A 91,959-nucleotide genomic window follows, 5' to 3' on the forward strand; every position below is an offset into this window, starting at 1 on the left:
TCCCGCACGGGCCAGTTCCGTGCGGGACGCCCACGCGCTCCCCGTGTCGATGTCTTCATGCAACTCAACAGAGAGGTGAACCGACCATGGGAACGTCAGGACGTCAGGAGCAGCCCGGCCTGCCCGGCCCCGCTCGACCGGGAGGGCTGTCCCGGCGCGGGGTCCTCAAGACAGCGGCGGTCACGGCGGGGGCCGCCGTACTGGGCCTGGCCGGCACGGGAGAGGCCCACGCCGCGGACGCCGTCATGACCGCCACCTCACCGGACGGCAGCAACAGGATCACCGTGTCGCTGGTCGGCGGAGCCCTCTCCTGGTCGGTCAGACGCGCCGGTACGACGGTCGTCGACACCTCGGTGCTCGGACTCGTGATGAGCGACGGCACCACCCTGGGCGCCGCGAACACCGTGATGACCAACTATCAGCACTGGACCCAGGACAGCACCTGGACCCCGGTGTACGGGCGCAACGCGACGATCCGCGACCACTACCAGGAGATGCGCTGGAACCTTCAGGACAGCGGCAGCGGCGTCACCTTCGGCATTCAGATACGCGCCTACGACACCGGAGTCGCGCTCCGCCACACGCTGCTCGGCACGGGCAAGGCCACCCTCTCCGACGAGCTGACCAGCTTTGTCCTCCCCGCCGGCACCCTGGTCCACAGCGCCCGGGACGAGAGCGTGTACACCCCCGTCGCGCCGGACGCGATCCCCTCCACCGGCACCTCCGGCACGGATGTCGGCCCCCTGACCGACATGCCTCTGCTGGTCACCCTGGCCGGCGGGATGCGAGCCTGCATCTGCGAGTCCTCCCGCGTGAACTACCCACGAGCGATGCTCACTTCGGTCTCCGGGCAGAGCAACACCCTCAAGACGTACCTGATGAAGAAGACCGCGCGCGGCAGCGGCACGGTGCAGACCACCTCGACCGTCACCACGCCGTTCACCACGCCCTGGCGGGTCCTCGTCCTCGGATCCTCCGACACCGACCTGGTCGACAACGCCGAACTGGTGCTCAACCTGGCCCCGGCGGACGCCCTGACCGACACGACGTGGATCCGGCCGGGCAAGGTGTTCCGCTGCAACCTGACCACCGCCGCGGGAATCGCCGGCGTGGACTTCGCCGTCGCCCGCAGCCTGGACTACGTCGAGTACGACGCGGGGTGGTACGGCCCGGAGTTCACCACCACCGACGCGACCGCGGCGATAGCGGACATCGACCTGCCCATGGTGATCAACCACGCCACGACGAACGGCATCGGCGTCTTCCTCTACGTCAACCGCCTGGCCCTGACCGACCCCGACACCCTGTTCGCCCTCTACAGGAGCTGGGGCGTGGCCGGCGTCAAGCTCGGCTTCATCAACGACGGCACCCAGACCATGACCAACCAGATCATCGCCTGGGCCAAGACGGCCGCCAAGTACAACCTGCTGATCGACATGCACGACGACGTGCGGCCCTTCGGCTACGAGCGCACCTACCCCAACTGGATCAGCCTGGAGGGCGTCCGGGGCAACGAGAACTTCCCCACCGCCACCCACAACGTGACGCTGCCCTTCGCTCGCAACGTCGGCGGCCCGATGGACTACACCATCTGCTACGGGCAGTCCCGCGACCAGACGACCAACAACCACCAGATGGCGATGGCGGCGGTGTACTACCAGCCGCTCAACTTCCTCTACTGGTACTCCACACCGTCGTCGTACGCCACCACCGCCAACTGGCCCGGGCTGTCGTGGTTCGACGCCGTGCCCACCACCTGGGACGAGAGCACGACCCTCACCGGTTCGATCGGCGAGTACATCGCGGTCGCCCGCCGCAGCGGCACCACCTGGTTCCTCGGGGCGATGACCAACGAGACCGCCCGCACCCTGTCGGTCCCGCTGGACTTCCTCGACAGCGGCGTCAGCTACACCGCCACCGTCTACGCGGACGGCACGCCGGGAACCACCCCGCACGCCACGCCCACGGTGGTCAGCACCCGCACCGTCACCTCCTCGACGACTCTGAGCATGGCGATGACCAGCGCGGGAGGTCAGGCGGTGATCCTCAAGCCGAGCTGACGCCCCGCGCCGGCGCGCCGTCCGGTAATTGACAGGGTACGAACGTACCTCTTAACGTACCCACATTCCAGGAGGACGCCGCCGGCTCGACGAGGAGCACCGATGCAGCACCTTTACGACATAGATGTCCGCGTTCCGATGCGTGACGACGTGGCCCTCGCCGCCAACGTGTGGCGGCCGGCCGAGGGGCAGGCACCGACGCTGCTCGTGCGCCTGCCGTACGGCAAGGACGTCATGATGGGCGTCGGCCATGCACTCATGCCCGACCTCCTGGCCCTGCTGGAGGCCGGTTACGCGCTGGTGGTGCAGGACTGCCGGGGCACCCACCGCTCGGAAGGCGAGTTCGTGCCCCACATGGCCGACCGCAACGACGGCGAGGACACCGTCGCCTGGATCACCGAGCAGCCTTGGTCCGATGGCACGGTGGGCATGTACGGACCGTCCTACCTCGGGATGGTCCAGTGGGAGACCGCCGTGACCGGCGCGGCGGGCCTCAAGGCGATCGCGCCGGCTCTCACCTCGATCGACAACTACGAGGCACCCTGGTACTCACCGGGCGGTGCCCTCTCACTGAGCCTGGTCACCGTGTGGAACGCCATGATGTACGCGGCTGACGCGCAGCGGTCCCTGGCCCGCGGCGAGGACACCTTGTCGCAGCTGCAGGAGCTCGGTCCGGCGGCCCTGTTCCCGGAGCGTCTCAATGAGGTGCTGCCGACGGCGGAGGTGCCGGTGTTGGCGGCGTACGGGAAGTGGTGGGACGACTGGATGGCCCACCCGTCCCACGACGGGTACTGGGACGCCATGGAGCTCACGCCCGAACTCAAGAACGTCACCGTCCCGGCGCTGAACATCGGCGGCTGGTACGACCTCTACATCGGGCAGACCCTGCGCACCTACACCACCGCCCGCCAAAAGGCCGGCACTGCCCAGGCGCGCGAGGGGCAGCGGCTGATCATCGGTCCGTGGGACCACGGCCCCGCCGCGGACGGCGTCTATCGCGACCGCTCCTTCGGCCCGCCGGCCGGCGCCCGGTTGATGGGCCTGTCCGGCCTGCATGTGAAGTTCTACGACCGCTGGCTCCGTGGTGACACCACCGCGCTGGACGGCGTGGCGCCGGTGAAGCTCTTCGTGATGGGCATCGACCAGTGGCGAGACGAGCAGGAGTGGCCGCTGCCCGACACCAGGTGGACCGACTTCCATCTCACGAGCACCGGTCACGCCAACACCGCTGACGGTGACGGCGTGTTGACGATCGAGGCGCCTGCCGACGCCGGGCACGAGACCTATCTCTACGATCCGCGCCGCCCGGTTCCCTCGGCCGGCGGGGCGTCGATGCCGACGACACCGGGATTCTGCGGCCCGGTCGACCAGCGGACGGTTGCCGCCCGCGAGGACGTCCTGTGTTTCGCCACCCCTGTACTGGACGAGGCCGTCGAGGTCACCGGTCCGGTCAGCCTGACCCTGTTCGTCTCCTCGTCGGCGGTGGACACCGACTTCACCGCCAAGCTCGTCGACGTGTTCCCCGACGGCAAGGCGATCAACCTGTGCGACGGGATCCTGCGCGCCCGCTACCGGGGCGGCCTCGCCACGGAAGTACTGATGGAGCCGGGCAAGGTCTACGAGGTCACCGTCGACATGACGGGCACCTCCAACGTGTTCCTTCCCGGTCACCGCATCCGCGTGGACGTCTCCAGCAGCAACTTCCCGCGCTACGACCGCAACACCAACACCGGCGGCGTCATCGCCCGCGAGGGCGAGGAGCAGATGATTCCCGCGGTCAACCACATCCATCACGGCCCGAACCACCCCAGCCGTCTGGTCCTGCCGGTCATCGACCGCAAGGACCAGTCGTGAGCGCCGCCGACCGGGTCGCCGAACTGACCGCGACCTTCACGGCTCCTTCCCTCAATGTGGCCGAGCTGCTGTGCGACCGGCACCCCGCCGACCGCGTCGCGTTCACCGTCGTCGACAGCGACGGCAAGGCTTCCACGCTGTCGTACGGCGAACTCGCCGCGGACTCGCACCGGTACGCGCGGGCCCTGCAAGGGCTCGGCGTCGGTCCCGGTGACAGGGTGGCGACCCTGATGGGCAAGAGCACCGACCTGGTCACCGTCATCCTCGCGATCTGGCGGCTCGGCGCGGTCTACGTCCCGCTGTTCACCGCGTTCGCACCCCAGGCCATCGCCCTGCGTCTGGACGGCGCGGGTGCGCACGTGGTGGTCGTCGACCCCGACCAGCGCCACAAACTCGACCCGGGCCCGGACATGCCGGACGACCCCCAGCGCCGCGTCGTCGTCACCGGAGCCGGCACTTCGCCCGGTGACACGTCGCTGGCCGACCTCGTCACGGCGGCATCGCCCAAGCCTGTGCCCGCCGTCACCACGAGCGGGGACGGCCCGCTGGTGCACATGTTCACCTCCGGCACCACCGGCAAGCCCAAGGGGGTCATCCATCCCGTCTCCTACATCGCCGGATGGCAGATCTACCTCGAGTACGGCCTCGGCGTCACCCCGGACAGCAGCTACTGGTGCGCCGCCGACCCCGGCTGGGCCTACGGGCTGTACGCCGCGATCGTCGCCCCGATGGCCGCCGGCATCCCCAGCCTGCTGTTGTCCGGCGGGTTCTCCGCCGAGACGACCTGGCGCACCCTCGTCGACCACCAGGTCACCGACTTCACCGTCGCCCCCACTGTGTACCGGGGACTGCGCTCCTCGTCGGCGCCGGTGCCACAAGGCCTGCGGCTGGAGCGCGCGTCCAGCGCGGGCGAGCCCTTGACCCCCGAGGTCAACGAGTGGGCCGGCGCCGCGCTCGGCCTGGCCGTGCACGATCACTTCGGCCAGACCGAACTCGGCATGCCCCTGGCCAACCACCACCACAGCGAACTCGCACGTCCGCTCAAGACGGGATCGATGGGCCGGCCGGTGCCCGGCTGGAGCCTCACCGTCCTGGCCGACGAGAAGGACGAGGTCGCCGGACCAGGCGTGCTCGGCCGGGTCGCGATCGACGTAGCGGCAAGCCGGCTCATGACCTTCCGCAGCTACCAGGTCCCCGGGCAGAGCGACGCCAAGTTCACCCTCGACGGCCGCTGGTACCTCACGGGCGACGCCGGGCGCATCGACGCCGACGGCGACTTCTTCTTCTCCTCCCGCGACGACGACGTCATCATCATGGCCGGCTACCGGATCGGGCCGTTCGAGATCGAGAGCGTCCTCGCCCAGCATCCCGCTGTCGCCGAGTGCAGCGTGATCGGCGCACCCGACGACGTCCGCGGCGAGGTCATCGAGGCGTACGTCGTCCTCCGCGACGGCGGCGACGGCTCGCCCGAACTGGCCACCGAGCTCCAGCAGTTGGTCAAGACGCGCTACGCCGCCCACGCCTACCCACGCACCATCCACTTCATCGACGCCCTGCCCAAGACGCCCAGCGGCAAGACCCAGCGCTACCTGCTGCGCAAACGCCGACGCACCGAACTCACCACCGCCCCGGAGTCACCTTGACCGGCTTGGAACCCCTACTCGTCGAGCAACGCGGCCCCGTCCGTTGGCTGTTGCTCAACCGCCCCGAGCGGCGCAACGCCCTCGACGTCACCCTCGTCGAAGCCCTGGACAAACAGATCACCAGCGCCGAGGCCGACCCCGACACTGCGGTCATCGCGGTGGCGGGCAGGGGACCGAGTTTCTGTGCCGGCGGGGACTTCCACCAGTTCCTGGAGCTGCACGACGCGGGCCACAATCCGGTCGACTTCCTAGCCGACGTGTCGGCCTGCTTCAGCCGTATCGCGGCCAGCCCGAAACCCTGGGTCGCCGTGCTGCACGGTCACGCAGTCGCCGGGGGCCTCGAACTCGCGCTGGCCTGCGATGTCGTCGTAGCAGCCGACACCACGCTCATCGGCGACGGTCACCTCAACCGGCGCCTGGTACCGGCGGGCGGGTCGAGCGTCCGGCTGCCCGACGCGGTCGGACGGGGCCTGTCCCGCTGGCTCCTGCTGACCGGCGAACTGCTGCCCGCGCCCGCTTTCGAGAACACGGGCTGGATCCGCGCGATCGTGCCAGAGGACGACCTCGACGCCACCGCCACCCGTATATGCGAGCAGTTGGCCGACCGGCACAGCCCCGCGCAGCAACACCTCAAAACGCTGCTGCACCGGATCGACGGCGTCGCCCCCGAGCAGGCCCTGCGCGAGGAACTGGCCACCTTCGCCGACAACTGGTCGGCGAGCTCGGTGGCCGACGCCCTGCGGGCCTTCCTGACTCCCCCCACCACGAAGGCGGACAACAAGTGAATCGCTACCAGGGACGCGTCGTTGCCATCACAGGGGCCGCACAAGGGCTCGGCCTCGCCATGGCGACCCGGTTCGCCGCGGAGGGCGCCACCGTCGCGCTGGCCGACGTCAACGAACAGGCCCTCACCGACGCAGCCGGGACCCTCACCGACGCCCACGACGCGAAACTCCGCACCGATGTGGTGGACGTGACCGACTCGGCCCAGGTCAATGCCTGGATCGACGGCGTCACAGCCGGTCTCGGCCGCCTCGACGTACTGGTCAACAACGCCGGCATCATCCGCGACAACCGCGTCGAGGACATCACCGACGACGACTGGCACGCCGTCATCGACGTCAGCCTCACCGGGGGCTTCCACTGCGCCCGTGCCGCGTTCGCCCCCATGAAACGCCAGGGCTACGGACGCATCGTCAGCTTCTCCTCCATGTCCTGGCGCGGGAACTTCGGCCAGACCAACTACGTGGCCGCCAAGGCCGGCATCGTCGGCATGACCCGCACCCTGGCACTTGAGGGCGCCCGCCACGGCATCACCGCCAACGCCATCGCCCCCGGCCTCATCGAGACCCCCATGCTCGCCTCCATGAACGGCCCGGCACGCGACAAGCTCACGAACAAGATCCCCATGCGCCACACCGGCAGGCCCGAGGACATCGCCGAAGCCGCGGCGTTCCTCGCCAGTGAGGCCGCCGGTTACATCACCGGCGTCGTCCTGGACGTGGACGGCGGCATCTCCATCGGATCCTCGATCCGGTAACGCCGCCTCGACGGTCACGCGGTGACGGTGGACCCGCCGTCCGGAACCGCCCCGGCCCAGTCGGCCATGGCGTCGAGGACCTGGCGCAGTCCTTCGCCGAGCGGGGTGAGTTGGTACTCGACCCGGGGAGGGATCTCCGCGTAGGCGGTTCGGACGACGATGCCGTGCCTCTCGAACTGGCGAAGTCTGCTGGTCAGAGTGTGCGGGCTGATGCCGGGCAGGGCGTTGCGCAGCTCTGTGAAGCGGTGGGGTCCCCGGAGGAGTTCGCGCACGATGAGGGTGGCCCACGGCCCGTCGAGCAGCGTGATGAACCGGGCGACGCCGCACTCCGGGAGGCTGGATTCAGCAGACATTTTTCGATCGTAGCCCATTAGTGCAGTTGATGTAACCGGTGCATCGTATGCACTAATGGCTCCATGACCTACATGATCCATGGCGCCACCGGCGCCCAGGGCGCCCCCGTCGTCGCAGCCCTCGCCGCCGCGGGCAAGCCCGTGACCGCCCTCACCCGCAACGCGGACACTGTCGTGGACGGCGCCCGCGTGCTGGCCGTCGACTACTCCTCCACCGCGGACCTGACCCGCGCCTACCGTGGCGCGGAGGGAGTGTTCGTCCACCTGCCGGTGGCCCCGGAGGAGGACCGCCTGGCCTTCGCGCACAACACCGTGGCCGCCATCCGTGAGGCCCGGCCTGCCCGCGTGGTCTTCTCCACCAGCGGCGGCCTCGTGAGCACCGATCGCGACTCCGCCGAGAGCGCCGTCTCGGTGCTTGCCGCCGGACTGGCGGACAGCGGCGTCTCCCACGCGGTGATCGAGCCCCGGTTCTACCTGGAGAACCTGCTCCTGCCGAACGTGATCGCGGGCGTCCGCGAGGAGGACGTGTTGCGCTACTCGCTGCCCAGCGGCTTCCGCGCCTCGTGGGCTTCACACCTGGACATCGCCGACGCCGCCACCGTGCTGCTCGAACGCACGGACATCACCGGTGTCGTGTCCGTCGGCCAGTACCCGGCGATCAGCGGAGAGGACCTGGCCGAGGCGTACAGCACTCGGCTCGGGCGGACCGTGACCTACGAGGCGACCGACCCCCACGCCTTCTTCGCGCCGCTCGCACCCATGATGGGCGAGCAGGCCACCGCCGCCATCGCAGACATGTACCGAGCCGTCAGCACGCAGCCGGACCACTCGATCACAGCCGAGCGCTCCGCCCAGAAGCTCCTTGGCGTGACACCCCGGACCCCGAGCCAGTGGCTGGCCGGAGTCGATCTCTGACCCGGATCGGCGACGCAGGTCGGGCGCGATCGAGGGGGTCGGCGACGCCGTCCTCCGCGGTACCTTCGGCGGTACCCTGGTACCCATTCGTCCTGGTCCGGCCTTCCGGCCGGCCAGGACGACCATCCGCCGCTGGGCGGAGACGCTCATGGGAGACTGCTGCGGTGACGGCCCAAACTGACTCGCGCGACCGACGCCCGCGCCGAACGGCACGTAAGCGGGTCGTCGACACTCGTCGGCGGGACGAGCTGCTGCGCCAGGCCGAGGCGATCATCCTGGCCGAAGGCTTCACCGCGGTGACCATGGACGAGCTTGCCCAGCGACTGGGATGCTCCAAGGCGACGCTGTACAGCCTGGCCTCCACCAAGGAACAGCTGGTGCTGGCGGTCACCCGCACCTTCTTCCGGGATGCGACCGCCGAGATCGAGCAGGCCGTCCAGGCCGAGCCCGACCCCAGGCAGCGCATCCGGGTCTACCTCGCCGGCGTCGGCACCGCCATGCGCCGGCATTCCCACGCTTTCTACGACGACATGGTCGGCTACGAACCGACCGCACAGATCTACCGCAAGAATTCCGCCGCCGCGGCGCACCGGGTCCACGAACTGATCGAGGAGGGCGTGCGGGCCGGCGTCTTCCGCGCGCTCAACGGGCACTTCGCCGCCCAGGTCGTGGCGGTGACCATCGACGCCGTCCAGTCGGGTGCCCTTCTGGAGAGCACCGGCCTGACCGCCGGCGACGCCTTCTCCGAGCTCGGGGACCTCCTGCTGGACGGGCTCAGTGCCGGGCAGGCCGCATCCGAACCTTCTCCCTGAACTGTCCGCCCGCCCAGGAACCAGGTCTCGGCACCGACATGGACGACTTGGCGCCTCAGCGAACTCGGCCGCCCTTCCCCAACCCGGACGGTGTCGACGACGGAGTCGTTTACAACTTCCCCGTCCTGAAGTCCGCGCTGCTCTTGAGGATCGCCGAGTCCATGCTCCAGTTCTCCGGCTGGACCCTCTCCCAGAGACTTCCCTTGCCGAGTTCCCTGCCCAACTGGTCCTCTCGACGGAACCACTCCTCGGCACTTCGGATCCTGTTGGGGTGGATTTCGTCGAGGAGAGCGTAGTCCCTGGTGATGATCCCGTGCTTCCACACATTCCAGAAGCCGGTGAAATTGTCACGGAAACTCATGCTGCTCTTGTCGTTGGGGTCGGCGTTGTAGCCGGCAGGTTGATCGGCGATCCCTGTCAGGTCCGGACTGTTCCAATATGCTTCCAGATCAGTGTCGATGTACTGCGCCGGGTGCCCCGTGACCTTCTCGAACGCTGCGGCCATGTCGGCATAGGTCATGTGCTCGATGGCGACTTCGAGGTCCATGCCATTCGCCCGCTCCGGGTGGTCGAAGAGCCAACGGACATAGAATCCGCAATCCTCCAGAGCCACGTGCGGTACGGCTCCCTCACCGAGCGGGACTCGCCACGTCACGACGCCGTCCTCGATGGTGGGCGTCATAGGTGTGAGCGGCGAGATCGCCATCTCGATGTAGGGCCCCGAGGTGAAGACCGCTGCTCCCATCCGGTCCCTGTTCCCTTCGTTCTGGAACAGTACCCATTCGGCCATGCGGCCTTTCCCGTCATAGTGGCCGGTGCGGAACCTGGAGTCGTAGCCTGATTTCTTGAGGGCGTAGTCGAGGTTTCCGTAGACGAAGAACTTGATTCCTTCTTCGATCGCCAGCTCATAACTGCGGATGGCCCAGTAGGTCTCCGTCTTCTCGCCGGTGTTGAACCCGTCGATGTTGATGAACGCCCCGTCGCAGCCGCGAAACCCTTCACGCAGAACGTCCTCGTCAGCGAATGACCCTTCGAGGATGGAGACGTTGCCGAGCGCGAGAAGAGCCTGGGCCCGTGGGGAGCCGGCATCCCGCGTGAGGACCTTGACGGAGTACTTCTTGTCGGCGACGAGAGCACGTACAACAGGCATCCCCTGGGCCCCTGTGCCGCCGATGACGAAGATGGTGGAGGTGGCATGAGCAGTCATGTTTTTGACCCCAAATCAGAAACCGATCGGTTTCCACTACGGTACACCGATCGGTTTCCAGGCGGCAAGCGCCCAGGCGTCCGGATCTTCAGGAGCTTCTCGAAGTGGCGTCGGTACCCCTCGGGGCTTGCGTCGCGATCAAGACGGCTGTCCAATGCTGAAGATGACTGCCGCTGATGCGCGCGGCTCCAGGGCCTCCGGGACCGGAGACACCGCGAACCCCCTTGAGGCCCTCTCGCTCGACCAGCTCCGTCGGCGCAGGAGCATGAAATGGCGCACGCACCCGGCGGACGTCCTGCCCCTTTGGGTGGCGGAGATGGACGTACCACTCGCGCCCCCGGTGGCCGACGCGCTGCGCGAGGCCATCGACATGGGCGACACCGGCTACCCCGCGGGCACCGAATTCGCCGAGTCGCTCGCGGGTTTCGCCTCGCGGCGCTGGAACTGGGAAGGGGTGGCGATCGACCGCGCAGCCGTGATCCCGGACGTGATGATGGGCGCGGTCCAGGTGCTGCGACTGATCACCGATCCCGGCGACCCGGTCGTCGTCAACTCCCCCGTCTACGCGCCCTTCTACGCCTTCCTCACCCATGACGACCGCCGGATCGTCGAGGCGCCGCTCGGGGATGACCTGCGGATCGACCCGGCGGGCATCGAGGAGACGTTCCGGCGTCTCCGGGAGGAGAGCGGCAAGGGCAAGATCGCCTGTCTCCTCAGCAACCCGCACAACCCCACCGGCACGGTTCACACCTTCGAAGAGCTGGCCGCCGTCGCGGAGTCGGCCCGCCGGTACGGAGTCCGCGTCGTCGCCGACGAGATCCACGCTCCGCTCGTCCTGCCGGGCGCAGAATTCACGCCCTACCTGAGCGTGCCCGGATCCGAGGACGCCTTCTCGCTCATGTCGGCGACCAAAGGCTGGAACCTCGCCGGGATCAAGGCCGCGCTCGCCCTCGCGGGCCCCGAGGCGGCCGGCGATCTGCGCCGGATGCCCGAGGAGGTCCACCACGGCGCCAGCTTCCTGGGCGTCGTCGCCCACACGGCGGCCTACCACCACGGCGACAAGTGGCTCGACGCGTTGCTGGCAGGACTCGACGCGAACCGGAACCTGCTCGGCGAGCTCGTCGCCGAGCACCTGCCCGGGATCGGATACGCCAGACCGGAGGGAACCTATCTGGCCTGGCTCGACTGCCGCTCCCTCGGCCTCGCGTCGGAAGAAGGCAGCACCGACCTCGCGGTCGTCACCGACCTGGCCGGCCCCGCGAAACTGTTCCTCGAACAGGCCCGGGTCGCAGTGTCCTCAGGGCACATCTTCGGCACGGGAGGAGCAGGACACGTCCGCCTGAACTTCGCCACCTCCCGGTCCGTCCTCACCGAGGCCGTCACCCGCATGGGACACGCCGCCGCTCTCCACACGCGCTGACCGGACCAGTAACCCCCGTCCGTCCGGGTTCATCAGGGAACCACGCCCTCGTCGTTGAAGAAACCGCCGCGCGGGCCGTGCATGCTGACCGACAAGGCGCAGCCCGCCAGATGCTTTCCGTTCCCTGTGCGTTCAATCCGTGTGCCCTGCACGGGACTTGTGGGGTCCCTATGGTCCATGGGGTTCCGAAAGAAGGGGCTCATGGACAGACCGCTCGCCATCAAAAGCCGCGGGACGACGAAGAGTTTCGGCAACGTTGTCGCCCTCGACGGCGTCGACCTCGACGTCGCGGAAGGACAGATCCACGGCCTCATCGGACCGAACGGCGCCGGCAAGACGACGCTGCTCGGCCTGCTGCTCGGCCTGGCGGCCGCCGACAGCGGCAGCCTGGAAATCCTGGGGTCGCCGGTCCGCCGGGCGCTCTCCGCCCCCGAAGGGGTCGCCGGGTTCGTCGACGGGCCCGGTCTGTACCCCTCGCTCACCGCCCGGCAGAACCTCGCGGCCCTCGCCGCACTGCAGGGCCGTGACGCGGGAACCTCGCGGATCGACGACGTACTGGACCAGGTCGGGCTCACGGATGTCGCCGAGGACCGGGCGCGCGGCTTCTCCCTCGGCATGCGGCAGCGCCTCGGGCTCGCCGCGGCGCTGCTCACCGAGCCCAGACTGCTGGTCCTCGACGAGCCCTCCAACGGCCTCGACCCGGCGGGCACCCGGCACGTGCACCGGGTCCTCACCCGGCTCGCCGCGAACGGTACCGCTGTCGTGCTGTCCAGCCACCGCATGGACGACGTCGAGGCACTGTGCTCAGAGGTCACCATCCTCGCCACCGGCCGGGTCGTCTTCTCCGGACCGCTGAGCAAACTGGCCGCCGAGAACAGCGAACTCGACTACCGGCTGCGGACATCGGACCCCGATGCGGCACACCTCCTCGCCACCGCGGCAGACGGGATACACCTCGTCGAGGGCCTCGGACCGCGGCACGACCCGGAGGTACTCGTCGTACGCGCCCTCGTGCCCGCCCTCGACGAACTGGTGACGCGGCTGGTGCGCGCGGGCATCGCGCTGCGCGAACTCGCCCCGGTGGTATCGCCGCTGGAGGCGGCGTTCCTCGCCCTGACAGAGCAGCAGGAGGCCGGCCGATGACCGCGACACTCACCGGCACCCCCACCGCGGCCGCCGCCCGGCGCGTCCCGGTGGCCCGCAGCCTCCGCTTCGAGCTGGTCAAGCTGGTCTCGCAGTGGCGGATCCGCCTGCTGGTCCTGATCTGCTGGATTGCTCCCGCCGTCTTCGTGATCGCTGTGGGACAACAGAGCACTTTGCCCACCGACACGCTCTTCGGACGCTGGATGCACGCCACCGGATGGGCCGGGCCACTGGTGACGCTCGGGTTCGGCGGATCGTGGGCGCTGCCCCTGGCCACCTCGGTCGTCGCCGGTGATGTGTTCGCCGCCGAGGACCGCCTCGGCACCTGGCGTCATCTGCTGGTGGCGGTGCGCTCGCCGCGGCGGATCTTCGCGGCGAAGGCGCTGGCCAGTCTCGGCGTGATCCTGGTCCTGGTGGCCGGGCTGGTCGTCTCCAGCACCGTCGGCGGACTGATCGCGGTCGGCAATCATCCTCTGGTCGGGCTCGACGGCCACACGCTGGCGCCGTCCGACGCCGCCGCGAAAGTGCTGCTCGCCTGGGTCTGCGCCCTCGCCCCGACGCTGGCCCTGTCCGCCATCGGGCTGCTCGGATCCGTGGCGCTCGGCCGCTCCCCCATGGGTCTGCTCCTGCCCGCGCTCGTCGCGCTCGCCATGCAGCTCGGGCAGATGCTGCCGCTGCCGGTCGTCGTGCGCCTCGCGCTGCCCGGCTATGCCTTCATCTCCTGGAACGGCCTGTTCACCAGCCCCACCCAGCTGGGCCCGCTGCTCACCGGCATCGTCGTCAGTCTGGTCTGGGCCGTCGCTGCGACGGCGCTCGCCTATCTCCTCTTCGTACGACGTGACTTCACCAACCCGGCCGATGACGCCATGGGGCGGCGCGCGCTGCTCGTCGGAGCACTGCCGCTCCTGGGGCTCGGCGTCGTGACCGTCGCGGTCCTCACCATGGCGAGCCCGGCCACAGGCTCCGGCATCACCCAGGACAAGGTGCAGCGGTCGGTCGCCACGGCCTTCGCCCATCTCTACCGCACCCAGACCGGCCAACTCCACCGACCGGCGGTCACCGAGGCGCAGCTGAAGGCCACGGCGGCGTGCACCAAGGCCGGCGTGGCCGACGACGCCGAGGGTTCCGGCAACGACTGGCGCTGTGTCGTGTCCTGGCACCTCCCCGACGTCGAGGCCATCGGCCAGGCCGTCTACCAGCTCGACGTCACCGCAGACGGGCGGTACGTCGCCGACGGCGACGGGCCGAAGGAAGTGAACGGCTACTTCCTGGTGCGCACCCCCAACGGGGACGTGCCGAACCCGCTTTGGCAGTTCGACGGCAACGTCGAGCTGCTCTCCGCCACCTCGAAGGGATGACTCCATGCAGGTAACACGCCGCCGAAGGCGCGTCGAGGAAGCCCGCTTCGGCGCCCTCGCGCGACGCCTCGGCCGACGGAGACCTCTGACCACGGCGGGCATCACCGCACTGGCCCTCGCGCTCGCCGGCACGGCCTTCGCCTCGACCCGGCAGTTCGGCTACGACCAGGTGGGCCAGGTCACCCGGCACGGCCAGGTGGTGTCGAGCGACCAGTACATAGCGCCGTACGGTGACCGGCTCACCATCGACAACGGCAAGATCATGTCGTCGTCGGTGAGTCCGGACGGCAGCCACCTCGCCGCCTCCCTCACCGACGGCGGTCTCGCGATGGCCGTCGTCGACCTGAAGACCTGGAAGGTGCAGCAGCGCATCGGCAACAACGCCGCCGCCGATCTGCGCATCAGCGGCAACGACGTGGGGCAGGAAGGCCCGACGTACTCGCCGGACGGCACGCAGCTGTGGCTCGGCCAGACCGACGGCTACACCCGGTTCACGGTGAACGCCGACGGCAGTGTCGCGAACCCGGTGGCCGTCAGGATCCCCGCGGACGGACCCAAGCACGCGCTGGTGGGCGAACCGGTGTTCTCGCCCGACGGCTCCACCGTGTACGCCGCGGTCAACGGGCAGAACCGGGTGGTCGCGCTCGACGCGGCAACCGGCGCGATCAAGCAGAGCTGGGCTGTGGGCAACGCCCCGCGCGACATGGTCGCAGTCGGCTCCAAGCTCTACGTGAGCAACGAGGGCGGCCGCACCGCGCTGCCTGGCGACACCACCATCAACTCGTACAACACGCAGGTGCCGGCCGACCCGGCGACCGCGGCCACCACGACGGGCACGGTCAGCGTCATCGACACGGCCGATGCGTCCGCGGACGTCGCGAGCGTCTCCGTAGGACTGCACCCGACCGCCCTGTACGCGAAGAACGGCGCCGTGTTCGTCACGAACACCGCCACCAACGACGTCTCGGTCATCGACACCCACAAGGACGAAGTCGTCCAGACGATCTCCACCAAGCCGTGGCCCGAGGCATCGGTCGGCTACGAGCCCGACGCCGTGACGCTCACGCAGGACGGACATCTGCTGGTCACCCTCGGCCGCGCCAACGCGGTCGCCGTCTACCGGTACACCAGCCCGCAGGAGCCGGTCGGTTACGTCGGCCTGCTGCCGACCGACTACTTCCCCGCGGAGATCGCCACCGCGGGCAACGAGGTCGTCGTCTCCAACACCCGTGGCATCGACGCCCGTCGGGCGACCACCAAGGCCGGTCACGGCACCCACGACACGACGTCGAGCCTGACCCACTTCACCCTGCCCAGTGACCAGGTCATCAAGTCCCGGACGTCCAAGGTCTTCCAGCAGAACGGCTGGACCCGTGGCGCCGTCGAGACAGCCAAAAGCCACAACCACGCAAAGCCGGTGCCCGTGCCCGCACGGCTCGGCGACCCGTCGACGATCAAGCACGTCTTTCTGATCGTCAAGGAGAACAGGACCTACGACCAGGTCTTCGGCGACGTCGAGAAGGGCAACGGCGACCCGACGCTCGCCGAGTTCGGCGAGAACGTGACGCCGAACCAGCACGCGTTGGCGAACCAGTTCGGGCTGTACGACAACACGTACGACATCGGCACGAACTCCGCCGAGGGCCACAACTGGCTGATGCAGGCCGACAACCCGGAGTACACCGAGTCCTCGGCCGGCGAGTACGCGCGCAGTTACGACACCGAGGACGACGCGCTGGGCCACCAGCGGACCGGGTTCCTGTGGACCGGCGCGCAGGCGGCCGGCAAGTCGGTGCGCGACTTCGGTGAGTTCCAGCAGTTCCTGACCAAGCCGGCCGACGCCAGCTGGCAGAACCTCTACTGCGACGCCAAGAACATGCGCTCCAGCGGGCAGGACACCGCCTTCAACCTGGTGTCGTCCTCGCCGATCCCGTCGCTCAACTCCGTGTCGGTGCCCGGCTTCGCGAAGTTCGACACGAGCGTCCCGGACATCTACCGGACCGAGATCTGGAAGCGGGACTTCGAGCAGCACGGTCCGGCGGGCCTCAACATGTTCTGGCTCTCCAGCGATCACACGGGCGGTCCGGCCAACTCGCCCGCCCAGGTCGCGGACAACGACCTGGCGACAGGCCGGATCATCGACACCATCTCGCACAGCAAGTACTGGAAGGACTCCGCCGTCTTCGTGGTGGAGGACGACTCCCAGGCGGGGCTCGACCACGTCGACGGCCACCGTGCGCCGATCCAGATCATCAGCCCCTGGGCCAGGCACGGCACGGTCGACAGCCACTACTACACGCAGATCACGATGATCCGCACCATCGAGCAGATCCTCGGGGTTCACCCGATGAACCAGAAGGACAGCGCGGCCACCCCGATGACGGCGGCCTTCACCAAGAAGGCGGACCCCACGCCGTTCACCGCGCTGCCCAACAGGACACCGCTGACCGACGGCCTCAAGACCCCGCCGTCCTGTGGCCTGGACACCCCCGCACCGCAGAACCCGAAGGCGGCGGCCGTACCGTCGACCACCGTCCCCGCGGACCGGCGACAGCTCGCGGGCGAATGGGACAGCTGGAAGTCCAAGCAGCACCTGACCGGCCCGAATGCCAAGCCCGACTTCGCCAACCCGGCGCAGATGAACCACTTCACGTGGTACGAGACGCACGGGTGGAAAACGCCGTACCCGGGCGAGAAGAAGATCTACGCGCCCAAGGACGTGCCGGGCGCGTTCCTCCCGTCCTCGGAGAACGACGGCTGACCCTGTGACAGCCGAGGTGGCGTGACCGCCCCCACCCCAGAGCCCCTGCCCGGTGACCTTCACCGGGCAGGGGCTCTGCAAGCGCCCTCCCGCTCATCCCCGGTACCGGTGTCACATCCGCGGGCCCGCTGGTGTCTTCATGCCGAACGAGCCGAACAGGCCGGCACAGGCAGACTTTCGAGGAGAACACCATGGCGCTCCGCGTCCCGAAGGCCGAGCTCCCTTCCGAGCTCAGGGAAAACATGATCAAGATGCTGGGTACCGTGCCCGAACCCGAGGAGGTGCTGGCGCACAACCCCAAGGTCGCCGCGGCCAGCCGGGAGTTCTCGAACGGAGTGGCCACCTGGGATGCGGCCGACGCGAGCCTCAAGACGTTCGCGCACATGGCCGTCGCCGCGCAGATCGGCTGCAGCTGGTGCCTGGACATCAACTACTTTCTCGCCCAGAACCACAACCTGGACCTCGCCAAGGCGAGCCAGGTGCCGCGCTGGAAGGAGTCGGAGGTGTTCACGCCGCTGGAGCGGGACGTGCTGGCGTACGCCGAGGCCATGACGAACACGCCGCCGACCGTGACCGACGAGCTGTACGCGGGCCTGCTCGACCGGCTCGGCCCGGCGGCGCTGGTCGAGCTCACCGTGTTCATCGGTTTCGCCAACTTCGCGGCCAGGTGCAACACCGCGCACGGGATCACGTCACAGGGCTTCTCCGATGCCTGCGCGATTCCGCTGGCCCCGCGCCCGCAGGCTTTTGGCACAGCGGCGACGGCATGAGTGACGATCCGTTCGTCACCCATCGCAGCCTGCTGTTCACGGTCGCCTACGAGATGCTCGGGTCGGCGGCCGACGCGGAGGACGTACTGCAGGAGTCCTGGCTGCGGTGGGCCGACGTCGACCGTGCGCAGGTGCGTGATCCACGGGCGTACCTGGTCCGGGTGGTCACCCGGCAAGCGCTCAACCGTCTGCGGACGTTGTCGCGCAGCCGCGAGGACTACGTGGGCGAATGGCTGCCGGAACCCCTGCTGACCAGCCCTGATGTCGCCGAGGACGTGGAACTCGCGGAGAGTGTCTCGATCGCGATGCTGACCGTCCTGGAAACGCTCGCACCGACGGAGCGGGCGGTGTTCGTGCTCCGCGAGGTCTTCGAGGTGCCGTACGACGAGATCGCCGAGGCCGTCGGCAAGTCCGCGGCCGCCGTGCGGCAGATCGCGCGGCGTGCCCGCGAGCATGTCGCGGCCCGGCAGCCGCGGGTGCGGGTGAGCCGGTCGGAGCAGCAGGCCGTGGTGGAACGGTTCCTGCTAGCGCTGCGCAACGGGCAGTTGCTGGAGTTGATGGAGGTCCTGGCGCCGGATGTGGTCCTGGTCGCCGACGGCGGCGGGCTCGCGGCCGCCGCTCCGACCCCGGTCCACGGGGCCGAGCTGGTGGCGGCGTTGCTCGCGCGCGCCGACCGGGCCGCGTTCGAGACGACGGCCCTGTGGCTCAACGGCGCGCCTGCGGGGCGGATCGAGCGCGACGGCCGGCAGGCCGCGGTGAGCCTTGTGGTGGAGAACGGGCGGGTCACCCGGATCTACGCGACGGCCAATCCACGGAAGCTGACACGACTGGACGAACCGACCGAGTTCGCTCGATAGGTACGTTCCGCCCGGAGGCTACTTCACCACCGTCGACCAGTCGGGCGACTGCGCGGGGTCGAGACTGCGCAGTCGCTCCCGTACCTGCGGTGTCTGCGCGTCCAGCCAGTCGGCCAGTTCACGGAAGGAGACGCAACGGACCTCCTTCTTGACGCACACCGTCTTGATGACGTCGTCGATGGCCTTCATGTAGATGCCGCCGTTCCAGTCCTCGAAGTGGTTGCCGATGAACAGCGGTGCCCGGCTGCCGTAGTACACCCGGTTGAAGCCGGCGAGGTAGGAGGCGGTGGTCTCCTGCTGCCACGTGGGGTACTGGGAGGCGTCGCCCTCGGTCTCGCCGTTGGACTGGTTGTAGAGGAAGTTGAAGTCCATGGACAGTCCCTGGTACTTGCCGCCCTCGTAGGGGAGCAGCTCCAGCGGGAAGTCCCAGATGCCATTCTTCTTGGTGGGCCAAATCTGGAAGTCGCCCGTGGAGCTGGCGTCGTAGCGCCAGCCGAGCTTCTTGATCGCGGGGAGCAGGGTCTTCTGCCCTTCCAGGCAGGGCGCACGGCCGCCGACGATCTCCCGCTTCGCGTCGAACGGCAGCGGCGGCAGGTCCTTGTCGCCGGTGTTGGTCTTCCAGTTCTGCACGAACGAGTAGAACTGGCTGATCTCGCTCTTCCACTCCTCGGTGCTCCAGTCACCGCCGCCCTTGGCGCCGCAGAAGTGACCGTTGAAGTGGGAGCCGATCTCGTTGCCGTCCTTCCACGCCTTGCCGAGCTGCTCCAGGGTGGTGCGTATGTGCTCGTCGGTGGCGTAGCTGATCGCCGCGTCGCCCGGCTTGTGCTGCGGCCCCTCGTACAGCGTCTTCTTGTCCTTCGGCAGCAGGTAGATGCCGGTGAGGAAGAACGTCATGTGCGCGTCGTACTTCTTCGCCAACTCCCGGTAGTGGGAGAAGAGATGGTCGTCGCCCTCCAGCGCGCCGTCCCAGGAGAAGACGACGAACTGGGGCGGCTTCTCCCCCGGCTTGAGCCGCACCGGCTTCAGCTGCCCCTTCGGGGGTCCGGTGTACGACGTGGAGCCGTCGCCGATCACCTTCGTCTTGCCGTCCCAGGCCGGCTCGTTCTTCGTCCCGGCGCTTGCGTCGCCGGAGCGCTTGCCGCCGGCCGACGCGGTCGAGGACGTGTCGTCGGTGCCGCCCAGCGCCAGATAGGCGGCCGCGAGGGAGGCGACGACGAGGAGGACCGCCATGGTCAGGATCCCCGGGCGGGCGGTCAGGCGGGCAGTCGTCAAAGGGGCGCGGCGGCGGCGTCGGCGACCGGCTTTCGATGTCATGGGAGGCACATTCTGCGAGGAGGGGAGTGCGAGGAGTCAAGGGGCGCGGAGCACCGGGTCCCGGTCGGTGGCGTCAGCGGAGCGGACTCATGGCCTTCGACCAGATGTCGTAGGGGACGGTCGTGGCGGGCGTTCCGGCCATCCCCTTCAGCGGCAGCGGTTCCAGGCTCTTGGTCAGATCCATCCGGTAGACGACGACCGCGGTGGACACGGAGCGGTGCGTACCGACGTACCAGCCGGCGGTGTCCTTCGGGGTGGTGCCGCCCTTCCCGGCCACCTTCGCGGACGCGCTCGCGTCGGTGGGGTGCTGCGTCCGGAAGGAGTCCGTGAGCGCCTCGGTGACCTGGGTGGCCACCTCGGCGCGCATGGCGCGGCGGGGTTTGGGGGTGTCCAGGGCGACGGCGGAGCCGTTGCGGGTGACGCGGCGCACGGAGTACGGCTCGGTGTGCGTGCCCGCGGCGGCGAAGGTGGCGTAGGAGCTGGCCATCCGTATCGCGCTGGGCGTCGAGCTGCCCATGGACAGGGCGGGCACCTGCGGCCCGATGCTGGACGGCAGCAGGCCCGCGGCCTCGGCGGTCCTGCGCACCTTGTCCAGGCCGGCGTCCATGCCGAGCTGCATGAACGGGGTGTTCACGGACTCCGCGAGCGCCTTGCCGAGGCTGATGGTGCCCCAGGACTTGCCGCCGTCGTTGTGGGCGGCGACCTTCTTGCCGCTGCGGTCCCAGTAGGGCCCCTCCGGCGTGGTGACCGGGACGCCGTCGTCCCCGTTGTAGAGGGACTGCGGGGTGACGGTGGTCGCCGCGCCGCCGCGCTCCTTGTGGGCGCCGAATTCCAGGCCGGCGGCGTAGACGAGCGGGAGGAACGCCGTGCCGGCCGGGACGGTGGCGGCGTTGGACTCGTTGAAGCCCTGCTTACGGTGGTCCGGTCCGCCGTAGACGGCGAGTATGCGGCCGTCGGAGGCCACCGAGGCGCCGCCGTAGTGCGCGGACTTGGCCTTGGTCTTGTCGTCCTTCTGCGCCTTCGCGCGGGCCTTGGTCACGGCGTCGGTGAGCGCCTCCTCCCGTCGTTTGTCGAAGGTGGTGTAGATCTGGTAGCCGCCCAGGTCGAACTGCTGGTCCGAGATGTTTCCGGCCTTCTTGGCGTAGGTGGCGGCGAGTTCCACCAGGTAGTCGCTCTGGTGGCCGGTGTCGTTGGTCTGCGACTGCTTGACCGGCTCGGGGAACTGCGTGTACTTGGCGCGCTCGGTGGCCGACAGCTTGCCGGTCTTGACCATGCGGTCGAGGATCCACTTCCAGCGCTCCACGGCCCGCGCGTGGTTGGCCTGGCTGAGGGTGGGGTCGTAAAGGCCCGCGCCCTTCAGCAGGGAGGCGAGGAAGGCGGCCTCGCTGACGTTGAGCTTGCTGACGTCCTTGCCGTAGTAGGCCTGCGCGGCCCGTTGGATGCCGTAGGTGCCGCGTCCGAACCAGCTCGTGTTGAGGTAGCCCTCCAGGATGCGGTCCTTGCTCATGTGCTCGTCGAGCTTGATGGCGATCATGGCCTCGGTGAACTTGCGGCTCACCGAGCGGTTCTGGTTGAGGTAGACGTTCTTGACGTACTGCTGGGTGATGGTGGAGCCGCCCTGCGTGTCGCCCTCGCCCACGGTGCGCCACAGGGCCCGCGTGAGGCCCTTCACGGAGATGCCGGGGTCGGAGTAGAAGCTCTCGTTCTCCGCCGCCAGGACCGCGTAGCGCACGTCCTTGGGTATGTCCTTCAGCGGCATCGCCTGGCGCCGCACCCAGCCGGTGCGGGCCATGGGTGTCCCGTCGGCGTAGAAGTACACGTTGTCCTGCTGGGTGGCGTACGTGTTCAGGTTGTCCGGGATATCCGTCATGGCGTACGCGAGGGTCAACAGGCAGCCGACCAGGCCCAGCGAGGCGACCCAGGCGCCGAGCCACTGGCGCCAGGAGGGGACCCAGCGCCGCCAGCCGGTGCGGCCCGGGCGTGGGTACTGAGGCCGGAGGCGGCGGGCGAAGGGCGCGGCCCGCCGGGCGAGGGTGACGAGTTGCTCGGTGAGCGGCGCGAGCCGCTCAACTATCCGGCCCAGGGCGGGCGGCAGCTCGGTCTTGCGGCGCGGCCCGCGCCGCGATCCGGCCGCCCGGTCGCCCTGCCGGGGCGAAGCAGCGCCCGCCTCCGTGCTCGCGGCGCCGCGGCCGAGGCCGCGCAGACGGCGGTGCCAGGGCTGCTTCGGGGCCGCGCGGCGACGGCGCGAGCCGGGTCCTGCCTCCGGCTCAGCCATGCCGCACATCCGAACGTGCGTCACCTATGGGACGGGTGAGGCTGAACGCCCCCCTTGATTGGCATGCCCACGTCACGGCCGCGTCTCCCTCCGCACTTACACCTGACCAGCGCGGATTGACGCAGCGGCCGCACAAGCGACCGCGAGCCCCCCTGACCTCTTGATCGGGCGTTCCCCCCACCCGAGCTATTGGTACATCGCGCCCTTCGTAAATTATCAGTGGTCACTGTGAAGATTCCGATCGGGAACCAATCACGAGCGATCAGATCCTTTGCGCCGCCTCCGCAGGGTGCTTCTCGAACTGGGTACGGTACAGCTCCGCGTAGCGTCCGCCGGCGGCGAGCAGCTCCTCGTGCGTGCCCCGTTCCACGATCTGCCCTGCCTCCACGACGAGGATCGCATCCGCCGCCCGCACGGTCGACAAGCGGTGTGCGATCACCACGGCGGTCCGGCCCTCCAACGCCTCGGCGAGCGCCTCCTGGACGGCCGCCTCCGAGGTGTTGTCCAGGTGGGCGGTGGCCTCGTCGAGGATGACGACGCGCTGGCGGGCCAGCAGCAGGCGGGCGATGGTCATGCGCTGGCGCTCGCCGCCGGAGAGCCGGTAGCCGCGTTCGCCGACCACGGTGTCGAGGCCGTCGGGCAGGGAGTGGACGAGGTCCTCCAACCGGGCCCGGCGCAGCACGTCCCACAGCTCGTCCTCGGTCGCCGCCGGCCGGGCCAGCAGCAGGTTCTCCCGCACCGAGTCGTGGAACAGGTGCCCGTCCTGGGTGACCATGCCGAGGGTCTCGCGCATCGAGTCGGCGCTCAGGTCACGCACGTCGACCCCGCCGATGCGGACGGTGCCCTCGTCGGTGTCGTACAGCCGGGGCAGCAGCTGGGCGATGGTCGACTTGCCCGCGCCGGAGGAGCCGACGAGCGCGACGGTCTGGCCGGGTTCGGCGCGGAAGGAGACCCCGTGCAGGACCTCGGCGCCGCCGCGGGTGTCGAGGGCGGCGACCTCCTCCAGCGAGGCGAGGGAGACCTTGTCTGCGGAGGGGTAGGCGAAGCGGACGTCGTCGAACTCCACGGCCGCCGGACCTTCCGGCACCTTGCGCGCGTCCGGCTTCTCATCGATGAGCGGCTTGAGGTCGAGCACCTCGAAGACGCGCTCGAAGCTGACGAGGGCACTCATGACCTCCACGCGAGCCCCGGCGAGCGAGGTGAGCGGCGCGTACAGGCGGGTCAGCAGCAGCGCCAGGGAGACGACCGCGCCGGGCTCCAGGGTGCCGCGCAGCGCGAACCAGCCGCCGAGACCGTAGACGAGCGCGAGCGCCAGAGCCGACACCAGCGTCAGCGCCGTGATGAACGCCGACTGCGCCATCGCCGTCCGTACGCCGATGTCCCGCACCCGCCGGGCGCGCGCCGCGAACTCGACCGACTCCTGCTCGGGCCGCCCGAACAGCTTGACCAGCGTGGCGCCGGGCGCGGAGAACCGCTCGGTCATCCGGGTGCCCATCGAGGCGTTGAGGTCCGCCGCCTCGCGCTGGAGCTTCGCCATCCGGCTGCCCATCCGCCGGGCGGGGATCACGAACACCGGCAGCAGGACGAGCGCGAGCAGGGTGATCTGCCAGGACAGGGTGAGCATCACGGCCAGCGTGAGCAGCAGCGTCACCACATTGCTGACCACTCCCGACAGGGTGTTGCTGAAGGCGCGCTGGGCTCCGATGACGTCATTGTTGAGACGACTGACGAGCGCGCCCGTACGGGTACGTGTGAAAAACGCGACCGGCATGCGCTGCACATGATCGAACACAGCCGTCCGAAGATCCAGGATGAGTCCTTCGCCCAGCGTCGACGACAGCCATCGGCTGAGGATCCCGAACGCCGCCTCGGCGAGCGCGATCACGGCGATGAGCACGGCAAAGCGGATGACGGTGCCCTCGTCGCCGTGGGACACGATCGTGTCGACGACGTGCCCCGCGAGCACCGGCGTCGCGACGGCGAGAAGCGCGGTCACCACGCTGAGCAGCACGAACTGTCCGATACGGCGGCGGTGCGGGCGGGCGAAGGCGGCGATGCGGCGCAGCGTCGCGGGGTCGAAGGGGCGGCGTTCCTGCTGCGCGTTCATGACGCTGTGCAGCTGGGTCCAGGCGGTGGTCTCCATGCTCATGGGAGAGACGTTAAGACCTCAAGCTTCGTTGAGGTCAACGAAAGCCGGCAGAAACCCGCACACACAGGGGTTCCGGCAGCCGCCGCGCATCCGGCGACCTGCCTTTGCCCGGCGTGTCAGCCGCCGTCCCCGTGCCCGCAACCCCACGTTGGTGCGGTGTGGAAAACCTCTCCCGATGTGACTGCGGTACGCCTCCCCGAAGGACTCCCCGAACTTCCCCAGGGACTCCCCAGACGCCTTCCGGTCCGGCAGGTCCTGTGCCTGCTTCCGCTTCTGCTCGTCCTGGTGGTCGCGGTGCGCCACCGCTCCGTCCTCGCGGAGGGCTTCGGCCAGCTGGCGACGGCCGAGTGGCCCTGGCTCCTGGCCGCCGCCGCCGCGACCTGCCTCACCTGGGTCGCGGCGGCCTTCACCCGGCAGGGCGCGGTCGTCGAGCGGCTGCCCGCACGGCGGCTGCTGGCCACGCAGTTCGCGGCGGGCGCGGCCAACCATCTGCTGCCGACTGGCCTCGGGGCGGGCGCGGTCAACCTGCGCTTCATGACGGTGTGCGGGGTGCCGCTCGCCCGTTCGTCGGCGGCGCTCGCGCTCTATCTGCTCGCGGAGTCGGTGACCCGGCTGGGTCTGCTGCTGGTCCTGCTGGTCGCCTTCCCGGGCGCGCTGCACCTGGGATCGCTGATCCCGGTCGGGGCGGCCGGCCCGCTGCTGCTCGCAGGTGCCGGGGTGCTGTGCGTCGCGGCGCTCACGCTGCTCTGCGTCGGACGGTTGCGGACGGCGGTGGCGGCCTTCCTGCGCACCGCACTGCGCGAGGCCCGCTCGGTGCACGCCCGGCCCGCCCGTGCGCTCGCCCTGTGGGGCGGATCGCTGGCCTTCCCGGTGCTCCAGGCGGCCGGACTGACCGCGGTGGGGCAGGCGCTGGACCTGCCGGTGCCGCCACTGCACATGGCGCTCGCATATCTCGCGGCGACGGTGGCCGTGGCCCTGGTGCCGACGCCGGGCGGCCTCGGCTCGGTGGAGGCCGCGCTCGTCGTGGCGCTGGTCGCGGCGGGCGGCCCGGTGGCCGTGGCCACGGCCGTGGTGCTGGCGTACCGGATCATCACGGTGTGGCTGCCGCTGCTGCCGGGGGCGTTGACGCTGGGCGCGCTGGTCCGTCTGAAGGTGATCTGAGCGGCCGTAAGCTCACAGCCTTCCAGCTTGTGAAAATCATTTCCATTAGGCTAGCGTGCCGGGCGTGCTCACCACCCCCGGCGACAGCCGTCTCCCTGTGACCGTCCTGTCCGGCTTCCTCGGCGCCGGCAAGACCACCCTGCTGCATCACATCCTCGGCAACCGCCAGGGCCTGCGGGTCGCGGTCATCGTGAACGACATGAGCGAGATCAACATCGACGCCTCGCTGATACGGGACGGCGGCGCCCTCTCCCGCACCGAGGAGCGGCTCGTGGAGCTGACCAACGGCTGCATCTGCTGCACGCTGCGCGACGACCTGCTCGAGGAGGTCGAACGCCTCGCGCGCGAGGGGCGGTTCGACTATCTGCTCATCGAGTCCAGCGGCATCTCGGAACCCATGCCGGTCGCGGCGACCTTCGCGTTCGCGCGCGACGACGGGGCGAGCCTCGCGGACCTCGCCCGCCTCGACACCATGGTCACGGTCGTCGACGCGGTGAACTTCCTGCCGGAACTGGACCGCGGCGACGACCTGCTCGACCGCGGAATCACCCCGGTCGAAGGGGACGAGCGCACCGTCAGCGATCTGCTGGTGGACCAGATCGAGTTCGCGGACGTCCTCCTCCTCAACAAGACGGACCTGGTCACCGACGAGGCGGCCACCCGCCTGGAGGCGACCCTGCGCCGCCTCAACCCGTCCGCGCGCGTGCACCGCACGGTCCGCGGCGCGATCGACCCGGCCCGCCTCCTCGGCACCGGGCTGTTCGACCTCGACCGGGCCGAGCAGGCACCGGGCTGGGTGGCGGAGCTCAACGGCGACCACGTCCCGGAGACCGAGGAGTACGGCATCTCATCCCTCGTCCTGCGCGATCCACGCCCCTTCCACCCCGGCCGCCTCTGGCAGTTGCTGACCGGCCCGCTCGGCGACGGCGCCTACGGCCAAGTACTGCGCTCCAAGGGCTTCTTCACTCTCGCCAGCCGCCCGGACACCACCGGACTGTGGTCGCAGGCGGGCTCCGTCGCCCGCTTCGAACCCGTCGCGGCCCACGGCGACGATCCGGTGCGGGGGCAGGAACTCGTGTTCATCGGCACGGACCTGCGGCGCCAGTCGCTGCGGCTCGCGCTGTCGCAATGCCTGCTGACCGAGGCCGAACGGTCGTCGGGGACGGCGTACGACGACCCCTTCCCCGAGTGGGCGGTGCATTCCGCCGACAGCTGCGCTACCGCGGAGTAACCTCGGCGTACGCCAGTCGCAGTGGTCGGGAGAGGGAGACAGCGCGATGCCGGTCCGGATCGAACGCCAGGGGTACGTCACCACGGTCGTACTGTCCCGCCCAGAGGCCCGCAACGCGGTGGACGGCCCCACCGCCGTCGAACTCGCCGACGCCTTCCGCGAGTTCGAGGACGACACCGCGGCCCGGGTGGCGGTGCTGTGGGGCGAGGGCGGTACTTTCTGCGCGGGCGCGGACCTCAAGGCGATCGGCACCGAGCGCGGCAACGTGGTCGCCGAGGACGGTGACGGGCCGATGGGCCCCACCCGCATGCGGCTGTCCAAGCCGGTGATCGCGGCGGTCGCCGGGCACGCCGTGGCAGGGGGCCTGGAACTGGCGCTCTGGTGCGATCTGCGGGTCGCCGAGGAGGACGCGGTCTTCGGGGTCTTCTGCCGCCGCTGGGGCGTACCGCTCATCGACGGCGGCACGGTACGGCTGCCGCGGCTCATCGGCACCAGCCGCGCGATGGACATGATCCTCACCGGCCGCCCGGTCCCCGCCCCGGAGGCGTACGAAATGGGCCTGGCCAACCGGATCGTCCCGCCCGGCAGCGCCCGCACCGAGGCCGAGCGACTGGCCGCCGACATCGCCGGCTTCCCGCAGGCCTGCCTCCGCGGCGACCGCGCCTCCGTCCTGGACCAGGAAGGCGCGGTCGAGACCCTGGCGATGCGTCGCGAACTCCGTTACGGCATGGAGGCGTTGGACGAGAGCCTGGAGGGCGCCGCACGCTTCGCCTCGGGCGCCGGCCGGCACGGCTCGTTCAGCGGGCTGTGACGCGGTCGGCGAGCCCTTCGCCATGCGGCAGGATGAACCTTCGCGCCGGACGACGAACTCGTGCTCCCGGCGAGATCGCGCATACCGGATTCGAGCAGGTGACATGGTGACGACACATCACATACGGCGCCCGATGGGGCAGTCCGAGGCGGACCTCGCTCCGTCGGCCGCGGCGGGCCCCCGCCTCCGCACCGCTGGAGGTGGGCGATGAAGCGGGACCTCACCCTGGACGACTTCGTCATCGCCGGGATCGCGGTGGTGGCCGGCTTGCTGGCGGCCCTTCTGCTGCGCGCGCTGCTGCGGTGGCTCGGCAAGCACGCGACCCGGACCCGGTGGAGCGGCGACGACGTCATCGTCGACGCGCTGCGAACCCTGGTGCCCTGGGCGGCGGTTGCCGGCGGGATCGCCGCGGCGGGCGCGGCGCTCCCGCTGACCGCGTCGGTCGGACGCAACGTCAACCGGATCCTGACCGTCCTGCTGATCCTGGTCGCGACGATCACCGCGGCCAGGGTGATCACCGGTCTGGTCCGGGCCGTGACACAGTCCCGCTCGGGCGTCGCCGGGTCGGCCACCATCTTCGTCAACATCACCCGGGTCGTGGTGCTGGCGATGGGCTTCCTCGTCATGCTGCAGACGCTGGGCATCTCCATAGCCCCGCTGCTCACCGCCCTGGGCGTCGGCGGCCTCGCGGTCGCGCTGGCCCTGCAGGACACCCTCGCGAACCTCTTCGCCGGTATCCACATCCTCGCCTCGAAGACCGTCCAGCCCGGCGACTACATCCGCCTCAGCAGCGGCGAGGAGGGCTACGTCGTCGACATCAACTGGCGGCAGACGACCGTTCGACAGCTCTCCAACAACCTGGTCATCATCCCCAACGGCCAGTTGGCGGGCACCAACATGACCAACTACAACCGCCCGGAACAGCAGTTGACCATCCTCGTCCAGGCCGGCGTCAGCTACGACAGTGACCTGGACCACGTGGAGCGCGTCACCACCGAGGTCATCGCCGAGGTGATGACCGAGATCACCGGCGCCGTCCCCGACCACGAGCCCGCCATCCGTTTCCACACCTTCGGCGACTCCCGCATCGGCTTCACGATCATCCTCGGCGTGGGCGAGTTCAGCGACCAGTACCGGATCAAGCACGAGTTCATCAAGCGCCTGCACAAGCGGTACCGCGAGGAGGGGATCCACATTCCCGCACCCGCGCGTACGGTCGCCCTGCAGCAGGGGTCGGTGGCCATCCCGCACCAGCGGGAACCCCACCGGACGGAGCCCCACAGGGAGCAGAGCACCGCACCGCTGCCGTAACCCTCAGCCCTTGGCGGGCGCCACCTGCGTGAACCACTGCGCCGTCTCCTCCGCGCCGAGCACCCGCTCCAGCACCAGGTCGCCGGGCATGTTCGGGAAGAAGCGGCCGGCCGGCCAGCCCCGCCGGTACGGGGGCGGGTCGAGGACCAGCAGCCGGACCCCGTCGACGACCGGGATGTCGGCGGGTGTCCCCTCGTTCCACAGCAAGCTCCCGTCCGGGGCGACGAGGTTGAACGATCCGGTGGTCGGGACCTGGCCCGGTGCGTCACGACAGACGGCCGCCTCTCGCGCGGAGGGCGCCTGGCCGGGCAGGTGGCCGCCGCCGATCAGGACGTCGGCGAGCAGCGTATGGAGCTGGAAGGTGTCGCCGAGGCCGGTCATCCGCAGCGCGTAACCGGCGCCCGAGGAGCGGTCCAGGGCGACCAGGGGCTCGTCGTCGAGTACGAGGAGGACCTGTTCGAGGCACTTGAAGTCGTGCCCGGAAGCCTCGGTGACCGTGCGCAGGTCCCGCAGCAGGCGGGCGCGCACGATGCTGTCGAGTTCCTTGCGGACCTCGACGTGGCTGAGCATCGCGGCTGCGGCCATCTCCCACTGGGGCAGCGTCCACCAACCGAAGGCGGCACAGTGTCCGCCGCGCTCGACGACACCCGGCCCCGGATCGCCGTCATCGGGCTCCGGGAAGTCCCCGCCCCCGCTCGCCGCCCAGCGCTCGCAGAACTCCTCAGCTGCTTCGAGGGCCTGCGCCAGCCCCGCGAGCACGGCGGGAGCGCACCGCCGGGCATCGGCACCCCGCTCGACGCACGCACCCACGAACACGGCGAGACCGCCGCGCGGCCCGTCGGGCAGCTCCGGCAGCAGCGCGGCCAGCCGGGCCCCGCCCTCCGCGATCTCCTGGTCCCCGGCCTTCCCGTAGGCCCGGTGAATCTCCCTGAGCCCCCGCGTGCACCGCTTGGCGTCCCGGTCCCGTACGGCGCTCTCCAAGCCCTCGACAGCGGCGAGAAACCGCGCCTTCCCCCTGCTTCCGAACATCATGGCGTGCACCCTAACCGTGGCCTCACGGAGCCGGACGATGACGGTCTCCCCGGCACATTTCGCCCCCACTGGGGGCAGGGCCCTGTCGAGTGGGGAGCACTCACGAGATATCTTGATGTCGAGCAATGTTGCAGACGTGGAGCGGAGCACCCGGTGACTGACTCGACCATCATCTATACGCACACTGACGAGGCCCCGGCCCTGGCGACGTATTCGTTCCTGCCGGTGGTCCAGGCGTACGCCTCGCAGGCGGGTGTCACTGTGGAAACCCGTGACATCTCGCTGGCCGGGCGCATCATCGCCCTCTTCCCCGAGTTCCTGGAGGAGGGCCAGCGCATCGCCGACGCCCTCGCCGAGCTCGGCGAACTGGCGAAGACGCCCGAGGCGAACATCATCAAGCTGCCGAACGTCTCGGCGTCGGTCCCGCAGCTGAAGGCCGCGATCACCGAGCTGCAGTCGCAGGGCTACGCGCTTCCGGACTACCCGGACGAGCCGAAGTCGGACGAGGAGCGCGACATCCGCGCCCGCTACGACAAGGTCAAGGGCTCCGCCGTGAACCCGGTGCTGCGCGAGGGCAACTCCGACCGTCGCGCCCCCGCCTCGGTCAAGAACTACGCCAAGACCCACCCGCACCGCATGGGCAAGTGGTCGTCCGACTCGAAGACCAACGTCGCGACCATGGGCGCGGAGGACTTCCGCTCCACCGAGAAGTCCACGGTGATCTCCGAGGCCGGTTCGCTGCGCATCGAGCTGGCGAGCGAGGACGGCTCCACCACTGTCCTGCGTGAGTCGGTACCGGTCCTCGCGGGCGAGGTCGTGGACGCCTCCGTCCTGCACGTCGCGGCGCTGAACACCTTCCTCAAGGAGCAGATCGCCCGCGCGAAGGCCGAGGGCGTGCTCTTCTCCGTGCACCTCAAGGCCACGATGATGAAGGTCTCCGACCCGATCATCTTCGGCCATGTCGTGCGCGCCTTCTTCCCGAAGACGTTCGCCTCGTACGGGGAGAAGCTCGCCGCGGCCGGCCTGTCCCCGAATGACGGTCTCGGCGGCATCCTCAAGGGCCTGGAGGCGCTGCCCGAGGGCGACGCGATCAAGGCGTCCTTCGAGGCCGAGCTCGCCGAGGGCCCGGAGCTGGCGATGGTCGACTCCGACAAGGGCATCACCAACCTGCACGTCCCCTCCGACGTGATCGTCGACGCCTCCATGCCGGCGATGATCCGCACCTCCGGTCACATGTGGGGCCCGGACGGCCAGGAGGCCGACACCCTCGCTGTCCTCCCGGACAGCAGCTACTCCGGCGTGTACCAGGTCGTCATCGACGACTGCCGCGCCAACGGCGCCTTCGACCCGTCGACCATGGGCTCCGTCCCGAACGTCGGCCTCATGGCGCAGAAGGCCGAGGAGTACGGCAGCCACGACAAGACCTTCGAGATCGCGGCCGCCGGCACGGTCCGCCTCGTGGACCAGGCCGGCAACGTGGTCCTGGAGCAGGCTGTCGCCCCGGGCGACATCTTCCGCGCCTGCCAGGCCAAGGACGCCCCGATCCGCGACTGGGTCAAGCTGGCCGTCACCCGCGCCCGCGCGACCGGCGCCCCGGCCGTGTTCTGGCTGGACGAGACCCGCGCCCACGACGCGCAGCTCATCGAGAAGGTCAACGCGTACCTGCCGGAGCACGACACCGAGGGCCTGGACATCAAGATCCTCTCCCCGGTCGAGGCGACGAAGTTCTCCCTGGAGCGCATCCGCAAGGGCCAGGACACGATCTCGGTCACCGGCAACGTGCTGCGTGACTACCTGACCGACCTCTTCCCGATCCTGGAGCTGGGCACCAGCGCCAAGATGCTGTCGGTCGTCCCGCTGATGGCGGGCGGCGGTCTGTTCGAGACGGGCGCCGGCGGCTCCGCGCCGAAGCACGTCCAGCAGCTCGTCAAGGAGAACTACCTGCGCTGGGACAGCCTCGGCGAGTTCTTCGCCCTGGCGGCCAGCTTCGAGCACCTCGCGCAGACCCGCGGCAACGCGCGCGCCCAGGTCCTCGCCGACACCCTCGACCGCGCGACGGCGACCTTCCTCAACGAGGACAAGTCGCCGACCCGCCGCGTCGGCGGCATCGACAACCGCGGCAGCCACTTCTTCCTGTCCCTGTACTGGGCGCAGGAGCTGGCCCAGCAGACGGACGACGCGGCCCTCGCCAAGGCGTTCGCCCCGCTTGCCGAGACGCTCTCCGCCCAGGAGCAGACGATCGTCGACGAGCTCCTCGCCGTCCAGGGCAAGCCCGCCGAGATCGGCGGCTACTACCAGCCGGACCCCGCCAAGGCGGCGGCGGTCATGCGCCCGTCGGCCACCTGGAACGAGTCGCTGGCGACCCTCGTCTGACGCACGTTCCCCCGGTGACCCCGGGTTGATCGACCGCACCACGTGGCCCCGCCGTTCCTCGGAACGGCGGGGCCATCTGCGTGGCTGTCACATGGCCCTGTTCACCAGGCGTGCGGAAAACGCGCGAGTCCGGGTTCCGCCTCAGGGAGCGACGGGCTTGTGGATGAAGCCGGTCACCGGCGCGAGGACTTTCCAGTCGAGCGTTTCGTAGAGCGCCCGGCCTTGGACGGTCGCGCCCAGGATGCCGGTGGCCACACCGTTCTCGATGGCCGAGTTGGTGAGCGTGCCCATCACGACCGTCCCGAGACCAAGGCGCTGGTGAGCCTCTTCGGTGATGATCTGGTCGAAGACGCAGGCGGCGCCTGTCAGGCCGATCTGACCGCGCGCGGCGAGCTCCCCGTCGGCCGCCAGAACGCGTACGTAGGTGACATCGTCGACAGTCTCGGCAGCGGCTGTGTAACCCTCAGGCGCGCGCACGACGGACGGACGCAGGCCGACGGCCATCAGAAAGCCGGGGTCCGTCGCCTCCCACTCGGACGAGAACCACGGCGCCATGACGTCCGGTTCCAGAAAGGCCTTGATGCACGTGCCCGGCTCGGTGATCCCGCCGACGAGCCTACGGGCGGTCTCGACGTCGCTGTCGAGCAGGACGTGACGGACCGTCTGAGTCGGCATCCCGACCTCGATTCTCAGTCCCCACGGCACGTCCACCGGCTTCGGTGTCCGCCGGGAGACGGCCCATCCGTCGACCCACGACCGCGCGATCTCCCACATCCGGACATCCCTCCAGGTAATGACCGAGTACCTGATTTGGATATTACACAAGCTCACGGGATTCCGCCGCCCCCCACGGGACGACCCGGCACGGCCGCCCCGCGAACAGCCGGTGTCAGGACGCCACTTGGCGGTCCTGCGGCCGTACGGCGCCGGGCTGGTCGAGGCCCAGGTGGTCGCGGAGGGTCGTGCCCTTACGAGCCGGTCGGCGACCTCGCGGGCGAAGCCGATCTCGTGGGTGACGATGACCAGGGTGGTGCCGCTGGTGGCCAGGTCCTTGATGACGGCCGGCACCTCGCCGACCAGTTCGGGGTCGAGTGCAGAGGCGGGTTCGTCGAAGAGGATGACTCCGGGGCGCAGGGCCAAGGCCCGGGCGATGGCGACCCGTTGCTGCTGTCCGCCGGACAACTGCCTTGGGTAGGCGGTGGCAGCACGCGCTGCGCCGACGGGGGCCGGGGCGCGGCGTCGGGTATCTCCTCGACAGGGGCATGGGTGCCGAGGGACACGGCGACACCAGAGGATTCACTCATGGGAGGGCTCCAGCGGAATCGACCACCCCGGGCCGGGCACTCCACGACGCCGCGGCACGACGGCGCGGAGCGGGCGACCGCTCCGCGCGACGCGACGCGACGCACGGGAACGAGTCAGAATGCCTTCAAGGAGCGGCAGTTGCGGTCAGCCGTGACAACGGGCACGGCCCGCGGCGGTACACCCGGTACACAGGGGGCTGCCGACTCGGAGCAGATCGACGCAGCGGTCGGCGCACAGGACATCGCAGCCGCGGGGGCGCCTTGCGCCCGTCCTCGAAGCTGCGTACATCGCCGTCACCGTCACTGTTCCGGCCCCTGGGGCCTCGTTCTTGGTGCGTAAGCAAGTCAGCGGCCGTGATCGATGCCAACGCTCGTCCAACTGGTGATACGTGTACGGTCCAGACAGGACAGCGCTCCGAGACCACGGCGCTGGCGTACGGCAGAGCATGCCGCGAACGATGGAGGAGCCCTGTGCCGCCGACCTCACAACCCCTGCGGAAACTCGGCTTTCTGACCATCGGGCTGTTCGACGGGGACGACCCGCGCCGCGGCCACGAGTCGACCCTCGAAATCATCGAGTTGGGCGAGCGGTTGGGCTTCGACAGCGCCTGGCTGCGCCACCGTCATCTGCAGTACGGCATCTCCTCCCCCGTCGCCGTCCTCGCCGCGGCCTCGCAGCGCACCAGCCGCATCGAACTCGGCACCGCGGTCACCCCTCTGGGCTGGGAGAACCCGCTCCGGCTGGCGGAGGACCTGGCCACGGTCGACGTACTGTCCGGGGGCCGTCTCAATCCCGGCATCAGCGTCGGCCCGCCGATGCACTACGAGCAGCTCAAGCACGCGATCTACCCGGACACCGCCGACGCCGAGGACTTCGGCTACGAGCGGGTGCAGCGGCTGCTGGACTTCGTGCGCGGCAAGCCGGCCAGTGACTTCAGCGGCGTCGAGGGCTTCGAAGTGTTCTCGGACCGGGTGCAGCCGCACTCCCCCGGCCTGGGCCGCCGTATGTGGTACGGCGGCGGCAGCCTGCGCTCCGCCCGGTGGGCCGGCGAGCACGGAATGAACCTGCTGACCAGCAGCGTCGTGAAGGCGGAGGAGTCGGAGGACTTCGCCGAGATACAGCTGTCGCACGTCCGCGCCTTTCGCGCCGGCCACCCCGACGGCGACCGTGCCCGCGTCTCCCAGGGACTCGTCGTCATCCCCACCGACAGCGCGTCGGCGGAGCAGCGCGCGAAGTACGAGGCCTACGCGGCGCAGCGGATGCCGCGCACGGCCGCTCCGCAGGGTCCGGCGCGCATGATGTTCGCGCCGGATCTGGTCGGCACCTCGGCGCAGATCGCCGAGCAGTTGTACGCGCACGCAGCGTTCCGCGAGATCGACGAGGTCGCGTTCGCGCTCCCCTTCACCTTCGACCACGAGGACTACATCCAGATCCTCACGGACATCGCGACGAAGCTCGGTCCGGCGCTGGGCTGGCAGCCCGCCGCCTGACCGTGGACCGCACTCCGTCGGGCGACATGCCCCGGAGAGATACGCGCACAGCAAGAGGTGTTGAAAGTATGATCAACCAATGTCTGACATGACCGAAACCACGCCCGGCTGGCTGAGTTCCGATGAACTCGAACTGGCGCGCGAGCGCATGCCGATCCTGTACGTCGAGGCCGTGCCGGTGCGCGTCGACGACAGCGGCGAAGTCACCCACATCGGGCTGCTGCTGCGTATCGGGCCGGACGGAACGGTCAGCCGCGCGCTCGTCTCCGGGCGGGTCCTGCACCACGAGCGGGTCCGGGACGCCCTGCTGCGCAACCTGGAGAAGGACCTCGGCCCGGTGGCGCTGCCCAGGGTCCCGGCTGCCCTTCAGCCCTTCACCGTTGCCGAGTACTTCCCGACACAGGGCGTCACACCGTTCCACGACCCCCGCCAGCACGCCGTGTCCCTCGCCTACATCGTCCCCGTGTCCGGCGACTGCCGACCCCGGCAGGACGCCCTCGACCTGGTCTGGTTCACCCCCCAGGAGGCGTCGTCGGAGCTGGTGTTCAACGACATGCCGGGCGGCCAGGGTGTCCTCCTCAAGCAGGCCCTCGCCCACGTGGGCTGCCTGTCCTGAACAGGACCTGACCGGGTCCGACCGGAACCACCGCCGCCTCGCAGGCGTTCGATCAAGTGCAGGTGCGGCGGAGGGGGCCGTACGCGGACGAGCGGAGTGGCGGAGTGGACGTACGGCGCACAGTGATCGTCGGCGGCGGGACGGCCGGGACCGCGGCGGCTCTGGCCCTGCACAAGGCGGGGTTCGACGTCGCCGTGTACGAGGCGCATCCCGACTCGGCCGAGGACATCGGCGCGTTCCTCACGCTCGCGAGCAACGGCATGCGTGCGCTGGCGCAGGTCGACGCCTCCACCGCTGTCACGGCGACCGGTTTTCCGCTCGCCGCGATGCGGGTCCTCGACGCCTCGGGCGCGGAGTTGGCGCAGGTGCCGCTCGGCGAGGCGGGCGACCCACTTCTCCAGTACCGGTGCCTGCGCCGCGGTGAGCTGAACACCGCGCTGCAGAGGGAGGCGGAGCACCGCGGCATCCGTATCCGGCACGGCGCCCGGCTCGCCTCCGTCGAGGACGGTCCGGACACCGTCACCGCGCACTTCACCGACGGCAGCAGCGCGACCGGTGACCTGCTCATCGGCGCCGACGGACTGAACTCCACCGTCCGCCGGAGCATCGCCCCCACCGCCCGGCCCGGCTACGCGGGGCAGTACGTCTTCTACGGCTACACCACCCGCGCTCCCCTGACCACGCGGACCGATTCGGCGTGCATCACCATGGTGCGGGGCAGCGGGGCCGCCTTCGGCTGCACGGTGTCCCCCGAGGGCGAGACGTACTGGTTCGCGCGCGTCTCAGGCGAGGCACTGGCCGCCGACGAGACAGCGCAGGGCACGCCCGCCCACTGGCAGGATCTGCTCCTGCCGCTACTGCGCAAGGACGCGACCCCCGCCGCGGACATCGTCGCCGCCACGGACGACCGGATCCTGGTCACCAACGCCACCGAAATGCCGCTCGGCACCCCCTGGCGCTCCGGTCGGACCCTGCTCATCGGCGACGCGGCGCACGCCGCCTCCCCCGCCACCGGACAGGGCGCCTCCATGGCGCTGGAGGACGCCGTCGTACTGGCGAAATGCCTGCGGGACGCACCCGACACGGTGAGCGCACTGTCGCTCTACGAGACCCTCCGCCGCCCGCGCGTGGAGCACAACATCACCGCCAGTGGAACGATCTCCCGCAGCGGCGGCAACCCACCACCCCGCCCGTCCCCCGGCCAGGCAGCACCCGCGCCCCGGCCCGGGGAGGACGAGCTGATCCGACTCCTGGACTGGGACTCCGACATCTGGGCCACCTCCCGGCAGCCGGACCTCGGCTAGCTCCGACCATCCGTTGTGGTGGCGGTCGACTCCGCGGCTGACCATATGGCCGCCCGCAGTGAGCTCACTCGGCCAGAGCGCGGCGCAGGACGGCGCCGAGTTCGGCGAGTTGGCGCTGCGAGACGTCGGCGGACTGGATCGCCAGCGATCCGTGGAAGGTGCCGGGCCACTGGTGCAGTTCGACCGAGACGCCCGCCTGGAGGAGGCGCAGTGCGTAGTCGATGCCTTCGTCACGGTTCGGGTCGAACTCCGCGGTGGCGATGTAGGCCGGCGGGAGGCCGGAGAGGTTGTCGGCCCGCGCCGGTGCGGCGTACGTCGTGGCGGGCTGAGTGCCCAGGTAGTGCGCCCACGCCGCGGCGCGTACCGCGCGGTTGTTCCAGGGCGTCTCCGTGAAGTTCCGCGCCGACCACGTCTGCTGCCGGTCGTCGAGGATGGCTTCGTTGAGGAGCTGGAAGCAGATCGGGGGCCCCTGCTCGTCGCGGGACCGCAGTGCCGCGGCGGCCGCGAGGTTCGCGCCGGCGCTGTGGCCCGCGACCGCGATCCGGGCCGGGTCGATGCCGAGCTCGGCGGCGTTCTTGTGCACCCAGGTCAGCACGGCGTAGGTGTCGTCCAGGGCGGCCGGGAACCGGTGTTCGGGCGCCAGGCGGAAGTCGACGGTGATCACGACCGCGCCCGAGAGGCGTGCGATCGGGACGGCCCAATGTTGCTCCGTGTCCAGGTCACCGACGACCCATCCGCCGCCGTGCAGCCAGATGACGGCGGCTTGGGCCTGGTGCGGGCGGTAGACCCGTATCGGCACGTCCCGATCGGCCGGGACCATGCGGTCCTCCACGACCAGTCCCGCGCTGTCCGGTGCCGGCCTCGCGGCGGCCAGCTCGACGTAGACCTTGCGGTGGGCGACCGGGTCACTCAGGTCGGTACGGGGGAGCAACGGGATGAAGGGTTCGAGTTCGGGATCCATGTCGGCCATCCTCACCGCCGACCGCCCCGGGATCATCCGCCAACTGTCGGGTATCCCGCACGGATCGCGCACCGATCGGCGCCTCGTCTCCCCGTCAGGGGGCTCTATCCTCCTGGCATGGAGGCACTGACCGTACGGCTGTCAGGACTGGATTCGTACGTCGACGGCGCGATCCGCATCATCGCCTTCTACGACACCCTGATGCGCCGACGGGTGGACCTCCCCGGGCTCGCGCGGGCCTCGGCGGGACTGGCCGAGTGCGTTGCCGGGGTTCAACTCCACGGCGCCGGGCGGGTGATCCGCGTCTCGCCCGACGGCAGACACGCGTCCACCCCGCCCTCCCCCGCGTCCACCACCGCGCCGATCACCCTCGACGAGGAGGAGATCGGCAGGGTGTGGCTGGAACGCCCCGGCCCGCCGAACGCGCTCGACGAGGTGCTGCTCGACCGGCTCGCCATCGCCACCGCGGCGGCTGTCGAGCGGTACGGCCCCGCGCGGACCACCATGGCCGACCCTGCCCTCGTGGAACTGGCGATCAGCCCGGACAGCGACGAGGCGGCGAGAGCCCGGGCGTTGCGGCTCCTGGGGTTCGCCGCCGACCTGCCGGTCCGGGTCGTCGCCGTACGTGCGCGGCTTCCGCTCGACCAGCTCGGCAGCCTGGTCTGCCCGGCCCGGCCGGTGAAGGCGGCTTCCCTGGCCGACGTGGGCGTCATCCTGGCGACCACCGTCGACGCCGCCCGGCTTCCGGCGGACGTGCACGCGGGCATCGGCGCCGCCGAGAGCCCCGACCGGTCGTGGCAGCAGGCGCGCACGGCGCTCCGCTTCGCCACCCCGCGCCGACCGGTCGTCCACCACGACGACTTGGGGGCGTTGGCACTGCTCGCCCAGGTGTCCAAGGACGCCCTGCGTGACAACGCCGACGTGGCCGCCATCGCCCGAATCGCCGGCAACCCCGAAGACCTGGAGACGCTGGACACCTACTGCGCCACCGGCTCCCTGCGCCGGGCCGCCGACCTGCTCCACCTGCACCACAGCAGCGTCGCCCGTCGACTCGAACAGATCACGAGGGTCCTGGGCATCGAACTCACCGACCCCACAAGCCTGTTACGTGCCAGGCTCGCCCTCACCGCGTGGCATCTCCTCGACGACTGACGAACGGCGAAGGGCGAACGTCAGACGCCGTAACTTCAGGAGGACTTCCCGGCCGGCTCGGTCACCGGAAGCAGAGTGGGCCGCTTGGCCAGTCGGCCGTCGCCGGAGGACCGGCCGCGCAGCCGCCGGGCGAGCCAGGGGCCCAGGAAGGCGCCGGCCCAGCGCAGTTCGGCTCGGGTGGACCGCCAGAGCGAAGGGGTGTCGAGGGAGGCGGGCAAGGGCTTTGTCCAACTGTCGTCGCTGCCGGGCAGTTCGAGGGCGTGGGCCACAGCGGCCGCGATGCGCTCGTGGCCCAGTGGGCTCGCGTGCAGCCGGTCGGGGCTCCACAGCCGGGGGTCGGTCACGACCGGGTAGTGGGAGGTCTCGGCCACCACGACGCCGTGCCGCCGGCCCGCCTCCCGGATACGGGCGTTGAGTGTCAGGACGCGGGCACTGATCGGCTTGGCCAGCGGGGTGATCCGGGCGACGTCGGGGAAGGTGAGCGTGGCGACGCGGGTGCCCTCGGCGGTGAGCGCGGCGAACATCGCCTCCAGGTGACCGGCCACCTCGTCCGCGTCGAAGCGCGGCCGCAGCAGGTCGTTGACACCGGCGACGACCGTGACGAGGTCGGGCCGCAACTCCAGGGCGGGGCCGAGCTGTTCGGCGTACACCTGCCCGGCCGTGCGTCCCCGTACGGCGAGATTGGCGTACCGGACGCGTGGGCTGTCCGTCGCGATCCGCTCGGCGAGCCGGTCCGCCCACCCGCGCAGGCCCCGGACGTCGTCGCCGTCCCCGAGCCCTTCCGTCTGACTGTCGCCCAGGGCGACGTACCGCAGGTACCCGTCGACGGACATCGGGACCACCGCCTTTCGTCCTCACCTACGCGACGTCCGACCAGCCCAAAGGCCGACCGACAAGCTCATGCACAACTAATGACCTAGTCGCATTGTTGAATATAGCAGGCGGGTCCCGGATGGCAGTCGCCGTTCACACGGCAGAGCTGCTCGCTCCCTCGGCCCAGGGTGCGCGTTGCCACTTCGGGGTGCGGTCCTTGTCGACCAGAGCCGCGCGGACTCCCTCCAGGAAGTCCGGCGTGCGGATGGTGGTGCGAGTGAGCCGGAGTTCGGCGTCGAGGCACTGGCGCAGTGTGCGCCGCCTGCCCGCCGTCAGCAGGTCATGGGTGATCTCCAGGCTCTGCGGGGAGACGGCGTCGAGGACGTCCCGCGTCGCGGCCGCCCATGCGCTGTCCAGACGGTGCAGGCGTTCCCTGATCTCGGTGAGGGTGGCGGCGCCGAAGACGTGGTCGAGCTCGCCGCGCACCTTCGCCAGGCCGCCGCTCCCGACCGGGGGCGGACCGCTGAGACCGCTGAGGAGGGTGCCGATCGGGACGCCTTGGTTGTCGGCCAGGGCATCCATGACCGTGCCGAGCCGGTCCGCGGGGATGAAGTGGGTGGCCAGCCCGGCGTACAGGGCGTCGGCCGCGTCGAGCCGGTGCCCGGTCAGCCCCAGGTACATGCCGATGGCGCCGGGAAGCCGCGGCAGGAAGTAGCTCGCGCCGATGTCGGGGAAGAAACCGATGGCGGTCTCGGGCATCGCCAGCACCGCGTTCTCGGTGACGACGCGGAAGCCGCCGTGCACGGACAGGCCGAGGCCACCGCCCATGCAGAGACCGTCGATCAAGGACACGATCGGGACCGGGTACTCGGCGATCCGGGCGTTGAGCCGGTACTCGGTGGCGAAGAACCTCTCGCTGGCCTCGGCGTCGCCCGCGAGGCTGTTCTCCCGAATCGCGCGGATGTCCCCACCTGCGCAGAAGGCCTTCGGGTTCGTGGCGGCCAGCACCACGGCCTTGAGCGGCGTACGTTCCCAGGCGCTCAGGACGTCGTCGATGGCGGCGACCATGGACGTGGTCAGGGCGTTGAGGGCCTTGGGCCGGTTGAGCAGGATCCTGCCGACACCCTGGTGGATGTCGGCGAGGATCTCGTCCGGCGCCGGCGGATCGGTTTCGGTCATGGGGCTGCCAGTCATGGAGATGTCGTTCACGCACGTTTCGGTCGTGGGGATGCCGGACAGGGAAAGTCAGGCCGCTCTACAGCGTCCGCCCGAGCGTGGCGACCAACTGGGCGATGCGCTGCTCGTCACGCTTGTAGTGCGTCCACTTGCCCACGCGCGTCGACCGCACCAGCCCTGCTCGCTGCAGCTCGGCCATGTACGCCGACACCGTCGACTGGGCGAGCCCCGTCTTGGCCTGGAGATGGCTTACGCACACCCCCACCTCCACCGGGTCGGCGATCGCTTCCTCGGCCGGGAAGTGGCGTTCGGGTTCGCGGAGCCACAGCAGCATCTGCAACCGCATGGGGTTCGCCAACGCGCGCAACGCGTCGACCAGCTCGGGGTCCGGTGAGGTCGCAGTGTCCGCCATGCGCCCAGGGTAGAGCCACCTACCGATGATTCGTAAAATCTCGATACGGGCGGTTTCGCGCACCGGCTCTCCACAGCACCGCAGATCAGGCGCTGCCGGCTCCGGGCAGAAGCGCCTCACCGAGCATGCGCCAGTACGGCATCGCGGACTCGCCCGGCCCGATCCCGATCACCTGCACCGCGACGTGATCGGCCCCCGCCTCGACGTGGGCGCGGAGCTTCTCGACGATGGTGTCCAGATCGCCCCAGAACACGAGGTCGTCGACGATGCGGTCGCCGGCCCCGGCGATCTCCTCCTCCGAGTAGCCGAGGCGACGGAACTTCGCGATGTTGTAAGGGGAGTTCAGGTAGGTGTGCAGGTGTTCCCGCGCGATGGCCCGGGCCCTGCCGGGGTCGGACTCGAACAGCACCGCGTGCTCGACACCGAGGAACGCGTCCGGCCCGAGGATCTCCCGCGCCTGCGCCGTATGCGCCACGTTGACGTGGTAGGTCTGCGCGCCGGCGGTGCGTCGGCCGGCCAGCTCAAGCATTTTGGGCCCGTACGCGGCCATGATGCGGCGCATCGGAGCCTTCGGCAGGGGGTTGGGCGTCCGGAGCGCGTCCATCTCGTCGAGATAGGCGCTCATGGCGGCCAGGGGCTTGATCCCCGGCCCCTGCCCGCCGCTGAATCCCAGACCGAGCACATGCCGGTCGGGGTAGGCGTCGGCCAGCAGGAGGCCGGCGCCGTGGGCCCACTGGGCTCCCCGTGACCAGATCTGGGCGATGCCGTTGATCACCCGCATCTGATCGGTACAGGACAGCAGGTATCCGGCGTGCGTGAACGCCTCGCGGCCGAGGAGCTCGGGGATCCACAGGGCCCGCCAGCCCTGCTCCTCGAGCTCCTGAGCCGACTCGCGTATCCGCGCCGCCGGTTGGACCTCGAAGTCGAAGGTGTAGACCCCGAACGTTCCGAGTTCCAGACCGTCAATGCTGCCCATCGAACCACTCCTCGTGTCGGCGATCGAGTACAACATATCGAAGTATCGCAGAATTACGATGCGATATGTTGCGATCGCCGATCCACCGAACACCCGACGGACTGCCCGACCGCCCGACCGCCCGACCGCTCAGCGGTAGTCGGGATTCGGTGCGTCGAAGCGGCAGCCGGCATCCCACTCGGAGCGCTGGTTGCCGTGGGCCGGGATGCCCTTGGCGTGCTTGAGCATGGCGGCCAGGTGCATGAGGTTCCAGGTCATGAACGTGGTGTTGCGATTGGTGAAGTCGTTCTCCGGGCCGCCCGATCCCGGGTCGAGGTACGACGGTCCCGGTCCCGCCGGGCCGATCCAGCCGGCGTCGGCCTGCGGGGGGATCGTGTAGCCGAGGTGCTGGAGGCTGTAGAGGATGTTCATGGCACAGTGCTTCACGCCGTCCTCGTTGCCGGTGATCAGACAGCCGCCCACTCGTCCGTAATAGGCGTACTGGCCCGCGGAGTTGAGCGTTCCCGAGCCGGCGTAGAGCCGCTCGATGACGAGCTTGGTCACCGAGCTGTTGTCGCCCAGCCAGATGGGCCCGGCGAGCACCAGGATGTCGGCCGCCATCACCTGCTCGTACAGTGCGGGCCAGGCGTCGGTGGCGAATCCGTGCTCGGTCATGTCCGGGTAGACGCCCGGCGCGATGTCGTGGTCCACGGCGCGTACGACGTCCGTCGTGACCCCTTGGCCGTCCATGATGGCCCGGCTCTTGTCGAGGAGCCCCTGTGTGTGGCTGAGCTGCGGAGACGGCTTGAGCGTGCAGTTGATGAAGAGGGCGCGCAGGTCGTCGAAGCGGTAGGTGGCGTCGGCGGACGGGACGGGCGAGGCTGCCATGTCGGAATCCCTTGCTGAGACGGCGTACCGAGGCTCGGGCGGCGGTGTTCACGCGCCGCTCCGACGGCAGCGTCTCGCACGGATCGCGGACTGTCCCCTTCCGACGCACCGGTATGCGGCTCTTCGGTCCTGATGGCAGCCCCGAAGCAGGCCCGATGTGAGGCCCGATGTGAGGGCCGACGGCAGTCCCTTGTCAGTCCAGATACTTGAGCAGCCGGTCGACGAGCTCGACGGGGTACGACAGCGCTGCCAGGTGGCCGCCGGGGACCTCGTCGGCATCGACGCCGAGGCGGTCATGGGCGACCCGGCGCTGGAACTCCACGGGGAAGAACCGGTCCCCGGTGGCGGCGATCACGCGTGTCGGGACGTCCGGCCAGCGTTCGACGGCACAGGGCTGACCGAACGCGACGTCCGCCTCGGGCCCCTCGTGGGCCGCGCCGGCGGCGGCGACGTCATCCGGCACGTCGTGCAGGAAGTAGGTGTCCAGGTCGAACTCCGTCGGATACCCCCCTGCTTCGGCCGCCGTGAGGCGCGCCGCCTCCGAACCGGTGTTGCCCCACCACTCCCCGGGGGTCTCGCCCGGCAGCGGGACCATCGCGTTGACCAGCACCAGCAGACCGACCGACGTGCGGGCGCAGGCCATCGGGGCGGTGAAGCCACCCATGGACTGGGCCACCACGACGACGTCCTCGTGATCGCCGATCGCGGCGACCACCTCGTCGGCGTACTCGGGCAGCCCCGCGGACTCGTCGGCGCCGGGCAGCTCGACGGCGACCGCCTCGTGCCCCCTGACCTGCAACTCGGGCACCACACGGTGCCAGAACCAGGCCGCGCCACCGGCTCCGGGAATCAAGACGAACCTGCTCATTCTCGTCCCTCCGTTTCGGTCTCTGAACACTAGGACCGTCGGGAGCGGCGAAAGTCATCGGTCACGGTGTGTACGTGGTCGGCAGCCATACGCGCATCGTCGAGGGTCCGCGATTGGCCCAGGAGTGGTAGGGAACGAGGACGATGCCCGTCCGGTCGGTGGCGGGCGCGGCGGCTCGGCCGGGCGGCCGGTAGGGCCAGGCCGCGTCGTCCGGGTCGCGCGGGACGGTCAGCTCACCGGGCGCCACGACTGTGTCGTCCGGTCCGTCCTGCGGTTCGGTGGACGGATCCACCCGCACGGCGTCGACCTCGTGTCCGCCCGGCAGGTCGACGGACTCGGCGCAGTACACCAGCGGACCGCGCTGGACGGCCACCGATCCTCGTACGGAGTCGATGCGGGGGTCGGGCTCGATCCAGCGAGGTGCCATGGGCAGTTCGAGCCGGATCTCGTCGCCGGGCCGGAAGACCCGGGTGACCGCGGCCGTGCCCGGCGCGACGGCACGGCGTACCCCGTCCGCATCGACCAGCCACGCGGTGGCACCGTCCGTCCAGGCGGGGACGCGCAGCGAAAGGGTCCACGGGCGGTCCGGGGACCGGGCGATCCGTACGGTCACCGACCCGCCGGACGGGTAGTCGGTGCGGACGCGCAGGGCGACGCCGTCGCCGTTCGCGAGGGTGGTGGAGATCTCCGCGTCGGCGTACTGGTGCAGTTGGACGCCGTTGTCGTCCGCCGTCGCCAGATACGCGGGCAGCAGGGCCAGGGTCCGCGCCACGTTGGTCGGGCAGCAGGACACCGCGAACCAGGGTGCGCGCAGGCTCGACTCGGCGCGCGGGCTGTCACTGTCCGCCGGGGGGACGGCGCCCCTACGGCGGCGGTGCAGGGTGTTGGCGTAGAAGAAGCTTCGGCCGTCCTCGGACGGGGAGGTCGCGACGACGTTGAACAGGGTTCGCTCGGCGAGGTCGGCGAAGCGCGGCTCGCCGGTGGCCAGGAGCAGCCGCCAGCTGAGCATCACGGAGGCGACGCCGGCGCACGTCTCCGAGTAGGCGCGGTCGGGCGGCAGGACGAAGTCGTCGCCGAAGGACTCGTCGCGGTGGTGCGAGCCCATGCCGCCGGTCAGGTACGTCCGCCGGGCGACCGCGGCGTCCCACTGCCGTACGACCGCGGCGAGGAGGGCGTCGTCCCCGGTCTCCACGGCCACGTCGACGGCGCCCGCCGCGAGGTAGAGGGCGCGGACGGCGTGGCCGCGCAGGACGGTGGCGTCCCGCACGGGTACGTCGTCCTGGTAGTAGGCGCGGCCGAACTCGATGTCGGCGAGCGTGCCGTGTCCGCGGCGCTCGACGAAGAGGGCGGCCTGGTCGAGGTAGCGCTGTTCGCCTGTCAGCCTGGCCAGTTCGACCAGGGCCGTCTCGATCTCCGGGTGTCCGCAGACGCCCTCGATGCCGCCCGGTCCGAACGTGGCGCACACGTGGTCGGCGGCCCGCCGGGCGACCTTCGTGAGCTCGCCCTCACCCCGAGCCCTGGCCTGGGCCACGCCCGCCTGGATCAAGTGGCCGTAGCAGTACAGTTCGTGACCCCATTCGAGGTCGCTGTAACGGGGCTGCTGGCCGGGCCTGCCGAAGGCGGTGTTGAGGTAGCCGTCCGTCTCCTGGGCCGGGGCGATGGTGTCGGTGATGGCGGCGATCTGTGCGTCGAGGGCGGGGTCGGCACCGTCGCCGGCCGCCCAGCTCATGGCTTCGAGCAGCTTGTAGACGTCGGAGTCGGCGAACTCCCGGCCGCGCCGGTCCTGTTCGATGCGCCCCTCGACGGCGGCCCGGAAGTTGCCGATCCAGCCGACGCGTTCCATCCAGTCGCGGCAGTGCCCGAGTATCGCGGTCGTGTTGGTCTCCCGGCGCCGGGCCCAGAAGCCTCCGGTGATCCTGACCTCGTCGAGGCCCAGTGGCCGCAGTCGGCCTCGGGCCGGCGCCACCGGCAGGGCGGGTGACCCCTTCGCGTTCTCCTTGTTCTCCTTCACCACTTCATGCCTTCGGTTCGTCCTTCCGGTTGTCCGTCTGGGTCATCCGGCACTGGCGGCTCAGCCCTTGAGCGCGCCCGACATGAACCCCCGTACGTAGTGCCGTTGCAGCAGCAGGAAGACGAGGAGACAGGGCACGGCGAGGACCACCACGCCCGCCTCGGTGGCCCCGTAGTCGACGGCGCCCATGCTCTGCTGCCGCAGGTTCGCGACGGCCAGCGGCAGCGGCGCCTTCTCGCTGTCGGAGATGAGGATCAGCGGTGCGATGAAGTCGTTCCAGGCCGCGAGGAAGGCGAAGAGCCCCACGGTGATCAGGCCGGGTCGCACCGACGGAAGGAGGATCCGGCGCAGCGCGCCCGCCGTGCCGCAGCCGTCGACGAGTGCCGACTCCTCCAGTTCACGCGGCACCGCCTCGAAGGAGATCCGCATCATGAAGGTGGCGAACGGCAGTTGGAACATGGCCAGTACGAGACTCAGCCCGACCAGCGAGTTCTGCAGGTGCAGCCTGCCGAGCAGCACGTAGAGCGGAATGAGCAGCGTGGCGTACGGGACCATCAGGATGGCCAGCGTCAACAGGAACAGCAGGTTCTTGCCCGGGAAGTCGAAGCGGGCGAAGGCGTAGCCGCCCAGCAGCGACACCGCGAGGGTCACGGCGACGGTGAGTGCCGAGACGAGGGTGCTGTTGAGCAGGTAGCGCCACAGGCCCGCGTCGTAGTCGAGCAGCGTCCGGTAGTTGCCGAACCCGTAGCCGGACTCCTGTGCGGTGCCGGGCTGTGCGCTGACCGATGCCCAGGCGTTCCACACCAGAGGGAAGAGGAAGATGACGGCCAGACCTCCGGCGACGACATAGTGCGGTGTCCTGCCGAGGGCGCGGGTGAGCACCGGGGTCTCCCTTCTCCGGGTGGGACGGGTCATGATTCGTCGGCGCGGCGCAGGCCGCGGAACTGGAGGACGTTGAGCAGGAGCAGCGCGGCCAGCACGATGATCGAGAGGGCCGCCGCGGTGCCGAGGTTCAGCCGTTGGAACGCCTCGCGGTAGACCAACTGCACGACGGTGACGGTGCTGTTGTCCGGTCCGCCCTTGGTGAGCACGAAGAACTGGTCGAACGCGAGCAGCGATCCGGTCACGCACAGCAGCAGGGACAGGGCGAGGGACGGCCTCAGCAGCGGCAGCGTGATGGAGCGGAAGATCTGGCCGCGGCTCGCGCCGTCCATCCGCGCCGCCTCGTACACCTCGTGGGGGATGCGCTGAAGGCCCACGAGCAGGATCAGCATGTAGAAGCCGGCGAACTTCCAGACGACGAGGAACACCGTCGACAGCAGGGCGGAGTTCGGTGTGCCGAGGAAGGACACCGGGTCGCCGGTGACGCCGAGTTTCTCCAGTACGCGGCTGAGCGGTCCGGTGGTGGGGCTGTACAGGCCCCAGAACAGCAGGGAGGCGGAGGCCAGTCCCAGGGCGCCGGGCAGGAAGTAGACCGTGCGGAAGAAGCCCGCGCCGGGGCGGGACTCCTGCACCAGCAGGGCGAGGAGGAGCGCAAGGCCGAGGAGGATCACCGTGACGATCACGGTGTAGAGGAGGGTGAAGCGGACGGCCGGCCAGAACAGGGGGTTGTCGGTGACGTCGGTGTAGTTCTCGGGCGTGTTGCCGCCCTGGTTCCCGACGAGCAGCGGCCAGTCGCTGAGTGACATCTGCCCGACGAGCAGCAGCGGGAGCAGGAAGAATACGGCGACGAACACGGCGGTGGGGGCCGCGTAGCCGAGACCCTGGACCCTGCGGGATCGCCACCTGGGCGCGGTGGTGCGGGGTGGGCGGAACCGGCCTTCCGGCCGGGTCCGGGTCGCGGAGGCCGCCGGGTCGGCTGCCTTCACCTGCATGGCTCTCCTCTGCCGGGTGACGTGGGAGGGGGCGTGCGGGAGTGCGTGCCTTCAGGGTGTGCCGCGGTGCGGTGCCTTTCAGTCGGCGAGCGAGTCGCTGACCGCCTTGTTGTCCTTCTCGACGGACGATCCGTTGCCGAAGACGGCGTCGCGCATCATGGTCAGCCAGGGCCCGTTGGGGTCGTTGAACGTCTGGCCGAACTTCAGCGCGTACGGCGTGCGGCCGTCCGCAACTAGTTGGTTGATCGTGACCAGCCGGGGGTCCGCCTTGGAGTACTTGTTGGACGCGAGGTCGGTGCGTGCCACCACGTCCTTGTGCGCGGCGACCACCTCGACCTGTGCGTTGTCGCCCAGCGACCAGGCGAGGAAGTTCCAGGCCTGGTCGAGTGACCTGCTGGTGGCGGAGACACCGACGGCGTCCCCGCCGACGAAGGTGGACTTGCCGCCGTCGGGGCCGGGAATGGGTGCGACGCCGAGGTCGAGGCCCTTGGGCATCAGACCCAGGGTGGTCGACGGCATGGGCATGACGCCGACCTTCCCCTTCGGGAAGACGCCGGTCCAGGTCGTGCCGGTCTCGTCGCGCGCGCCGGGGGCGACGATGCCGTCGCGGACCCACCCCCGGTAGGTCTCGTAGACCTTCTTCGCGGTGTCCGAGTCGAGCTTCGCCTCGGTTCCGTCCTTGTTCAGCACCTCGTCGCCCGCGGCCCAGATGGACGGCCACCAGGTGAAGACGCCGCAACCACCGCAGTTGCCGCCGAAGAAGGTGCCGTCGACGCCGCCGCCCAGCGCGTCCACGGCTCGCGCCTGCCGGTCCCACTCGGCCAGGGTGGTGGGCGGCTTCTCGGGGTCGAGCTTCGCGCGCCGGTAGAGCGCCTTGTTGTAGAAGAGCACCGAGAGATCGAGGGTGTGCGGCACGACGTACTTCTTGCCCTCGTACGTACCGGCCTTGATGTGCGACTGGGCCAGGTGGTCGGCGAAGGGCAGGGCGTCGATGCGTGCGGTGAGATCGGCGAAGAGGTGGCTGGAGGTGTAGTTGGGGACGAACACGACGTCGGAGGCGAAGAGGTCGGGAAGATCCTTGGATCCGGCGGCCGCGCCGACCTTGGCCTGGTAGTCGTCGGTGGGGATGACGGTCAGCTTCACCTGGTTCTTGTGGCTCGCGTTGTACGCCTTGACCAGCGCCTCGCTCTGCGGCCGGGTCGCCGCACGCGTCCACATCGTCAACTTGGTGCCGTCGTCGACACCTTTGGCGTCCGCCTTTCCGCCGCCGCTCCCGCCCGAGCCGCCCTCCCCCGACCCGCACGCCGTGATCAGGCTCGCGGCGGCGAGCAACGCGATCGCACCGGCGACCGAACGGCGTACGGTTCCACGTGGTCCGGCTGTGGTCCCCATGGCGATTCCCCCTCTGCGACGAACGTCCACGACGAGCTCTGGTGCAGAAATGAACCGAAAAGGCTTTCTGAAAACTAGAACCCGACTGATTGCCCGTCAATCCCCTTGCAGAGACCAGCTGCAGAGGCACAGACGCAAGACACGGAAACTCCGTGGACCCACCTCGACCGAAACAACTCGCGTACGGTTTACGTACGCGACGGCGACACAGGAGACACCCATGGCACAGGCCACCGGCCCCTCTCGTTCGCAACCCACCACGCTCAGCGACGTCGCACGGCTGGCAGGCGTGTCCATCGCGACCGCCTCCAAGGCCCTCAACGGACGCAGCCAGGTGCGTGCCGAGACCCGGCAGCGGGTGGTCGAGGCCGCCGAGCGGCTGTCGTTCCGGCCCAATCAGGTGGCCCGCGGCCTGCTGGCCGGGCGGACAGGCACCGTCGGTCTGCTCACCAGCGACCTGGAGGGCCGGTTCAGCATCCCGATCCTCATGGGCGCGGAGGACGCCTTCGGCGCGGGCGAGGTGGCGGTCTTCCTGTGCGACGCCCGCGGCGACGCGATCCGCGAGCAGCACCACGTCCGTGCGCTGCTCGGGCGCCGCGTCGACGGTCTCATCGTGGTGGGCAGCCGGACCGATCCCCGGCCGTCCCTGGGCCGCGAGCTGCCCGTGCCCGTCGTCTACGCGTACGCGCCGTCGGACGATCCGGCGGACCTGTCCATCGTCCCGGACAACGTCGACGCAGGCCGGATGGCGGTGAATCACCTGCTCGCCTGCGGCCGTACCCGGATCGCGCACATCACCGGCGACCCCGGCTACCTCGCGGCGCACGAACGGACCGAGGGGGTACGGGACGCGCTCGCCGACGCCGGTCTCACCCTGGTCGGCGAACCGCGGTTCGGAGCCTGGTCTGAGGGCTGGGGGCGGGCGGCCACCGCACTGCTGCTCGACCGGCACGCCGATGTCGACGCCGTCCTGTGCGGCAGCGATCAGATCGCCCGTGGCGTCATCGAGGTCCTGCGCGAGCGCGGCCACCGGGTGCCGGAGGACGTGGCGGTCATGGGCTTCGACAACTGGCAGGTCCTGACGTCCGGCTCTCGCCCGCCGCTGACCAGCGTCGACATGAACCTCGAACAGGTCGGCCGCGCGGCCGCGCACGCCCTGTTCACCGCGATCTCGGGAGCGCACCGCTCGGGGGTCGAGACCCTGCCGTGCCGTCTGGAGATCAGAGGATCCACGGCGCCGTTGTCCTGAAACCGTGCGTCGGCCAACTCGGGCCTCAGCCACCCCTCTTGACACTTCATCAGCTCGCTTCTACGTTGCGAAAACCTTTTAGGTCGTTTTTCAGCACTCCTCGGGTCATGAACACCGGTGCCATCGCGAGCCAACGCTTGTTGTCAACGGGACAGGGAGTATCCGATGAGCAAACCGCACACCCTCCTGGTACGACGCAGACGGATGAAGTGCCTCCTCATCGCGCTGCTGCTCGTCCTCGGCTCCGGCCTGACCGCGACCCCGGCCGCCGCCGCGCAGACCATCGGGTTCCCCACCTTCGGCGGACCCGCGATCCCGGCACCGCCCGTCGCCTACACACCGGGCGACATGATGCGCAGCATCTACGACGCGGAGAGCTCGGGAACCGACTTCTGGATGGACCGTCTGCTGGCCCGCTCCGGCGACGACCCGGCCGGCCCCTGGCTGATGAGCCGTGGCCGCGCGGTCTTCATGAAGGAGCACGACCCCTCCAAACTCGGTTTCGCCGGCAAGGTCGCCTACTGGGAGAGCATCAGCGACAACAACGCCTACACCGTCGCGATCACCCCGGGCACCTTCACCGAACAGGTCTCCCAGCGCAGGCAGACGCCCAGCCACTGGAAGAGCGTGCACACCAGCGGCTCCGTCACCGTCGACCAGACCAAGTTCATCACCGACAACAACGTCGCCGTGACCAACCTGTCGATCAAGAACAACGGCAGCAGCTCGACCACCCTGCAATTACGGGCCACTTCGCCGTACGCCACCGCAGGCACCGGCAGCGAGCTGACCGGGCAGGTGAACGCCTACAACAACCTCACCACCATCAAGCCGCGGCTGACCGGCGACGGCTTCAGCGTCTCCAGCGGTGGCCTCAACCGCTCCGTGACGATCGCGGCCGGGGCCACAGTGACGACCAAGGTGGTGATGGGCTTCGTCACCGACGAGATCCCGGAGTCCCTCACCGAGTACAACGCCTACGCGGGCTACTCCCCCGCGACCGCCTTCGCCACCCACGTCAGGGCCTACAACCTGTGGTGGGCGCAGAACGTGCCCTACATCGACGTGCCCGAGCCCGCGATCAAGAAGAGCATCTACTACCGCTGGTGGCTGATGCGCTTCAACAACCTCGACGCCGACATCCCCGGTCAGACCTTCCAGTTCCCGACCTCGACCGAGGGCGTCCTCGGCTACAACAACGCGATCGCGCTCACCCAGCCCATGCACATCGACGACCTGAAGTACCTGCGCAACCCGGCCTACGCGTACGGGGACTGGCTGAGCGTCGGGCAGATCTCCAAGGGCGGCCGCTTCCTCGACAACCCGGGTGACCCGGAGAACTGGTCCAACAGCTACACCCAGTACATCGCCGAGGCGGCCTGGAAGAGCTACCAGATCCATGGCGGTCAGCCCGCGATCGCCGCCAGCCTGGCCCACTACGCCGAGGGCGACGTCAAGGGTCAACTCGCCACCTACGACCACGACAACAACAAACTCATCGAGTACGACTGGGGCGCCCTGACCGGCAACGACGCCGACGCGGTCTCCTTCCACTGGAAGCCCGGCAACATGGACCGCGCCGAGTCCGCCTACCAGTACAGCGGCGCACTGGCCGCCGCCCAGGCGTACGAGGCGACCGGCAACACGGCCAAGGCCACCGAGATGCGCACCCTGGCGACACAGATCAAGGACGCCATCGTCAACGTGCTGTGGAACCCGAACCGGCAGCTGTTCGAGCACCGCCTCAAGTCGACGAACGAGTGGGTTCCCTGGAAGGAGATCAACAACTACTACCCGTTCTCGGTCGGAGCCGTCCCCAACACCTCGACGTACAAGCAGGCCCTGCGCCTGTTCGACGACCCGGCGCAGTACCCCGTCTTCCCCTTCTACACGGCCAACCAGGTCGACAAGAAGGCGGCGGCCGATGCCGGCAACCCGGGCTCCAACAACTTCTCCACCATCAACTCCACCGTCCAGTTCCGGCTCTACTCCTCGGTGCTGCGCAACTACCCCAACTCCTGGATGACCGCGACCGACTACAAGAAGCTGCTCTACTGGAACACCTGGGCGCAGTACATCGGCGGCAACACCCAGTGGCCCGACGCCAACGAGTTCTGGGCCGACTGGAACGGCAGCTCGATCGACTACCGGTCCTGGATCCACCACAACATCCTGGGCAGCAGCAACTGGACGGTGATCGAGGACGTCGCCGGTCTGCGCCCGCGCAACGACGCCAAGGTCGAGCTCTCGCCGATCGACATCGGCTGGGACCACTTCACCGTCAACAACCTCCGCTACCGGGGTGCCGACCTGTCCATCGTCTGGGACGACCCGGCCGACGGGGTCGTGCGCTACCCCGGCGTCCCGGAGGGCTACTCGATCTACGTCAACGGCAGCCGGGCCGCCACCGTCAGCTCGCTGGTGCCCTTCACCTGGGACCCCGCCACCGGCGACGTCACCACCAGCGGCACGGTCACCCACCACACGGCCGTCACAGGGCTGAAGGCCCCCAACCAGGTGGTGCAGAACAGCCCCAGGATGGTCGACATGCTCGCCAAGGCCGGGGTCGACCTGACCGCCGACCTGAGCAACCTCGCCTCCGGGGCCACGGTGTCCGCCTCCTACACGGGGTCCGGCAGCAACACCGCCGGCGCCGTGGACGGCTATCCCACCAACGAACCGTTCTGGGGCGCGGGCGGCTCCCCCAACAGCCAGGACTGGTACGAGCTGAACCTCAACACCGCCCGTACGTTCAACGAGGTGCGCGTGTACTTCAAGGACAGCCGCCCCGCCAGTACGACGTACCGGGCGCCGTCGGCGTACACCATCCAGTACTACAACGGCAGTTCCTGGGTGACCGTCCCCGGCCAGGCCAAGACCCCTTCCGCGCCGCGGGCCAACTACAACCTGGTGCAGTTCCCGTCGATCAGCGCCCAGCGGGTACGGATCCTGGCCACCAACGCCTCCGGGGCCAAGACGGGGCTCACCGAGGTCAAGGTCTTCAACCGGGGTGGCGTCCAGCCACCGGCCAACCAGGCGACGTCCGCTACGGCGTCCGCGTCGTACACCTCCCCCTGGGAGAGCGTCACCGCGGTCAACGACGGCATCGACCCGCCGTCCTCCAACGACACCGTGAACCCGCGCTGGGGCACCTGGCCGGAGACCGGACAGCAGTGGGCCGAGCTGACCTGGCCGTCGGCGAAGACCGTCAACCACGCCGAGGTGTACTTCTTCGACGACGACCAGGGCATCGACATGCCCGCCTCCTGGAAGCTCCAGTACTGGAACGGCAGCGCCTACGTCGACGTGCCCGGTGCGAGCACCTACGCGCTGGCGAAGAACCAGTACAACACCGTCACCTTCGACGCCGTCGACACGACCCGACTACGGGTGGTCCTCACGGGTAACGGCACCAACTCCGTCGGCCTCCTCGAAGCGAAGGTCTACGGACCCTGAAGGGATGTGCAGCAGTGACTCGTTCCAGATGCTCCGCCGCGCTCATCGCCGTACTCACCATGGTGGTCGCCTTCCTCGTGGCGCCGTCGCCCGCGTCCGCCGCCGTCGCGTTCACCTCGGCGGGGGTGAACCAGAACGGCGGCAACTGCCTGGATCTGCCGGGCAGTTCGTCGGTCAACGGGACCCAACTGCGCGCCTTCACCTGCGGCGCCGGGGCGGCGAACCAGAGCTTCGGCTTCACACAGATCACGGGAACGACCGACACGTACACGATCAGCACCCAGTCCGGCCAGTGCGTGGACGTCTACGGCGCGTCCACCGCGGACAACGCCACGATCATCCAGTGGCCCTGTCACGGAGGCACGAACCAGCAGTGGCGGCTCGTGCCGGTGTCGGTGACCGGCGCCGACAAGACCTTCAACCTGGTCTCCGTCGGCTCCGGCAAGTGCGTGACGCCGAGCGGCGGTTCGTCGGCCTCCGACACCGGCCTGGTGCAGCTGCCGTGCTCCGCCGCGAACGGCAGGGTGTGGCGGCTGGCGGGCTTCAGCGGTGGCGGGACGGGCACGCACACCTTCACCAACCCGCTCTCCCAGCACGGTCCCGACCCCTGGCTGACCTACTACAACGGGTACTACTACCTCGCCACCACGACCTGGAACTCGACGATCACCATGCGCAAGGCCCCCACGCTGGCGGGCCTCGCCACGGCCACCGACCAGGTGATCTTCAACCTGACCCGGCCCAGCGGGGCGGGCACGATGTGGGCCCCGGAGTTCCACCTGCTCGACGGCCCCAACGGGAAGCGCTGGTACTTCTACTACACGGCCGGGCAGGAGCCGTACGACCTGGGCACCCAGCGGATCCATGTGCTGGAGAGCGCCGGCCTCGACCCGATGGGGCCCTACAGCTTCAAGGCCGACCTGCTCGACCCGACCCAGGACAACACCTGGGAGCTGGACCCGAGCATCCTGCAGCTGAACGGCAACCTGTATCTCCTGGGCACCTTCTACAACGGCTCGCAGCCCATGTTCATCCGGCCGCTGTCGAACCCGTGGACCGCGAGCGGCAGCCGCCGGGTGCTGTCCAGCCCGACCTACAGTTGGGAGACGGTGGGTGGCGCGGTCAACGAGGGCGCCGAAGTCCTCCAGCGAGGCGGCAAGACGTTCATCGTCTACTCCGCCAGCCACTGTTCCACGCCCGACTACAAGCTGGGGATGCTCACTTACAACGGCGGCGACCCGCTCAGCTCCTCTTCCTGGGTCAAGTCGCCGAACCCGGTGTTCCAGCGCTCCAACGCCAACGGCGTGTACGGTCCCGGCCACAACGGCTTCTTCAAGTCGCCCGACGGGACCGAGGACTGGATGGTCTACCACGCCAACAGTTCCGCGAGCGGGGGCTGCGACATGAACCGCAGCACCAGAGCGCAGAAGTTCACGTGGAATGCCGACGGCACGCCGAACTTCGGCACCCCGGTGGCCCTGGGTGTTCCGCTGACGTCACCGTCGGGCGAGTAGCAGGTACAGCGGGCCTGCGATCAGCCGAAGTCGAGGACAGCTGGAAGTGATTGGGGTCGAGCCGGCCGGCGACGTGTTCCACGCCGTCGGCCGCCCGGCCGGTGCGCCGGGCCGCCAGGAACCAGTCGCCCCGCAACCGGGCTTCCCTGGACCGCGGTCACGGGATCATTGTCCTTCCCGCTTCCGTGAGGACGTCGTCCACGGTGACCACGCGGATGTGCGGCCCGTACAGGCCCATCACCCGCAGGGCCGCCGCATGCGTGTCGTCGTCGACGCCCGCGCAGGCGTCGGCCACCACCCACACCTCGGTCCCGGCGTCCGCTGCGGCGAGGGCGGTGGAGAGCACGCAGCAGTCCGTGCTGACGCCGGCCAGCAGCAACCGGCCCCCGGCGCCGACCCGTTCGGCCAGTTCCGGGGTCCATTTGCCGAAGGTCGTGGCGTCCATGACGTGCGGGGCGCGTGCGGCGAATTCGTCGGTCAGCTCCCAGAGGCGGGAGTGCGGCGGGCGCAGCGCGAAGGGCCACTGCTCGTAGTACGCGCGCCAGATCCCGGCGGGCTTGTCGGGCGCGACGAACCGGGTGAAGGTGGCGCGTTCCCCGAAGACCGGCAGCAGCCGCCGTACGCCCGCGGCGGCGGCGTCGAAGCGCGGGGTCGCCCAGGGGCTGTCCGGCTCGGCGAACACGCGCTGCATGTCGATGACGGCGAGCAGCCCGGCGGACGGATGTGTGCCGGCGGTCATGCGCCGAGCACCTCCTCGCTCACCGCCGGGCTCGGGTCCTGCTGTTCCTGGGTGCGGACGCGTCCCCGGCTCAGGAGCAGCGTGCCGAGGAAGCCGAGCACGAGCGCGGCCAGTACGCCGAGGTTGGCGTACGCCCAGGCGCCCGTCCTGCCGCCCAGGCCGAGCGGCTGGAGCAGGTAGCCCTGCCAGTCCAGCCAGCCGGCGGCGCCGTTGGTGACCAGACCCCAGCCCAGCACGGTGGCGGCGAGGGTGAGCAGCAGCGGTACCACCGCGACGTCGCCGTAGCGACCCTCGCGACGGAACAGATCACCCTCGTCGTAGTCGCGGCGACGCAGCGCGAGGTCGGCCAGCATCACTCCGCACCAGGCGGCGACAGGGACACCCAGGGTGGTCAGGAAGCCGATGAACTGGCCCAGGAAGTCGTCGCTGAAGAAGACGATGTAGACGGAGCCGGCGGTCATCAGGGCGCCGTCGACGAGCGCGGCCACCGGGCGCGGTACGCGCAGGCCGGCCGCGAGCAGCGCGAGACCGGAGGAGTAGATGTCGAGTACGGCGCCGCCGACCAGCCCCAGGACGGCCGCGGCGGCGAACGGGATGAGGAACCAGGTGGGCAGGATGGTGGTCAGCGCGCCGATCGGGTCCGCGGCGACCGCCTTGTCGAGATCGCCGGAGGAACCCGCGAGCAGCAGGCCGAAGACCAGCAGGAGCAGTGGCGCGAGGCTGGCCCCGAAGGTGGTCCAGCCGATCACCCCTCGGCCGGAGGAACGGCGCGGCAGATAGCGGGAGTAGTCCGCGGCGGCGTTGACCCAGCCGAGACCGAAGCCGGTCATCATGAACACCAGTGCTCCGATGAACGCCTGTGTGGAGCCCGCCGGTACGGCGTTGACGGTGTGCCAGTGGATGTGGTCGGCCACGAGCGCGATGTAGACGACCGTGAGCACCCCGGTGACCACGGTGATCACCGTCTGCATCCGCATGATCAGGTCGAAGCCCGCCACCCCGCCGGCCACGGTGAGCGCGCCGACCACGATCAGCGCGACCACCTTCGTCTCGGTGCCGCCGCCCCAGCCGAGCCGCCCGAAGACGGTCGCTGTGGCCATGGCCGCGAGCGCGGTGAGCACCGTCTCCCAACCGACGGTGAGCATCCAGGAGATCACCGACGGCAGCCGGTTTCCGCGGACTCCGTACGCGGCGCGGCTGAGCACCATGGTCGGCGCGGATCCCCGCTTGCCTGCGACCGCGACGAAGCCGCACAGGAGGAAGGAGAACACGATGCCGATCACACCGGCGAGCAGCGCCTGCCGGAACGAGATGCCGAAGCCCAGCGCGAATGCCCCGTAACTGAGGCCCAGAATCGAGACGTTGGCCCCGAACCAGGGCCAGAAGAGGGTGCGCGGGGAGCCCTTGCGCTCGGCGTCGCCGATCACGTCGAGGCCGTGTGCCTCCACCTGAACCAGTCGGCCCGAAGGTCTGCCGTCCGGAGAAACCACCATTGTCGACCTGCCTAGTCTGGACGATCTGGACGTGCTCAGCTGATCATGGTCCGCTCAAGTGTCAAGGGCGTCGCCCGCGATCCTCCGCAGCACGTCGGGGCGTTCGATCACCAGGGTCCGTCGGCGCGTCACCACGGCTCCGCGGTCACGCAGCTCCCGGAGGAGGCGTTGGACCATTTCCCGGCTGGCGCCCACAGAGCCGGCCAACTCCTGCTGGGACAGGGGGATGGCCAACTCGATGCCTTCGGTGGTTCGTCGGCCGTGAGTTCTCGCCAGGTCCAGGAGCAACGCCGCGAACCGCTCCCGCACGTTCAACGAGGACAACTCCAGCCTGCGGCGGTCGGCGGCACGCATGTGCTCCGTGACCAATTTCAGCACTTCACGGGCCACTTCGGGGCGTTCGGCCATGAAGCCCCGGAAACGCTCGCCGCTGACGACCACAGCACTCACCGTCTCCAGTGCGGTCACCGTCGCCGCCTGGGGATGTTCGAGAATCGCCGACTCCTCTCCCACGACATCACCCGGTCCGCGTAGAGCGAGCAGTGCCTCATATCCATTGGGCGCGATGGCTGTCACTTTGGTCCACCCGCCCACCAGGCAGAGCACATGCGTGGTCGGCTCCTGCTGGTGCATGAGGATCGTGCGTGGCCGGTATTCCACCTGCGGGCCCAACGACAGGAGTTCCCTGCGGTCCCTCGCCTCCAGTCGGGCCAGCAAGGGGACCCTCCCCAGGGTTCGGCTGCCGCTCTCTCGCGTGGGCGCGCTGTCCCCGGGCCGGCTCTCCACACGGACGGGCTCAGGTTCAGCAGGGGCCTGTACGGGGTCGGGCCGCTCACTCTGTTCTGCCCGGAACACCGCCCACATGCTCTCGATCTCCTCGGCCGTCGCCACGAGGAAGACACCGTCGACGACGTTGGTCACCAGGCCGGCGACCCTTCCGTCCTCGTCCAGCACCGGGGACCCAAGGACGCCGTCGACCGCCGGGCTCACCGGCCCCTGCGCCTCCAGCCGGTTCTGTCCGCCCACCTGTGTGTCGACGTAGGTGGAACGACCTCCCCCCGTCCGGGGACCAGCGGCGTCGGCCACCACCGTGAATCGTCTGCCCTGGCGCAACTTCACTTGACCGAGCGTCGCGATGTGACCCGTCGACTGACTTCCCCGGAGCCCCACCCCCCATCGGGAGTCCGTCACCCTCACCAGCGCCAGGTTGCTGTCCGGCCGGACCAGAGAACGCTCGGCCACATACGGGACCGCCTGCCCCTGCAGTCGGGGCAGGACGTGCAGAGGTCCCGAGACTCCACCCAGGAGCCGGGCCGGGGCCACGATGAGGTCGGGAGCGATCACCACCCCCGAGCCCAGTTCGAGGTCACCCGCCAAGAGCGTGACCGTCATCAGATCCGGGTCGGGGGCCAGCCGCCGGGCAAGTCGCTGCGCCACTTCCGTGAGACCCAGTTCCCGAACCGACTGGATGACGGCTGCCAGGTCCAGCCTCGCCGCATGCTGCTCCAGCGCTTCCCACAAGGTCTCGGGGAACGCGTCGCGCCGGCCCTCCGACAGCAGTTGCAGGACGAAGGCGTCCACCTTGTACGCCTCTCCGCTCTTTCGACGGCCGCGTACAAGGAGACTCGTCCCGCCGAGAAGCGGACTGGTAGCTCTCTCCAGGGCCTCGTTGGTCACTTCCGCATCACGTCCACCATCCCTCGCATAGCCCGTTGCCGCATGCAGCAACAGCTGGGGGGACAAGGGAGATCGATGGCCCAGACGGGCGGCGTCGACGGCCGCGTCGATCACCGCTCGCGTGGTGCGTGGCATGCTGTCGTAGGCCTCCAGGAACACCGGCCGGAGCATCAGCCGCTCCAGAACCCTGCCGTCCGGAGCCTCCACCGCGGCAGAGCCACCGCCCGCCGCCCACGCCGACCGCGCGCGCTCTCGTTCACTCTCGCTGAAGGCACGCGGCACGTGGATGAGCGTCACCCCGTCCCTGACCCGGTCGGTCAGCTCGTCCAGCGCCCAACGGGCGGATCGCACGGTCGCCAGCACCAGCCCTGGTGTCACTTCCCCGTCGAAGAGCCTCCCCCCGAGGGGGAACCGATCGAGGTCGTCGAGCCAGAGCACCGTGCGCGGCCCCGCCTCGCGCATGCTCTCCAGTGCCTTCGTCTCATCAGCGGGGGCACGAAGCCGCCATTCCGACGGCAGCGTGCGGATCGCCTCCCAGGCCGAACGTGTCTTGCCCGACAGGGAATGTCCGATCAGGATCACGCACACTCGCTCCCCGGCAGCGGCCCTGCTGACGGCCTCGCGCAGGGGGCCGTCGTGATCGCGCGCGACGTAGGGCGGGATCCCGGGCGGGAACGTGTCCGAGCCCGGCAGGGACATCTGATGCACCCCGAGTTCGATGGCCCCCGCTTCCAGCACGCCCGGCAGCCGATGCGCGGGCTCGCCCGAGTCGGCGAACGGTAGGGCGCCCTCACGGACCGTCCGGCCCCGCCCGTCGGCTCCTGCCCCGACTGCTCGTCCTTCGGCGCCCGCCCCACCCGTGCGCGTACGCACCGCGGGAAAGTCACCGCCAGAAGTCCCGGGGCGGTTCTCGATGTACTGGGCGACCTCCCGGCGTACCAGGTCCTGCACCGCGGTCACCTCGTGCCGAAGCTGGGACCCCAGCAGCGCCTCCCGTACGCCGGGAAGGAAGTCGAAGGTGAACCGCGCCATGTCCTGGACCGGCTGCTCGCCCGCCGCCTGCCAGGGAGCGAGGAGCCCCCCGAGGGCGACCTCCGCGAGGTGCCCGTGCTCGGAGCGGGGCAGCATGACGCGGCGCACGAGAGCCATGACGGGCAGCGTCAGCGGGACGGCCGACAGGTATCCGGCGAGTTCCTGGGCGAGCGGCGAGGCGCTCTCCTGGAAGCGGCGCAGTGCCTCGGTGCCGTCGGCGACGTTCCCTCTCGGCGCGGGCGGCGGGTTCGTGCCGGCCTGCGTGCGGCCGATGGTCAGACAGGACATCCGGCGCCAGCGTCCGCCGCCCGCGACGAGCGACGCGAGGGTGCGCAGCCCGGCCGGCGAGACCTCCACGAGGGGGATCGCCGTGCGCTGGGCCGGGTCGTACGGACCCGGGCCCCGGGACCGCCCGCGCGCGGACTGACGTTCCGTGGGCCGGGTCGGAAGCAGGTTCCAGGACACGTTGGGGGCGGCAGGCCGGCCGGCCCGGACGAGGATGCCTTCCGGGGTCAGCGTCGTGCTGCCCCACAGGCGCCGCGGCAGCACGTTCGCGAGGGCGACGGGGCTGTGCGTGGCCCACTGCCGCAGGACGTCGTGCACCTGCCCCTCGCGCCACCCCGCGGCCACCGCGTCCGTCACGACCACGATGAGCCGGTGGCCGGTGGGATCGGCGACCTCCTGGGGCCTGCGCGGCTCGCCGCCCCGCGCCGAGGCGACGTATGGGGTGCTCGCGCCGTCCGTGCCGCCGAGGAACCAGGTGCGGACGTCGCGGAAGACGCCCGAGCGGGCGAGGGCATGGCTCAGCTCGGCGACCAGGTCGTGCCAGAGGAGCATGGAGTGGTGGGTGTCGACGACCAGCGCGAGGTCGAGCCAACGGTCGCGGCGTGGCTTCAGGACCGGCGTCATCATGCGCTGCTCGACGCTGGCGGTGACGGTGCGGTCCTCGTCGAGTTCGGTTCCGGTGACTCCGGTGACGGTTCTCCTGCCCAGTGGACGCAGCGCCTTCACCAGCGCGAGGGAGTTGTCCAGCGCCTTGGCCCGGCGCACCCGGACGGCTTCGCCACGCGCCGTGCCCGCCTCGTCATCCTCGTCGGCCGCGGGGCTGTAGTGGCGCACGCCGGAGCGGGACGCGCCCGCGTTCGGCGCACCCTGCTGCGCCGGGAGCGGCGTCTGCTCCCCGGTGGCCGGCTGCCCGTCCCCGGCGCTGCGCGACGGCCCGGCACCGGCGCCGACCCGCTCGGCCAGCCACAGGATGTCGGCGAGTTCCTCCGGGCCGGCCTCGACACCCGACTCCCGCAGTGCGGCGCGCAGTTCCTCCAGCATGGCCGGGCCCGTTAGACGGAGGTCGGGCCGGTGAGCCGCTGGAGAACCGTCTCCAGGAACCGGTCCTGATCGGCGGTGTCGGACCATGCGCCCTTCAGACGGAGTTGTACGGCGTTGAGGAGCTGGTCGGTGGCCAGGTCGCCGTCCAGCCGCCGCTCGACGAAGGCCTCGACGAGATCGCGGTGGCACTCGCTCTCCTCGTCGCCCAGCCGCAGCCGCCGCCGCACGATCTGCGTCAGTTTCTCCGCGCCCGGCGGCTCCAGGTGCAGCCGGATGCACCGGCGCAGGAACGGCGGCGGGAAGTCCCGTTCCCCGTTGCTGGTGAGGACGACCACGGGGAACGACATGCACCGCACCCGCCCACGGCTCACCAGGGCGCGGGCCTCGGAGTCGTCGTGGGTGCCGATGCGCACCTGCGGCTCCTGCGCCGCGACCCGCGCCAGTTCGGGAATCTCGAAAGCCCCCTCCTCGAACACCGTGAGCAGGTCGCCGGGCAGATCGATGTCGCTCTTGTCGATCTCGTCGACGAGCAGCACCCGGGGCCGCTCCTGCGGGAGCAGTGCGGTCCCCAGGGGCCCGAGGCGGAGGTAGGGCGCGAGGGACGGGTCGACCGGAGTCCTCGCCGTCCGCCCCAGGTTGCGCAGGTTGGCGTCGTGGAGGCGGCCGATGGCGTCGTACTGGTAGAGCCCGTCGCGCAGGGTGCTGCGGCTGGTGATGGGCCAGTGCAGCACGGGGCCGAGTTCCAGGTCCGCGGCGATGCTGTACGCGAGCGTGGACTTGCCGACGCCGGGCTTGCCCGTGACCAGCAGCGGGCGGCGCAAGTAGAGGGCGGTGTTGACGGCCTCCTGTTCCGCGAGGTCCGGTACGTATCCCGTGCCGCGCCGCCACGACTCCCGCCAGGCGTCGTCGTCGAGCCCCGGAGGCCGGTACTCGGGGTCCGGGACTCCTCTGAACTCCCGCCAGGGCGGGGCCTGTTCGGCCAATCTGGCCCGCCTGGACTCGGCGCTGCCGGCCCCGTCGTAGATCCACCAGTCCTTCGCCGTCATGACAGCGGCCGCCTCTCGGGTACACGCTCGGGGTCGTCCCACATCAGGGCCAGAGGATAGGGGGACGGACACGCTCCCTCGGCCGAAGCGCCGGGGCGCGGAATTCTCGACTTCCGCAGCAGGGCCGGGAGTTGGCGCACGTCCAGGCCCTTCTTCTCGTCGGCCAGCTCGGCTCCGAGCCCGCCCCGGCCGGGGCCGCGCCGCCGCCACACCGCGATCGGGACGCCCGCGTCGAGTACCGCGTCGAGGGTGTCCAGCAGCCGCTGGCGGGACACGTCGGCCAGCACGCAGACCGGCGGCTCGGTGGCCTGCAGGACCGTACCCAGTGTCTCGGAGACCGCCTCGTCGGCGAGTTCGACGACCGCCTCGGGGTCGTGCCCTCCATGGGCCTTGAACCACTGCCACTTGCGGTGCCAGAGCGCGCCCGCCACACCGTCGCGCTCGTCCGGGCAGCGCACCACCACCTCGAAGTGGCAGCCGAGTTCGACCGGCTTGCCGCGCCTGCCGATGGGCAGCCGCCAGCATTCGAACTCCTCCTCAAGGAGCCGGAACGGCAGGTGGAACTCGATGCGTCGCACCTCCTGCGCGGATGCCGTCAGCAGGTACCGGGCCAGCTCCTGCCGTATCTCCACCATCGTCAGCGGCCGCTCCGATTCCGCTACGGCCTCGAAGCGCCCGTCGCGGTGGAGCCACATGCGCGCCCAGTGCACGCCGTCGTGTTCGGCGTCGGGCTCCAGCCTCAGATGCAGGGCTACGACCTCCGGATCCGGCCCCGGCGGTACGGGAACGGGGGCGGCCCCCAGGCGTGAGCGGGTCCTCTCGACCCAGGCAGCCGCCTCTCGCGCCCACTGGGCGTCGGCCGAGCGCCTCGCGAGGAGCTGTACGAAGGGCAGGGTCAAGGGCATGTCCGGTCGGCGGCCCTGCCGTGCGTCGAGGTCATGGGCGATGCCTGCCAGTCCGCCGGGCGGCAGGCCCCGGTGGGCCGGAAAGGCGCAGCCGGTGATCTCGAAAGCCCATCGATAGGCGTCGTAGGTGTGGGCGGGGACGTCCGGGGCGCGCAGCAGCGGTGCCAGTTCGTCCCAGGCCGGCTGGTCGAGGCGCGGCGCCCCGGGCCCGGCCGTGTGCGGATCCGTCCAGCGCTCGCCGAGGATGGTGGATCCGCTCCAGTCGCGGTCGATGACGAACTGCGGGTGCTGCCATGCGAGTCCGCGTGCCCGCAGCTCTCGCAGGTCGGCCTGCACGGAGCGGGCGATGCCCACCAGTCCGTGGACGCTCTGCTCCAGCGTGGCCCCCTTCAGCCGGCGCAGAAGCGTGTCGGTGAACTGGCCGGCACCGCGGTCGGCGAGGTTCTGCGCGAGTTCGCCGGCGTGCGAGGCATACAGGGTGAACTGGCGTCGGCGCGGATCGGGCGGCCTGGCCCCGTAGCCGTTGTTTCCGAAGGTGAGCTTCCTGGCGGCTCGGGAGTCGACCCGGCAGGCGTCGCCGATGGCTATCTGCCGGCGGAAGCGGCCGTCGGCCGGGCCTGCCGACTTCCACCAGCGCAGCGTCGCCTCCAGATTGAGATGAGTGGTCCAGTCGCGGGTCGCGTCCGCGTAAGGGAGCAGCATCTGGTGTGTGTGGTCGAGATAGCCGTGCCCGGCCCAGTAGATCCAGAGCAGGTCACCGTCGCAGTCGGGCAGTTCCTTGAAGAGGAGCCGCTCGACCCGGTCCTTGCTGGGTTCGCGGTAGGTCCGGCCTTCCAGATCCGGCCGGGTCCGTTCCAACGGGGCCAGCAGGAGGTGCACTTGATCCTCGGGGACGCCTGTGCCGGCGGTGAGCCAGTCGGCGAAGCGCACGGCGTCCCGTGCCGCTCCGGGCAGGTCCCAGGTGGGGCTGATCCCGTAGGACTCGATGCCGACGACGAGCGCGAACACCCGTCGCGGATCGATCGGATCGGACACGTCATCGGACACGTCAAACGCGTCGGACGCGCTCACGTCGACGCCTCGGTCTCCTCCACGATCCGGTGGTACACCGCATCGAGCTTCCAGTAGGCGCTGTGGCTGAGCGGGAAGGGCTGCCGGCTGCTGACTTCGTGGTCGGTGACTCTGGGATCGCCGGGGAAGACGGGCTCGGCCCGGTAGGCGAGCAGGTCCTTGCGGTCGTAGATGTTGAGCCAGCGCGGAAAGCCGGGTGGCAGTCCGGCCGAGGGTGGGAGCCCGGTGAGCGCGCCGAGTTCGTGGAGGAAGGGCGCCTGGGAGCCGACCGTCACCAGCAGGTGCGGCCGGGGCGTGGCGGTCTGTCCGATGGCGGCGAGGGCACAGAGGTCCACCAGGGCGATCCCGCCCAGGCTGTGACCGATGACCACCGCGGGTTCGGGGCTCGACGTGATCACGCGTTCCAGGTGGTCGCGCAGCGGCCCGCCTCTCGCCTGGTAGCGCAGGATGTCACCGAGCGCCGGCACCGCACGGGCGGTCAGCGGTGTCCTCCAGTGGTCCAGCGCCGGCTGGGTCGTCAGCCGCAGGGCGAGGGCGCCCAGCACGGCCGCGGCACGGCCTCCGGGGAAGCGTCCGGTGCCGCCGAGCCGGGCGACGACGAGATCGACGAGCTTGTCGCGTTCGTCCCCGGTGCACCACGCTTCGTCGCCCGCTCCGGCGAGCGCGCCGGCGACCACGGCCCGTGCGGTCGCGGAGACGAGTTCACTCAGCCCGGGCGCATTGGCCACGGCGCCGCACGCATCCGCGAACTCGGCGGATGCGGCGACCTGTTCGACGGCCGACGGGTAGCTGCCTGCCAGGCCGGTGGCTCCGAGCAGCAGCGCGAGCTCACCGCTCGGCGCCGTGTCGGCTGTCAACTCATCGATCCGCTCCGCGACTTGGCTGCCCACGCCCCTGACGCCGGGCGCCTCCAACTCGTCCTCGGATGCGGCCGCGCACTCGGCCAGTACTCTCAGTTCGCAGAGCGGATCGGCCAGCAGGAGGGCCCAGGTGGCGGTCTCCTCGTCGAGCGGGCTGCCGGCACCCTCTGCTCCGCGCACCCGGTCGGCGCCCGGGACGGAGGCGCCGCCCGCGCTCAGTTCGGCGCCATGCGCGTCTCCCCAGTAGACCGACTCCAGTTCGGCCTTGGGCAGCCGGGCCCTCAGTCCGGTGGACACCAGGTCGGCCAGCTTCTCGTAGCGCTCGCGCCGCACACCAGTCCCGTGGACGAAGATGAACCGCATGTCGACCTGCCCCCGTCGCGCCAACCACTGGCAGGAGAATACCGTCGTCTCCTCCTCCCCACTGGCTTCTGCCGACAGCCGCCGGACCTCAGGGCCGAGGTGATACACGCTCCCAAGTCCTGTACGCCGCAGGCCCGTTGGGTCCGCCGCGCTCAGTGCAGGTCGGCCCCGGCCGGGCTGTCGTCGAGGAAGCCGCCCGACTGGTGCTGCCAGAGCTTCGCGTAGGCGCCGTCCGAGGCGAGCAGCTCCTGATGGGTGCCCTGTTCGATGATGCGTCCGCGGTCGAGGACGACGAGTTGGTCCATGGTGGCGACCGTGCTCAGCCGGTGGGCCACCACCAGCGCGGTCCGCTCGTCCATGAGCCGCCACAGCGCCTCCTGGACGAGGAGCTCGCTCTCGGAGTCCAGGGCGCTGGTCGCCTCGTCGAGGAGCAGGATCGGCGCGTCGCGCAGGATGGCCCGGGCGAGGGCGACCCGCTGACGCTGCCCGCCGGAGAGCTTGATGCCGCGCTCGCCCACCATGGTGTCGAAGCCGTCCGGCAGCGCGTCGGCGAACTCCGAGACATGCGCCGCGTCGGCCGCGCGGCGGATCTCGGCGTCGGTGGCGCCCGGCCGGGCGAACGCGATGTTGTCCCGCAGCGTGCGGTGGAACATCGCCGGGTCCTGCGGCACATAGGCGATCAGGCTGCGCAGGTCGGCCTGGCGCAGCCTGCTGATGTCCTGACCGCCGATCAGGATCCGGCCGGCGTCGATGTCCGTCATCCGCAGCAGCAGTCGGCTCAGTGTGGTCTTGCCCCCGCCGGAACGGCCGACGAGACCGATCCTCGCCCCGCTGGGCACCGCCAGGTCCAGGCCCTCGAAGAGCGGTTCGGCGCCCGCGTGGGCGAAGGTCACCTGCTCGAAGCGGACGTCGGCGGGCCGGGACAGCAGCGGCTCCGGCGACGGCGGGTCGAGGACGCTCGGCGGTGTCAGCAGCAGCTCGGTGAACTGTGCCGCCTCCGTCATCGAGCTCTCCAAGCGGCGGTAGATCTGGTTGAACTCGAACATGATCCGCGTCGCGTTGGTGTAGTACGTGAAGGCGACCACGACCGCCTCCACGCCGTGCTCGCCGCCGCCCAGTGCGACCGCGAGCAGCAGCCCCAGCGCGTTGGTCAGCACGGACAGCGGCGCGACCACCGTGTCGATGCGCAGGTTGCCGTAGTCCCACGACCTGAGCGTGAGCCGTCGCGACGTCGCGACGCGCGAGCGGTGTTCGGCTGCCTCGTGCTGCTCTGCGGCGAACGCCCGGACCGTGTCCATGTTCATGAGGCTGTCGGCCACATGGCCGGACACCCGGGCGATCGCCTCCTCGCGCCGGTCGACGAGTGCCTGGCGGCGGCGGATCAGCGGCACCACGCACAGCGCCGTCAGCGCGATCATCGCCACGAGCCCGAGTACGAGGAGCGGTTCGTAGCGCCACAGCACCACCGACCCGAACACCAGCGGAACGAAGCTGCCCACCACCTGGAAGGCCAGCGTGTCGATGAAGTCCTCGAAGCGGGAGGCGAAGCTGAGCACCCGTTTGGTCAGCGACCCGGCGAAGTTGTCGTGGAAGAACGCGGCGTCCTTGGCGAACAGTTCGTCCATCCCGATCACGTACAGGTGCTCGATCCCGTGGGCGTCGAGACGGTTCAGGAAGTGCAGGCCGATGCGCCACACCGCCTCGGCGAGCAGCAGGACACCGCCGAAACCGAGGACGTACGGCAGTGTCGAAGCGATGCCGACACCGGAGTCGCCGGCGATGCGGCCGACTAGCTTCGCGACCACCAGCGGCGCGATGTAGTTGAGGCCGATGTTGCCGAGTGCCGGCAGCAGCATCGCGGGGACCGTCAGCCGCCGCAGCCGGGCCAACTCCCGTCCGTAATAACGAAGGGCGAGGAGCACCGAGCCCCGGCCCGGCGAAGCCTCGCGCGCTTCGGGCGATCCCATCCCCCACCCCCCGGTGTCGTCATCCCGACCTGTCGTACGAGAGCCCGCCGCGTGCTGTTGCGGGGAGGTCCCGTCGCCTCCGTGACCTCGCGGGAACGGGCAGGCCAGGACTTGCAGTGTCCCGCGGCGGCGCCCGCGGCGTCCAAGCGTTTTCCCGCCGACGGCGCCTCGGGGCCCTCCGGCGCGAGAGCGAGATCACGGTGAAGGAGCAGATGGGACGGCCTAGACTCGGCGGCACCGGAGTGCGCATCGGGGCACGCGTGGCGCCCTTGATACACCGCCGTCCGGGCGCGTTTCACGCTTGCCTGCCACGACCGAGTATGAGGAGCCGCCGTGAGCGATCCCGTGTCCATCGCCGTGCAGCGCGAGATCGCCCGGGACCTGCAGGTGTCCGAGACCTTCGATGGCGAGGCGGAGACCCGGCGCAGGGTGGACTTCCTCGCCGAGCGGCTGCTGTCGACGGATCTGCGCTGCCTGGTCCTCGGGATCAGCGGCGGCGTTGACTCCATGACCGCCGGGCGGCTGTGCCAGCTCGCCGTGGAGCAGGCCCGCGCCGCCGGGCACGACGCGACGTTCTACGCCATGCGCCTGCCCTACGGGGTCCAGGCCGACGAGAAGGACGCGCAGCTCGCCCTCGACTTCATCTGCGCCGACCAGGTGCTGACCGTGGACATCAGGCCCGCGAGCGACGCCGCGCTGGAGGCGAGCCGGGCCGGCGGGGTGGTCTTCCGCGACGCCGGGCACGAGGACTTCGTGCACGGCAACATCAAGGCACGGCAGCGGATGATCGCGCAGTACGCCGTCGCGGGCGCGTACAACGGCCTGGTGGTGGGAACCGACCATGCGGCCGAGGCCGTGTCGGGCTTCTTCACCAAGTACGGCGACGGAGCGGCGGATGTCGTACCGCTCGCGGGACTGACCAAGCGCCGGGTGCGGGCCCTGGCCGAACTGCTGGGCGCCCCGGACGAGTTGGTGTGGAAGACCCCCACCGCCGACCTGGAGACCCTCGCCCCGGGCAAGCCCGACGAGGACGTGCTCGGGGTGACGTACGACGACATCGGGGACTTCCTGGAGGGCAGGGAGGTGAGCGAGCCGGTCTTCCGGTCGATCGTGCACCGCTACCGGCTCACCGAGCACAAGCGCCAACTGCCGATCGCACCCTGACCTGATCAGGCGGCCCCGCCAGAACGCCGAAGAGGCTGCTTCAGATCACTCCGAAGCAGCCTCTGTACCTGCGGTTTCCGCAAGTCGGGACGACAGGATTTGAACCTGCGACCCCTTGACCCCCAGGAGTAGTGGTCAAGGGTATTTTCTGGATATAGCAGACTTAATCATGGCCGATAATGTGCATAGCAGGCTCCGTCGTGGACGATCGCGCACACCGCGTGGTCCCCAACTGGTCCCCAAGCGGTGTCCGTAGACCCCTGCAACGGGACCCAGACCTCGCCGCGCTCTCGCCAGGCTGGCGCCACCGCTCCACCGACCGCTCGCGCACCGCACTGCAGCCGCGACTCGAGCGGCCCCATCCATCAGGCCCTCTCGGCCCTGACGCAGTGACGCATTACGTCTGCCCGCCCCGATCGTGGGTGGGCGGCTGCTCCACCGCGCGCAGCAGATCGGGGCTCACGACGTTCCCGCCGACAGCACGCCCGTTGTCAGTGGTGTGGGAGAGAATCGTTGTGTGGCGACTTTCCCTGAGACCGAACGCTATATCCAGTTTCTGCTTGAGCAGTTGGCGGGCCGCAACGAGCACCACGTGTTCGAGCAGATCGTGTTTCAGATTGCGCTGCGCCGGCTGAGCAGCAACATCGTGCCGGCTACCGGTCCGGTGAGTGCCGGCGGGGACCAGGGACGTGACGCCGAGTCGTACTACACAAGCCTGCCACACGAGCTGCCCGGGGCGGGCGGTTTCGTCGGGCGTGCCACCACGGAGCCCTGGGTCCTGGCGGCCTCCGTGCAGAAGCCGCCGTTGGACGGGAAGATCCGCGACGACCTGAAGTCGATCTGCAGCCGAGGCGAACCCGTGCGCAGGGTGGCCTTCTTCTCAGCGCACGAAATCCCGGTGGCGGCACGGCACCGACTGCAGCAGCGTGCAAGGGATACATACGACGTCGCCCTGGACGTGTTCGACGGGCAGGCTGTGGCCTGCATGCTCACCCAGGGCGACCTCGTCTGGATCGCCCAGCGGTATCTGGATCTGCCCTCGGCGATGATCCCGGACGAGCCGACCGAGGCACATCCGGACTGGTACCGCTCCACCCTGACCGCTTTGCGGGAGCGGCCGGGCAAGCGTCTGACGCCGGGTGCCCTGTCCGAGGTCCGGGACGGTTTGCGGCATGCGACCTTCGACGACGAGGCGCGGGTGGACCTGCCCGAGTGGCTCGGCTACGTCGGGGAATTCATCGACGCCGGGGACGGAGAGCTTGCCCTGCGGGCGCGCTACGAAAGAGTGCTGGCCGTGCTGCGCGGGAGGAACAGCCTGGACGGTGTCGAAGCGGATATCCGGGCGGTCATCGACGCCGCCATGTCCTCGGAGCGTGTCGCGCTCCTGGATGACGCAAGCCAACTGCTGCTGTACTGGGGCGGCGCCTGGCTGCGTCACCTGGGTACGACGAACGCCGAGGAACTGCGCGAGCTGGACCTGCGGCTGCGTCAGCGTGTAGCCGTCTTGATCGAGGCCACCGACGCCGCTGTCTACCCGGTACGCAAGGCGTCGCTCCTCGACGTGGCCGCCCAACTGTGTCTGCACCCGCGCTGGCAACAGGTCACACGCCCGGCTGCAGGGGCACTACCCACTCCGCAGGAGACGACACGGCTGCGGCGGGCGGGTGAAATCGTGCCTGATGTCAGCCCGGCCAGCAGCCCGGTGGACGTCACCGAGGCGATGGACTGTCTGGAACAGCTGGTGGACCTGCCGCCTAAGGCCCGTGCTTTCCCGGTCGGCGGTGTGAGCGCGACGTTCCAGATGTTCGCACCCGCCCTGACCGAAGACCCTCGCTACGAGAAGATCCGCGACGCATTGGACGCCGCGCAGGCGGACCTCGCAGGTGACAGCAGTGTCGCTGCACGCTGCCGGGACCGTGCGATGGCATTCCTACGCGCGGGCAGACCGCTGGACGCGCTGCAGGAACTGCACGAGGTCAAAATCAACTGGTGGCACGGCGACACCCTGCGCGGCGCGCTGCTCACCATGCGCATGATCGCAAAGATCTACGGCGACCTGAACCTGCAGCAAGCCGCCCGGCAGTACGCGCTGACCGCCGCCGCCGTCGCAGCCTCACACACGGGCAAAGATCATGAAGACCTGCTGCCCGCCACATTGACCCAAGCCATGGCCCATACCCACGCGGCGGGCCACTGGGGCGACGCCCTCGCTCTCGGCGGACTCGCCTTCATGACACACCATCTGTTCGCCGACACCCCCGAGGACTACCCCTCTCACGGCTACATCCAGCAACTCGACTTCCACGCCAGCATGGTGATGCTCAGTGCAGAGCGGTTCCGCCCCGCGCTCCTGCCGGCCCTGCGCGAGCTCACCGATGCGGACTACCTGGCCGACCTGGACGAACACCTCCCGCTGATCCGGCCCAGCTTCACGCAGACCGAGCAGCAGTTCATCCACAACGCAGACGACCAGCTCACCGGAAGACCGTTCTCGGACGTGGGAGCGCACCGGGATCTGAACTTCGCAGCCCTGGGCACGACATGGCGGATCCGGTGCGACAACACCCGCGCCACCGTCCTGGCAGCCGAGCGTTTCACCGCCGCGGTGCAGATCTCGCTTGCGGAACTCGCCCCGCACGATCCTCTGTTCTTCCCCCAGGACATCCTGGTCCGGGTGATCACGGGCACACCACTGGGCGGTGGGGACAGAGTCACCTTCCGGCCCAACAATCACGCCGTCGACTGCACCGTCATCCTCAGCCCCTACAGCGCCTCGACCGACCACACAGTCTTCGAACGCGAACTGTCCGCCACAGTGGTGCACCTGCTGGCCCACCTCAGCGCCAGGCCCACTGAGGCATTCATGTCTCTGGTGGAGACAACATTCGCCCGCGGACTCGTGCACAAGCTGATCAGTGGCCGCCCCTACGACGACGCCGCCGGTCTGCTGACTGAGGCCCACTACGACACCCTGCGTCAAACGGCCATGCCGCCGTGGTCGGACACGGCATTCCAGCCGCCCACCGCTCCGCAACTCGCCCGGCCCACGACACCGGGACCCGGCTACGACCGCACCAGAGCACTCGACCTCATCCGCGACAACTACACCGACCTGCCCCAGGTACTCAGCGAGACACTGCCCCGTCTCCTGGCCGACCCCGACACCCGCACAGGACTGGAGGAACTGCGCGAGGAAGGATGGCTCGACTGGCAGATCCTGCTGGCCCTGGCCAATATCGCCGCTAACCTGCGGTTGGAGCAGGCCAGCCCGGGCAGCATTCCCCGGGACTTTCCCACCCGCTTCTTCCAGACACCGGAACGCCACTACACAACCGCACTGCCCCTGAACGCCTTCACCGCTGACAGCCTGCGCGCGCAGATGGACGTGACCCTGCTGGCCGTCGCCCAACGCCGCTGGAAACTGGGCTCCGCCATGACGACCCCCAACCCGCAGGCGTTCAAGAAGCTGTTGACCACCCGCTACAACTACGCGACAGATGACGTTCCGCACCGCGACCTGCTCAACGGCGCCCCGGACGACCACGGGGCCCTGCTTCCTCCGGGCACCTGAAGAATAACCGGGTGAGATGCCCCGAGTTCCGTACGCGAATGTGGGCCCCTCTCATGGATGAGAGAACGGCCTCCGGCATGCGTTTCCGCATGCTCGGGACGACTGGGTTTGAAATCGCACCCCTTGACCACAGAGGCCGCAGAATTGCCTGCGCGCACCTGGCAGACCTACCTCGCCGGACACGCACCTGCGCGCTGTTCAGGGTCGCGAGCTCCGTGTGGTCTCCAACTGGTCTCCACGACAGTGGGGACGACGAACGACGTTGTCTGCTCAGAGAAGCATCCGCGTGGCCCGTCCAAGATCCGGATCAAGCCCTGCCACGGCGCCCGACAGGGAGGTCCGAAGGCCGTCATCAATCAGGAGGTCGACCTGCTGGGCGCATCCGTCCACTTCCTGGATCTTCACCACGGTCGACGCTGCGTCGAGATCCCTGCACAGACCACTGGTCCCCAGGTCTGGTCCCCAAGTCAACCTCGCCGAGTCTCAGACCAGTTGAGAGGACGATCTGGAGGGTTCGGCACTCCCGACGAGGTCGCCGAGGCAGCCGCATTTCTCCTCGGTCGCCAGGCCGGATCGGATGTACCGGCGGCTCTGAGGATGCAGGATCGGGAGCTTCACTGAAGGTATGCGCCTGAGACGGCGGCGGCCGCGAACGAGGTGCCCCAGATCTTGGCATCGGCGCCGGTGGGACCGTTCTTGATCTGCAGGCGGGACAGGTCACCCAGCGGGTCCGAGGCCCCTCCCCCATAGGCCGTAACGCTGAAAGACCCAGGTGGAGGCGTGGAGTTGTAGCCCGCCTGCTGCGCGTTCTTGTCGAGGGCCAGCGCCACGACGGCACCGTGGAGTCGAGCCGGATAGCCGCTCGGTTCGTTTTTGACGTTGCCCGCTGCCGCAACGAGGACAGGGACCCGCCCCCACATATGTCGACCGTAGGCCAACAGATAGTCGATGCTCCTGCCGAGCGCAGAGTCGCAGGATCCCGACACTGGACTCGACAGGCTCGCATTGATCAGGTCGTATTTGCCGGAAAACACGGCCCAGATCATCCCGGCAAGTACCTCATAGGAATGCCCTTTACATTTTTCATTCAGCACCCGAATGGGATGAATATCCGCACCTTCGTTAACAGCCTTGATAGCATGGGCCACTGCAGTGCCGTGTCCGTGCCCATCATCGGCCGTCGTGGTGGCCGGGTCTTTTTGGTCACAGCCGAGGAAATCTACCATGGCGGCATTCTCATCGAGCATGCCGGTGTCCAGCACCGCCACTCGAGATCCTTTCGCTCGCCTTTCAGGTGGGATGTCCGGGATACTTTCGATGAGTTGCCTGAGTTTCTCCGGATCGAATACGTCTATCCGCCTGCCGACTCGTCGGCGCCACGAATCCAGAGCATCGCGCCAGCCGTGAGGCTCGGGGGGTGGGGTGTCTTCTCCGGGAAGCTGAGAACCGCTGCCGGCTGTGGTGAAGAGATATCCGGGCTCCCACATGAGCTGCGGCAGGAGAATATCGCGCTGCGGGTTGCCGGCTGTCAGCTCAGCCTGAAGCGCTGCTGTGATGTGGATCCCCATCCGCTCCTCGTGGTGGACCACAGCGATGTTCGGAACTTTGGGATTGCTGAAAAGGCGCTCGGAGTCCGGGCTGATCCGCCAGAACTGGACAGGGTCGGGGCGGCTGATAGCGAACCTGCGTGGCGTCTCCAGGCGATCCCAGACTTCCATCAGATTCATCATCGCCGACCAGGGTCCCACCACGGTGGAATACGCCGCACTGCCATCACACATGGGTACCTCCTCGAAGTCACGGTAGGAGCCCACCGGCACACAGGACGCGCCGGTATCGGCCAACTGGACGAGCATCGGTAGCCGAAGCACGTACCGGCCTCGAGTCTCGAGCCATGGCAGAACGGAGCATCTGGAAGCCGAGCACATGGTCACGGACGAAGGCCGAGCCCGTGACGTACCTGCGGGGCAGGCACGCGGTCACGGACGAGGAACTCGTCGCCTGGGAGCCCGTACAGGTTGGTCCGAGCGCCGTCGCTGCGATCCAGGGCCCCTGCCCGGTCTGCGGCGACCACACACGCCAGAGCGTGGAGCAAGGGAAGCTGGCAAGTGGTGCTGCGGGAGCAGAAGAAACCCTCGCGAAGAAGGACCGGCTGACCGTGGTGTGCGAATGCGCCTGCGAGATCAACCATCCCGATGCGGCAGTCCCTCCCACTCACTGGCAGAGCTGCGGAAGATGGTGGCTGGCCACCGTCAGGCTCGCCCCTGGTGGCCAAGGCCAGCCAGTGCGCGCCGCTACTGACGAGTCGATGCTCGAGGCCGCCCAGGCCGCGCGGAAGGCGATGACGAACGATGAGGCGACCGTTCGCTCCGCGGCAGAAAAGTGGATCGCCGCTGTCACCGCACTCATCGGGCTCTTCGGCCTGGCGGGACTGCTGGCGGGCAAGGACAGCTTTGTGGGCCTGCCCGAGGAAGCCGTCCTGATCGTAGCTGCTGCCGCGCTTGTGGCGGTGCTAGCTGCGGCCAGCGCCATCATCCTGGCCAACCGTGCAGCGTATGGGTGGCCGACGGTGGTCGACATCAGCAACGACGAGGCCCTCGAGCGCTGGTATGTCAACCAACGGACTGTCGTCGAAAAGGCAGCCCGCCGCCTTCGCACCGCAGTGCGCTGCGCCCTGCTCTCCCTGGCCGCCCTCATGGTCGTTGTGGGCTGCAACGCTTTCTGGCCACGAGGAATTGCCGTGCAAATCACCCGGGTCGACGGCTCTGGAGTATGCGGCACCCTCATCGACACCAAGACGCCCACTGAGCTGCGCATCAAGCGATCCAATGGCGACGTCACATCAGTTCCCGCGACGGCAATCAAGACTGTCATCGCCTCTCCCGGATGCTCCTGAAGCACCTGTCCTGACTGGGCGGCAACTACGGAGTGTGTTCAATCACCGATGACGGTGGACACAGGGCACAGGTGGCGCCACATGTGCACCAGCAGCAGAAAACCGCCCATCCAATTGGCACGACATCAATGCGGGAAAGGCGACCCTCTACCACTGACAGTGCGTCAGCTCATACCTCAGGCGGGCATCAAGCGTGCGTCACATTTCACACATAACGCAAACTTGACAAAGCCGTAGTTCAGCGGCTCTTTTCAGCAGAATCAAGGATCTAAGAAAGGGGAGGAACTGGCACATTACCAGGTCAGAGGCCATTCATAGCCCAGCCATAGGACCCTACGGACGCTCGGAGCGTCACGGCCGAGGCATGAGCTGCCCTTCGCCCAACGAGGCCCAGCCAGCGGTAGGCGCTCGCTCCGCCTCACCAGCGCCAACTCGCATCTCATTGACTACGGACCCACGGAAGGCCGTGCAGTGAGGAACCTAGCGCTCCCCGTGCCCTGCGGTAGGCATCACTCCGCGACAGCTGAGAGCAGGCTGGCAACTGCCACGACAAGCAGGCGACGGCCATAGAGGGATGTGGGGCGACATGCACGAGCCAGGCAATATTCCGGTAGAGATGGAACGGCTGCAAGGACACGCTGAACGCGCCTTCGTCGAGGTACAGCGGGCGGACACGAAAGCAACGGCTTTGTGCGGAATAGCCGGTGGCCTGCTGGCTGCAGGGGTGGTCGTGCTGTCGAGTGCACACGGCATGACCCCCATCGCGGTGCTCTCCTTGGTCCTGATGTGTCTTTTGCTGATGGCCGCGATAGGGGCTGCGCTGCTCGCACTGCGGCCCGTGGTCCCAAGGGCGGGGCTGCATACCGAATTGATGGGCGAGGCGCTCGTACACCACCGGGTCGGTGTAAGTACGACTGCGCACGGGGAGCTCGAACGGCATGTCGAGGGCCGCCGACTGCAGGTGCTGGCCTGGCTGGCGGACAGGAAGCTGCGAGCGGCCCGCCTGTCCGTCGACTTTGTCCTGGCAGGACTCCTGATGGCTGGAATGTGTCTATTGAGCAACATTCTGGTTAGTTGAGACGATCACCTAAGTGTGTCGGGGCCGCAGAGCAGGGGGACGCGTGTATCAGCCGCATGCCACGGTGATCGGCGACAAGTTATGGGCACGCCTGAAGGTGCTGGCACCGCAGCGCGTCAGGCCCGCTCGGAGTGTGCTGCTCCGCCAGGGAGACCCAGCAACTCACGTGATCGTACTGGAGTCCGGGTCAACGTTGATCACCCTGGCCGGGGCCTGCGGAGAAAGGACGCTTCTTGCCGTGCGCGGCGCCGGTGAGTTACTCGGCGAGCTGGCCGTGTTGGACTCCCAGCCGCGCACCGCCACGGTCATCGCCGCCGAGACCTGCCAGATCCGGATCATCCCGGCTGCCGCTTTCCTCACGTTCGTTGAGGAGCATGATCTGCTGGCCCCCCTCCTGCGCCATGCCATCGCCCGGGTCAGGGAATCGGAGGCCGTTCGACTCGAACTGGCCACCGCGTCTGTGCCGCTGCGACTGGCATCGGCTCTGTCGCGACTGGTCGAGGCCGCATCTGCTTCGGCTTCGGATCTCGCCGTGCGTCTGACCCAGACGGAGCTGTCTCAGATGATTGGCGCTTCCCGCAACGCGGTGGTCAACGCGCTCAAACCCTGGCGCGAGCAGGACTGGGTCCGCACAACCTCCAGTGGTGGGCTCCTCGTTCGCGACATCCATTCGATTCAATCGCACGCGCGTACGCAGGCGTGACGGGCCGCACTTCAGGCGTGCCCACTACTGGGCAGCGGCGGCCGTCCCGCCCGATCAGCATGGGCACTTCCCTGACCGCCTGTGCTGAAAGGACGGTGCCCGATGGATGCGCCGCTGCACGCAGAGCCCTTGGATGTGCCCGCCGAACTCGCCCTCGTGGCGATCGACATGGAGAAGTACAGCCAGATCCCCGAGTCGAAGATGGCCGCCGCCCGGTGCGACGTGGACGACATCGTGGCGACCGTGCTCGCCGATTGCCAGCTGCCCGACCCGCAGGAACTTCCCGGCGGCTACAAGGACAGTGGCGACGGGGCGATCCTGCTGTTCCCGCCCTCAGTACTGGCACGACTCGTCGACCCGCTGCTGGGCCGGCTCAATGCGGCTCTGGTGCGCTACGAGCGGCAGCGGCTGGCCAGTAGTCCCGTCCTGCGGCTGCGGGCCAGTGTGCACATCGGCCCGCTGTCCCTGCCCGACCACCGCGGTAGCGCCATCAATGACACCACCCGGCTGCTCGACAGTCAGGCAAACCGCGAGGCGCTGTCCGCCGCGAAGGACAATGGCGGCTTCCTTGCCGTCGCGCTCTCCGAGATCGTCTACCAGCGCACCGTGCACTCGGGACGCACGCAGGATCTGGACTCACACCACTTCCTCGAGGCGCTTGCCCGCGTCAGCGACAAGCCCGGCTTCGAGCAGCCCTGCCGGATTCATGTACCGGGCCTGACCGGTCCGGCCGTACACCCCTATGTCACAGACACCGCATCGTCGGCTTCTGCTCCGCCCTCCACCGCGCAGCAGAACACTGCGTCGGAGGCGCCTGCCGCCAGCAGCGGCGGCACGTTCCAGTTCCACGCTCAGGTCAGCGACGCCACGATCGCCAACAGCATCGAAACCGTGCGAATCGATCGCCGCCAGCGGTGAGGCATCCAACCTTCCGTCCCCGCCGCCTTTCCCGCACTCACCCTGGAGTTCCGGTATGACTGACGTACCGTTCGACCCCACTCGCTCCGACGCCACCCCACCGAACAACGAGGGTGACGAGGGCCAGTCCAATGGCTCAGGCAGCTGGCTGCATCGCTTCCGTCCCGGAACCGGCTCTGCCGATCGACCGGGCGCGAACCCTGACGACCCGTCCCCTTCTCCAGTTCCCTCACGGCCGGGCGCTTTGCCACCCGCGCCCCGGGTGCACGAAACGGACGGTGCAGCGACACACGTGTACGGGGACCCCGAAGTTGTCGCCCACCACATCGAGCAGGTGATCCTGGAGACTCGAAAACGGGACCTACTGGAGGGCGTGGAACAGAACCGTGAGCGGTTGCGCGACCAGCCGTTCGTACGGGGCCCGCACTGGGACCTGGTCTGGGAGCAGATCGTCAATCCTGTCACCGGCCGTCCTCGCCAGCCGATCATCGTCATTGTGGCACCACGTTCGTGTGGCTCCACTACCTTCGCTCTGCGGCTGCTGGCCGAGCACACTGCTGACGAAACCACCGTGGTCCAGCTGGATGCGGACTGGGACACTCCCCGCCAAGGGCGCCTGCCACTGGAGAAGGCGCACGCGTACCAACTCGATCTCAAGCATCCGGAGAACGACCAAGTCTCCGCCGACTTCCTGAACGCCCTGTCGAAACACGCCTCCCACCTGCGCGACTGCCGCTCCTATCTCGCGCTGACCGTCGCACAGGACCTGTGGAAGGACCACCGCCTCAGCGATCGTGACGGCATCCAAGTCGTTCACCTGCACGAGGCGCCCGATGCCCAGCGAGTGGTCGAGGCACACCTGACTGCCCACGGCTACGACCAACTCGTCACGTCACTCCGCTCCTTCTCCAAGACCACCACGTCCTTGCGGGGACTGACAGCAGTGGCCGCCGTGCGGGCCGCGCACACCGTCGTGATGGCCTGGAAGGAGCACAGCCGCACCAGCTCCCAGCAGTCGTTCGCGCAAGCCGAAAGCGAGGGTGAAACCGGGAGCACCCTCGAAGACCGCATCATCGCAGCGTTGACCGACTGGCGCGGTGAACTCGACAGCCGATTCGGCGAGATGAACAGCCTGCACGCGCACGACAACCCATCGCTCACCGTGGAAGACCGTTGCCTGCTGCTGGCATTGGCCGTGCAGCAGTCTGCGCCCATGCCCATCGTCGCGCGCAGTGCAGCCGCGCTGCTCGCAGCGATCGGAGACGCGCCCGGCGCCGCCGGCACAGCACCAGGGTTGTCGCCGCCCCTCAGTGCCCTGGCAGGACGGGGAATGCGGCGGCGTATTCGGGACGTCGGAGGTCGAGTCGACCTGCAGGACAGAGTGGTCTTCGACCGGCCCGCCTACGGACGCGCGGTGCTGGAGTACGTCTGGGACAACTACGACGTCATGCGCAAACCCGTGCTGACCTGGCTCGTCGCGACAGCCCAGAGCGCCGATCCGGAAGACCACGCCGTGGCGGCGCTGGCCGAACTCACCGTGCGGCACGGAACAGTGGGCTACCTCACCGAGTTGGGTGAACTCGTCGGCAGCAGCCAGCCAGAGGTGCTCGGTGCGGTCCTGGAAAGGGCCGTGCGCAACGAACACGTCGGCCGCCTGGCGTGGGCAGCGCTCTACGGGTGGGCAGAACAGAGGAGTTATGCGCCCGCCGTGATTGCGCTGTGCCAACGGATCCTGGAGGACTCCTCCGCCGCCACGTCTCTGGCCAAGCGAGCAATGGTGCGCCTGCGTCGCGTCGCACACAAGAACGCCGACGCAGCGGGCCAAGTCCTGGCTGCCTACGACGATCTGGTCCAACACCCCACCGTAGAACAGCGACTGGTCGCTGAGGTGCAGGGCTGGCAACAGGGCAAAGTCTCCGCCCGCGGCGGTGCACTGGCCTTCCTCGCGCTGATGACCGTCCGCCGTGACGACGCACCGTGGCTCGTGTGCGCGCCTCCCCCGGACATCGACGTACAGCGAGCCGTCAACAATCTGCTCTCCTCATCGGACACCGCTGCCCAGGTCATATCGCGACTGACGGACTGGATCCGCTCGTGCGCCAGCGATCCCAGCGCCTACGCACAGTTACGCGACCAGCTCCTGCCTGCGCTACGCGGCCACAACATGTTTGAGGCCGGCATGAAGCTCATGAACGAGCTGCGTGGCATCTCCACCGTCGAGGGCGTCAGTGTGGCTGACGACTTCTACAACCACCTCGTCGACAGCCGTCTGCGCACGGTCTTTCCGCTCGAAGAGAGCCTCACGTGAGGTGGCCATGGAGGCGCGCAGTCCGTAAGAGTACGTCTGTCCAGCCGCGTCTGCTGCCGAGTGCCACGGACGACATCGCGTTCGAAGCCGTGTACACGATCACCTGGCGACCACTGTGGCGTGTGCCTCCCAATGTGGAGGAGACAGTACGCGCCGCCGTGCATGCCGCGGCCTCCGCTACAGCGGCACGCCTGACGGCCTCGGACGTACCCGCTGCCCAGGACGCCGTCAACGCCGCGCTCGGCCGTCTGCCCCACCGCGCCCCGAACTACTGCCTGTTGAACGTCTACGCGACGCTCGGTCTGCCCAGCACCGCCAAGGACCTACTGGCACAGCGGGCAGCGGACGAGCAACGCGTTCGCCGTCTGCGTTTCTTGAAAGACAACCTCTACGACCACCCGGACCTCGTCGTCCTGGACCAACTTGAGCACCACGCCCCCGGCGCCCTGGCTGACGAGCATGTTGCCGAACTCCAGCGCCTCGCTCGCCTGATCTACTCCTGCAACCGCTGGTGGTTCCCACTCCTGCAGCAATGGGAGCAGGTTGGCCAAGGGTTCACGGACGTCGATAAGCGACAGCAGGCAATGCTCGTACTGTCCGACTCCCTCAAGGCACTCAACGGCGGCAGCCTGCCCAGCAGCATCGCGCCGATGGACATACCCGGGGCCGACACGACAGCTCGAAGGGCACATCCATGAAGCTCGTCTTGTGGAGAGTGCTGCTGGACCCAATGACCAGCCTCCGAGCCCTCCTCGTTCAACGGCGCAGCGCAACGCCCCTGTCCTACGACACTGCCTGGCGTCAGGCCCGCCTAGACCGTTGTCCGGATGAGATGGTCTATCGACTCCACGGCCACCAAGCCGCCAGCACCTCCGATCAAGCGACCGGCGCCCAGACGCCCTCCGCTCCGCCCAAGAGCGACGAGCCAACCGACCGGCGCCCGTAACTCGAGCATCCCGGAAGCGGACAGCTCCTGCGCCCTGTCGCGGGATGCTCGCGTCCAGTGGTTTGGGCTCACGCCTGAGGACGAGGTCCCTCGACTGCGGCGCCTGACGAGAATCCCGGCTGTTCCCCCAAGGAGACAGGCACCGGTGTTGCCAACAGCCCGGGCAGCATCCCACATGACGTTCCTTTGCCCCATCCTTGAACGACGGGGCAAAGGAACGTCTATTCGGCGATCGTCAGTGGAGCGTCCAGGCTCTCCCACGCCCCGAGGACCGCCTTGTGAGCATCCAGCTGCAAGTGGGCATACCGTTCGTGGTCTGGAAGCTCTCGTGCCCGAGGAGGTGCTGGACCTCGTGGAGCGAGACTCCCTTCTGGACCAGCCACGAGGCGCAGGTGTGCCGCATGGAGTGCGTCGGCTAGTGCGGGACGAGCTCCGACGCCGCTGGACGGAGCAGCAGTCGGCTGAACGGGCGCTCTCAGTGAGTATCCCAACCGAAGCGGTACGGCTCAGGGCCGTAAGGGCTCCAGCCCTTCAAGTACGGCTTGAGGTCGTCCGGCGTCGGTTCGCGGCGGCTCGGCATGACCGGTAGCTCACTGAGCGGGTCGAGTGCCTGAAGGTACCGTCGGGCCCAGTCCAGCCATCGCCTCGCCCCATCCGTGTCGAAGCTGTCCGTTTCCTCGACGCGCACGAGTCGGCGCTCCAGTGCGTCACAGTAGGCGCGGAGCAGCATCGCCTCGTGCCAGTCGCCGGCCTGCTCACGGAGCACTTCGGCGAACTGAGCCTGCACGGCCTGCTCCCTCGCCTCCACCATGGCCCCTTCCCACCGGACCTCACGGTCCGCCTTGGCCCGCTCCTCGTCCGCCTTGCGCTGTGCGTCCTCCACGGCCCGGGCCTCGATCTCCATGAGGACCGCGCCCAGCGCGTCCTCCACCACCCACCGCTTGCGATCACCCCAGCGGCGCTGGCGACCAGACCGGCTGTAGGGGAGCTGGATCACGAGCTTCCCGGAGCGTTCCGGGTTTTCGGACTGGGGGAACTCCTGCTGGATCGTGACCGTACAGGTGAAGCCGTCGACGACCACGTCCACTTCGCCCGCTCGCCATGAGCGTGCCGGACTCTCCTGCACGCTGTACCCACGTCGCACGGCCTCACCGACCAAGCCCTGCAGGAGAAGGAGCGCGCGCCGGCGAAGTGTGGACGGCATGGCCAGCCGCTCGTTGTCCCGTAGGGCCATGACCACCGGGTGCGGCGAGCGCAGTTGAGCAGGAACCCGGACCTGCGGCGCGTCACTCGACGCCCGCCCCCGGGAGTTGACGTGCGGACCGGCCGCCAGGAACATCTTCAGTCCGCTTCCGCCATAGCCCGTCTTCTCGATGCGCTTGCCTTGAGGTTCCAGACCGTGCCGCTTGGCATAGTTGATGACGCGCCGCCACTCCGTGATCTCGTCCTCATCAGGGTCGTTCACGATCACGTGCCCTTCGGCTACGAGTCGTTCGACGAGTTCGGTCGCCTTCGCGCGTCGCGCACGAGCGACGGGGCGCTCGCTGTATGGAGTTGGACCAGTCGATGGCGTTCCACCTGTCGCGTCGTCTGCCACACGCCTGCCGTGCACGGGGTGCTCCGGGTGATGGCCGTTCCGCAGATAGAACGTCCCTGCCTCGGTGACCTGTAGATGCGCTCCGTCTTCGCCACGCCGGATCACCAACAGCCCCCGATCACGCAACGCATAGGCCGACCGCCACTCACCAGGCTCCCAGCTTCCGGGAGTCTCTCCGTCGGCGATTCGACGAAGTAGTGCACGTTGCCGTTCGTTCAGGGAGGACCAGCGATGCATGAGAGCAGCCCACACCGCCCCATCGCCCTCTGCAATGACGTCCGGGTGATGGCTCATTGCGGGGCCGGCTCTCCCAGAGAGACCTGTCGGCTATTCCGCGACGTCGACGCCGTAGCCGCGAGCAAGATCGGCGAGGCCGTGGTCATAGCCCTGTCCGACGGCCCGCAGCCGCCAGCCCTCTCCCCTGCGGTACAGCTCGGCAAGGATCATGGTGCGCTCCGTGGTGGCGGCGTCGAGGGTGGCCCGGGCAGTCGGGGCCGCGCCGATCCCACAGGTGGCAGTGATCTCTATGGCCCCGACATCGGCGAAGGTCGCGGCGCCGTCGATCGCGGCGGCGATGACGACCCGGTGGACCTCCAGGGGCAGCCGCTCCAGGTCGGCGGTGACGGCCTGCTCCGTCGGACCGTCCGTGGCGAGCCGTACGGTGCCGTCCGGGTGCTCGGGGGCGCCGTAGAAGACGAAGTCCTCGTCTCCTGCCACCTGTTCGTGTGCATCGACTGCGAAGGCGACGACGTCCACGTCACAGGCGGTCTGCTGACGCCACGCGGCGGCCACCGTCCAGGCCGTGCCGGTGCCGGACAGGTCAAGGACGCCACCTCGGACCAGGACCGCCGCCGTGTCCGGCCGGTTTCCGACCGCAATCCGTGCCGATGAGGCCATCGGCGGTGTCGTGGGCGCGAGCAGCCAGCCGGCGTCGTACACGCGCAGGCCGAGGGCGGCGATGCGACTCATGCGCCGGTCCACTTCACCGCCGGGCAGCACGACGACGTCGGACACGCTGGCGGAGAGGTTGACCGCCGCGGAGGCGCCCAGGGCGACCGCACGCGCGCGTGCCTCTACGGCCTCGTCGTGGGTGCCGCCCAGGACCAGGACCCTGCGCCCGGTTAGCGGCTGATCCGCCGCAACAACGGATTCGGTCGGCGTGGCAGTCCGCTGTGCCGGGACAGTGGGCGTCGACGCGGGCAGCGCGCACGGCACATCGGCAGGCGTCTCCGCAGCGGCACGCTGCCGGGCGGCGCCCTTGGACTGGCCGGGCTGCACCGTCTCCAGCAGTCGCAGATAGGTCGGCTCATCCACGAGCGGGACACCCGCGTCCTCAGCGCGCTTCAGCTTGGCAGATCCGGTCCCGGTGTCGTTGGTGACGACGACGCTGGTCTGGCCGCTGACCGAGGTCATCATGTTCAGCCCGGCCGCCACCGAGCGGGCCACGAGCTCCTCACGAGAGATCCGGGTGCCCCCGGTGATGGCGACCTTCATCCCCTGCACCAGCGGCCCACCCGACTCAAGCCGACCCGGATTCCGGAATGCACAGGGGGTCTTGGGCACGTACGGCCTGTAGTCCTGGCGAGGCGGACACTCCAGGAGCGGCAAGGCCAGGCCCAGTTGCCCGGCCGCGCTCAGCGAACCGCGCAGGATGCCGGAGAGCACCCGCACGTCGTCCTGCGCATCATGGGCCTTCTCCTGGCGCACACCGTAGTGCGCCGCGAGCGTGCCCAGCTTGAGATCGGGCGTCGGAGGACCGACCAGGCGGTTGAGGGCCAGCGTGCACAGACGTCTGCTGACCGGGACCCAGGAGCGGACGTGGGCGAACTCGTGGGCAAGGAAGTCGTAGTCGAACTGCGCGTTGTGCGCGACCAGGACGCGACTGCTGAGCAGCGCCCCCACCTGCGGGGCGATCTCCTCGAAGGTGGGCGCGCCGGCGAGCCGGTCGGGGGTGAGCCCGTGGATGTGCACGGCGCCGGGATCGCACCCGGGATTGAGCAGAGTGGCAAACTCCCCGGTCCGGTTGCCCTGAGCGTCCAGCGTGAGGATCGCGAGAGAAAGGACACGGTCCCGACCGGGTCTCAACCCGGAGGTCTCCACGTCCACCAACGCCCAGTCATGGAAGTATTCGGGCAGGGTAGGCCACTTCGGGCTCGACGACAGCAGGACCATACGAGGCTCCCCTCCCCCGGGCGCTGCAGTCAGCACACCGCCTTCACACTGGTGATCAACCAGTGGGATTTTCGCACGCCCCGGACGCAGTTCGTGGCGGGTTCGTCACGAACTGCCACAGGGACTGTTCAGCCTGAGATGCAGTTAGCGCGTCACTCCGCCGGCGCCAGGCGTTGCCCTACCGCAGCTTGGGGACGGCGAGTTCGACGGTGCCGGTGCGGGTGTCCCACTCGCGTGGGCGGTAGCCGTTGCGGCGGTTGACGCGTTCGTTGCTGACCGCCCACGACGTGCGGCTCGGGGAAGTGCGGCCGTCCCAAGCCCAGGTCGCGCACCGGGTCGACGGTGCAGTTCTCCCCCATTGCCTCGGTCTCGGACAGCAGCACGGCTGCCCGCCCGCGGCTGGCGCCGGCAGCGCCCGCGATCCGACGGGCGGCCGCCGCCATCGTGGCCGGGTCCTTCAACCAGCGCTCGCAGCCATCCAGGTGCCGGCGGTCGATGGGCCGCAGCAGCCGCGCCGCGTCCAGGACATCGGCGAGCCGGTGCTGCGCCGGGTCAACGTAGCGGACCGCATTCGTCAGCACCGCCCGGACACCGAGCCGGTCGGCCAGGCCCATGGTCCGCGCGGCCAGCCTCAGCGAGCCGGGCCCGGTGCCCGTACGCCCGGAGCCAGACCGCCTCCAGCCGCAGCCCGTCCCCAGCCAGCTCCCGCCACGGCGCGAGCAGCTGCTCGGCACGATCCGGGCGCCCCACCGGCAGCGCCCGCACCGGTTCCGAGGCGGGCCCGAGCATCACCACCAGGTCCCGGTCGGCGAAGTCGTTCAAGGCCGGCCAGGGCACGACGGGCGGCCCGCCGTCGGCCTGCGCGTGCGCGGCGGACACCAGACGACACAGCCGCGCCCACCCGGCGGCATTCCGGGGCGAGCAGCGTGATGCGCAGCGGCGCCTCCACTACGTGCGCGCCGCTGCGGACCGCGTACGGGCACGGTCACGGCGAGGCGACGGCGGGCGATAAGGGGCGACGGCAACATCGACGCCAAACACCGGGCGAAGCCCAGCGGCCGCAGCGGCTGTGGCAAAACGGACTGTGCCCGCGACGGTGTCCCGGTCGGTCATCGCCAGCGTCGTCATCCCGCGCTCCACGCCACGCTGGACGAGTGCGCCAGGCAGGGAAGCGCCGTAACGGGCCGAGTAGCCGGAGGCCACATGCAGATGAGTAAATCCATCGCCCCGCACCACCAGCCCTCACGTACCCCCTGCCTGACCTGCGCCTCTCTATGCATCCACCATAATCCAGTATTCGAGCGCATGTTCTCCTCAATGCTCAGGGTGCGGCTCGGAGCCTGTGACTCGCAGCAATGCTTGGCCAGTCGCAGCCGTATTTGGCCACGCGGGTTCGCCGTCCAGGGCTAGTTGGCCCGTCCCTCCGATCAGCAGTCCGGACCTCGGCGGCACCGAACGGACGCAGGTCAGTCGACAGCCGGTCCTGGGGAGCCATTTGGATGTTCCGTGCGTCTCCGTCTGCAATGAGGGGATGGAGGACACAAGGTGGCTAATAGTCCACAGCGGCGTGACCGGTTACGACTCGCCCGACAACGGACGATGCCGGATCAAGTCAGGGCACGCATGCGTGATCGCGGACCAGAGTCAGCCGGGAGTTGGTGGCGCCGCATCCCCTGGACACACATGGGTGCTGCGCTGGGCGCCCTCGCCGCCATTGGTGGTCTGGTGTTCACGGCCGTCGCCACCTACTACAGCGCTGTTGTGTCCCAGGATCAGCTGCAACAATCGCGAGAGGATGCTGAGCGCGAGCGTCGCAGCCAGGCGATGCGAGTGTCGCTATGGACCGAAGACCAGGTCGCCAACAATATGCGCTTGCATATTATGAACAGGTCGCCCGATCCGGTAACCGACGTGTCTGCCGGCTTCCTTGTTCGAAAAGGCGCATGGGGAGACGATTCAGCCGACGAACCGGGTCGCTACGGGGGCCTGTACGTGGACCTGCCGAATCTGCCGCCGTGCAGCGAAATGATCGTTAAGCCGGAGTCGCTGCGCTGGCATGTGCCCAACGGCACCAGCCCACGCGAACTGCCCGCTGATGCGCGCGTATTCATCGAGTGGATGGGGTTTGTGGATCGGGACTCCAATCGCTGGTTGCGGCAAGATGGCGCATTGCTGCCATTCCTCGAGAATGTGCCAGATGGGGTGACAAAGGTAGAGGTGCGCCCGGACTCGAGGGAGGAAGGGACGGTGCCGATACTCGCGTTCGAACCCAATGGAGAGGTGGATGGGAGGCTCCCGATGCAGCGTGCCGCTTCGTGTGAGGACAACTGAAGCGAGAGCCTTCCCACGGCTTCGACACCGGCGAGTAGGCCCCGCGCCCGGGTAACTTCGAACGACTGTACGTGAAAGCGCCCACGCGTACGGATGCGGGATGGGTGTTGTCAGAGCCCGCTGTCACCATCCGGCCATGGCCCAGATCAGCCCCAAGCTCGCCCACACCTTCTTCGCGGACATCTCCGCCGGCTCCCCTGTTCCACTGGACCCGGACGACCTCCTGCACATGGTTCATGTGCGCCGTCACGGCCACGTCATCTTCGGCGACATCGCGGTGCGCTGCTTCAAGAACAGGTCGAAGTGGACGTACGACGAACGCGAGATCCGCCGTGTAGCCCAAGCATTCGCGGACTTCCGCCTGGACACCGACGACGTCGTGGAGGTGCAACTGCCCACCTACTTCGACGCCGCCGATGGCGACGACCAGGGCATGGGGTGGCGCGGCCCGGCAGCCTGGCGGCCCCGGATCGCGGCGTGGCTGTTCTGGGAGGCCCGCCGCAAGCACCAGGAGGGGCGGCCCTACGAAGAGTGGAATGACAGCTGGAAGCGCCTCGGGGCCAACGGGCTGCCCGCAATGCTGACGTGGGACGAGTTCGTCGCGGCGCGCAGCGGGATCCGGCACCGGGAGAACATCGCCAACACCCGGCCGCTGGAGTTGATGACCTGCTCTGGCGACAGCCTGTTTCTGCCGCGAGCCTACTCCGAGCTCCTGGACCGCTGGGAGCAGGTGGAGGAGAACCTGGTCGGCCGGGCCCGGACCTGCTCCCGCTGTGGCGCGCAGGGCCCGCGGTGGGGCGGCTGGCGCACCCAGACTCCGCTCGGCTACGTCACCCTGTGCCCGCCGTGCTCGGGTGCCACCTTCCAGCGCTACATCGGCCACCTGCGCGGCGTCATGTACGACTCGCGCCGCATGCGCGGCATCCGCGCCGACGACTACCCGGCCGTCACAAAATCATCCCTAACTACCAACTAAATAGATCAGATGCCCTCTTAGAGGACGTTCGCATCACTTATGGGCAACTGTGCCCCGGTTCACTGTCTGCCAGCGGTACCTCGGCACAGGGCATTTGCCGAAATCGCCCAGCTTTCAAGAGGGTTCACGTGCCCGCTTTAGCACTGACATACCCGACACCTCCTGTCCGGTTTGAAGATGACCCGGTAGCAACCGCTTTGCCTCGCCCGTTCGAGCGATAGCGGCCGTGCGGACCGCGTGAGTCAGTATCTTCATGGCCCCGCGACTGCCCTATCTCAGTGATCTGTCCGATGCCCGCTGGGCGTTGATGGAACCGATCTTGACCGCCTGGCGGGCCGAGCGGCAGAAGAACTCCCTCAACCTCGGCGGCAAGGTCGCCGACCTGCGGGAAGTCATGAACGCGATCCTCTTCCTCAACCGGACCGGCATCCCATGGCGCTACCTGCCCCACGACTTCCCGCCGCACACCACGGTCTTCGGATACTTCAGTGCCTGGACCGCCGACGGCACGATCGAGAAGCTGGGCGTCCACCTGCACGGGATCGTCCGCCAGCAGGAAGGGCGCGCCGCCGAGCCCACCGCGTGCGTCATCGACGCCCAGAGCGTCAAGACAGCACCCAGCGTGCCCGTCGACACCCAGGGCACCGACGCCGGCAAGAAAATCGTGGGCCGAAAACGCAGTATCGTCGTCGACACCCTCGGCCTGTTACTGCTGGTCACGGTGACCGCCGCCAGCGTCTCCGACAACGAGGCCGGCATCCAGCTCCTCAGCCGGATCGCCGCCGACCGCCCCACCATCAGCAAGGCATGGGTCGACACCGGCTACAAGAAGAAGGCGATCGAACACGGCGCCACCCTCGGCATCGACGTCGACGTCGTCCCGCGAAACACCCAGGTCAAAGGATTCTCCGTGACACCGAGAAGGTGGGTGGTGGAGCGGAGTTTCGGGTGGATCATGATGCACCGCCGCCTAGCCCGTGACTACGAGACCAAACCCGCCCACTCCGAGAGCATGATCCACCTCGCGATGATCTCCAACCTCGCCAAACGAGCCACTGGAGAAACAGTCATAACCTGGCACAAACCATGAACTATCGCTTCTTCAAGCGGAACGTCCTCTTAGAACCGTTCATCCTACGGGGGCCACTGCTGCGTCCGCCCCCTCGGTGGGTCGAGCTCTGCCAGTACGGCCACCGCTGCTTGGGCTGCTGCCTCAGCGGCGCGGAACTGCCAATTGTGCGCGTCGGCAACGTGTTTGAGACCGTCGGCCTTATCGCTGATGCCGCGGATGGTGAGGGCTTGGAGCTCGCCGGTGAGATGAGCGGCCTGGGCGACACCGGCGCTCTCCATCTCGATGGCGACGGCATCGGTGTAGTGATGTTTGAGCTGGGCGGTAAGCGCGGAGTTGAGGGAGTTCAGGACGACCTCGCCGGCGGCGATGGGCTTGAAATGCACGCCCGCGTTCGTACGCAGGGCGGCCAGCGCAGCTTGCTGCAGTCGGTGCGGGGCCTCCCAGGCGGTCGGACTGCTGTGGAAGCCGTCCGGGGTCTGCTTCCCGCCGTGGTAGCCGTAGACCTTGGTGGCGACCACCACGTCACCGAGCGCGATGTCGTCCTTGAGCCCGCCCGCAACACCGACGAAAAGCAAGGCATCTGGTTGGAACCAGGCGTAGGCGCGCTCAGTGATGACGGCGGCGGCTCCGTTGCCTACTCCGGACTGCGTCAAAATGACGTGCCATGGCGTGCCTGGGAGAACTCCGCGCTCGAACCGTGTGCCACTGGGGTGGCTAATTTTCTCGATGCTCGCTAAATGCCTTTGCACAGCATTGTATTCAACGGGCAACGCGGTCAGAACCACCACGGTAGGGGCGTGACGAGTGTCAGGTGACTTGAAGGCGGGATCAGCTCCCTCGCCGTGCAAATGAGCCGGATTGGGGCGGTTTTGCGTCCATGACTGTAGTGCGGCGCGGACGGGCGTGTCCTTGGTGATTTCCGCCAGCCGTGCCGTGAACCGGTCGACCGCCGTCTCGTCCGGCACCTCGAACAGCAGGTACCAAGCCACCTCCCACAGAGAGCTAAGCCTGTGCGGGGGTGGCGGTCCGAGCGGCCCGACCGCATCGTGATACAGCCAATGGGGGTCGTACTCCCGCCCATTGTCGTGTCGGGTCAGCGCCTCGATCAGTTGCCGCAGGCTCTTCTTCTGCTGTCGATCCCACGTCACAGTCGGGATCAGGTCCCCAAAGGGAGGCCAGTAGCGGGCCAGAACCTGCACCGGCATCATGCGTCCGGAGCGGGCCCCGGCCATCGAAACCATGCCGACGACACGACCAGTCTTGGCGAGTGTCACCGCGGCCCCGCTGAATCCCGGCCCGAATGGCTGGCCGTACGTATTCCATGGCTCCAGTTGCATCCACTCGCTGGCGATCAACACGGCGGCGGTGACCCGCAATTCCACGAGCGTTCCCTCGTCGTAACTCCGTGGATAGCCGTAAGCCAGCAGTCTGGGTGACGGGTCGCCGTACGCTTCGGACGGCTCCGCGAACTGGGCCGGTTCGATAGCTACGGCGTAGTCGAGTTCGAGTATGGCGAGATCGCCAGGGTCAGTGTTACCGCCGGCCCAACCACCGTGGGCGATCACCCGGGCTGGGATGCTCGCGTTAGGAGCCCCGAGGCCACCCGACTCCCGCAGACCACCTTTTCCGAGCGAGCCGCCGAAAGGGAAGGACACGCTCAACGGCTCCGTAGGGCTGCCTGCGACGACATGGGCGCAGGTGAGCACGAGACGTTCGCTGACCAAAATGCCGGCACCGGTGTTACGTCCGCAGTGGATCCGTGCCTGCCAGGAAACGCTCCCCATGATGTGGAGGCTACCCGCAGAAGTGGGTTCATGACCCGCCCGCGCTGACCTCAGAGGCCATCCTGCGAGCCTGCAGTCGGGACTAGGGGGTGTTTTGAAAGTCCTGTGCGGTGCCCGCGGTGTTCGGTGCGTGCCCTCGGCGTGCCGGACGAAGGCCCTCGTACTGGACGTACTTGGG

Annotated in this window: 65 protein-coding genes and 4 pseudogenes; 36 read left to right on the forward strand and 33 right to left on the reverse strand. The window is 69.1% G+C overall.

The window, feature by feature from the left end:
- Nucleotides 1–86: 86 nt before the first annotated feature.
- The 5 genes from ACN6LB_RS24070 to ACN6LB_RS24090 all read left to right on the forward strand — a co-directional run bounded on the left by ACN6LB_RS24070 (nucleotide 87) and on the right by ACN6LB_RS24090 (nucleotide 7,097).
- Nucleotides 87–2,060: a glycoside hydrolase family 97 catalytic domain-containing protein gene (locus ACN6LB_RS24070; protein WP_445027729.1), complete on the forward strand. Its 1,974-nt coding sequence runs from the start codon at nucleotides 87–89 to the stop codon at nucleotides 2,058–2,060.
- Between the two features lie 102 nt (nucleotides 2,061–2,162).
- Nucleotides 2,163–3,914, forward strand: a complete 1,752-nt coding sequence (locus tag ACN6LB_RS24075; RefSeq protein WP_445027730.1) for a CocE/NonD family hydrolase — start codon at nucleotides 2,163–2,165, stop codon at nucleotides 3,912–3,914.
- Complete coding sequence (locus ACN6LB_RS24080; protein ID WP_445027731.1) at nucleotides 3,911–5,557, forward strand: AMP-binding protein; 1,647 nt, start codon at nucleotides 3,911–3,913, stop codon at nucleotides 5,555–5,557. Before ACN6LB_RS24075 ends, ACN6LB_RS24080 begins: the two co-directional genes overlap by 4 nt.
- Nucleotides 5,558–5,562: 5 nt before the next feature.
- Nucleotides 5,563–6,342: an enoyl-CoA hydratase/isomerase family protein gene (locus ACN6LB_RS24085; RefSeq protein ID WP_445027732.1), complete on the forward strand. Its 780-nt coding sequence runs from the start codon at nucleotides 5,563–5,565 to the stop codon at nucleotides 6,340–6,342.
- Nucleotides 6,339–7,097, forward strand: a complete 759-nt coding sequence (locus tag ACN6LB_RS24090) for an SDR family oxidoreductase (RefSeq protein WP_445027733.1) — start codon at nucleotides 6,339–6,341, stop codon at nucleotides 7,095–7,097. The genes ACN6LB_RS24085 and ACN6LB_RS24090 overlap by 4 nt, the downstream gene beginning before the upstream one ends.
- Nucleotides 7,098–7,111: 14 nt before the next feature.
- Here ACN6LB_RS24090 and ACN6LB_RS24095 read toward each other — a convergent pair whose 3' ends face one another.
- Nucleotides 7,112–7,450 carry a winged helix-turn-helix transcriptional regulator gene (locus ACN6LB_RS24095; protein ID WP_445027734.1) on the reverse strand — a complete coding sequence of 113 codons (339 nt, stop codon included), beginning with the start codon at nucleotides 7,448–7,450 and terminating at the stop codon, nucleotides 7,112–7,114.
- A 63-nt stretch (nucleotides 7,451–7,513) separates the two neighbouring features.
- Here ACN6LB_RS24095 and ACN6LB_RS24100 point away from each other — a divergent pair, with 63 nt between their 5' ends.
- Together ACN6LB_RS24100 and ACN6LB_RS24105 are read left to right on the forward strand one after the other, a co-directional pair.
- A complete protein-coding gene (locus ACN6LB_RS24100; protein WP_445027735.1) occupies nucleotides 7,514–8,365 on the forward strand; it encodes an NmrA family NAD(P)-binding protein in 852 nt (283 codons plus the stop codon).
- A gap of 164 nt (nucleotides 8,366–8,529) precedes the next feature.
- Nucleotides 8,530–9,177, forward strand: coding sequence for a TetR/AcrR family transcriptional regulator (locus ACN6LB_RS24105; RefSeq protein ID WP_445027736.1), 648 nt, complete (start codon nucleotides 8,530–8,532; stop codon nucleotides 9,175–9,177).
- A 109-nt stretch (nucleotides 9,178–9,286) separates the two neighbouring features.
- On the opposite strand, the gene ACN6LB_RS24110 is transcribed toward ACN6LB_RS24105, so the two are convergent.
- Entirely contained in the window at nucleotides 9,287–10,384 is a 1,098-nt protein-coding gene (locus ACN6LB_RS24110) for an NmrA family NAD(P)-binding protein (RefSeq protein ID WP_445027737.1), read from the reverse strand.
- Between the two features lie 163 nt (nucleotides 10,385–10,547).
- Here ACN6LB_RS24110 and ACN6LB_RS24115 point away from each other — a divergent pair, with 163 nt between their 5' ends.
- From ACN6LB_RS24115 to ACN6LB_RS24140, 6 genes are all read left to right on the forward strand, one after another.
- A complete protein-coding gene (locus ACN6LB_RS24115) occupies nucleotides 10,548–11,804 on the forward strand; it encodes a MalY/PatB family protein (protein WP_445027738.1) in 1,257 nt (418 codons plus the stop codon).
- Nucleotides 11,805–12,005: 201 nt separating this feature from the next.
- Nucleotides 12,006–12,947, forward strand: coding sequence for an ABC transporter ATP-binding protein (locus ACN6LB_RS24120; RefSeq protein WP_445027739.1), 942 nt, complete (start codon nucleotides 12,006–12,008; stop codon nucleotides 12,945–12,947).
- A complete protein-coding gene (locus ACN6LB_RS24125) occupies nucleotides 12,944–14,305 on the forward strand; it encodes an ABC transporter permease (protein WP_445027740.1) in 1,362 nt (453 codons plus the stop codon). The genes ACN6LB_RS24120 and ACN6LB_RS24125 overlap by 4 nt, the downstream gene beginning before the upstream one ends.
- Before the next feature lie 4 nt (nucleotides 14,306–14,309).
- On the forward strand, nucleotides 14,310–17,066 hold the full coding sequence (locus tag ACN6LB_RS24130; RefSeq protein WP_445027741.1) for an alkaline phosphatase family protein: 2,757 nt from the start codon (nucleotides 14,310–14,312) through the stop codon (nucleotides 17,064–17,066).
- Between the two features lie 191 nt (nucleotides 17,067–17,257).
- Entirely contained in the window at nucleotides 17,258–17,836 is a 579-nt protein-coding gene (locus ACN6LB_RS24135) for a carboxymuconolactone decarboxylase family protein (RefSeq protein WP_445027742.1), read from the forward strand.
- On the forward strand, nucleotides 17,833–18,693 hold the full coding sequence (locus ACN6LB_RS24140) for an RNA polymerase sigma-70 factor (RefSeq protein ID WP_445027743.1): 861 nt from the start codon (nucleotides 17,833–17,835) through the stop codon (nucleotides 18,691–18,693). Before ACN6LB_RS24135 ends, ACN6LB_RS24140 begins: the two co-directional genes overlap by 4 nt.
- A gap of 18 nt (nucleotides 18,694–18,711) precedes the next feature.
- On the opposite strand, the gene ACN6LB_RS24145 is transcribed toward ACN6LB_RS24140, so the two are convergent.
- From ACN6LB_RS24145 to ACN6LB_RS24155, 3 genes are all read right to left on the reverse strand, one after another.
- On the reverse strand, nucleotides 18,712–20,007 hold the full coding sequence (locus tag ACN6LB_RS24145; RefSeq protein ID WP_445027744.1) for a hypothetical protein: 1,296 nt from the start codon (nucleotides 20,005–20,007) through the stop codon (nucleotides 18,712–18,714).
- A 73-nt stretch (nucleotides 20,008–20,080) separates the two neighbouring features.
- Entirely contained in the window at nucleotides 20,081–22,282 is a 2,202-nt protein-coding gene (locus ACN6LB_RS24150; protein WP_445027745.1) for a transglycosylase domain-containing protein, read from the reverse strand.
- Nucleotides 22,283–22,544: 262 nt separating this feature from the next.
- Nucleotides 22,545–24,425, reverse strand: coding sequence for an ABC transporter ATP-binding protein (locus ACN6LB_RS24155; protein ID WP_445027783.1), 1,881 nt, complete (start codon nucleotides 24,423–24,425; stop codon nucleotides 22,545–22,547).
- A 183-nt stretch (nucleotides 24,426–24,608) separates the two neighbouring features.
- Between ACN6LB_RS24155 and ACN6LB_RS24160 the strand changes: the two genes are divergently transcribed.
- The 4 genes from ACN6LB_RS24160 to ACN6LB_RS24175 all read left to right on the forward strand — a co-directional run bounded on the left by ACN6LB_RS24160 (nucleotide 24,609) and on the right by ACN6LB_RS24175 (nucleotide 28,945).
- A complete protein-coding gene (locus tag ACN6LB_RS24160; protein WP_445027746.1) occupies nucleotides 24,609–25,592 on the forward strand; it encodes a lysylphosphatidylglycerol synthase transmembrane domain-containing protein in 984 nt (327 codons plus the stop codon).
- A gap of 64 nt (nucleotides 25,593–25,656) precedes the next feature.
- Nucleotides 25,657–26,823, forward strand: a complete 1,167-nt coding sequence (locus ACN6LB_RS24165) for a GTP-binding protein (RefSeq protein WP_445027747.1) — start codon at nucleotides 25,657–25,659, stop codon at nucleotides 26,821–26,823.
- A gap of 46 nt (nucleotides 26,824–26,869) precedes the next feature.
- On the forward strand, nucleotides 26,870–27,634 hold the full coding sequence (locus ACN6LB_RS24170; RefSeq protein ID WP_356136957.1) for a crotonase/enoyl-CoA hydratase family protein: 765 nt from the start codon (nucleotides 26,870–26,872) through the stop codon (nucleotides 27,632–27,634).
- A gap of 207 nt (nucleotides 27,635–27,841) precedes the next feature.
- Nucleotides 27,842–28,945 (forward strand): mechanosensitive ion channel family protein, encoded by a 1,104-nt coding sequence (locus tag ACN6LB_RS24175; RefSeq protein WP_356136955.1) that lies wholly within the window; start codon nucleotides 27,842–27,844, stop codon nucleotides 28,943–28,945.
- A gap of 3 nt (nucleotides 28,946–28,948) precedes the next feature.
- On the opposite strand, the gene ACN6LB_RS24180 is transcribed toward ACN6LB_RS24175, so the two are convergent.
- Nucleotides 28,949–29,977, reverse strand: coding sequence for a hypothetical protein (locus tag ACN6LB_RS24180; RefSeq protein ID WP_445027748.1), 1,029 nt, complete (start codon nucleotides 29,975–29,977; stop codon nucleotides 28,949–28,951).
- Nucleotides 29,978–30,130: 153 nt separating this feature from the next.
- Here ACN6LB_RS24180 and ACN6LB_RS24185 point away from each other — a divergent pair, with 153 nt between their 5' ends.
- The gene (locus ACN6LB_RS24185; RefSeq protein WP_445027749.1) at nucleotides 30,131–32,350 is read left to right on the forward strand and encodes an NADP-dependent isocitrate dehydrogenase; all 2,220 of its coding nucleotides are present in this window, start codon (nucleotides 30,131–30,133) and stop codon (nucleotides 32,348–32,350) included.
- A 969-nt stretch (nucleotides 32,351–33,319) separates the two neighbouring features.
- Here the strand turns inward: ACN6LB_RS24185 and ACN6LB_RS24190 are convergent.
- Nucleotides 33,320–33,553, reverse strand: a pseudogene (locus ACN6LB_RS24190) (ATP-binding cassette domain-containing protein); the annotation flags it as partial.
- Between the two features lie 572 nt (nucleotides 33,554–34,125).
- Here ACN6LB_RS24190 and ACN6LB_RS24195 point away from each other — a divergent pair.
- The 3 genes from ACN6LB_RS24195 (at nucleotide 34,126) to ACN6LB_RS24205 (ending at nucleotide 37,065) form a co-directional block, all read left to right on the forward strand.
- Complete coding sequence (locus ACN6LB_RS24195; protein WP_445027750.1) at nucleotides 34,126–35,145, forward strand: LLM class flavin-dependent oxidoreductase; 1,020 nt, start codon at nucleotides 34,126–34,128, stop codon at nucleotides 35,143–35,145.
- A gap of 88 nt (nucleotides 35,146–35,233) precedes the next feature.
- Nucleotides 35,234–35,761 (forward strand): NUDIX hydrolase family protein, encoded by a 528-nt coding sequence (locus tag ACN6LB_RS24200; RefSeq protein WP_356136969.1) that lies wholly within the window; start codon nucleotides 35,234–35,236, stop codon nucleotides 35,759–35,761.
- 104 nt (nucleotides 35,762–35,865) lie between these two features.
- Nucleotides 35,866–37,065 carry an FAD-dependent oxidoreductase gene (locus ACN6LB_RS24205; RefSeq protein WP_445027751.1) on the forward strand — a complete coding sequence of 400 codons (1,200 nt, stop codon included), beginning with the start codon at nucleotides 35,866–35,868 and terminating at the stop codon, nucleotides 37,063–37,065.
- A gap of 64 nt (nucleotides 37,066–37,129) precedes the next feature.
- On the opposite strand, the gene ACN6LB_RS24210 is transcribed toward ACN6LB_RS24205, so the two are convergent.
- Nucleotides 37,130–38,026, reverse strand: a complete 897-nt coding sequence (locus ACN6LB_RS24210; RefSeq protein ID WP_445027752.1) for an alpha/beta hydrolase — start codon at nucleotides 38,024–38,026, stop codon at nucleotides 37,130–37,132.
- A 117-nt stretch (nucleotides 38,027–38,143) separates the two neighbouring features.
- Between ACN6LB_RS24210 and ACN6LB_RS24215 the strand changes: the two genes are divergently transcribed.
- Nucleotides 38,144–39,178: a PucR family transcriptional regulator gene (locus tag ACN6LB_RS24215; RefSeq protein ID WP_445027753.1), complete on the forward strand. Its 1,035-nt coding sequence runs from the start codon at nucleotides 38,144–38,146 to the stop codon at nucleotides 39,176–39,178.
- Between the two features lie 35 nt (nucleotides 39,179–39,213).
- Here ACN6LB_RS24215 and ACN6LB_RS24220 read toward each other — a convergent pair whose 3' ends face one another.
- The 10 genes from ACN6LB_RS24220 to ACN6LB_RS24265 form a co-directional block, all read right to left on the reverse strand.
- Nucleotides 39,214–40,011 (reverse strand): SGNH/GDSL hydrolase family protein, encoded by a 798-nt coding sequence (locus tag ACN6LB_RS24220; RefSeq protein WP_445027754.1) that lies wholly within the window; start codon nucleotides 40,009–40,011, stop codon nucleotides 39,214–39,216.
- 133 nt (nucleotides 40,012–40,144) lie between these two features.
- Nucleotides 40,145–41,170: an enoyl-CoA hydratase/isomerase family protein gene (locus ACN6LB_RS24225; RefSeq protein WP_445027755.1), complete on the reverse strand. Its 1,026-nt coding sequence runs from the start codon at nucleotides 41,168–41,170 to the stop codon at nucleotides 40,145–40,147.
- A 76-nt stretch (nucleotides 41,171–41,246) separates the two neighbouring features.
- Nucleotides 41,247–41,579, reverse strand: coding sequence for an ArsR/SmtB family transcription factor (locus ACN6LB_RS24230; RefSeq protein WP_356136935.1), 333 nt, complete (start codon nucleotides 41,577–41,579; stop codon nucleotides 41,247–41,249).
- An 85-nt stretch (nucleotides 41,580–41,664) separates the two neighbouring features.
- The gene (locus ACN6LB_RS24235; protein WP_445027756.1) at nucleotides 41,665–42,555 is read right to left on the reverse strand and encodes a TIGR03620 family F420-dependent LLM class oxidoreductase; all 891 of its coding nucleotides are present in this window, start codon (nucleotides 42,553–42,555) and stop codon (nucleotides 41,665–41,667) included.
- 129 nt (nucleotides 42,556–42,684) lie between these two features.
- On the reverse strand, nucleotides 42,685–43,422 hold the full coding sequence (locus ACN6LB_RS24240; RefSeq protein ID WP_356136931.1) for a flavodoxin family protein: 738 nt from the start codon (nucleotides 43,420–43,422) through the stop codon (nucleotides 42,685–42,687).
- A gap of 193 nt (nucleotides 43,423–43,615) precedes the next feature.
- Nucleotides 43,616–44,290 carry an alpha/beta fold hydrolase gene (locus ACN6LB_RS24245; protein WP_445027757.1) on the reverse strand — a complete coding sequence of 225 codons (675 nt, stop codon included), beginning with the start codon at nucleotides 44,288–44,290 and terminating at the stop codon, nucleotides 43,616–43,618.
- 61 nt (nucleotides 44,291–44,351) lie between these two features.
- Nucleotides 44,352–46,301 (reverse strand): glycoside hydrolase family 127 protein, encoded by a 1,950-nt coding sequence (locus ACN6LB_RS24250; protein ID WP_445027758.1) that lies wholly within the window; start codon nucleotides 46,299–46,301, stop codon nucleotides 44,352–44,354.
- A 60-nt stretch (nucleotides 46,302–46,361) separates the two neighbouring features.
- Nucleotides 46,362–47,183: a carbohydrate ABC transporter permease gene (locus tag ACN6LB_RS24255; RefSeq protein WP_356136925.1), complete on the reverse strand. Its 822-nt coding sequence runs from the start codon at nucleotides 47,181–47,183 to the stop codon at nucleotides 46,362–46,364.
- 29 nt (nucleotides 47,184–47,212) lie between these two features.
- A complete protein-coding gene (locus ACN6LB_RS24260) occupies nucleotides 47,213–48,175 on the reverse strand; it encodes a carbohydrate ABC transporter permease (protein WP_445027759.1) in 963 nt (320 codons plus the stop codon).
- A gap of 78 nt (nucleotides 48,176–48,253) precedes the next feature.
- Nucleotides 48,254–49,567 carry an ABC transporter substrate-binding protein gene (locus tag ACN6LB_RS24265; RefSeq protein WP_445027760.1) on the reverse strand — a complete coding sequence of 438 codons (1,314 nt, stop codon included), beginning with the start codon at nucleotides 49,565–49,567 and terminating at the stop codon, nucleotides 48,254–48,256.
- Between the two features lie 220 nt (nucleotides 49,568–49,787).
- Between ACN6LB_RS24265 and ACN6LB_RS24270 the strand changes: the two genes are divergently transcribed.
- The 3 genes from ACN6LB_RS24270 to ACN6LB_RS24280 all read left to right on the forward strand — a co-directional run bounded on the left by ACN6LB_RS24270 (nucleotide 49,788) and on the right by ACN6LB_RS24280 (nucleotide 55,786).
- Entirely contained in the window at nucleotides 49,788–50,816 is a 1,029-nt protein-coding gene (locus ACN6LB_RS24270; protein ID WP_356136919.1) for a LacI family DNA-binding transcriptional regulator, read from the forward strand.
- 165 nt (nucleotides 50,817–50,981) lie between these two features.
- Entirely contained in the window at nucleotides 50,982–54,272 is a 3,291-nt protein-coding gene (locus ACN6LB_RS24275; RefSeq protein ID WP_445027761.1) for a galactose-binding domain-containing protein, read from the forward strand.
- Between the two features lie 14 nt (nucleotides 54,273–54,286).
- Nucleotides 54,287–55,786: a family 43 glycosylhydrolase gene (locus ACN6LB_RS24280; protein ID WP_445027762.1), complete on the forward strand. Its 1,500-nt coding sequence runs from the start codon at nucleotides 54,287–54,289 to the stop codon at nucleotides 55,784–55,786.
- A gap of 157 nt (nucleotides 55,787–55,943) precedes the next feature.
- Here the strand turns inward: ACN6LB_RS24280 and ACN6LB_RS24285 are convergent, their stop codons facing one another.
- From ACN6LB_RS24285 to ACN6LB_RS24320, 8 genes and pseudogenes are all read right to left on the reverse strand, one after another.
- Nucleotides 55,944–56,525, reverse strand: coding sequence for a cysteine hydrolase family protein (locus tag ACN6LB_RS24285; protein ID WP_445027763.1), 582 nt, complete (start codon nucleotides 56,523–56,525; stop codon nucleotides 55,944–55,946).
- Complete coding sequence (locus tag ACN6LB_RS24290; RefSeq protein WP_445027764.1) at nucleotides 56,522–58,018, reverse strand: purine-cytosine permease family protein; 1,497 nt, start codon at nucleotides 58,016–58,018, stop codon at nucleotides 56,522–56,524. The genes ACN6LB_RS24285 and ACN6LB_RS24290 overlap by 4 nt, the downstream gene beginning before the upstream one ends.
- A 54-nt stretch (nucleotides 58,019–58,072) precedes the next feature.
- Nucleotides 58,073–58,750, reverse strand: coding sequence for a Crp/Fnr family transcriptional regulator (locus ACN6LB_RS24295; RefSeq protein WP_445027784.1), 678 nt, complete (start codon nucleotides 58,748–58,750; stop codon nucleotides 58,073–58,075).
- Nucleotides 58,751–60,619: 1,869 nt separating this feature from the next.
- Nucleotides 60,620–62,140, reverse strand: a pseudogene (locus tag ACN6LB_RS24300) (SAV_2336 N-terminal domain-related protein); the annotation flags it as partial.
- Nucleotides 62,065–63,099, reverse strand: coding sequence for an AAA family ATPase (locus ACN6LB_RS24305; RefSeq protein ID WP_445027765.1), 1,035 nt, complete (start codon nucleotides 63,097–63,099; stop codon nucleotides 62,065–62,067). The pseudogene ACN6LB_RS24300 and the gene ACN6LB_RS24305, both read right to left, overlap by 76 nt.
- Nucleotides 63,096–65,075, reverse strand: coding sequence for a VMAP-C domain-containing protein (locus tag ACN6LB_RS24310; RefSeq protein ID WP_445027766.1), 1,980 nt, complete (start codon nucleotides 65,073–65,075; stop codon nucleotides 63,096–63,098). The genes ACN6LB_RS24305 and ACN6LB_RS24310 overlap by 4 nt, the downstream gene beginning before the upstream one ends.
- Complete coding sequence (locus tag ACN6LB_RS24315; protein WP_445027767.1) at nucleotides 65,072–66,298, reverse strand: hypothetical protein; 1,227 nt, start codon at nucleotides 66,296–66,298, stop codon at nucleotides 65,072–65,074. The genes ACN6LB_RS24310 and ACN6LB_RS24315 overlap by 4 nt, the downstream gene beginning before the upstream one ends.
- 152 nt (nucleotides 66,299–66,450) lie before the next feature.
- Complete coding sequence (locus ACN6LB_RS24320) at nucleotides 66,451–68,265, reverse strand: ABC transporter ATP-binding protein (protein WP_356136903.1); 1,815 nt, start codon at nucleotides 68,263–68,265, stop codon at nucleotides 66,451–66,453.
- Between the two features lie 333 nt (nucleotides 68,266–68,598).
- On the opposite strand from ACN6LB_RS24320, the gene nadE reads away from it, so the two are divergent.
- The gene (gene nadE, locus ACN6LB_RS24325; protein ID WP_445027768.1) at nucleotides 68,599–69,429 is read left to right on the forward strand and encodes an ammonia-dependent NAD(+) synthetase; all 831 of its coding nucleotides are present in this window, start codon (nucleotides 68,599–68,601) and stop codon (nucleotides 69,427–69,429) included.
- Between the two features lie 517 nt (nucleotides 69,430–69,946).
- Entirely contained in the window at nucleotides 69,947–73,000 is a 3,054-nt protein-coding gene (locus tag ACN6LB_RS24330; protein ID WP_445027769.1) for a hypothetical protein, read from the forward strand.
- A gap of 614 nt (nucleotides 73,001–73,614) precedes the next feature.
- Here ACN6LB_RS24330 and ACN6LB_RS24335 read toward each other — a convergent pair.
- Nucleotides 73,615–74,844 (reverse strand): S8 family peptidase, encoded by a 1,230-nt coding sequence (locus ACN6LB_RS24335; protein WP_445027770.1) that lies wholly within the window; start codon nucleotides 74,842–74,844, stop codon nucleotides 73,615–73,617.
- Nucleotides 74,845–74,894: 50 nt separating this feature from the next.
- Here ACN6LB_RS24335 and ACN6LB_RS24340 point away from each other — a divergent pair, with 50 nt between their 5' ends.
- The 6 genes from ACN6LB_RS24340 (at nucleotide 74,895) to ACN6LB_RS24365 (ending at nucleotide 81,601) form a co-directional block, all read left to right on the forward strand.
- Nucleotides 74,895–75,896, forward strand: coding sequence for a hypothetical protein (locus ACN6LB_RS24340; RefSeq protein WP_445027771.1), 1,002 nt, complete (start codon nucleotides 74,895–74,897; stop codon nucleotides 75,894–75,896).
- A 586-nt stretch (nucleotides 75,897–76,482) separates the two neighbouring features.
- Nucleotides 76,483–76,974: a hypothetical protein gene (locus ACN6LB_RS24345; RefSeq protein ID WP_445027772.1), complete on the forward strand. Its 492-nt coding sequence runs from the start codon at nucleotides 76,483–76,485 to the stop codon at nucleotides 76,972–76,974.
- A gap of 133 nt (nucleotides 76,975–77,107) precedes the next feature.
- Complete coding sequence (locus ACN6LB_RS24350) at nucleotides 77,108–77,677, forward strand: Crp/Fnr family transcriptional regulator (RefSeq protein WP_079080652.1); 570 nt, start codon at nucleotides 77,108–77,110, stop codon at nucleotides 77,675–77,677.
- A gap of 102 nt (nucleotides 77,678–77,779) precedes the next feature.
- Entirely contained in the window at nucleotides 77,780–78,595 is an 816-nt protein-coding gene (locus ACN6LB_RS24355) for a hypothetical protein (protein ID WP_445027773.1), read from the forward strand.
- A 292-nt stretch (nucleotides 78,596–78,887) separates the two neighbouring features.
- Nucleotides 78,888–80,903 carry a hypothetical protein gene (locus ACN6LB_RS24360; protein ID WP_445027774.1) on the forward strand — a complete coding sequence of 672 codons (2,016 nt, stop codon included), beginning with the start codon at nucleotides 78,888–78,890 and terminating at the stop codon, nucleotides 80,901–80,903.
- A gap of 134 nt (nucleotides 80,904–81,037) precedes the next feature.
- Entirely contained in the window at nucleotides 81,038–81,601 is a 564-nt protein-coding gene (locus ACN6LB_RS24365; protein WP_445027775.1) for a hypothetical protein, read from the forward strand.
- A 483-nt stretch (nucleotides 81,602–82,084) separates the two neighbouring features.
- On the opposite strand, the gene ACN6LB_RS24370 is transcribed toward ACN6LB_RS24365, so the two are convergent.
- From ACN6LB_RS24370 to ACN6LB_RS24390, 5 genes and pseudogenes are all read right to left on the reverse strand, one after another.
- On the reverse strand, nucleotides 82,085–82,252 hold the full coding sequence (locus ACN6LB_RS24370; protein ID WP_445027776.1) for a site-specific integrase: 168 nt from the start codon (nucleotides 82,250–82,252) through the stop codon (nucleotides 82,085–82,087).
- Between the two features lie 72 nt (nucleotides 82,253–82,324).
- On the reverse strand, nucleotides 82,325–83,314 hold the full coding sequence (locus ACN6LB_RS24375) for a hypothetical protein (RefSeq protein WP_445027777.1): 990 nt from the start codon (nucleotides 83,312–83,314) through the stop codon (nucleotides 82,325–82,327).
- A 459-nt stretch (nucleotides 83,315–83,773) separates the two neighbouring features.
- Entirely contained in the window at nucleotides 83,774–85,618 is a 1,845-nt protein-coding gene (locus ACN6LB_RS24380) for a TerD family protein (protein WP_445027778.1), read from the reverse strand.
- 181 nt (nucleotides 85,619–85,799) lie between these two features.
- A pseudogene (locus ACN6LB_RS24385) lies at nucleotides 85,800–85,892 on the reverse strand (transposase); the annotation flags it as partial.
- 4 nt (nucleotides 85,893–85,896) lie between these two features.
- A pseudogene (locus ACN6LB_RS24390) lies at nucleotides 85,897–86,851 on the reverse strand (PHP domain-containing protein); the annotation flags it as partial.
- A 450-nt stretch (nucleotides 86,852–87,301) separates the two neighbouring features.
- Here ACN6LB_RS24390 and ACN6LB_RS24395 point away from each other — a divergent pair.
- The 3 genes from ACN6LB_RS24395 (at nucleotide 87,302) to ACN6LB_RS24405 (ending at nucleotide 90,015) form a co-directional block, all read left to right on the forward strand.
- The gene (locus ACN6LB_RS24395) at nucleotides 87,302–87,949 is read left to right on the forward strand and encodes a hypothetical protein (protein WP_445027779.1); all 648 of its coding nucleotides are present in this window, start codon (nucleotides 87,302–87,304) and stop codon (nucleotides 87,947–87,949) included.
- A 136-nt stretch (nucleotides 87,950–88,085) separates the two neighbouring features.
- A complete protein-coding gene (locus tag ACN6LB_RS24400; protein WP_445027780.1) occupies nucleotides 88,086–88,925 on the forward strand; it encodes a hypothetical protein in 840 nt (279 codons plus the stop codon).
- A 253-nt stretch (nucleotides 88,926–89,178) separates the two neighbouring features.
- Entirely contained in the window at nucleotides 89,179–90,015 is an 837-nt protein-coding gene (locus ACN6LB_RS24405; protein WP_445027781.1) for an IS5 family transposase, read from the forward strand.
- Between the two features lie 44 nt (nucleotides 90,016–90,059).
- Here the strand turns inward: ACN6LB_RS24405 and ACN6LB_RS24410 are convergent, their stop codons facing one another.
- On the reverse strand, nucleotides 90,060–91,781 hold the full coding sequence (locus tag ACN6LB_RS24410) for a phosphorylase family protein (RefSeq protein ID WP_445027782.1): 1,722 nt from the start codon (nucleotides 91,779–91,781) through the stop codon (nucleotides 90,060–90,062).
- Nucleotides 91,782–91,959 lie beyond the last annotated feature (178 nt).

This window comes from Streptomyces sp. SAS_270 (assembly GCF_052543295.1).

Excerpts from the sequence above, each read along its gene's own strand:
- ACN6LB_RS24285 (WP_445027763.1), bottom strand. The coding sequence starts at position 56,525 with ATGACCGCCGGCACACATCCGTCCGCCGGGCTGCTCGCCGTCATCGAC.
- ACN6LB_RS24130 (WP_445027741.1), top strand. The coding sequence starts at position 14,310 with ATGCAGGTAACACGCCGCCGAAGGCGCGTCGAGGAAGCCCGCTTCGGC.
- ACN6LB_RS24370 (WP_445027776.1), bottom strand. The coding sequence starts at position 82,252 with ATGCGGCACACCTGCGCCTCGTGGCTGGTCCAGAAGGGAGTCTCGCTC.
- ACN6LB_RS24345 (WP_445027772.1), top strand. The coding sequence starts at position 76,483 with ATGCACGAGCCAGGCAATATTCCGGTAGAGATGGAACGGCTGCAAGGA.
- ACN6LB_RS24270 (WP_356136919.1), top strand. The coding sequence starts at position 49,788 with ATGGCACAGGCCACCGGCCCCTCTCGTTCGCAACCCACCACGCTCAGC.
- ACN6LB_RS24395 (WP_445027779.1), top strand. The coding sequence starts at position 87,302 with ATGGGTGCTGCGCTGGGCGCCCTCGCCGCCATTGGTGGTCTGGTGTTC.
- ACN6LB_RS24235 (WP_445027756.1), bottom strand. The coding sequence starts at position 42,555 with ATGGGCAGCATTGACGGTCTGGAACTCGGAACGTTCGGGGTCTACACC.
- ACN6LB_RS24200 (WP_356136969.1), top strand. The coding sequence starts at position 35,234 with ATGACCGAAACCACGCCCGGCTGGCTGAGTTCCGATGAACTCGAACTG.
- ACN6LB_RS24240 (WP_356136931.1), bottom strand. The coding sequence starts at position 43,422 with ATGGCAGCCTCGCCCGTCCCGTCCGCCGACGCCACCTACCGCTTCGAC.
- ACN6LB_RS24275 (WP_445027761.1), top strand. The coding sequence starts at position 50,982 with ATGAGCAAACCGCACACCCTCCTGGTACGACGCAGACGGATGAAGTGC.
- ACN6LB_RS24315 (WP_445027767.1), bottom strand. The coding sequence starts at position 66,298 with ATGCGGTTCATCTTCGTCCACGGGACTGGTGTGCGGCGCGAGCGCTAC.
- ACN6LB_RS24145 (WP_445027744.1), bottom strand. The coding sequence starts at position 20,007 with ATGACATCGAAAGCCGGTCGCCGACGCCGCCGCCGCGCCCCTTTGACG.
- ACN6LB_RS24170 (WP_356136957.1), top strand. The coding sequence starts at position 26,870 with ATGCCGGTCCGGATCGAACGCCAGGGGTACGTCACCACGGTCGTACTG.
- ACN6LB_RS24210 (WP_445027752.1), bottom strand. The coding sequence starts at position 38,026 with ATGGATCCCGAACTCGAACCCTTCATCCCGTTGCTCCCCCGTACCGAC.
- ACN6LB_RS24110 (WP_445027737.1), bottom strand. The coding sequence starts at position 10,384 with ATGACTGCTCATGCCACCTCCACCATCTTCGTCATCGGCGGCACAGGG.
- ACN6LB_RS24120 (WP_445027739.1), top strand. The coding sequence starts at position 12,006 with ATGGACAGACCGCTCGCCATCAAAAGCCGCGGGACGACGAAGAGTTTC.
- ACN6LB_RS24075 (WP_445027730.1), top strand. The coding sequence starts at position 2,163 with ATGCAGCACCTTTACGACATAGATGTCCGCGTTCCGATGCGTGACGAC.
- ACN6LB_RS24400 (WP_445027780.1), top strand. The coding sequence starts at position 88,086 with ATGGCCCAGATCAGCCCCAAGCTCGCCCACACCTTCTTCGCGGACATC.
- ACN6LB_RS24340 (WP_445027771.1), top strand. The coding sequence starts at position 74,895 with ATGGCAGAACGGAGCATCTGGAAGCCGAGCACATGGTCACGGACGAAG.
- ACN6LB_RS24405 (WP_445027781.1), top strand. The coding sequence starts at position 89,179 with ATGGCCCCGCGACTGCCCTATCTCAGTGATCTGTCCGATGCCCGCTGG.
- ACN6LB_RS24230 (WP_356136935.1), bottom strand. The coding sequence starts at position 41,579 with ATGGCGGACACTGCGACCTCACCGGACCCCGAGCTGGTCGACGCGTTG.
- ACN6LB_RS24180 (WP_445027748.1), bottom strand. The coding sequence starts at position 29,977 with ATGATGTTCGGAAGCAGGGGGAAGGCGCGGTTTCTCGCCGCTGTCGAG.
- ACN6LB_RS24320 (WP_356136903.1), bottom strand. The coding sequence starts at position 68,265 with ATGGGATCGCCCGAAGCGCGCGAGGCTTCGCCGGGCCGGGGCTCGGTG.
- ACN6LB_RS24355 (WP_445027773.1), top strand. The coding sequence starts at position 77,780 with ATGGATGCGCCGCTGCACGCAGAGCCCTTGGATGTGCCCGCCGAACTC.
- ACN6LB_RS24070 (WP_445027729.1), top strand. The coding sequence starts at position 87 with ATGGGAACGTCAGGACGTCAGGAGCAGCCCGGCCTGCCCGGCCCCGCT.
- ACN6LB_RS24305 (WP_445027765.1), bottom strand. The coding sequence starts at position 63,099 with ATGACGGCGAAGGACTGGTGGATCTACGACGGGGCCGGCAGCGCCGAG.
- ACN6LB_RS24215 (WP_445027753.1), top strand. The coding sequence starts at position 38,144 with ATGGAGGCACTGACCGTACGGCTGTCAGGACTGGATTCGTACGTCGAC.
- ACN6LB_RS24155 (WP_445027783.1), bottom strand. The coding sequence starts at position 24,425 with ATGGAGACCACCGCCTGGACCCAGCTGCACAGCGTCATGAACGCGCAG.
- ACN6LB_RS24410 (WP_445027782.1), bottom strand. The coding sequence starts at position 91,781 with ATGGGGAGCGTTTCCTGGCAGGCACGGATCCACTGCGGACGTAACACC.
- ACN6LB_RS24225 (WP_445027755.1), bottom strand. The coding sequence starts at position 41,170 with ATGACCGAAACCGATCCGCCGGCGCCGGACGAGATCCTCGCCGACATC.
- ACN6LB_RS24125 (WP_445027740.1), top strand. The coding sequence starts at position 12,944 with ATGACCGCGACACTCACCGGCACCCCCACCGCGGCCGCCGCCCGGCGC.
- ACN6LB_RS24135 (WP_445027742.1), top strand. The coding sequence starts at position 17,258 with ATGGCGCTCCGCGTCCCGAAGGCCGAGCTCCCTTCCGAGCTCAGGGAA.
- ACN6LB_RS24220 (WP_445027754.1), bottom strand. The coding sequence starts at position 40,011 with ATGTCCGTCGACGGGTACCTGCGGTACGTCGCCCTGGGCGACAGTCAG.
- ACN6LB_RS24140 (WP_445027743.1), top strand. The coding sequence starts at position 17,833 with ATGAGTGACGATCCGTTCGTCACCCATCGCAGCCTGCTGTTCACGGTC.
- ACN6LB_RS24115 (WP_445027738.1), top strand. The coding sequence starts at position 10,548 with ATGACTGCCGCTGATGCGCGCGGCTCCAGGGCCTCCGGGACCGGAGAC.
- ACN6LB_RS24290 (WP_445027764.1), bottom strand. The coding sequence starts at position 58,018 with ATGGTGGTTTCTCCGGACGGCAGACCTTCGGGCCGACTGGTTCAGGTG.
- ACN6LB_RS24265 (WP_445027760.1), bottom strand. The coding sequence starts at position 49,567 with ATGGGGACCACAGCCGGACCACGTGGAACCGTACGCCGTTCGGTCGCC.
- ACN6LB_RS24245 (WP_445027757.1), bottom strand. The coding sequence starts at position 44,290 with ATGAGCAGGTTCGTCTTGATTCCCGGAGCCGGTGGCGCGGCCTGGTTC.
- ACN6LB_RS24175 (WP_356136955.1), top strand. The coding sequence starts at position 27,842 with ATGAAGCGGGACCTCACCCTGGACGACTTCGTCATCGCCGGGATCGCG.
- ACN6LB_RS24095 (WP_445027734.1), bottom strand. The coding sequence starts at position 7,450 with ATGTCTGCTGAATCCAGCCTCCCGGAGTGCGGCGTCGCCCGGTTCATC.
- ACN6LB_RS24150 (WP_445027745.1), bottom strand. The coding sequence starts at position 22,282 with ATGGCTGAGCCGGAGGCAGGACCCGGCTCGCGCCGTCGCCGCGCGGCC.
- ACN6LB_RS24380 (WP_445027778.1), bottom strand. The coding sequence starts at position 85,618 with ATGGTCCTGCTGTCGTCGAGCCCGAAGTGGCCTACCCTGCCCGAATAC.
- ACN6LB_RS24100 (WP_445027735.1), top strand. The coding sequence starts at position 7,514 with ATGACCTACATGATCCATGGCGCCACCGGCGCCCAGGGCGCCCCCGTC.
- ACN6LB_RS24260 (WP_445027759.1), bottom strand. The coding sequence starts at position 48,175 with ATGCAGGTGAAGGCAGCCGACCCGGCGGCCTCCGCGACCCGGACCCGG.